General features: G+C 41.3%; 96 protein-coding genes, 6 pseudogenes and 1 riboswitch (2 of these 103 cut by a window edge). Of the genes and pseudogenes, 21 read left to right on the forward strand and 81 right to left on the reverse strand.

Features of this window, described 5'->3' with window-relative positions:
- On the forward strand, positions 1-648 hold the end of the coding sequence (locus BMW59_RS10425) for a gluconokinase (protein WP_245733059.1). 885 nt of this gene lie to the left of the window's left edge; 648 of the gene's 1533 nt are visible here — the last part of the coding sequence; its start codon lies beyond the left edge, outside the window; it ends in the stop codon at positions 646-648.
- A gap of 64 nt (positions 649-712) precedes the next feature.
- Here the strand turns inward: BMW59_RS10425 and BMW59_RS10430 are convergent, their stop codons facing one another.
- The 8 genes from BMW59_RS10430 to BMW59_RS10465 all read right to left on the reverse strand — a co-directional run bounded on the left by BMW59_RS10430 (position 713) and on the right by BMW59_RS10465 (position 8983).
- Positions 713-2221, reverse strand: a complete 1509-nt coding sequence (locus BMW59_RS10430) for a sugar-transfer associated ATP-grasp domain-containing protein (RefSeq protein ID WP_093051374.1) — start codon at positions 2219-2221, stop codon at positions 713-715.
- 186 nt (positions 2222-2407) lie between these two features.
- Entirely contained in the window at positions 2408-3253 is an 846-nt protein-coding gene (locus tag BMW59_RS10435; protein ID WP_093051377.1) for a Cof-type HAD-IIB family hydrolase, read from the reverse strand.
- A 5-nt stretch (positions 3254-3258) separates the two neighbouring features.
- Positions 3259-4203, reverse strand: coding sequence for a transketolase family protein (locus tag BMW59_RS10440; protein ID WP_093051380.1), 945 nt, complete (start codon positions 4201-4203; stop codon positions 3259-3261).
- Positions 4200-5033 carry a transketolase gene (locus tag BMW59_RS10445; protein ID WP_093051383.1) on the reverse strand — a complete coding sequence of 278 codons (834 nt, stop codon included), beginning with the start codon at positions 5031-5033 and terminating at the stop codon, positions 4200-4202. The genes BMW59_RS10440 and BMW59_RS10445 overlap by 4 nt, the downstream gene beginning before the upstream one ends.
- A 17-nt stretch (positions 5034-5050) precedes the next feature.
- Positions 5051-6316, reverse strand: a complete 1266-nt coding sequence (locus BMW59_RS10450; protein WP_093051386.1) for a PTS ascorbate transporter subunit IIC — start codon at positions 6314-6316, stop codon at positions 5051-5053.
- Between the two features lie 20 nt (positions 6317-6336).
- Positions 6337-6609 (reverse strand): PTS sugar transporter subunit IIB, encoded by a 273-nt coding sequence (locus BMW59_RS10455; RefSeq protein WP_093051389.1) that lies wholly within the window; start codon positions 6607-6609, stop codon positions 6337-6339.
- Positions 6610-6627: 18 nt separating this feature from the next.
- Positions 6628-7092 (reverse strand): PTS sugar transporter subunit IIA, encoded by a 465-nt coding sequence (locus BMW59_RS10460; protein ID WP_177174284.1) that lies wholly within the window; start codon positions 7090-7092, stop codon positions 6628-6630.
- 1 nt (position 7093) lies between these two features.
- Complete coding sequence (locus tag BMW59_RS10465) at positions 7094-8983, reverse strand: BglG family transcription antiterminator (protein WP_093051395.1); 1890 nt, start codon at positions 8981-8983, stop codon at positions 7094-7096.
- 431 nt (positions 8984-9414) lie between these two features.
- Between BMW59_RS10465 and BMW59_RS21680 the strand changes: the two genes are divergently transcribed.
- On the forward strand, positions 9415-9942 hold the full coding sequence (locus BMW59_RS21680; RefSeq protein WP_425441267.1) for a CueP family metal-binding protein: 528 nt from the start codon (positions 9415-9417) through the stop codon (positions 9940-9942).
- Positions 9943-10027: 85 nt separating this feature from the next.
- On the opposite strand, the gene BMW59_RS10480 is transcribed toward BMW59_RS21680, so the two are convergent.
- Positions 10028-10360: a hypothetical protein gene (locus tag BMW59_RS10480; protein WP_093051401.1), complete on the reverse strand. Its 333-nt coding sequence runs from the start codon at positions 10358-10360 to the stop codon at positions 10028-10030.
- Positions 10361-11106: 746 nt separating this feature from the next.
- On the opposite strand from BMW59_RS10480, the gene BMW59_RS21685 reads away from it, so the two are divergent.
- Positions 11107-11283 carry a hypothetical protein gene (locus BMW59_RS21685; protein ID WP_177174285.1) on the forward strand — a complete coding sequence of 59 codons (177 nt, stop codon included), beginning with the start codon at positions 11107-11109 and terminating at the stop codon, positions 11281-11283.
- An 80-nt stretch (positions 11284-11363) separates the two neighbouring features.
- Here the strand turns inward: BMW59_RS21685 and BMW59_RS10485 are convergent, their stop codons facing one another.
- Positions 11364-12590: a C45 family autoproteolytic acyltransferase/hydrolase gene (locus BMW59_RS10485; protein WP_177174286.1), complete on the reverse strand. Its 1227-nt coding sequence runs from the start codon at positions 12588-12590 to the stop codon at positions 11364-11366.
- 147 nt (positions 12591-12737) lie between these two features.
- On the opposite strand from BMW59_RS10485, the gene BMW59_RS21690 reads away from it, so the two are divergent.
- Positions 12738-12899 carry a hypothetical protein gene (locus BMW59_RS21690; RefSeq protein ID WP_177174287.1) on the forward strand — a complete coding sequence of 54 codons (162 nt, stop codon included), beginning with the start codon at positions 12738-12740 and terminating at the stop codon, positions 12897-12899.
- A gap of 372 nt (positions 12900-13271) precedes the next feature.
- On the forward strand, positions 13272-14660 hold the full coding sequence (locus BMW59_RS10490; protein WP_093051407.1) for a DUF4910 domain-containing protein: 1389 nt from the start codon (positions 13272-13274) through the stop codon (positions 14658-14660).
- A 47-nt stretch (positions 14661-14707) separates the two neighbouring features.
- On the opposite strand, the gene BMW59_RS21695 is transcribed toward BMW59_RS10490, so the two are convergent.
- Entirely contained in the window at positions 14708-14923 is a 216-nt protein-coding gene (locus BMW59_RS21695; RefSeq protein ID WP_093051410.1) for a hypothetical protein, read from the reverse strand.
- 181 nt (positions 14924-15104) lie between these two features.
- Complete coding sequence (locus tag BMW59_RS10500) at positions 15105-16148, reverse strand: M14 family zinc carboxypeptidase (RefSeq protein WP_093051413.1); 1044 nt, start codon at positions 16146-16148, stop codon at positions 15105-15107.
- An 880-nt stretch (positions 16149-17028) separates the two neighbouring features.
- Here BMW59_RS10500 and BMW59_RS10510 point away from each other — a divergent pair.
- Positions 17029-17262, forward strand: coding sequence for a hypothetical protein (locus tag BMW59_RS10510; protein WP_245733061.1), 234 nt, complete (start codon positions 17029-17031; stop codon positions 17260-17262).
- A gap of 194 nt (positions 17263-17456) precedes the next feature.
- Here BMW59_RS10510 and BMW59_RS10515 read toward each other — a convergent pair whose 3' ends face one another.
- Positions 17457-17687, reverse strand: a complete 231-nt coding sequence (locus tag BMW59_RS10515; protein WP_093051422.1) for a glutaredoxin family protein — start codon at positions 17685-17687, stop codon at positions 17457-17459.
- Between the two features lie 438 nt (positions 17688-18125).
- On the opposite strand from BMW59_RS10515, the gene BMW59_RS10520 reads away from it, so the two are divergent.
- Positions 18126-19610 (forward strand): multicopper oxidase family protein, encoded by a 1485-nt coding sequence (locus tag BMW59_RS10520; protein WP_093051425.1) that lies wholly within the window; start codon positions 18126-18128, stop codon positions 19608-19610.
- 114 nt (positions 19611-19724) lie between these two features.
- Here the strand turns inward: BMW59_RS10520 and BMW59_RS10525 are convergent, their stop codons facing one another.
- Positions 19725-20591 (reverse strand): carbohydrate kinase family protein, encoded by an 867-nt coding sequence (locus tag BMW59_RS10525; protein ID WP_093051427.1) that lies wholly within the window; start codon positions 20589-20591, stop codon positions 19725-19727.
- The gene (locus BMW59_RS10530) at positions 20588-21487 is read right to left on the reverse strand and encodes a pseudouridine-5'-phosphate glycosidase (RefSeq protein WP_093051429.1); all 900 of its coding nucleotides are present in this window, start codon (positions 21485-21487) and stop codon (positions 20588-20590) included. Before BMW59_RS10530 ends, BMW59_RS10525 begins: the two co-directional genes overlap by 4 nt.
- Positions 21488-22233: 746 nt before the next feature.
- Here BMW59_RS10530 and BMW59_RS10535 point away from each other — a divergent pair.
- The 3 genes from BMW59_RS10535 to BMW59_RS21700 all read left to right on the forward strand — a co-directional run bounded on the left by BMW59_RS10535 (position 22234) and on the right by BMW59_RS21700 (position 24335).
- Positions 22234-22800 carry a signal peptidase I gene (locus tag BMW59_RS10535; RefSeq protein WP_177174288.1) on the forward strand — a complete coding sequence of 189 codons (567 nt, stop codon included), beginning with the start codon at positions 22234-22236 and terminating at the stop codon, positions 22798-22800.
- A 26-nt stretch (positions 22801-22826) separates the two neighbouring features.
- Positions 22827-22909, forward strand: a riboswitch (cyclic di-GMP riboswitch).
- Between the two features lie 33 nt (positions 22910-22942).
- Positions 22943-23704, forward strand: coding sequence for a hypothetical protein (locus BMW59_RS10540; protein WP_093051435.1), 762 nt, complete (start codon positions 22943-22945; stop codon positions 23702-23704).
- Positions 23705-23762: 58 nt separating this feature from the next.
- The gene (locus tag BMW59_RS21700; RefSeq protein WP_093051437.1) at positions 23763-24335 is read left to right on the forward strand and encodes a hypothetical protein; all 573 of its coding nucleotides are present in this window, start codon (positions 23763-23765) and stop codon (positions 24333-24335) included.
- 388 nt (positions 24336-24723) lie between these two features.
- Here the strand turns inward: BMW59_RS21700 and BMW59_RS10555 are convergent, their stop codons facing one another.
- From BMW59_RS10555 to BMW59_RS10645, 18 genes are all read right to left on the reverse strand, one after another.
- Positions 24724-25746 carry an AbrB family transcriptional regulator gene (locus BMW59_RS10555; RefSeq protein WP_093051443.1) on the reverse strand — a complete coding sequence of 341 codons (1023 nt, stop codon included), beginning with the start codon at positions 25744-25746 and terminating at the stop codon, positions 24724-24726.
- A 61-nt stretch (positions 25747-25807) separates the two neighbouring features.
- Entirely contained in the window at positions 25808-27313 is a 1506-nt protein-coding gene (locus BMW59_RS10560; RefSeq protein ID WP_093051446.1) for a tripartite tricarboxylate transporter permease, read from the reverse strand.
- 18 nt (positions 27314-27331) lie between these two features.
- On the reverse strand, positions 27332-27925 hold the full coding sequence (locus tag BMW59_RS10565; RefSeq protein WP_093051449.1) for a tripartite tricarboxylate transporter TctB family protein: 594 nt from the start codon (positions 27923-27925) through the stop codon (positions 27332-27334).
- Between the two features lie 24 nt (positions 27926-27949).
- On the reverse strand, positions 27950-29065 hold the full coding sequence (locus tag BMW59_RS10570) for a Bug family tripartite tricarboxylate transporter substrate binding protein (RefSeq protein WP_093051452.1): 1116 nt from the start codon (positions 29063-29065) through the stop codon (positions 27950-27952).
- A 140-nt stretch (positions 29066-29205) separates the two neighbouring features.
- On the reverse strand, positions 29206-29934 hold the full coding sequence (locus BMW59_RS10575; protein ID WP_093051455.1) for a response regulator: 729 nt from the start codon (positions 29932-29934) through the stop codon (positions 29206-29208).
- Positions 29934-31547, reverse strand: coding sequence for an ATP-binding protein (locus BMW59_RS10580; RefSeq protein WP_093051458.1), 1614 nt, complete (start codon positions 31545-31547; stop codon positions 29934-29936). The genes BMW59_RS10575 and BMW59_RS10580 overlap by 1 nt, the downstream gene beginning before the upstream one ends.
- 709 nt (positions 31548-32256) lie before the next feature.
- Positions 32257-32538, reverse strand: coding sequence for a cupin domain-containing protein (locus BMW59_RS10590; protein ID WP_093051462.1), 282 nt, complete (start codon positions 32536-32538; stop codon positions 32257-32259).
- A gap of 22 nt (positions 32539-32560) precedes the next feature.
- Positions 32561-33826 (reverse strand): TRAP transporter large permease, encoded by a 1266-nt coding sequence (locus BMW59_RS10595; RefSeq protein ID WP_177174289.1) that lies wholly within the window; start codon positions 33824-33826, stop codon positions 32561-32563.
- A complete protein-coding gene (locus tag BMW59_RS10600; protein WP_093051465.1) occupies positions 33823-34308 on the reverse strand; it encodes a TRAP transporter small permease in 486 nt (161 codons plus the stop codon). Before BMW59_RS10600 ends, BMW59_RS10595 begins: the two co-directional genes overlap by 4 nt.
- Before the next feature lie 279 nt (positions 34309-34587).
- Complete coding sequence (locus BMW59_RS10605; protein WP_245733062.1) at positions 34588-35661, reverse strand: TRAP transporter substrate-binding protein; 1074 nt, start codon at positions 35659-35661, stop codon at positions 34588-34590.
- A gap of 25 nt (positions 35662-35686) precedes the next feature.
- Positions 35687-36328, reverse strand: coding sequence for a bifunctional 4-hydroxy-2-oxoglutarate aldolase/2-dehydro-3-deoxy-phosphogluconate aldolase (locus BMW59_RS10610; protein ID WP_093051468.1), 642 nt, complete (start codon positions 36326-36328; stop codon positions 35687-35689).
- 16 nt (positions 36329-36344) lie between these two features.
- Positions 36345-36902: a 6-phospho-3-hexuloisomerase gene (gene hxlB, locus BMW59_RS10615; protein ID WP_093051471.1), complete on the reverse strand. Its 558-nt coding sequence runs from the start codon at positions 36900-36902 to the stop codon at positions 36345-36347.
- Positions 36886-37521: a 3-hexulose-6-phosphate synthase gene (gene hxlA / locus BMW59_RS10620; protein WP_093051474.1), complete on the reverse strand. Its 636-nt coding sequence runs from the start codon at positions 37519-37521 to the stop codon at positions 36886-36888. The genes hxlB and hxlA overlap by 17 nt, the downstream gene beginning before the upstream one ends.
- A 9-nt stretch (positions 37522-37530) precedes the next feature.
- Positions 37531-38484 (reverse strand): sugar kinase, encoded by a 954-nt coding sequence (locus tag BMW59_RS10625; RefSeq protein WP_093051477.1) that lies wholly within the window; start codon positions 38482-38484, stop codon positions 37531-37533.
- 65 nt (positions 38485-38549) lie between these two features.
- Complete coding sequence (locus BMW59_RS10630; RefSeq protein WP_093051480.1) at positions 38550-39554, reverse strand: LacI family DNA-binding transcriptional regulator; 1005 nt, start codon at positions 39552-39554, stop codon at positions 38550-38552.
- A 220-nt stretch (positions 39555-39774) separates the two neighbouring features.
- On the reverse strand, positions 39775-39936 hold the full coding sequence (locus tag BMW59_RS10635; protein WP_245733064.1) for a hypothetical protein: 162 nt from the start codon (positions 39934-39936) through the stop codon (positions 39775-39777).
- A gap of 573 nt (positions 39937-40509) precedes the next feature.
- Complete coding sequence (locus tag BMW59_RS10640; protein ID WP_093051486.1) at positions 40510-40821, reverse strand: DUF3870 domain-containing protein; 312 nt, start codon at positions 40819-40821, stop codon at positions 40510-40512.
- 331 nt (positions 40822-41152) lie between these two features.
- Positions 41153-41815 carry a hypothetical protein gene (locus BMW59_RS10645; RefSeq protein WP_093051490.1) on the reverse strand — a complete coding sequence of 221 codons (663 nt, stop codon included), beginning with the start codon at positions 41813-41815 and terminating at the stop codon, positions 41153-41155.
- Positions 41816-42122: 307 nt separating this feature from the next.
- On the opposite strand from BMW59_RS10645, the gene BMW59_RS10650 reads away from it, so the two are divergent.
- The gene (locus BMW59_RS10650) at positions 42123-42362 is read left to right on the forward strand and encodes a hypothetical protein (RefSeq protein ID WP_177174290.1); all 240 of its coding nucleotides are present in this window, start codon (positions 42123-42125) and stop codon (positions 42360-42362) included.
- Between the two features lie 64 nt (positions 42363-42426).
- Here BMW59_RS10650 and BMW59_RS10655 read toward each other — a convergent pair whose 3' ends face one another.
- Together BMW59_RS10655 and BMW59_RS10660 are read right to left on the reverse strand one after the other, a co-directional pair.
- Positions 42427-43206 carry a hypothetical protein gene (locus BMW59_RS10655; protein WP_093051496.1) on the reverse strand — a complete coding sequence of 260 codons (780 nt, stop codon included), beginning with the start codon at positions 43204-43206 and terminating at the stop codon, positions 42427-42429.
- Between the two features lie 820 nt (positions 43207-44026).
- Positions 44027-45490 carry an alkaline phosphatase gene (locus BMW59_RS10660; RefSeq protein ID WP_093051499.1) on the reverse strand — a complete coding sequence of 488 codons (1464 nt, stop codon included), beginning with the start codon at positions 45488-45490 and terminating at the stop codon, positions 44027-44029.
- A gap of 992 nt (positions 45491-46482) precedes the next feature.
- Between BMW59_RS10660 and BMW59_RS22420 the strand changes: the two are divergent.
- The 3 genes and pseudogenes from BMW59_RS22420 to BMW59_RS10675 all read left to right on the forward strand — a co-directional run.
- A pseudogene (locus tag BMW59_RS22420) lies at positions 46483-46593 on the forward strand (KGG domain-containing protein); the annotation flags it as partial.
- Positions 46594-46878: 285 nt separating this feature from the next.
- A complete protein-coding gene (locus BMW59_RS10670) occupies positions 46879-47154 on the forward strand; it encodes a hypothetical protein (RefSeq protein ID WP_177174291.1) in 276 nt (91 codons plus the stop codon).
- Positions 47155-47203: 49 nt separating this feature from the next.
- Positions 47204-47386, forward strand: coding sequence for a hypothetical protein (locus BMW59_RS10675; RefSeq protein WP_093051508.1), 183 nt, complete (start codon positions 47204-47206; stop codon positions 47384-47386).
- 534 nt (positions 47387-47920) lie between these two features.
- On the opposite strand, the gene BMW59_RS10680 is transcribed toward BMW59_RS10675, so the two are convergent.
- Positions 47921-48439 (reverse strand): sigma-70 family RNA polymerase sigma factor, encoded by a 519-nt coding sequence (locus tag BMW59_RS10680; RefSeq protein WP_093051511.1) that lies wholly within the window; start codon positions 48437-48439, stop codon positions 47921-47923.
- A 258-nt stretch (positions 48440-48697) separates the two neighbouring features.
- Here BMW59_RS10680 and BMW59_RS10685 point away from each other — a divergent pair, with 258 nt between their 5' ends.
- The 4 genes and pseudogenes from BMW59_RS10685 to BMW59_RS22425 all read left to right on the forward strand — a co-directional run.
- A complete protein-coding gene (locus tag BMW59_RS10685) occupies positions 48698-49090 on the forward strand; it encodes a hypothetical protein (RefSeq protein ID WP_093051514.1) in 393 nt (130 codons plus the stop codon).
- A gap of 438 nt (positions 49091-49528) precedes the next feature.
- Entirely contained in the window at positions 49529-50008 is a 480-nt protein-coding gene (locus BMW59_RS10690; protein ID WP_177174292.1) for a competence protein ComK, read from the forward strand.
- Between the two features lie 227 nt (positions 50009-50235).
- The gene (locus BMW59_RS10695; protein ID WP_245733065.1) at positions 50236-50958 is read left to right on the forward strand and encodes a YecA family protein; all 723 of its coding nucleotides are present in this window, start codon (positions 50236-50238) and stop codon (positions 50956-50958) included.
- Positions 50959-51219: 261 nt separating this feature from the next.
- Positions 51220-51356, forward strand: a pseudogene (locus tag BMW59_RS22425) (L-lactate permease); the annotation flags it as partial.
- 136 nt (positions 51357-51492) lie between these two features.
- Here the strand turns inward: BMW59_RS22425 and BMW59_RS10700 are convergent.
- The 16 genes and pseudogenes from BMW59_RS10700 to BMW59_RS10775 form a co-directional block, all read right to left on the reverse strand.
- On the reverse strand, positions 51493-52347 hold the full coding sequence (locus BMW59_RS10700; protein ID WP_093051519.1) for a hypothetical protein: 855 nt from the start codon (positions 52345-52347) through the stop codon (positions 51493-51495).
- 73 nt (positions 52348-52420) lie between these two features.
- The gene (locus tag BMW59_RS10705) at positions 52421-53128 is read right to left on the reverse strand and encodes a hypothetical protein (protein ID WP_093051522.1); all 708 of its coding nucleotides are present in this window, start codon (positions 53126-53128) and stop codon (positions 52421-52423) included.
- A gap of 20 nt (positions 53129-53148) precedes the next feature.
- A complete protein-coding gene (locus BMW59_RS10710) occupies positions 53149-53670 on the reverse strand; it encodes a signal peptidase I (protein ID WP_093051525.1) in 522 nt (173 codons plus the stop codon).
- Between the two features lie 485 nt (positions 53671-54155).
- On the reverse strand, positions 54156-55301 hold the full coding sequence (locus BMW59_RS10715) for an HD-GYP domain-containing protein (RefSeq protein WP_093051528.1): 1146 nt from the start codon (positions 55299-55301) through the stop codon (positions 54156-54158).
- A 15-nt stretch (positions 55302-55316) separates the two neighbouring features.
- Entirely contained in the window at positions 55317-55952 is a 636-nt protein-coding gene (locus BMW59_RS10720; protein ID WP_093051531.1) for a response regulator, read from the reverse strand.
- Positions 55945-57504: a sensor histidine kinase gene (locus tag BMW59_RS10725; RefSeq protein WP_093051534.1), complete on the reverse strand. Its 1560-nt coding sequence runs from the start codon at positions 57502-57504 to the stop codon at positions 55945-55947. The genes BMW59_RS10720 and BMW59_RS10725 overlap by 8 nt, the downstream gene beginning before the upstream one ends.
- 568 nt (positions 57505-58072) lie before the next feature.
- Positions 58073-60316, reverse strand: a complete 2244-nt coding sequence (locus BMW59_RS10730; protein WP_093051537.1) for a glycoside hydrolase family 65 protein — start codon at positions 60314-60316, stop codon at positions 58073-58075.
- Positions 60317-60466: 150 nt separating this feature from the next.
- The gene (locus tag BMW59_RS10735) at positions 60467-62149 is read right to left on the reverse strand and encodes a glycoside hydrolase family 13 protein (RefSeq protein WP_093051540.1); all 1683 of its coding nucleotides are present in this window, start codon (positions 62147-62149) and stop codon (positions 60467-60469) included.
- A 32-nt stretch (positions 62150-62181) separates the two neighbouring features.
- Complete coding sequence (locus BMW59_RS10740) at positions 62182-63000, reverse strand: carbohydrate ABC transporter permease (RefSeq protein ID WP_093051543.1); 819 nt, start codon at positions 62998-63000, stop codon at positions 62182-62184.
- Entirely contained in the window at positions 63000-63863 is an 864-nt protein-coding gene (locus tag BMW59_RS10745) for a carbohydrate ABC transporter permease (protein ID WP_425441268.1), read from the reverse strand. Before BMW59_RS10745 ends, BMW59_RS10740 begins: the two co-directional genes overlap by 1 nt.
- Positions 63864-63916: 53 nt before the next feature.
- Entirely contained in the window at positions 63917-65149 is a 1233-nt protein-coding gene (locus tag BMW59_RS10750; protein ID WP_093051549.1) for an ABC transporter substrate-binding protein, read from the reverse strand.
- Between the two features lie 200 nt (positions 65150-65349).
- Positions 65350-66354, reverse strand: a complete 1005-nt coding sequence (locus tag BMW59_RS10755) for a LacI family DNA-binding transcriptional regulator (RefSeq protein ID WP_093051552.1) — start codon at positions 66352-66354, stop codon at positions 65350-65352.
- A 339-nt stretch (positions 66355-66693) separates the two neighbouring features.
- Entirely contained in the window at positions 66694-67542 is an 849-nt protein-coding gene (locus BMW59_RS10760) for an N-formylglutamate amidohydrolase (RefSeq protein WP_093051555.1), read from the reverse strand.
- A gap of 267 nt (positions 67543-67809) precedes the next feature.
- A complete protein-coding gene (locus tag BMW59_RS10765; RefSeq protein ID WP_093051558.1) occupies positions 67810-68379 on the reverse strand; it encodes a class D sortase in 570 nt (189 codons plus the stop codon).
- Positions 68380-68534: 155 nt separating this feature from the next.
- Entirely contained in the window at positions 68535-70694 is a 2160-nt protein-coding gene (locus BMW59_RS22430; RefSeq protein ID WP_425441269.1) for a Cna B-type domain-containing protein, read from the reverse strand.
- Between the two features lie 26 nt (positions 70695-70720).
- Positions 70721-76360, reverse strand: a pseudogene (locus BMW59_RS10775) (SpaA isopeptide-forming pilin-related protein); the annotation flags it as partial.
- Positions 76361-76680: 320 nt separating this feature from the next.
- On the opposite strand from BMW59_RS10775, the gene BMW59_RS10780 reads away from it, so the two are divergent.
- A complete protein-coding gene (locus BMW59_RS10780; protein ID WP_093051567.1) occupies positions 76681-79707 on the forward strand; it encodes an ATP-binding protein in 3027 nt (1008 codons plus the stop codon).
- A gap of 69 nt (positions 79708-79776) precedes the next feature.
- Here BMW59_RS10780 and BMW59_RS10785 read toward each other — a convergent pair whose 3' ends face one another.
- Positions 79777-80907: a response regulator gene (locus BMW59_RS10785; protein ID WP_177174294.1), complete on the reverse strand. Its 1131-nt coding sequence runs from the start codon at positions 80905-80907 to the stop codon at positions 79777-79779.
- A gap of 746 nt (positions 80908-81653) precedes the next feature.
- Complete coding sequence (locus BMW59_RS10790; RefSeq protein WP_093051572.1) at positions 81654-82487, reverse strand: metal-binding protein ZinT; 834 nt, start codon at positions 82485-82487, stop codon at positions 81654-81656.
- A 398-nt stretch (positions 82488-82885) separates the two neighbouring features.
- Here BMW59_RS10790 and BMW59_RS10795 point away from each other — a divergent pair, with 398 nt between their 5' ends.
- On the forward strand, positions 82886-83434 hold the full coding sequence (locus BMW59_RS10795) for a CDP-alcohol phosphatidyltransferase family protein (RefSeq protein WP_177174295.1): 549 nt from the start codon (positions 82886-82888) through the stop codon (positions 83432-83434).
- A gap of 264 nt (positions 83435-83698) precedes the next feature.
- Here BMW59_RS10795 and BMW59_RS10800 read toward each other — a convergent pair.
- The 7 genes and pseudogenes from BMW59_RS10800 to BMW59_RS10830 all read right to left on the reverse strand — a co-directional run.
- A pseudogene (locus BMW59_RS10800) lies at positions 83699-83932 on the reverse strand (type II toxin-antitoxin system RelE/ParE family toxin); the annotation flags it as partial.
- A 64-nt stretch (positions 83933-83996) separates the two neighbouring features.
- Positions 83997-84374, reverse strand: a complete 378-nt coding sequence (locus tag BMW59_RS10805; RefSeq protein WP_218141983.1) for an AbrB/MazE/SpoVT family DNA-binding domain-containing protein — start codon at positions 84372-84374, stop codon at positions 83997-83999.
- A 900-nt stretch (positions 84375-85274) separates the two neighbouring features.
- A complete protein-coding gene (locus BMW59_RS10810) occupies positions 85275-87902 on the reverse strand; it encodes a dynamin family protein (protein ID WP_177174296.1) in 2628 nt (875 codons plus the stop codon).
- Positions 87859-89604, reverse strand: coding sequence for a dynamin family protein (locus BMW59_RS10815; protein WP_093051581.1), 1746 nt, complete (start codon positions 89602-89604; stop codon positions 87859-87861). Before BMW59_RS10815 ends, BMW59_RS10810 begins: the two co-directional genes overlap by 44 nt.
- Positions 89591-91501, reverse strand: a complete 1911-nt coding sequence (locus BMW59_RS10820; protein WP_143051218.1) for a dynamin family protein — start codon at positions 91499-91501, stop codon at positions 89591-89593. Before BMW59_RS10820 ends, BMW59_RS10815 begins: the two co-directional genes overlap by 14 nt.
- Before the next feature lie 19 nt (positions 91502-91520).
- The gene (locus BMW59_RS10825; protein WP_093051587.1) at positions 91521-91952 is read right to left on the reverse strand and encodes an SMI1/KNR4 family protein; all 432 of its coding nucleotides are present in this window, start codon (positions 91950-91952) and stop codon (positions 91521-91523) included.
- Positions 91952-92533 (reverse strand): HNH endonuclease, encoded by a 582-nt coding sequence (locus BMW59_RS10830; protein WP_177174297.1) that lies wholly within the window; start codon positions 92531-92533, stop codon positions 91952-91954. Before BMW59_RS10830 ends, BMW59_RS10825 begins: the two co-directional genes overlap by 1 nt.
- A 616-nt stretch (positions 92534-93149) precedes the next feature.
- Between BMW59_RS10830 and BMW59_RS10835 the strand changes: the two genes are divergently transcribed.
- Positions 93150-93740, forward strand: a complete 591-nt coding sequence (locus tag BMW59_RS10835; RefSeq protein ID WP_093051593.1) for a hypothetical protein — start codon at positions 93150-93152, stop codon at positions 93738-93740.
- Positions 93741-94650: 910 nt separating this feature from the next.
- Here the strand turns inward: BMW59_RS10835 and BMW59_RS10840 are convergent.
- From BMW59_RS10840 to BMW59_RS10900, 20 genes and pseudogenes are all read right to left on the reverse strand, one after another.
- Positions 94651-95808, reverse strand: a complete 1158-nt coding sequence (locus BMW59_RS10840; RefSeq protein ID WP_093051596.1) for an HNH endonuclease — start codon at positions 95806-95808, stop codon at positions 94651-94653.
- A 353-nt stretch (positions 95809-96161) separates the two neighbouring features.
- A complete protein-coding gene (locus tag BMW59_RS10845; RefSeq protein ID WP_093051599.1) occupies positions 96162-96458 on the reverse strand; it encodes a helix-turn-helix domain-containing protein in 297 nt (98 codons plus the stop codon).
- 37 nt (positions 96459-96495) lie between these two features.
- On the reverse strand, positions 96496-96933 hold the full coding sequence (locus BMW59_RS10850) for a hypothetical protein (RefSeq protein ID WP_093051602.1): 438 nt from the start codon (positions 96931-96933) through the stop codon (positions 96496-96498).
- A gap of 275 nt (positions 96934-97208) precedes the next feature.
- Positions 97209-97591: pseudogene (locus tag BMW59_RS22045) on the reverse strand (hypothetical protein).
- A gap of 98 nt (positions 97592-97689) precedes the next feature.
- Positions 97690-98016 carry an AbaSI family restriction endonuclease gene (locus BMW59_RS10855; protein ID WP_342740051.1) on the reverse strand — a complete coding sequence of 109 codons (327 nt, stop codon included), beginning with the start codon at positions 98014-98016 and terminating at the stop codon, positions 97690-97692.
- Complete coding sequence (locus BMW59_RS22435; RefSeq protein WP_425441266.1) at positions 97967-98089, reverse strand: AbaSI family restriction endonuclease; 123 nt, start codon at positions 98087-98089, stop codon at positions 97967-97969. Before BMW59_RS22435 ends, BMW59_RS10855 begins: the two co-directional genes overlap by 50 nt.
- 353 nt (positions 98090-98442) lie before the next feature.
- Entirely contained in the window at positions 98443-98775 is a 333-nt protein-coding gene (locus BMW59_RS10860) for a hypothetical protein (RefSeq protein ID WP_093051608.1), read from the reverse strand.
- A gap of 275 nt (positions 98776-99050) precedes the next feature.
- Positions 99051-99755 carry a response regulator transcription factor gene (locus BMW59_RS10865; protein ID WP_093051611.1) on the reverse strand — a complete coding sequence of 235 codons (705 nt, stop codon included), beginning with the start codon at positions 99753-99755 and terminating at the stop codon, positions 99051-99053.
- A gap of 184 nt (positions 99756-99939) precedes the next feature.
- A complete protein-coding gene (locus tag BMW59_RS10870; protein ID WP_093051614.1) occupies positions 99940-101646 on the reverse strand; it encodes a poly(glycerol-phosphate) alpha-glucosyltransferase in 1707 nt (568 codons plus the stop codon).
- Positions 101647-101804: 158 nt separating this feature from the next.
- Positions 101805-101882, reverse strand: coding sequence for an LPXTG cell wall anchor domain-containing protein (locus tag BMW59_RS22440; protein WP_425441270.1), 78 nt, complete (start codon positions 101880-101882; stop codon positions 101805-101807).
- 5 nt (positions 101883-101887) lie between these two features.
- On the reverse strand, positions 101888-105793 hold the full coding sequence (locus tag BMW59_RS22260) for a hypothetical protein (RefSeq protein WP_218141984.1): 3906 nt from the start codon (positions 105791-105793) through the stop codon (positions 101888-101890).
- 70 nt (positions 105794-105863) lie between these two features.
- A pseudogene (locus tag BMW59_RS22445) lies at positions 105864-107207 on the reverse strand (fibrinogen-binding adhesin SdrG C-terminal domain-containing protein); the annotation flags it as partial.
- Positions 107208-108840: 1633 nt separating this feature from the next.
- Positions 108841-109062 carry a hypothetical protein gene (locus BMW59_RS10880; RefSeq protein ID WP_093051619.1) on the reverse strand — a complete coding sequence of 74 codons (222 nt, stop codon included), beginning with the start codon at positions 109060-109062 and terminating at the stop codon, positions 108841-108843.
- Positions 109059-109226 (reverse strand): hypothetical protein, encoded by a 168-nt coding sequence (locus BMW59_RS21725; RefSeq protein WP_177174299.1) that lies wholly within the window; start codon positions 109224-109226, stop codon positions 109059-109061. The genes BMW59_RS10880 and BMW59_RS21725 overlap by 4 nt, the downstream gene beginning before the upstream one ends.
- Before the next feature lie 38 nt (positions 109227-109264).
- Complete coding sequence (locus tag BMW59_RS10885) at positions 109265-109963, reverse strand: class A sortase (protein ID WP_093051622.1); 699 nt, start codon at positions 109961-109963, stop codon at positions 109265-109267.
- A gap of 255 nt (positions 109964-110218) precedes the next feature.
- Positions 110219-110410, reverse strand: coding sequence for a hypothetical protein (locus BMW59_RS10890; RefSeq protein ID WP_093051625.1), 192 nt, complete (start codon positions 110408-110410; stop codon positions 110219-110221).
- Positions 110411-110624: 214 nt separating this feature from the next.
- The gene (locus tag BMW59_RS21730) at positions 110625-110789 is read right to left on the reverse strand and encodes a hypothetical protein (RefSeq protein ID WP_177174300.1); all 165 of its coding nucleotides are present in this window, start codon (positions 110787-110789) and stop codon (positions 110625-110627) included.
- A 178-nt stretch (positions 110790-110967) separates the two neighbouring features.
- Positions 110968-111150: a hypothetical protein gene (locus tag BMW59_RS10895; RefSeq protein ID WP_093051628.1), complete on the reverse strand. Its 183-nt coding sequence runs from the start codon at positions 111148-111150 to the stop codon at positions 110968-110970.
- A 545-nt stretch (positions 111151-111695) separates the two neighbouring features.
- Positions 111696-111848 carry a response regulator gene (locus BMW59_RS21735; RefSeq protein ID WP_177174301.1) on the reverse strand — a complete coding sequence of 51 codons (153 nt, stop codon included), beginning with the start codon at positions 111846-111848 and terminating at the stop codon, positions 111696-111698.
- A gap of 183 nt (positions 111849-112031) precedes the next feature.
- Positions 112032-115343, reverse strand: partial view of a SpaA isopeptide-forming pilin-related protein gene (locus tag BMW59_RS10900; protein ID WP_177174302.1) — the 3' portion only. 1854 nt of this gene lie beyond the right edge of the window; the window shows 3312 of its 5166 coding nt (coding positions 1855-5166); its start codon lies off the right edge, out of view; the stop codon is at positions 112032-112034.

Genomic DNA, 115343 nt, shown 5'->3' on the forward strand with positions numbered 1-115343 from the left:
TTAGGAGGGCCGACTAACAATGGTGCTATTATCCTTCAATGGATGAAAGAAGTATTTGGAGACGAAGAATTGGCTAAGGCAGACGAAAAAAATGAAGATCCTTTTTCTTTGCTCTGTAAAAAAGCCGCCCAAAGCCCTCCAGGAGCAAAAGGATTGCTGTTTATGCCTTATTTAAACGGCGAAAGGGCCCCGTACTGGGACCCGAATGTACGCGGAAGCTACATTGGCCTGACCATGAAGCATAAAAAAGAAGATTTATTAAGAGCCGGAATGGAAGGGGTTATTTTCAACCTTTACACTATTTATAATGTAGTCGAGCAATTAGTAGGGAAAACAACGAATCTATATGCCAGCGGAGGATTTGCCCGTTCTCCTTTATGGGTTCAGATTCTGGCAGACATCTTTGAAAAAGAGGTGCACTTGCCTGTCTCACACCAAAGTTCTGCCTGGGGAGCTGCCTGGTTCAGCATGCTTGCCACGGGTGAAGTCAACGATCTGGAATCGATAAAAGAATTTGTGCCAATGCAGGAGATTGTTCGGCCAAATTCCTCAGTCACCTCCCGTTATCAGGAGCTGTACGCTGTCTATAGGAAGTTATACGGTCAGTTAAAACCAGTTTTTGATGATTTGAAGAAGTTGGAAGGATGAATTTCAATACGTGCCCCGTATCATTTTAGTGATACGGGGCCAGCGTGTTTATTTAGGGAGGATCCTACTTCTTAACCGACTTAAGAACAGACCGTAAAAGCTGAGTATAGCGCCAGCTTTTACTTTGGATGGTTCTTTTGTATTTGAGCTTTACAGAGTTGAGCTCAGCCTTTTTATCTCTTAGCGCGTTTTTTTTAGCTTTTAGTTCAGTCTTTTTATCTTTCAGCTCATTCTTTTTCGCTTTGAGTTCCTTTTCTTTCGCTTCGAATTCATCATTTCTCAATTTAAGAATGTCTTCTTTCGTTTTTAATGCCGACTTAATCTTTTTGTTTTCTTCTATTAAACTAGCATTTTGTTTTTGGGCTTGTGTTAATTCTACATTTAGCTGTTTCTCTCTATTGACCCTTTCCTCTTCCAACTTTCTCTCTGCCCTTCTTCGATCTTTCAACATCAAAACCGGCTCACTTTTTTCATGTTGAGCTCTTACATACTGAAGTACTTCATCTGTCAAATCTCCGAAAAACGGCTTTTGAGCGGCCAATTGATAAAAAGGAGCGGTTCCGGCAAAGTTGGGTTCTAAAAAGACAGGTTTCCCATCAGCCCCCATAGCAATATCCCATGAAATGATATTGTGAGGCAGAATATTTTTATGGCAGTCTTTAACAAACTGTTTATATTCATCAAAATTAGGAATAGGCTCAAGATCAGCGAAGCAAAAACCAGTAGTCGGATGATGAGTATACAGCTGGCCATGCTTACTTATGGCAGTTTTGAAGAACTTTCCTGAATCATCTATCCCTACCCGAATACCATCAGCACCCTCACTGGCTCCCGCGTTATCTCTGATATCGTTATCACTGCCAAACCGGGCAAAAGCCAATAAATACCTTATTTCATTTTTCCACCTGAATGTGACCATACGTAAAGTATTGACAGAAGCCGGGTGAGGGGCAGCCAGAATGGGATGCTGCTGTATAGCTTCCTGGATTAAAAAGTTTTCTATGTACAAATCTGCTAATTCGTTAAAAGTGACAACCTCTCCGTTGAGATAAATCGTCTTATCCTTTACGGTGAGTTTTGCGACCCCATTTCCATTGTTTGACCTGCTTGGTTTTATAATTAAATCCGTTTTACTGGTTACTATTTTTTTCCTGGCGGTCTCTATATCAATGCTGTTATGAACCGCATCAAAGTAATTCCCGTTTATATTTTTAACGAGAGTTTCAGGCGACCGCGGCGGATCAACAATAATATCGTAAAGGTTTTTGTCCTTATAAAAGACAGACATATCGTAATCATTAAATACGGGAAGGATTTCTGTCCTCATAACTTTTCCCGGTATTAACCTCTTGTCTTTTCTTCCAGTCAAATTCATAAAAGCTGTAGGTAAAGCAGGGTCAATCGTTTTACCATAATGACTTGTCCAATAGTCATCTACTTCCTGAATAAAAGCCTTGTCAATATGATCTAACAAACCGCCATCCAGCCACTGACAAAAATGGGTGGCAGCCGTTTTCATACCCAACTCTTTATATACAGTTAACTCTCTGAGTTTTGTTTCTGTACTCGGCAAGTCATTCCCTCCCAAAGCAATATCTCTGACTATTTTCAATGAAAATCTATCAAATTTCAAGAAAACCCGGGAATAAAATCAGAGAATTTCCCATTAAAAACCGCCCCTTTACTGATCTGCAGTAAAACCCATATCCCCTAAAAAATACCCGCGGTATGAGCAGATTCACACAGCGGGCAGGTGTTATTAATCCTGTTTATATTGAGTTAAAAAATGATAGAGGCCATTTTCTTCGTTTGTATAATCTGTTATATTATTAATCTCTTTTTTGACCTCATCACTGCCGTTTTTCATTACAGCGGGAATCCCGGCCAAACGCAGCAAAGGTAGATCATTATTGGCATCACCGACAGCAATAAGGTGCTCGCTGTCAACTCCATAATAATCAAGTAACTGCTGAACGCCGGTTCCTTTATTGACTCCCCCTGCCATCACTTCCACGTTATGCTGGGAGGATGATGAGGTGGAAAACTGGTAGTCTTGCTTTAATTCTTCCAGATGCTTTTTCCATTGTTTTATTTTATCCTGAGATTTGCTGAAAAAATAGATCTTCAGAATTTTCGCTTCCGGGTAAGTTTGTATCCAATGGATTTTAGACTTAACAGCTTCTTTTCTGGATTTAGCTTCATGTTCCTCAACGGTTGTGTCTTCCGGAAAATCCACTTCTTCCCTTAATATCTCTTTATCTTTTTCATAAGCAAATCTGGTTCCCTCACTGGGATGAATTTCGTAATAAAGGCCTAACTTTCTGCTATCGTCTGCTAACAAATTTACCAGGTCTGTCTCAACTTCATGCTCAGTGAGAAGCTGGTTGTTTGCTTCGATAACCATTCCATTTCCGCCCACAATACCATCCGGAGTAAGAGCCTCCGGCAGAACATCATTAACCTCTTTCAACGTTCTGCCGGTAGCAAGAAACAAACGGACACCATTCTCCCTGAATGAAGTCAGTAAGTGAATCAGCTCTTCACTGATGTCGTGGTGAGGATCCAGTAACGTTCCGTCCATATCTAACGCGATTGCCTTAATCATAACGATCACCTACCTTCAAACAATTCTGCTAGTTTCATTTTTAATTTACCAGTACTTAACCCGTGATAGTCTAACAGTTCGTCATTTTTTCCGCACTGGCTGTACTGATTTTGAATACCTATTCTGGTCGTTTGAACAGGACACGTGGCCGATGTCACTTCATTAACAAGACTGCCGAATCCGTTTCTGACAAAATGTTCTTCCACTGTCACGAGATGTTCGTGACTTTCCGCCAGTTTAATGACAGTCTCTCTATCCAACGGTTTAATAGTAGGGAAATGCACGTGAGTCAGAGACATGCCTTCTGCTTTTAATTCTATAATCGCTTTATACACCCTGGGGCTCATTGCCCCCGTGGATACACAGGCAATCTTCTTTCCACTGTTCAGCCACTTCGCCTTACCTATCTCAAACGGTTCTTCTGACCCCGGCAAAAATTCGAGGTTCTCGTCCCGTGATAACCTGATATATACCGGCCCCTCATATTTACCAGCTGCTTGCATCATCCTCACTGTTTCCTGTGCATCGCCAGGTGATAACACGACCATATTAGGCAGCGAGGCCATAAGCGTAATATCTTCAAAAGAATGATGGGTTTTACCGGTGTTGCTTGTTAGCAGGCCACTATAAGCTCCTACAAGTTTAACATTTAAATGAGGCTGGTCTACGCTGACAACCAATTGATCAAATGTCCGTCTTGTGATGAAAGCCGCAAAGCTGCAAACCCACGGTTTTATTCCGCAAGTAGCCAGTCCAGCTGCGACACCGACCATGTTCTGTTCGGCGATCCCCATTTGCAGAAAAGCGTCCTGATTCTCGTTTTCCACAAAAGCTAATCGGGTCGAATTTCCTAAGTCACCATCTAAAGCCACGATAGAGGGATCCTGGAGGGTCATCTCTGTCAACTGTTTTCCAAATGCATCACGCATGCTTTTAGTCGTAAGGCTCATGGCATGACCTCCCCGAGTTCCTTCATTGCTTTATTAAACTCTGATTCGGTTGGTACTTTGGAATGCCATTCATACTGCCCTTCCATAAAACTAATCCCCTTACCTTTAACCGTTTGAGCGATTATGGCAACAGGCTGCTTATTCTCTTTATCGTTTACAGCATCCAGCGCCTCGGCTATCTCATCTAACTGATGGCCGTCCACAGTAAGCACTTTCCAACCAAACGCCTTCCATTTTTCTTCAAAACGAACATCCGGCGTTTGTCTTTCAGACGAATCTGCTTCCTTCCAGCCATATTGCTGAAGACCATTGTTATCTACAATCACTGCCAAGTTAGATAAGTTATACCGGGCTGCCACAGCAGCCGCTTCCCACACTTGCCCCTCCTGGGATTCCCCGTCTCCTAACATGACATATGTTTTATAATCTTTCTTTTGCAATTTTGCGGCCAGAGCCATCCCAACACCGGCAGAAATACCCTGGCCCAGTGATCCGGTAGACATATCGATCCCTGGTAATTTCGTCATGTCCGGGTGAGCCTGCAATCTGGAATGCAAAGCGTCAAAGGTGTACAGTTCGTCGTACTCGAAATAACCTTTTAAAGCTAACGTCACATAAAGGGCAATGGCAGAGTGGCCTTTTGACAGCACAAACCGGTCCCTCTCTGTCCACTCCGGTTCCTCAGGTTTAACAGCCATTTTATCAAAATACAGAACGGCCAAAACATCGGCGGCCGATAACGGTCCGCCGATGTGTCCTTGTTTCTGAGTATAAACTGTCCGGAGTATGCCCTTCCTGATTTCTCTTGCTTTCTCATGCAAGTTTACCATCACGGGCCTCCTCACTATTAACTGAATAAATTAGCTAAGAATCCAATCAGAATACCTATGATTCCAAAGTCGGAATCTCCAAATGTGGTATTTTCAAACCCGAGTGTACCTAATACAGGAAGCAGCAATGCCGGGATGAAACTGATGAGAACACCGTTTGTGAAACCACCTGCTGCGGCTCCAATCTTACCACCTGTCGCATTTCCGAATACTCCTGCACCTGCACCTGTGAAAAAGTGAGGAACAAGGCCCGGAATAATAAGAGCTAAATTAAAGATACCAAGGAAGAACATGCTGATGACCCCGCCGATAAAACTGCTCAGGAATCCGATAATAACTGCCGTTGGGGCATAAGGGTAAATAATCGGAACGTCCAAAGCCGGTTTCGCGCCCGGTACAAGTTTCTCAGCAATCCCTTTAAACGCTGGTACAATCTCAGTGAGAATCATTCTAACCCCGGCCATAATGATACTGAAACCGGCTGCAAATGTAATCCCTTGCATAATACCGAACATGATATAGTTCTGGTCGCCGGCATAAACGCCTACCACTTCAGGCCCCGCCACTACAACAAGGATCAGGAACATGATAACCATGGTGAGCGCCGTAGCAATTAAGGAATCCCTTAAAAAGGACCATGAATCAGGAATTTTAATATCTTCTGAGGAGTCTTTCTCATTTCCTACCGCCTTACCGACAAGACCGGCAGAGACATACCCGAACGTGCCAAAGTGCCCCATCGCGATCTCATTGCCGCCAGTTACTTTTTTCATAAACGGCTGTGCCAGTGCAGGCATGATAACCATGACAGCACCCAGGATCACAGAACCTGTGACCACTAACGTAATGCCGCTCATACCTGATGTCCCTAATACGGCAGACAGCAGGGCAGCCATGAAGAAGGTATGATGACCCGTTAAGAAAATATATTTAAGCGGCGTAAACCTGGCAAATAAAATATTTGCTATAAAACCAAAGCCCATAATTAGAGCTGTTTCTGTACCAAGTGTTTGCTGCGCCAGTGCCACTATCGCTTCATTATTCGGGATGACCCCCTGGATGTTAAAAGCATCCTGAATGATTCCGCCAAGTGAATCGAGCGACCCTACGACAACGCCTGCCCCTGCGCCAAGAATAACGAAACCAATGATACTTTTAGACGTACCGGAAAAGATTTTTGCAAATTTTGCTCTTTGCAAAATTAACCCGATCATGACGATTAAACCGACGAGCACTTCCGGAAGACTGAGTATCTCATTCATCAAAAATTCGAAAAATCCCATTTATCTTCACTCCTGCCTAATTATTTGGAATCCAGATATTCATCGATCGCTTTTTCCACTTCATCCTCACTGGCCATATTCATTACCGCTTTTACTGGTACCGACCCGCCTTCAAGCTGTGAAGCAAACTCATTATTTGTTAAAATTAAGTCCGCTTGAGTACCTGAAGCGGTTCCAATATCGGTTGCTTCTGCTTCCGCATTCAGCCCTTTCTTCTGAATCACCTTTTCAACAGTCATCTTTAACATTAGACTTGAACCAAATCCCATTCCACATACACATAAAATTTTCATTTTGTTTCCTCCTCGTAATTAATTTTTTGTATAAAACTCATTAATAATATCTTCTGTTTCTTCCTGTGAATCTGTCTCTAACAACCGGTTAATAAACTCTTCGTCTTCTATCCAGCTGGATATACCTTTTAAAAAGTTAAGGTGGGTTTCTGAATCTGTCGCTGCCAGACAAATAAATAATCTCGCTGTGTCAGTTTTGTTATCTGTGCCTGGCGGAAATTCCACATCTTTTTTAAACACAGTTAAGGCAATCCCGCGTTCATTTACTCCCGCTTCAGGCCTGGCATGAGGCAGGGCCACATTAGGCGCGATCAGGATATAAGGTCCTAAATTATCAATATTATCTATCATGGCTTGAATATAGTTTTCCGTGATCTTGCCCTGCTGCAGTAATGGCTCGGCGCTCACCTTAATAGCCTCTCTCCAGTCAGTCACCTCCTGTTTCCATTGAATACTTGATTTGTCTAATTTAACGTCACTCACTCTAATCACCTCGTCCAATCAATTTCGACCAGTGTAAAATTTCATCTACCCTGTCTTTATTCATAAGAAGCTGATGCAAATACTGTAATTGGGGAATGTGAGCCTGTTTATCCGGCGTCGCCATAAACAACACAGCATAAGAATGCAGCTTGTCCCCTTTTACAAACGGTTTTTTCAATTGAACCAGGCTGAACCCTGGCTTCATCACATTGTTGGAATCTGTATGAATAAACAATAATCCCGGAATGAGTTCATACAAATATTCCTTCTCGAAAACTGTACGCTTAATATCATCTACGAAGTATGCGTTTACAAGATTAGCCTGCTCCAATAAGGAAACACCTACATCAAGAACAGGTTCTAAATTGTCTGTGGCCGTTTCTTCATATACTGCAATTCTTTCAGGAGGAATTAAAGCATGAATAGATTTATGACTTTCCTCTATCAGCTTGGCGCCATTTTTTCTGGCTGTATTTCCTATGAAATTCTCCAGTTTTTTTATGTCATCAGCCGTCATTATTGGTTTTACTGTGACATAAGGGTACGGAGTGTCATGCAGCGAGACTGAAGAGACTATAAAGTCAGGTTTTTCCCAATCTTTCACATGCTTCAGTTCCGATATAGCCATTGTTTTTTTGACCTCAATTTGAGGAAAGTGCTTCATGATTGTCACTGTTAATAACCGGCTTGCCGCAAGACCGCCCGGGCACACGACCCAAACTGGATACCGCTCATTTTCAAATGACGCTTTTTCGTAAATAAAAGCCAGGCAAATAGCCATAGGCGTCATACTGTCCATACGCAGTGTCTCTTCAGGCATGATCTCGTCTGATAAGACTTCCCACAGGTGAAAAATAATAAAAGGATATTGTTCTTCCACCTTTTTCTTTAACGGATGGATAAAAATGATCTCATGCTCTTTTGCAATTAAGAAAGATTCCCATTCCCTGTAAATTTCATCCAGCTGATCCCCACTAAATTCAGCCAGTCCCATCCGCGTACTCATTTTGTCCGCAAAAGTTAAAAACAATTCATTTTTTTGCCAAAGTATTTGGTCCGTGTCATAAATCCCTCCTGTCGCCCGCAAATATAAATAGGCAAATATCATCTCGTCTTCAAGAAAATGAATCTCGAATGCAGCACATAAATCTCTCCATAATTCTGAGAACCAGTTTTCAACGGTTACACCTTTTCTTTTCTCTTCTTTCAAAAAATGGCCTGACCGAACCCTTTGCAATTGCAGCGTCCAAACTCTGAAACAAGAGGAAAGATTACCTCTTCTATGCAGACTTTCTTCCAATACAGAAAAACTTTTATCAATATCATTTAATGAAAAATGTGACCAGTTTAAATTAGGAATTGGATTGACAGTGTCCCATGCTTCTTCAAGTTTTTCGATAACGCTAAGGAGAGCAAGACGCTTATGCCTTTCTTCACCTTTTAATCTGAAACCTTTGCTGCCTCTTTCTAATAAAAGATGAAACTGCCCAGCCCATTGTTCTACTTTTTCCATTTGCTGCAATATAGTTGCTTTACTGACGTCAAGTTCTTCTGCAATTTGCCTGAGACTTTGCCAGTCTTCCTGAATAATAAGTTCATGAATGATTAATAAAAATCGTTCTTCGACAGATATTGAACGGCCATAAAAGTTGAGTGCCTCATATATTTTTTTGAGTTGTGCATTATCAGGAGATGACTTCAGTTCCCATACACCGCGGCCTGAAACGTGATCCAGATCAACACTCTGTTCCTTTAACCAACCCGAAATAATCTCAAGATCGTATCTTAATGTCCTTTCACTGACTCCAAACATGTCTTCCACATCTTTGATTTTGAACTGAGTGTTTCCATTAAGAATCATCTGTACGAGCTGACGTCTTCGGGCGTTCATTATCTGCACCTCCTTCCTGAATTTAATTATATAAAGTTGCCCTGTATTTTTGAATACGCTTACATTATGGTTTTATTCAGAATTGTTTGAAACAAAATAAACGATGGGAAGTCCTCCTATTTTTCTAAAAATATGGGAGGGGTGCGGTTAGAGGTAAGTATTTGTCGAGTCAAAGATTGTTATTCACTACTAAGAAAAAGAAAAAGCAGCTAATAAATATAAGGTAAATTTGCATAATTTTAACATTGAAAGTCGCTAATGACTTTTTAAACGATCCACTCATCCGTCTCTCCTGACCGACAGAAAAAAATAATAAAAACTTCACAAAAACCTCAAATTTTTCATATATTGTCATCTTGGAAACGTTAATAACTGCGTTATAATGTTCTTATAAGAGTCAAGGTGGTGAAAAGCATATGAAGAACACGTTGATGCGGAGGGCAGGAGCAGCAGCCATGGGACTGGCAGCTCTCGTATTTCTCTCCGGATGCGGCGGGGATGCCGATACAGCAGTTGAAGGGGAAACAGAAGATATAAAGGAACTGGTACACGAGTACAGTTCAGGAAATATTCAGGGTGAGGTCGCCTCAATCACCTCCCATGAACTCATTGTGACAGACAGCGAGGATAATGAGTCGGTTTACGACTTGCCTGAAGAAGAGTTCTTTGTGTCAATTGCTCCGTACGTCAATGAAACTCATCCATGAAGCATCCATAACCTGACAGGTTGTCAGGGCGAGCTTGCAGAGGAAGAGTTTGAGGTCCTTATTGAGGATACAGAAGGAAACGTGGCGGTTGATGAGACGATTCAGTCTCCGCCGAACGGCTTTATTGATCTATGGCTGCCTAGGGACAAAACCTACCACGTGACAATAGAGCATGACGGCAAAACAGTTGAATCAGAGATTTCCACCTTTGAAGGAGACGATACATGCATCACAACGATGCAGCTGTCATAAACGAAAGCACCTGGAAGGGTGCTTTTTGTTTTGAAAACAAAAAAAGCCTGCTTCAGGTTAATTAAACCTGAGGCAGGCGGTGTCATTATTTTTCAATAACATCGACAGGTCCGTGGTCATCAATATGATCACCGTGGACGTGATGCAGCCTTCCGTTTACTAAATAATCATAATGGTCGCCGTGCGGAACGAGTTCATGCCCGCAATCTTCGTTGTGCTTGCAGTCGGACTCAACCGGCGCGCAGTTGTCAGGATTCTGGTCAGATACTTCAATTTTACACTCATCCCAGTGCTCCTCATGCTTATGATGAAGGTGTCCATCATGCACATAATCGACGTGGCCACCATGTTTAATTTTCGTGTGTCCGCAAGAAAGAGAATGTTCGTGAGTATGGTTTTTATGCGTGTGACAAGCCATGTTACAACCTCCTCAATTCATGATAGTTTAAGTATAACATGCCCTGAATTCTACTGCTTATTATCAAAAAAGTTACGATTTGGGAGTATGCAGATTAAATTAAACGAAATCTGGGACTTTGTTGGATTGAACCTTACATGAAGTAAAAATACGGCACAACACACGAGTAAAATATATCATGCCGATGAATGAAGACAAGCCCCTGGAGAAGCGTAGATCAGGTAATAAAGGTATATTAATAAACTAATTCGGTACTTATGTGAAGGGTTTTTATAAAAATGAGGGAATATGTCTTTGAAAGATTGTCAGATTATAATAATTCAAAGTTACTGATAGAAGGGTGGATTTCGCTGATTGATTCAGATTTTCGCCGATTGGCCCGCCATTTCAACGAGATAGAGACATTATTCCGCCGAATTTCACCTGATTGTTCAGCTCTCCGACTGAAATGACTACCTTTATTCGTTGTAAAGTTCATCTTCTATAAAATAAAAGCGAAGAACTGAAAAAATATCTTGTTTTTTAAAGTTCACACGAGCTCCTCTTCCTTTTTCTACCCTTTTTTCCGCCAAAACACTCCTTGGATGAAAACACTCAGTACGGTGTCATTATTTCTACTTTTATCCATAATATAAGGACCTTTACGCTATTGTGCAATAATCCATTAATCATTATGGTAATAATGAAAACAACAATCTTTTCTTAAAAACTTTGAGACGGGGACAAAAATAACTGGAGGGCTGCTTATGCTCAAGATAATCTTCCATGATGTGCTGGCTGATTACTACCTGTATCTCTATAACCGGACCGCTGAAAGAGACTATATTAAAAGAAGCCGTCTCATCAAGAAAGCGGCATACCATCAGGAAAGACTGTTGAAGCTGCAGCTTAAGAAACATATCTCAAAATCAAAGAAAAAATAGGCAGTTTTTCCGGGTGGAGACCGGATGCCTAAAAAAGCAACTCCACCTTCGTGGAATTGCTCTTCTAAACAGTGACCTGTTCAGTTTCGGTTACCGGCTGTTTCTTTAATTCTGTCGCTTTGTTTTCCTGAGTTAAAAGGCGCTGGAATATGCGGCTGATCCACTCTGAAAGGAATTGCCGGCGATACGCTTGGCTGCCCTAACTGGGACCACATACGCAGCTTGCTGCCATCGAAGGTGCCAGTGGACACCGACCCCATTTTTACCCCATTGATCTCAGCATCAGAATCGATCCAGTACGTACTATCATCATAGGCTGGATCCTGATCCTCAGATAAAACGACTAACCGCTGGCTGTTTATTTTCCCATAGTCTTCATCTAACAGATGCTGTGCACGATCCAATCGATGATGAGTGGACACGTACCAGCTCCATCTTTCGTTTGACTCATTTGTTTCAAGTGTGTCAAACTGCTCCATCCCCGGAAGAATATAGTGGTTCGTATGAGCCATCGCCTCGTCCACTACCCAGTGAACAGCTGAATGATTAGCGGTTGTTTCCACCCACGCCGCTTCATTCTTGTCGGCCACCCCGTAGACAGAACCGGAAGCCCGCTGAAGGTTTTCAATAAACGCCACACCATCCTGGGCATCAGAAGCCGCTTCTAAAGCCAGGCGGATAACCGTTAAGTTCCCGTAACCTCTGCCAGTATCCCAAGTTGATAACACATTGTTCCCTACAGAGACGCCGTTTTCATTTATACCCATGGCGATGCCTGTGGAACCTGCACTCGTAATGCCAATAAACATATACCCATCTTCAGGCTCAACCTGGACCACTACCTGACTGGATCCTCTGCTCGCATCCCGTGTTTTGTGATAATAAGCATTTCCGCTTTGTGTGGCGTCACCGGTTGCCAACACAGTTGTACAGCCATCCCCAATGACTTCTTCCTCTAATGCGTTAAAAGCAAGCAGTTGGTCATAACTTACATCTGCATGCTCAGCCATAGCCTTTAATTGCTCAATAAGTTCCGGATTTTCCACTGCTAAAAATTCTTCAAATTCGCTTGCAGCCTCAGCAAGGTCTGATGCCGTCAAACCGGCGAGAGGCGCCATTTGGTTAAAAAACTCAAGATTCTTTTTAATAGCCTCTTTCGACTGCTTTCCATATTGCTCACCGATTTGTGCCGGGCTGCCTTTTAATTTAATGGTGTCCTCCCCGCCTTCGGCTGCCGATCCAAACGGACTGAAGGACCCGAATAGTAAAATCCCGATAAGTAAAGTTAATAAAACTCTCACTTTCATTCCTCTCATCTCCTGTCATTTTTAATAGAGCAGCCCAAAAGCTGGCTCGTTGTTTAGCTGTAATATAATGTTAGCGGTATTGTCTGGCGAGATTAACCCTCTATGTAACTGATTTTTCTGAAAAATATTATAGGAGTTTATTAATAAATGATGTTAATTAAGCTGATTTTTGGTAGGGGTAAGGTCATGGTTAAAGGAAGATTATCTTTCAAAACAAACAGGTTCAATAGAACTATTTATAAAGTGACAGAAATAGGAATTAAAATAGGCCTCTCCTTTGGTTTTTCAGGTGTTTGGAGAACTGTTTAGTAACCCCTCCAAAGAATGAGATAGTCCTAAATATGCTCTTCACTCACTCTTTTTTTGAAAAAAATTTATTCTCGTTTCCCTTCCTGAGGGCCCTGAGCAAAAGTAATAAAACTAAAGTATGGTCTTTCCCTCAGCTTTCACTTTTAATGGCCGATTGCAGCTCATAGCACAAACTAGAAAGGTTACTAATCTTTAAGAATATGAACTTAGAAGCTTTTAGACCGGGTCCTTCAGTCTATTAACAACAAAATATTCACATATATAGAAAATTAAATATTAAACTACTATATTTTTACAGTAATATATTACCTTATCTGAATTTTTAGAAGATTATATGATTTAAGAGATTACATAATAATAGGGAGGGGTACGATGAAAAAGTTTGTTTTAGCATTAACTGCAGCATCGACTTTAGCGTTCGGAACTTTTGCAGGGCAAGGAGCCGCACAGCCGGCTGAACATTCACAAAATCCGGGGTTTCAGGCTGCATTCGACCAGCGAATCATTAACCAAATTGACGCAGAAAACATTTACGACACGATTGATTATTTACAGCAGACACCACGGGTAGCCGCATCTGAAGAAGAATACGCGGCGGTACAGTTTATTAAGGAGACTTTTGAAGAATTCGGCTATGAGGCTGAAGTTCAGCCATTTGAGTTTTTTGGATATACCAGTCCGCACACCGTTGAATTATTTGTAGGAGCCACCGATTTAGATCCTCGTCCATTCACTTATACACCTAGCGGTGAAGTAACAGCGCCACTAGTGAATGCCGGTTTAGGACTGCCAGCAGACTTTGATGGCCTGGACCTTTCAGGTAAAATTGCGCTGATCCAGCGAGGAGAAATCAGCTTCGGTGACAAAGTACTGAATGCAGCAGGCGCAGGGGCAGAGGGTGTGATTATCTACAATAATGGCGAAGGAGTGATCAACGGAACTCTCGGTGGAGCCAATGACAACTATGTACCGGCCGTGTCAATTACGAGAGCCCAAGGAGAAGAGCTTCTTGCACAAATGGATGGAAATGAGGATGTTACCGTTTCCCTTACAATTCTTGGTGCCGAATCCGGTTTACGTACGTCCCATAATGTGATTGCTTCTAAAGAGGCGACAAATAGAAATAAAGATACCGGAAAAGTCATTACGATTACTTCCCACCACGATTCAGTACCTGGCGCTCCAGGGGCGAATGATAATGCATCTGGTACAGCGATGGTTCTGGAGCTTGCCCGTGTGATGAAAAATGTACCGACAGATACAGAACTCCGTTTCATAACGTTTGGCGCTGAGGAACTTGGACTAATTGGGTCAAGATACTATGTTAACAACCTGCCGGAAGAAGAACTTGACCGTATTGCAGCGAACTTCAACCTCGACATGGTTGGGAGCCGTGATGCCGGTGACCTGGTCATGAGGACAGTTGACGGACAGTCTAATCTGGTAACCGAGTTGACCCAGGCTTCAAGCCTCCGTTTGAATGGCGAAGCAACCCCTTATGCCCGCGGCGGAAGCAGTGACCACGTGCCATTTGGAGAAGCAGGAATCCCTGCAGCCTTATTTATTCATTCTCCACTTGAACCATGGTACCATACACCGGAAGATACAATTGATAAAATCAGTATCGAAAAACTTCAGGATGTGGCGCAAATCGTAGGCACGGCCGTCTATAATTACGCCCGTTTTGACAGCCAGGGACCAAAAGAAAGAGAACAGAAGAAAGTAGCAGAGGAAATGTACTTTGAGCAAAATATTAAATAGGAAATAACTAACCCCTTCATGGTTCAGAAGCGAATCATGAAGGGGTTTTATAATGCGGTTACTGATGGAGCCCTATAAACTGCATCTAATAATGGTGGAAGAGCATCAAATAGTGGAGCGTGTGCATCAAAAATCTGCTGAACTGCATCAAATAGTCGATCAAGTGTCAAATATCCTCCGAACTGCATCAAAAAAGCTAATTTCATTTTTTCGGCGGTACCGCCCCGCTCCAGGTGAGTTGAAACAGCGTTGTTGGCGGCCAATCGCAACAATTAAGTAGCGATATGCAACAATCCACCTCAGAAGTGCGACAATCCCCAGGTAGCCTGTCACAATCCTCTGGCAAAGTGCAACAATCCTTAAATAAAGTGCTACAATCCCCGATCAATGTGCAACAATCACCAAATAGAGCGGCCTTCCTCCTGGAAGGCCGCTCCTTTTACCTTATTCTACTTCTGCTTCTTCTTGAGGTTTAAACCTCTGAACTTCAAGAGTATCCCAGAAACTAGTATCTGCTTCATTAATAGATCCGTCAGCAATGGCATCAATAGCAGCTTCCATAGAGATGACACCTTGTTGAATTAAATATCCGTTACTTTTTTGACCGAGAATAGTATTAGGGTTTGGATGATCTGACATTCCCCTCATTTCAAACAATAAAGTAGAAATATCATATTCATAGGCTAAACCGTTTCGTGCGATCGTATTAGCAGAACCGCCATTATACTTTCCTAGAAGGCCGAATCCACGGTCTTCAACGGCGTCGTACATGATTTTCCCTAATTGCTTGGACATTTCAACAACCTCAGGCTTCACTCCAGAGTTTGTAGGATACAAAATAGATCCTGATACTAATTGATCATTAATTGCTGAGCGGGCTCCCTGGTGATGGAAATCTACTAAGTAATCAATATCATAAGCTCTTAAAACATTGTGATGCAACGCGTAAGTTTCCGGCTGCGCCAGAGTGTTGTGATCCCTGTTTAAATCAAATCCAGCAGCATTGGCGCGAGTCGATTGACCTCCAGCTAAGTGATTAGAGATATCAAAGTCTACGTCTCCTACAGCACCGTCTGGATTTAAGCGAGGGACAAAAAAGACATTGACTTGATCGGCTAACTCCTGATTATGTTTGTTATTATTGGACAACCCTTTAATGACATGAAGGGCGGCCTCGGTAACTAATTGTTCATTTCCATGTTGCTGCGTCAGGAATAGGATCGTTGGATTGTCTGGATTATTCCCAAACTTAACAAGCGGCAGATCCCTCCCTTTGACTGATTGGCCAATGATTTCTAATTCAATAAACTCAGAACGATCCGCAGCCCGTTCTACCTGTTTCATTAAATCTTCATTGCTTGTCAATCTTTCATTCTTAATCGTTTCATTTCCATTGTAATTTGGCCCTTGTCCAACAGCCCCTACCGGCAAAACGAAAATCGAAAAAGTAAGAATAAAAATTAAAGTTGACAGAAATATTTTCTTCAAATGTCATCAATCCTCTCTCATTTTTTTGTTGAAACGACTAACAAAAAAATAACCCTCCTTTTACCCAAATTTTAAACAAACGTCATCTCACAAACTTGGTGTACCTTAATGGTAACCAGTAGATAGTTCGATAGAAATCCCCTTATTGTCTGATTTTTCGTAATATTAAGAATAGGTACTTGTTAGTAAATTATGTTTAAATTGTACTTTGCTGGAGGCTTAAAGCCATATAAATCACCATAATTAACCATACTAAATTACTGTTTATCCAAAACTTTTACTAGGTAATTGTTTATTAAAGCGCTGAATTCCCTTATTTAATAGTAAGAAGCTTTATTTTTTGACACACAGGAAGATAGTATTTTTTCCTTTCATTTATCGTAGGTATATTACATTGGATATAAATGTCTAATTTTGAATAAGTATGTAAGAGCTTTTATGGATAGGATGAGAATCAAAAAAGAGGGACGACCTTAAAGGGAAACACTACGATTAGGAGGGCGGGGTGCATTGATATTTGTGAAGTTTTTAGCAAAGTTGAGAGGTTGTACTCCCTTCGCGAGGGCAAGTATCACAGTAAGGGGTTGGGTTGAACCTGAATTGCAGCGGGATTTAAGGATTGGATCAAATATTGGCTGGAGTGCATCATATATTCTGCTAACTGCATCAAATATCCTCGTGAGCGCCTCATATATTCCAGTGGCAATCCACCAACACAAAGTCACTGCCTCTGCCACCAAAAATCCGAGTGCACCCTCCCCTCGCATACTCCGGCTCTTCCCCTCCTTTTTAAAACACATAACTTCTTCATATCATCTTCATGAGTTTATTATATTCTCGGAGTAAGCTGTAATTAGAAAAACAAAAGGAGATGAGCAAAATGAAAAAAGGAATTATTGGATTATTGTCTTTAGGACTTGTATTTGCAGCAGGCACACAGGTTTTGGCAACTTCGGACAATGGGTTTTCTAATTTCCACGACATGCTTCCATTTATGCAGGAAATGCATCCAGAATGGTCTGAGGAAGAGCTGGAAGAGATGTATAATGCGTGCCACGGAGAAAATGGCAGCCGGGGAGCTGGAATGATGCAAGGAAACACGATAGTTGATTAAGGAAAACTTACACACTTCCCTTCTAAATTAACTATTTTAAATACACTTCACAGAGTCGTGTATGCGGCTCTTTTCTTACAGCGATTAGTATATATTCCAATCTTTTGCTTGAAATTTATGTTTAACAACTCGCAGTTAAAAATATAAAGAGAGTACACGTTAAGCCCACAGTGTACTCTCTTTTACAGTGACGGTTATTTAACCAGCTCCTGGATACGCTCTTTATTTGCTTCAAACCCTATTAATATTTCAGGCTTTTTCAAAAATCCCACGAAGGATTTTTCTTTAAACAGTAAAGCAGGCACCATTTTTGAACCAGTCAGCTTAATAAGTCTTTGCTCTTTTTTTGGATTTTTACTCACGTCATGTTCTTCATAACTAACCTTGTTCTTGGAAAGAAACTCTTTCGCCATTTTGCAATCCATTCATCCTGGGCGTGTGAAAACTTCAACTTTAAACATAATTACCTCCAGTTAATTATTAATAAGGGTCTTTTAATTGCCAGTTTTAAATAGTGTTCCCTCATCTGACTCTTTGTTATAAACGGCCACTGCTGTTTAAAAAACTCATACCCTAAGCCCTGCATTTTAAAAACCTCAGGAAGAAATGAATCTGTAAAAAATACTTTTATATCTTAAAGTTATCCACCTCTGCTAATAAAGTAAAAAACACATTTAAAAGAGATTTATGACTACGTTAAACCCCTCTACTTTAATAGTTTGGAACTTTCTACTACAAGCGTAGAGGTTTAGGGAGGGGGGTATCAGGAAAAAGAAAAAGAGACGAGACGGGTAAAGCTGAAAAAAGGAACCCCTCCCCTGCTTACTTTAACTAATACATAGAAAAATTGGAGGTTGATATATATGAATAAAACAGGTGTCTTTATAGTAATGCTTCTCATAGTCATAGGAGGTGCAGGCTGGTTTTTCGCAGAAAATATGCCTCAAAGGGGAGCCCCAATGACTGGAGGCGGAATGAATCCTCCATCCGATAACACAAACACTCAATCTTCCAGTGCAGAGGAGAAAGCCTTGCCTATTCCTCCGCTTTTAGAAGACAAAAACCCCGAGCAGGGAAAAGCGGAGTTTGATCTGATTGCTCAGGAAGGGACAACGGAATTTTTTAACGGAAAAGAATCTGACACATACGGCTATAATGGCAACTATCTTGGACCGGTTATTCGTGTCAGAAACGGAGACGATGTGAAAGTGAATGTTAAAAATGAACTTAGTGATGCTACTACCGTCCACTGGCACGGTCTGGAGGTAGACGGAACTGAGGACGGGGGGCCACATTCGGGTATTGAGTCTGGTGAAACATGGGACCCTGAATTCCCAATTGAGCAGCCGGCGGCCACCTTATGGTACCATCCACACTTGCTTCATAAAACAGGTGAGCAAGTATACAAAGGTCTTGCCGGAATGTTTATCATTGAAGACGACATTTCGGACAGCCTGAATATCCCTAAGGAATACGGTGAAAATGATATTCCCTTAATCGTACAGGATAAACAGTTTTCTTCTGATGGAACGTTCGAATATAATCTGAACAGACATGATATTATGATGGGGCTTCAGGGGGACACTGTGCTTGTAAACGGGGCGGTAAATCCGTATCTTGAAGTTCCTCAAGGTAAAGTAAGGCTTCGGGTATTAAACGGCTCAAACGCTCGAACCTATAATTTCAAACTGAGCAATGACCAGAAATTTCATCAAATAGCCAGCGATGGAGGGTTCCTGGAACAGCCGGCAGAAATGACAAACGTTGTTTTAAGTTCTGCTGAAAGAGCGGAGATCATCGTTGATTTTTCTGAGTTTGAAGAAGGCGACACTCTGGAGCTTACTGATCAGGGCACCCCTTTTATGAGCTTTCGGGTCACCGGAGAAGAAGGTCACCAGGCAGACCTTCCCGGGCAGTTAACAACGATAGAAGAAATTAATCCATCCGAAGCGGTAAGAACAAGAGAATTTGTATTCCAGGGAATGGGCAGAAACGTTAATATTAATGGAAAGCAAATGGACATCAACCGGATTGACGAAGTGATCTCCTTAAATGAGACGGAAATTTGGGAAATCACCAATGAAGCAGGCGGAATGATGGGCGGAATGGGTGGAAATGGAGGAATGATCCATCCATTCCATGCGCACGGCGTTCAGTTCCAGGTTCTTGACCGTGATGGGAACCCGCCCCCGCCAAACGAAACAGGGTGGAAAGATACGATTCTCGTGTCTCCCGGCGAAAAAGTAAGAGTCATAGCCACCTTCGAACATCCCGGAGTGTTTATGTACCATTGCCACATTCTCGAACACGAAGATGCAGGGATGATGGGACAGTTTGAAGTTGAATAATTTTCATTCGGTAAACGGCTTGCATGTATGCAAGCCGTTTCTTGTTGGTGATTTGTTCCTTACCCGGATCCCAGCCATGCTAAAGCAATTTAATGCCTCCCTAAAATAGGTCACTTACCCAGGCAACGCCCCCACATACGTACACGTGTGAGAAGACACCTCTACTGCCCGTTCAGCTGACTGAAGGATATTATCCGTTTTCAAATAGTTAGCGAGAAAACTTCCCGCGAATGAATCCCCTGCAGCTGTTGTATCCACCACTTCTACTTCAGGCGGCGATAATTCGACAAAGTCACCGTCATAAAAAAATAAGCAGCCTTTTTCCCCAAGCTTTAAAATTGGAATAGCCACCAATTGCTTGAGCTTCAAAAGAATATTCCGCGGATTTTCTTCGCCCGTAAGAAGCACACCTTCCTCATAATTTGGAAAGAAAAACGTGACTCCTTCGAGAAATTTTAAAAGAGCATCCTTATGATCTTTTAGAAAATAGGTTGAGCTAGGATCCAAAGCTACGGGAATATCAGCTGCGAACGCCATTTCTTTGGCTTTTCTCACCGCCTTTTGAGTGGACTCCGAAAAGAAACTGTAGCCGGATAAGTAAATAAGCTCACTTGAATCCAGTCCTTGAATGTCTTTTTCCGACAAAAATAAGTTTGCTCCTCTGTCAGTAATCATTGACCTCTCGCCAGTGTCGTTATCAATCATCAGAACAATAGAACCTGTTTTATCTTTGTCTTCTTTTGTGACCACAGGGGTGACTCCCTGACGCTTGCTTTCTTCTATTAAATAATTTCCAAACAGATCATTGCCGACCTTTCCGATCAGCCGGCAGCTGACTCCTTCCCTGCTGATAAACGACGCGACATTATTGGCCTGCCCACCCGGACGGCAGTTGATTTTTCCGCCCGTGTCGGTGCCGATATTGGTCTCAGCTTTCTGAACTAAAATATCCACCGTTAAATCGCCGATCACCGTGATCATTGATAATACTCCTTTGCAAGTTGCGCGGCCGTCTTCGCATTATTGATCATCAACGAGAAATTTGCTTTCACACTGGATCCTTCTGTTATATCCTTAATTTTTGATAAAAGAAAAGGGGTCACTTCTTTCCCTGAGATGTGTTTATCTTTTGCTTCCTGGAGCGCTTCTTTAATGACTTTGTCGATTAATTCAGCATCCAGTTCGTCTTCTTCAGGGATAGGGACAACGACAGAAACGGCATGGTTCAAATTCAGCTTGTCCTGCACTTTCAAAAGCTCGGCTATGGAGTATTTATCCAGCTTCTCTATCGTTATGCCGGTATCACGTATGTAAAAACCAGGGTATCTATCAGTCTCGTAACCGTAAATCGGCACTCCTGCCGTCTCTAAATATTCGACAGTTTTAGGAATATCAAGAATCGATTTCACTCCGGCACTGACGATGCACACCTTCGTTTTGGCTAGCGCGAGCAGATCAGCGGAAATATCAAACGTCTCATCCACTCCGTAATGCACACCGCCCAGTCCGCCGGTGGCAAAAAACCGGATACCGGCCTGTTCAGCCGCAAACATCGTCGCCGCCACAGTCGTGGCGCCGTCTTTCCTGCCCGCCAATACTCTCGGGATATCGTGGATACTCGTTTTAAAGGCGTCTCGGGATTTCCCCAGGCGTTCAATTTCGTCCGTCGTCAGCCCAATTTTTATGTTCCCGTCCATGATCGCAATGGTCGCCGGCACCGCCCCCTGCTCTCTGATCGTTTCCTCCACCTTCACGGCCAGTTCAACATTTTGCGGATAAGGAAAGCCATGGGAAATAATCGTAGACTCCAGAGCGACCACCGGTTTCCCAGCGTTTAACGCCCTTTGAACTTCCTCTTTTATCTTCAAAAATTCCATTTACAGACCTCCATTCTTTTCTTTTTGAAAAAAATTGGCTTTGACCCTGTATGAGGGTGAGCACTCCTGTCCTTAATTTAACTTAGGAAGAAATTATTGTAAACCCTTACATCGTTGGTTTATCAGGGAGTTTTTAATATGGAGGGAGGCAGAGGATAAGAAGAAATTGGTGACTTTGAGTGGGTGTCTCAATCAGACGGCGGTTCCGCAGCAAGCTTGTAAAAACGGAGGGCATTTGGGGGTGAGTGCAACAATCATGGAGGGGTTCGCCACAATCCCTCCGAAATGTGCAACAATCCCGACAAAAACTGTCACAATCAATGGCCAATCCGCAACAATCACAACTCAAACTGCAACAATCGATTGTTGGGTTCTTAAGTGGAGGGGCCGGAATAGGAGAACTCCATCAAATAATGGTAGGAGCATCTCAAATATCTCGGGGAGTGCATCAAATTTCCCGTGCTCCCTAATGTCTTCTCCGCTCTTTCTTAGATTAAAGACTTCTTACATCTTGCTGCTAGATCCATACCTCTCACACCTGTTTCATCCCGCCCATATTCTATATAAAGAATTGAATTATTTTACAATTTTTAAGTAATATTTACCTTTTTGAAGATAAATAGAGATACAGTAACTTAAATTACTATATTGTTAAAATTTGACTGATTTACAGGTTTTACATATATATATTAGTGATATACTATTTAAATTGTTAGTTATAACGAACAAAAAGAGGAGGAGATTTGGTGAAAAAGACAGTTAATTCTTTATTAACTGCTGTGCTTTTAGTCATCTTTTTAGCGGCAGGATTTGTTATTTATCAGACAAACACGGCGTCTGATGAACCTCCTTCTATACTGGGATATAAGACCTTTATTGTACTAACTGGAAGTATGAGGCCGACTTTGGAACCTGGCGATTTAGTCATTTCCAAAACCCCTGACCAGGAAGAAAGCATTGGCCAGGGCGATGTTATTACATATAAAAACGATCAGGGAGTGGTTGCCACTCACCGTGTGATTGATGTCCTTACCCATGACGGCCAAACTGTTTTTCAGACTCAGGGAGATGCAAATAATTCACCAGATAATTATGTCATTACAATGGATCAGATTTACGGCTCGCAGATTACCCACATCCCTAAGTTTGGGTACGTGTTGAATTATGCTGGCTCAACTGCAGGGATTATCACTTTAATTGTGCTTCCATTAATCTACTTATTTTTTTCAGAAATAGTGACAAAGAACAGGAAAAAGAACAAAGCAGCTGGCAAAAGAGGAGAAGAACCTTCCCCTACAGATACCAGCCTTTAAAAAACAACTTAAGCAGTAACGAACAAGTTTGCGATAGGAGCTGAGAAGTACATTCTTTATCTGGGCACTTGGAATGTATGGAGCGAGTAGTGCAACCGACTTCCAATATACTAATCAAATTTAGAAAGTGGAGGAATGTGACATGAACAAAAGAAAAGTGATTTTAGGTACAGTAGTAGGGGGAGCTTTACTAGCAGCAGTGGGATTTGGCACCACGGCACAGTTCCAGGAAACATTCAGCAGTGACGGTCCAAATGAAATTAACGCCGCTGAATTCGTGGTAGTTGAAAACTGGGGCAGCTTATCAGAAACGGTTTCAATTGATAAGTTTGCTCCTGGACAAGCTGGTTTATATCAATTCGGTATTGATGCAAGAGGGGCGGAAGTACCTGTAGAGATCACTGTGGACGCCACCGTTTCAGGTGAATTAGCAGGTGAAGGCACACCGGTCACTTTTGAACTGGTTGAAACGACTGGTACTGGTTATGATTTGGTGGACGACGACTATTCTGACGGTTTATCCGCGAGTACTACTGACAAGGCCGTTACTTATGCTTTGGTGTGGGATTGGGAAGCTGGAAAAGAAGGTTATGACCATAATGCATTTGCAGGAAAATCCGCTGAATTTGAAATTGAAGTAGACGCTACCCAAATTGTTGAAAAAGAGCTTGTTACAAATGTTTATACAGGACAGGCAGGTTCATTTAACGGTGTTGAAATTAAGTTTGAAGGAAACACGATCAAGTTTGAAATTGATGGCAAAACATTTGAAGTGGGAGATAATGTGTACCAAGTGCGCAATAACGGAACTCAAATTCAAGTCCACGCTGCCCACAATAACGGCAACCAAGGCCTTGGAACTCTTGAAATCAACATTCCTCAAGGTTTCTTAGACAAAGAATAAATTTTTAGGGTAAGAGGGGATCCTCTTGCCCTTGCTTCAATATAAAGGGGCGATATAAATGAAACATCTTGCACTCTTCACTCTGACATTAGCCATCCTCATTGTTGCTGCTTCAAAATTTACCGAGGACAGTTACGCCTTATTCCACCATTCAGCGTCTACCAGCTTTGAGATTCAGGCAGATGATGAATTTGATACGGATAAGGATAAGGATAAGGATAAGGACAAAGATAAAGATAAAGATAAAGATAAAGATAATGATAAAGACAACGACAAAGGCAACAATAGAGACAATGAGAAAAACAACCGGGACAAGGATAATGGTAATGATAAGGACGATAAGGGAAACAACGAGAACAACAACCAGGACCAAAATGAGGGTAAAGCGAAAGATACTCAAAACAACAAAGGTAATGATAATAGAGAGAATGAGAACAAAAAGGATAAAGACACAGACAGCAACAATGAGGGAGATATAGCTGAAAGTGGAGAAAGCGGTAAAGATAAGAGCGAAGATATGACCCATGATCATAATGAAGATAACGAAGATAACGACTCTTCCCTTTCTGGCGACAATGAAACGACTGAAGATAGTAAGGACGAAGGAAATGGAGAATCTGCCGAAAAATAAAAAATGGTTTGACGAAAGAGAGGCATAATTAGAGTGCCTCTCTTTTTGTCATGTTGGGTTTCTTTAATTATGTTTTTCGATCACCACTTAGCTGATTGCTTCAATGAGGGAGCGTTTGATGAAATTTGGTAATTGGTGCAACAATTTTCCGGCTCTTTGCCACAATCCCTCCGAAATGTGCAACAATCCCGACAAAAACTGTTACAATCAATGGCCAATCCGCAACAATCCCCGCCCAAAGTGCCCCAATCGATTGTTGGGTACTTAAGTGGAGGGGCCGGCATCGGGGTAGTGCATTAAATATTCCACCGCCCTCCCCAAAATCTTCCCAATACCTCATCAAAAAACTAATTTCCTTCTTTTCATGGCGCCGACCCACCCTATACACCTACACCCTCCTAATCACCCACAGCAGTAAGGGCAATGTCGCAAAGATGCTGATGACCCGGATGATCTGGAGGCTTGCAACGAGGGTCGGCTCCTGGTTCAGTGCGAAGGCGGTGGCGGACATTTCCGCTGCTCCTGCCGGGACGACGCTTAATAAACTGACGATGTAAGACATGTCGCTTAATAACCAAAAGACATAGGCAGAAAGGAAACTGAATGCGACAAACAGGCCTAAGATACCTGCACTGACTTTTCCGATTTTTTTCAATCGTATAAGAGTCGTTCTGTCGAATCGGACGCCAACCATCACGCCGATCAATGCCTGCCCGATTCCGCCGATGTAGCTTGGAACGCCTTCAATCTGAAACACATACTCTCCAAACAAAAAACCTAAAACAATCGCATATAATAAAGCCCCCGCTGGCAGTTTAAAAAGTGAATTTAATAACGCAGCTAAAGTGATCACAAAGGTAAATGTCGCCACATGGTCAAACGTGAGTGCCACCGGATCGACTCCTGCCACCGCTTCGCCTCCCCTGTTATTCCAGACGCCTGCCAAAAACGGGATGTGCAGTACAAAAAGCGTAATACGGGCTGTATGGAAGGCGGCGACAATCCTTTCGTCCGCATCATACTCGCTGCTGACACTGATAATCTCTGACGCGCCGCCGGGAATACAGCAGAAAAAAGCGGTCCGTTTGTTCAAAATTCCGGACCACCTGTACAATAACCAGCCGAGCACGAATCCGGCAAGGAGCGTCAGGATCAAAGTGACAATGAGCGGGCCTAAATAAATGCCGATAATGGCAAAAAGATCAGTCGTCATAAGAAGGCCGATATTCGCCCCCACCAAAGAAAGCGCTAATTTAAACGGCCAGCCGTCATATGAAACGCCAGAACGGGCAAGCCCAAACAGCAGCCCTGTCAGCAACGCCCCGAGCAGCCACCCCGCCGGTACATTTATATAATTAAACAGCCATCCTGCGAATAAAGATAGGATAAGAATAGCGACCGCCCGCACCATACAATCGACTCCGTTTCAGCTTTCTGAGATTCTCTGCATATTATAAATTCACGTCAACCCATCACCGCCGCTTAAGCCCCCGCCTGCGTTTGATAAACTTTATAAACCTTATAGTCAGCGGAATGACAAGGGCCACCACTGCCAGAATTAACAGCGTTAATGAAATAGGTTTTGATAAAAAGATCGTCCAGTCTCCTGATGAAATCTGCAGGGCCCGGCGCATATTTTCTTCCATAATGGCGCCAAGAATCATGGCCAGAATAAGCGGCGCTGCAGGAAACTCATACATGCGCATTCCAAATCCGATTAAGCCGAAAATGAGAACTAACATCAGATCAAACGTGTTGAAGCTTAAGCCGTACACACCGATCATACAAAACACGATGATCAGGGAGAGGAGCATCGCTCTCGGCACGTTGAGTATTTTTGAAATAAGCGGGATTAACGGCAAATTTAAGATAAGCAAAAAGATGTTCCCGATATACATACTGGCAATGACTCCCCAGAACACATCCGGCCGGTCTTCAAGCATTAACGGCCCCGGCGTGATGCCCATGACGAGTAATGCCCCAAGTAAAACAGCGGTCGTCCCTGACCCCGGTACACCAAGGGTTAACAACGGTACGAATGACCCGCCGCTCGCTGCATTGTTAGCCGCTTCGGGAGCAGCTACCCCTTTGATGTTCCCTTTCCCGAAGGTGTCTCCGTCTTTCGCGATATTCTTTTCCATTGTGTAGCCAAGGAACGAGCCAATCGTGGCGCCGGCTCCAGGCAGAACGCCCGTAAAGAATCCGAGGACCGAGCTTCTTCCGACTGGCGGAGCAATTTCCTTGATCTCCTTTTTCGACAGCTTAAGAGAACCTAACGCGTTCTGCTTCAGTGATCCCGTCTTTTTTTTCAATAAAACAAAGACTTCCCCTAAAGCAAACACCCCTAACGCAACAATTAAAAAGTCGACCCCGTCAAGTAAATTAATAGTGCCGAAAGTGTATCTGGCCGTTCCCGTCTGAAGATCCATCCCTATAAGCGAAACCATCACGCCGAAAACTGCTGCAATCAGCCCTTTTATAAGAGACTTTTCTGACAAACTGACCACGGCAGTGAGACCGAATACCATTAAAGCGAAGTATTCCGCCGGCCCGAAACTGACAGCGACCCGCCCTAAAAGAGGCGCGATGAACATAAGACCAATGACACTGACCGTACCGCCGATAAATGAGGCGTATGCTGCGATGGCCAGCGCTTTCCCAGCCTTCCCTTGTTTTGATAGCGGATAACCATCGAATGAAGTGGCGACCGTTCCCGCAACCCCTGGCGCGTTTAACAAAATGGATGATGTCGAGCCGCCAAAAATCGCTCCGTAGTACACCCCTGCCATTAAAATTATGCCAATGGCAGGATCCATTCCATACGTGATCGGAATCATTAAGGCGAGAGCGCTTATTGGACCGAGCCCGGGAAGCATGCCGATGACGGTTCCAGCCACCACCCCGATTAACACGAACATTAACGCTTCCGGCTGAAGGGCTACTTCAAAGCCATATAATAAGTTTTCGAATGCATTCATGAGTGAGTCACCTCTTTCCTAGAACGGCAGCAGTCCGGGCGGTAAATAAACACCGAGCCCTCTTGTAAGCAAAAAATAAAATCCAAACGCGATGAAACCGGCAACAATAGCATTGACAACGTGCCGAGTAAAACCGTAAAACCATGTCATTCCAAATACAAAGAACAAAGTGGTCAGCGGAAATCCGGCCCGCTCCAGCAAAAAGATGTAAGCACCGACTGCTGCTACCGTAACCACGATTTGTGTTTCAGGCTTTTGCCAGACAGAGACATCCGCCTCCTTTTTCTGGCCCCCTCCTTCATCCGAAGGAGATGTGTCTGCAGGCGGATCTCCTGCGGCTTCTTTTTCATCCAGCTTATCTTTTTCAAAAAAGAGAGCAATTGAGAGCAGCCCCATCGTGATCCCAAGCACCTTTGGAAATAAATCGGAATCTACCGGCCGTGGCAGCGCATAATCAGGAATTTGAAAAGCAACATACAGATAAAAAATTGAAAACAAAAATAAAATAATAGCGATAATCTGATTGGCTCTAAGCTGTTTGATCACATTCATCGTGTCCGGCTCCTTTCCAGCTTCCTTAAAGAGATTATTAAGAGAATAAGGAGGGAGCATTAAGCCACCTCCTTATCACGGCCTTTATTCCACTAATCCAATCTCAGTCAGGACATCTTCAAACAAGTCAAACTGTTCGTCGAGGAAGTCGCCAAATTCTTCGCTGTCCTGATAGTTGTTAATCCAGCCGAGATTTTCCCGATGCTCGTCCCACGTGTCCGTTTCGAGCATCTCAGCATACATGTTTTCATAATAATCTACAGCTTCCTGCGGCATATCAGGCGGTCCCATAATCCCTCTCCAAATGTCGAATGTGTAATCAATCCCTTGTTCAATGAACGTTTCTCCTCCAGCTTCCTGAAGGGCTTCTACCGGTTCCTCAGAGGAATAGGCGATTGGACGAAGCTCTCCTGACTCTACCTGTCCTGTGGATTCCCCGACACCGGTAATCACGACATCCACGTGGCCGCCAAGCAGGTTGGTCATAGCTTCCCCGCCACCTGCGAACGGCACGTAGTTGACATCAGCTGCGTTAATTCCGAACTCGGCCGCGGCACCAGCAAAGGAAATGTGGTCCATACTTCCCGCAGCTGATCCCCCGCCGACAGAGACGGATTGCGGATCTTCTTCAATCGCTTCAAACACCTCCACGATTGATTCAAATTCAGAGTCCGGCTGAACCAGGACGATGGAGTAGTCCGTAATTAAGTTAGCAACCGGTGTAAAGTCGGTATGATCGTACTGCGATGTTTCCGTCAGTGGCACGAGAATAATTGGCGGGCTCGCTGCGAACAACGGCTGTGCTTCGCCTTCATGACCCGCTACTTCTGCCCAGCCGATGGCACCGCCGCTCCCAGGGATGTTCTGAGGTGCAAAATTGACAGGTGCCAAGTCTTCTTCCTGAATGACTTGAGCTGTTGTCCGGATAAGAGTATCCCATCCGCCGCCGGCATCAGCAGGCGCGATGTATTCCACATCATTTTCCGGCTCCCAGTCAGACGCTGTGTCATTTCCGCCATCGTTGCTGTCAGCGTTGTTATTTGCATTGTCAGTTTCATTACCATTGTTATCGCCGGCTTCTGCCTCATTGTTATTTTCTTCATCCGGGTGTTCAGGGGCATCACCGCAAGCAGCCAATAAAGCAACTGACATTCCCGTCACTCCTGCACCATAAATAAAGCGCTTACAAAACTGTCTCAATAAAAAAACCTCCTGTAGTAATCAGATAATTAAGAACTGAGTTCATATTATCTGAAAATACAGAAGAGAGTAAATATTCTGGTCATAAGTTGTATTTTGTTCATTTTGTTCACACAATGTTCACAAACTCACATCTCTTGTCACTGCTGCCCCTTAAAATATCTCCGCTCCGGTCTGCCCACATCTCCATAAATCATCTGGACACGAACGTCACCTGTCGAGATGAGATACTCTAAATACCGTCTGGCCGTCGACCGGCTCGCACCAATTGATTCTGCGGCGGTTGAAGCAGTCATCCCTTCGCCGCCCGATTTATGGAGCGCCTCGGTAATATTTTTTAACGTTAACGAATCAATCCCTTTCGGCAGCTCGTTCATGTCCTTTAAAGCCGCAGCTTGATGGTCTGCTCTCCCGAACCTGAGACTGTCAAGTTCGTCCTGTGAGAGTGCCTGCTGCTGTGCCAGCGATTCCTGCTCACTTTTTAACCGGCAAAACGTCTCGTGAACTCGCTCTTTCTGGACAGGCTTAATTATATAATCAAAGATACCTGCCTGGAGGGCTTCCTGGATCGTAGCTGTTTCATTGGCAGCCGTCACCATAATGACGTGGATTTCAGGATAGTGGTTACGGATATGCCACAGCAGTTCAAGGCCTGTCACATCAGGAATATAAATATCAAGTAAAATAATATCAGGCAGCGCTCCCGTTTTTTCAAGGAAAGAAATTGTCTCTTCTCCCGTTTTAACCACTTTTAACACGTTAAAATCCGGCATGACTTCAACAAATGCCTCGTTAATAGCCGCAACTCTGAAATCGTCTTCCACGATCAGCACTTGTAATGTTTTGTTTGAAAAAGTTGAAGAAACCATTATAACACCCCCCTGCTCATTTCAGTTTGACTCTTAGGCAGCGATATGACAAAGCATGTGCCTGACAAATCACTCTTTTCTATAAAAATGGTACCGTTCAGGTCTTCTACCGCGGCAGACACGAGTGCGAGTCCTACCCCGCGGTGTCTGGATGACTCTTTCGTAGAGAAACCTCTCTTAAAGATTTCCTCATATTTTTCTTCATCAATACCCGGCCCGTTATCTTCCACTTCAAAAATAAAATCATAACCGATATCCGTAAATGAAATATGAACATGCGGTTTCTCAACAGTGTTGGTGCTAGCGGCTTCGACGGCATTTTCAAGAATATTGCCCAGGATCGTCACGATGTTTTCCTGCTGTCTTTTGAGTAATGGCTCACGTAGCTGGCTGTTCTCATCAAACGTCATCTTCACTCCGATCTCCCTCGCCCGGTTCAATTTCCCGAGAAGGACACCGCTCACAATTTTATCAGAGACATTGTCGACAAGAAAGCGGATCCATTCCTGCTGGACCTTCGTTTCGTGGTCAATAAACTCAATGACTTCAGGGACACGGTTCAACTGTAAGAGCCCGGAAATCGTATACAGTTTATTAGAAAATTCATGTGTCTGTGCTCTTAGCCCTTCCGCATATTCCCTGACATGCGTCAGTTCTTTGGACAGTTCCCGAATTTCGGTACGGTTTCTGAAAGTGGCCACCGCTCCGCTGACACGCTCCCCGGTAAAAATCGGGACGCGATTGACTACATAGAGCTCATCCTCTATCCACAATTCTTTATTAAAGTCCGGATAGCCGGTTTCAACTACCTGGATCAGCCCTGTATTGGGCAAAAGGTCAACTAATGGCTCCCCGATCAGCTTTTTCACGGGGACGGCCTGGACATTTAAATACTCTTTAGCTTTCTGGTTAATCATCGTCACCCGGCCATCATTATCGATGGCGATCATGCCTTCATGAATGGACTGTAAAATAGCATCTTTTTCATGAAAGAGCCTTCCGATTTCCTCAGGCTCCAAACCGTGAATCGACCGCTTTACGTGATAAGAAATAAGAAATGAACCGATAAACCCGAATCCTAAAACCCCGGCGATAATCACCCATGTATCTGAAAGAAAATCCCTCGCCGTCAACTCCACATCTTCCTGCAAAAATCCGACCGACACAACGCCGATAATGTTGCCCTGGCTATCAAAGACCGGCGTCTTCCCGCGTATGGACGGGCCAAGCGAACCGACCGCTTTCGACACATATGATTCGCCGTGAATTAACGCCCGGTCATTGTCTTCACCTACCATCCTGTCTCCAATCCTGTCCGCCCTGGGGTGTGAATACCGAATCTCTTCCGTATTTCCCACCACCACAAACTCGGCCCCAATCTCCTCTCGGATATCTTCTGCAATTGGCTGGATCGTTGCTGACGGATCTTCATGAAAGAAAGCATCACGGACAGCGGGAATTGAAGCCACACTCAGAGCTACACTCAGCGCCTGCTGCCCCGTCTGATCCCATACCTGATCAGAATACTGCTGGTTGTAATAAAACCCCAACGCGAGAATCATGAGGGTGACCAGCAGCGACATCAACAGAACCATTTTCGATAGCAGATTCATCCGTAACCGCTCTTTTAAACTGCTGAACTTGCGAACAGGCCACACCTTCCTAAGAGTTTGCACTGGTACCACCCTTTTCGTCTCATCTTCTGTGTAACATTATGTCACAATATTCTGTTAATATGAAGGCGGAAACTTTAATGGAAAAAAGTGTCTGTGGTAGGCGTTGATGGGGGAGCGGATGGGCTATTCGTGATAGCGCAAAGTAGGGGCGGTTTGGACAAGAGGTTGAGTGAAGATGCAATAGGGGCTGTTTTTTGATGAGGAGGGGAGCTGCAATTCCGGGGCATAATATCGCAAACAGAGAATCCTGGGGTGGGTGCAAATTGGGAGACCTTGCTGAAAGAAAGCCGCCTGCAGAATTTGTCCTGATAAAAGGGAACTGCCACAATAAACCGGAGAAGTGCCACAATCCCCCGCTAATGTGCAACAATCCCGACAAAAAACTGTCACAATCGATTGCCAATCTGCAACAATCCCCGCCCAAAGTGCCCCAATGATTGTTGGTACTTAAGTGGAGGAGCCAGAATGCATCAAAAAAACCCGCAAATGCATTAAATTCCCCACTCACTGCACCAAATCCCCCACCAACTGCCTCCAATACCTAAGAAACTTCCACCACAAAAGATCTGCGATCCTCTAACCGCCCCAAGAGCCGAGCTCCCCGCCACTAACCGCTCCAATCTGTCCAAACCCATCCCGAAAATAGTTATGTGTCAAGAAGATCCTGGCGAACGGGGCTGAAGACATCGATGATGACACAGTCTTCAAGCACCTTAACCCTGTGTTTTTCATTGGAGGGAACGTACTGGGTGTCCCCTTCGTTTAGAATTTTTTTGTCGCCGGCTAAGTCAAACTCAAGCTTTCCTTTTTCCAAATAGCATGTCTGTTCTTCGGGGTGCTGGTCGGTGTCGCCTTCAAATCCAGCTTCTATTTCTACTTTTACGACCATGAGAGAGCCTTCAGCGCTTAATACGTTTCGTTTTACCATAGTACTACATCCTTTCGATTGATTATTCTGCAAACAGCATCGTTCCTGGGAATAAGACGATTAACGTAAGGACAAACAGGACAATGAGAATATACGGGATAACCGCCTTGAACGACCTTTCAATGGAGAGGTCCCCTATTTTTGCTGCCAATAACAAGCAAAGCCCGTATGGCGGTGTGACTAAGCCGATCGCAAGGGAAATGATTGTAATCATTCCTAATAGAATTGGATCGATACCAAATTCCAGTGCGATAGGCAGAACCACCGGAATAAACAGAATCATTGCAGGTATGGCATCCATAAATGTCCCTATAAACAAGAAGAAAAGGACAATGATTATGATAAAAATCCACTTGCTTGTAATATTATTTGTGAAAAACTCAGAAGCTAGCATGGATAACTGATAGTAACTCATGAGCTCTCCCAAAGCACTGGCTGCCGCTAACGCAAACAGTGAGAGCGAGCTTAGTGTTAACGTATCAACCATTACGCCGTACAAGTCTTTAATTTTCAATGTCCGATAGACAAACAAACAGATTAACAGTGTATAAATTGAGGCGAACGCTGCTGCTTCTGTTGCTGTAAATATTCCTGTAATAATCCCCCCGATTAAAATGACCGGGGTAAGAAGAGCTGGAAAAGATTCCAGAAATAATTTAAAAAACTTTTTGAGAGAGGCGCGCTGGTTTTTCGGATAGCCTCTTCTAATTGACAGAATAAGCACAAACGCCATCATACCTACACCAATTAATACTCCCGGAATGATCCCTGCCAAAAATAATGCGCCAACTGAGACATTTGTAAGGCCCGCAAAAATAATCATCGGAATACTTGGAGGAATAATGACCCCCACGGTTGAAGAAGCTGCCGTAATTCCTACAGATGTTTCAGCATCATAGCCTTGTTTTTTCATATTCGGTATGAGAACTTTTCCGACACCGGCCGTGTCTGCCTGTGAGGCGCCTGATACGCCTGCAAACATCATAGAAACGAGAATATTGGCATGGGCAAGTCCGCCCCTAATGTGCCCTACAATTGATAAAGCAAAATCAATGAGTTTTTGCGAGATTTTACCCGAGTTCATTAAATTTGCAGTCAGGATAAACAATGGGACAGCTAGAAGCACAAAGGAATCGAGCCCATTAAGCATACTGACCGGAACCCGCACTTCAGGTATATACTCGATATTTAAAATTCCAATGAAAGACACGATACCAATAACAAAAGCAATCGGAACACCTATAAACATTAAAATGACAAATGACGCAATTAATAACCAGCCGATCATCCGTTTGCCTCCTCTCTTTTAAAGCTTTTTAAATCTTCAAAGATATGCCAGGCTAAATAAATCATCATTGTAAATCCAGCAACAGGGATAGAAATCCACACATATCCCATCTTCATAAATGTTAAAGAAGCCCAGTTATAGTTCCAGAAATTAGTGACTGCGTCTATTCCAAAGTAAAATAGGGCAAAGCTGAATAGAAATAACACCGTATCATTAAAAAGACTGAGCGAAGATCTCAATTTGCCTGTAAATTTGTTATACAGGAAGTCGAACTTAAAGTGCTCTTTCCGGTAAATCATAACTGCTGCCCCCATGAAAATAGCCCATATAAAAGAATATCTTGCTACGTCCCCTGTCCAAATCACTGAGATACCCAGCAGCCGGGTAGCAACTTGAATAATTACTGCCAGAAAAAAGATACAGAGCATAGTTACCCCGACAGCAAGCTGAATCTTTTCAAGCAAGTTAATAACTTTTTTCATCTTAACCCCTCGTTTCTTTCTAAATTAGACTTCAGGTAGTGTGAAAGGATAAATAAGCCTGGGCAGCCTGGCCTGCACACCAGCCGGACCATCCCGTACTTACTGGCTATCTCATCCAGCGCCTGAGAATATGTTTTTAGCTCAGAACAGCTTACGGGAAAATATTCTGACCTAAAAAAATAATCTGGGCGACTGATCAAGCCTAATTCTAATTAGAGGTAAAGGAGGGGGAAGAGCAGACAAGCTGCTCTTGCTCCTGCCTCTCACCTTATGAGTTAACTACCGCATGTCTCTGATTTGTTCTAAAAGATGTGTGACACCGATTTCTTCGGCTACTTCATCCTGCAACGGTTCAGCAATCTCAATGAATGGCGCCTTATCAATTTCGTTGATTTCACCGCCGTCCTCAAGCAGCTGCTGTCTATATTCTTCTTCTTGTTCGTATAAAGCCTGGCGCTCTGCTTCCACAGAAGCAGCTGCAGCTTCCAGAATGATGTCCTGATGCTCTTCAGAATAAGACTCAAACTCTTCATTATTAATCAGTAGAAAGCGGGTGGTATAGTCGTGCCCGGTTTCCGTTGTATAACGGCCGTTATCTGTTTCATGATGGTTTTGCTGCACAAAGTAAGGATAAGCATTCTCAGCACTGTCTACGACATTTTGCTGAAGGGCCTGGTACAATTCTCCCCAGTCCACATCTGTCGGTACGGCTCCGGTCTGGTTCCAGAAATCCGCGACAACACCGGACGTCTGAGTACGAATCGTCATCCCTTGCAGATCGTCGATCGACTGAAGCGGCTGTTTACCGTAATAGTGGCGAACACCGGCGCTCCAGTAACCAACCAGCTTAAATTTGTTATCTGACTCTTCTAAAATAATATCCGCAATTTCATCGCCCACTTCACCATCTACTGTCTGTTCCCAGTGGTCATAGCTGTCGAACAAATACGGAAGCGCAAATAAATCAATTTCCCTGATGCCTGTATTACTCATAAACCCTGGTGAAACTAATACCACATCCGCTCCGCCTACCTGTAGACTTTCAACTAATTCAGATTCACTCGTTCCAAGTGTGCCGGCGTGTACTTCCACCTCGATGGAACCGCCTGATTCACTTTCAGCCACTTCTTTAAATTCCAGCAAGCCATCCTGATACGGGTTTTCCGGATCCGTCTGGTTATGGGCGGCTACTATTTTAATAGAATCTTCCCCTTCGCCTGCTGCTGCGTTTACGTCGTCCTGATTCTGGTTGTTTCCTTCAGCGTCTGTGTTACCGTTGTTGTTGTTCCCACAGGCAACCGCCACGAGCATGGCTGCCATAAGCATTAATACAACTAATGATTTCTTCAACATAATTTACGCACCCCTTTGTTATTACTTAGAGTTTTTGAATCCCTTTAACCTTTTGGACATAACGAGCTGCTTCCTTCGTCAACGCTTCATAATCCTCTTTCTCAACAAGCTTCTTCGGGTTGACCAAATTACTGCCTATCCCTAAGAGTGCACCCCCTTTAGCGGAGTAATCTGCAATATTTTCCAAATTAATTCCTCCTGTGACCATCAATGGAATGTGTGGAAAAGGCCCCTTCAAACTCTTCAAATAGTCCGGTCCAAACGTGTTGGCGGGAAAAATCTTGACCATATCCGCACCGTTTTCATAAGCTGTCAAAATTTCAGTCGGTGTCAAGGCGCCTGGGACACTTACCACCCCGTAACGTTTTGTCATGCGAATGGTCTCTACATTCACTGTTGGAGAGACAATGAACTGAGCGCCTGCCATAATGGTTGCCCTTGCCGTTTCCTGATCCAGGACAGTACCTGCTCCAACAATCACCTCATCTCCAAGCTCATCTGTCACTTTCTCAATAAGAGCAGTTACTTTTGGTGTTTCGGCGGTAATTTCTAAATTGCGAATCCCTCCTTTAGATAAAGCGCTTCCAATTTGTACTATATTCTCAATGCTTGTTTCACGAATAACAGCAACCAATGGCGTCTCTTTTAATTGCTCCAGAACTTGCAAAGCTTCCACCTCCCTTTTATTCTAAATTGGCATGTCTTCCGGCCATTTTTTTATTCGCTTCTTCCTTATCCTCAGTTTGTGTCAGCCAGATAATCACGGAATCCAGTAAGAGATGAACACACTGGTCAAACTGATTCCCAAGCGGTTGGATCGTCTTAGGCTCTTCAGGCCTCCTATGTTTAGTGGCTGCCGGGATAACCAGTGTCCCATCGCTAATCTCTCCTATTTTTGACTGTTTGTTGGTTGTCACAAGAAAAATATGAGCCCCGTTTTGTTTTGCCGTACTGGCCAGCTGGTAACTCGTGCTTGTAGAACCTGAACCGGAAATAGTGATGAGCAAGTCGTCTTTTTCAATACTCGGCGTAATCGTTTCCCCTGTCACATAAACGTGGAAGTCTGCGTGCATAAGGCGCATGGCAATGGCTTTCCCCATTAGTCCTGACCGCCCTTCCCCGCTAATAAAGATCCGTTTAGCCCGGCGAATTGCTTCACCTAACGCCACGGCTTCTTCTTCCTTCACGCTCTCTAAAACTGTTGAGATTTCTTCTGATACCGTTTTAATGATCCTCTTCATCGGGTGTCAACATCCCTTTCAGCTTGAAACTGGCATTCGCAGGGTCTTCCGCACTCGTGATCGCGCTTCCTACAATGACAATATCAGGTTTGTTTGCAACGATTTCCGGGAGCGTAGACTCTTTAATCCCTCCTGCTACTGAGACGGTGAAACCGCCGCCTTTTACTAGATCAAATAAATCTGCAGACATGTCTTTTTCCTTTTGCATGTCTTTCCCATAATGAAGGCTGACGAGAGTCACCCCTGCCTCCTTCAGTTCATCGAGTCTTCTTTTTTCAGAGACATTCAGAAGATCGGCCATTACTTGCTTCCCGTAGCTGTCCGCTTCAAAGAGCATATCCTTAATCGTCTCGTCAGCCGCGAAAGCCATGACCGTCACCACATCTGCTCCGGCCTCGAAAGCCTGTCTCGCCTCATGCTTTCCCGCATCGCAAGTTTTCATATCCGCTACAAGCGTGTGGTTGGGGTACCTCTGCTTAATCTCACGGACAATGCTCATCCCGTATTCTTTAATGACGCCTGTCCCAACTTCGATCCAGTCGATATGATCTTTTGTCTCTTCAAGGAGCCGGAAGCATTGCTGCCTTTCCAGTCTGTCCAGTGCTAATTGAAGCTTCATTTGGCCACCTTACCTTTCAATAAATTGTTTTTCACCTGTTTCTACCAGGACATCTTCCAAGTACGGCAGTCCCTCGTTATCTCCTGACACGCTAACAACCATTGAGCCAATTGTATTAGCAAAGGTTAAACTTTTTTCAAGCGTCCAGTTATGCAAGATCCCGTAGATAAACCCCGCATTAAAGCCATCGCCTGCCCCAACCGTATCAACGACTTTTTTCGGTTTGACAGGAGGCATATTAAGGGTTTGTCCATCGTGGTAGCCGACTGCCCCATCGCTTCCCCGTTTTACCGCGACGTATTTAATGTGCAGCTCCTTACACTTTGCAATAATTTCATCCACCTCCGCCGTTCCCAGCAGGATCTCCGCTTCGTCGACTCCAGTCAGCAGAATATCCACATCAGGCAACAGTTCCGCCAGTGCTTTTCCCGCTTCTTCCTTCGTCCATAATTTCAACCGAATATTTGGATCCATGGAGATTAATAGATTATGTTTTTTCGCAAGAGAGATGGCCTTTTTAATCACACCGATATTTTTAGCCGGATCTATCGCAGTAAACACTCCGGTAATATGAAGAAGCTTGGAGTTCTTAAAGTAGTCTTCAGTGAGCGACTCTTCCGTCAGCACCTTCGTCGGCGTATTGTCTCTATAATAGAAAGTTCGTCCGCTGCCATCTTCCATAATCTCCTTAAAATTCAAAGACGTAGGGTAATTGTCTTCCAGCCTTACTTCTGATACATCCACGCCTTCTCCCCGGACAAAATTATAAATATATTTACCGAACTCATCATTTCCCAATCGGCTGATCCATCCCATATTTAAGCCGAGCCTGGCACAGCCAATAGCAAAGTTTAATTCTGCTCCCCCTACTTTTCTTTCAAATGTACTCACATATTTCATTGGTCCTTTAATTGTTGGATTGAATGTGATCATCGCATCCCCAATTGTTATCACATCTCTCACGCGTATCGCCCTCCGTTTTTCTCCAAAAAGTTATAGTAAAAGTAATTACTGTTAAGAGCCGGCTGTCAGCAGGACTCCCGTTCGATCAGTTTCGGCTGAAACTCATAGATTTTCCCAGGCTCGTCTTTGTCTTTTTTCTGTATTTTATTAAGCAGCAGTTCCGCGGCTTTTTTTCCCATCTTAAATGCCGGCTGTGCCACAGTAGTCAGTGACGGGTTATAGAAACTGGCAAATGAGACTTCATCAATACCGATCAGAGCCACGTCTTCCGGAATTCGCAGCTTTTTCTTTTTAATAAATGTGAGCATTTCCATGAGTGCCAGGTCATTACCGGCCAAAATGGCTTCAGGCGGTTCTTCAAGTGACAGCATGTCCTCAAGCGCTTGTTCAAAATGTTTAAGATCCAAGCTTTTAATATAGTTATCATTCACAGGGAGGTTCAGCTGTTTGAGCGTTTTTTTAAACCCTTCCACACGCTTAATCCTCGGTGTGACATTTGGAATGATTGATGTTGTCATAATCCCTAAACGGCTGTATCCCTTCTCGACAAAGTGCTCAACCGCAAGAGAAGACGCTTTCTCGTTATCCAGCAAGACTGAAGGCAGTTCCACGTTATCGATGAGGCGGTCCATCAGCACTAACGGAAAGTGATTATCTTTCATCGTTCGTAAAAGTTCAATATTACCGCCTGTAGGGAAAAGAATAATCCCGTCAACTTGCTTAGCATGAAGCATCTCGATATACTTCTTCTCTTTTTCAGGATCATCATCCGCATTACAGACAATCGTGTGGAAATCATAATCGTGGCACACATCCTCAATCGCCCTGATCACTTGTGTGGAAAAAGCATGAAGGATATTCGCGACGATCACTCCAATTGTGGTTGTGGATTTCTGCTTCAAGCTCCGCGCCACAATATTCGGACGGTACCCCAACTGTTTAATAGCGTCTTGTATACGCGCTTTCGTTTCCTCACCCATATATTCATATCTTTGATTCAAATACTGGGACACCGTACTCTTCGACACCTTCGAATGTTTAGCTACATCAGCAATCGTTACAGACTTCATAGTCATCTACTCCATATTTTTAAATTTACTTATTAGTGGAAAATGAGTATTCAGGATTACCAAACCGATTTAGTAAATCGATTTAGTAAGAGTGTAATATAAATGAAAGCGTTTTACAACCCCTGTGTTAAAAAAATTCAGATTATTTGTTTGTTTTGGGACCGGATAGAAAAGAGGGAGACTTTAAATTAATTAAAAAAAAAGAGCAACTTTGACTCAGCTACTCTTTCCTTTGCTTTTCGTTCTTATATTCCATCATGTCTTTGTAAAGAAGGCGTTTCATATACGTTGAAAAGTATTTATATTGTTTAGCATATTCGTACATATCTGCCTCTGTAGGGTCTTCTGTATTGAAAGAAACAGACTTTACTTTTTTTCCCATAACATCCCCACCTCCCAGCATTAAGCCTTAGTTAAGTTCTCCCATGTTAACATATTTTTAGAAGGCTTTATAGGGGAAAAGGAGGAGGAGGCCGTTTACTATTATTAGATCTGTCGAGTGACGTAACCACCAGAAAGGGCGGCCTTGCTCGAAGAAGGCCGCCTAGTAGAATTTCGCCTGATAAAAGGGAAATGTCACAATAAGTCGGTGGAGTGCCACAATCCCTCCGAAATGTGCAACAATCCCGACAAAAACTGTCACAATCAATGGCCAATCCGCAACAATCCCCGAGAAAAGTGCCACAATCGATTGTTGGGTTCTTAAGTGGAGGGCACGGAATCGGGGAAGTGCGTCAAATATTTTGCGGAGTGCATCAAATTTCCCCGCAACTGCATCAAATAATTCACCGAGTGCATTAAATACCCGACGCCCCCCTCAAATATCTCCAATAACAAAGGCATTCAGGCCACCAGCCTGAATGCCTTTACACACTTTCATTTTCAGTTCTTCCGCCATATCTAAATGTCGCCTCTTACTTCAGACAGCTAGCAACTCAATTGCCCCCTCCAGATTCTAAATCCCCTTATACTGGACCTCTAAATCTTTAATAGCCGCCGTGAGGGCGTTTGTGGCTTTTCCGCGATAATGTTCCTGAATCACCTGTGTCATTTTTTCTACATCATCTTTCACACTGAACCCTTTTAGTAAGTGGCCGATAAATTCACGGCCATGTTCAGTGGCCAGTGTACATGACGCGTCAATTATTACTCCGTATTTGCGATCCACTTCTGCTGTCACTGTCAGCGTTTCGAACATGCTTTTAGCGGCCATCCCCTGCGGCAGCCTTGCATGACCGGCAATAAAAATCGTATTTATCCCTTCCACGTTCGCCACTCTCCTCTATTTCCTCTCCCTTATTTTTCAACCAATCGTTCACCCTTAACTACTTCATCATTTAATTAAAATATCCTCTTTTTAGTTAAGTAATGAAAGCAACCTTAAATGGAAGAATATAACACAGAAGTTTTTGAAAAGTTCGCCTGCGGCCAAAACCTGTCTTAAGCCTAATGGCACAACATTATTTAGATAAATCTGATTTGGCAGGTATGGCATAACCAAGAAAGAGTTTGTTTTCCGGTTGATTGAAATCGATGCCTGCCCTCGCTTCTAGGGATACTTTATAAAAAAGGCTGATCAAGGTCCAGCCTTTTAAATATTACAAGGAAATCTCAAATAGGATATCCTCGCTTATCTTATCCTCTTCTGAAAGTGCCTCCATATCCTCTACATTTATGCTTCCAGAGTCTTCCTCAAGTGGAAACAGGTAAGGGCCACTGATGACCAGAGTCAGTGTGTCTGGATTAGTTTCATTTAAAGGAAACCACAGAAGTGCAGACTGATCTTCATTTTTCGTTAAATGCGGACTGATGGCGTGTGTCTTGTATTCCTGTGCAATATCCTGATCGTTAAAAAGGAGGCGACTCTCTGTGTCTGGTACAAACCCTGCAGAGAAGTCCAGGATAACTGATTCCTCTCCGGTATTTTTCACATAAACATAGGCCAGTCCGTAATGGTCACCTTGAGTCTTAGTGCTTTTTACTATGTAAAAATCATGTAATGTCACATCCACAGAACCAGATGTCTGCACTTCGTTGAGGTTTGCTCCCTGAAGTACCGTGTACTCCTGTAGAAGAATATCCCCTTTACTTTTGTTCGTAAGTGCTTCGTGACTCCCACCCTGTTCCTGTTCATTGTCGCCGGTCTCAACCTGTTCCACAGGTTCGCTGCCACTTGATTCGTTTTGTTCTGCTGTCTGTGTGCAGGCAGCGGTAATTAAAGTAAATACTCCCACAGCAGCTATTATGGAAAATCGTTTCATCCTGCTTTTGCTCCTTTATGTGTCATTATCGTAATGCGTATTAATAAAAAACTAGTACCCGAAAAATAAAAGTTTACCATCCTTGTGGACTTTGCAAAAAGCAAATTCACCCCTTTGCAAACATCCATTAATTTCTGGAAAAATCATACCATAAATTAACGGCTCCATATGGAGTATGTATCAATAGATATATCAAAAAGGCTTCATATATTGGATTCCTTTTTCCTTTTGAAAAGCTTGTTATGTTTTTCTTAAACACCTCCTTTATTAAGGATGATACGATGAATTTATTAATACAAAAATGCAGATGGCAACTGGGAACTTGAATTTTAATATTAACAACTATGGCATTCATTCTACGGCACGGGTATCCTTACAAAAGTTTGATGCAAGCAAGGAAATTGAAATTGGAGGTATTTCGTTTACTGGTGGTGGTGAATTGGCCCTTGGATCTCTAGGTTGGGATCTGCGTATTCGAAAAGGAGCAAGAGGTTTCTTAGGCTTCGGTCCAGTGGGCGTTGGTTTTTACTTTGAAATAAATGATTAATTAAAAGAAGTAACGTACAAAAAGGGCAGGAAGGATTCTGCCCTTTTTGTACTGCCTATTGTTTTTAATATTGTAGGGTAGATGCCATGTGGAATAACGTTTCTACTTTTTCATCATCTGCTTTATCTTTTGGGTACTCAATTCGAACAGAATACTGAATATGATCCTCGACTTTCACTAAACGATGAAGAACATATTCACGTCCTGTAAGCCAATCATTTTGGGGTCCTTCTTCACCATAAGTTCCTTCTACTGTAAAGTAATAATCAAAAACTTCATCTAACCTAGGGTGATTTTCCAGATCAACTTCTGTAACTGTAAATGGCTCTCCTTCAGCGGTGTTGGAACTTTCGGCAATAACAAGATTCGTCTCCTTCACCTCTTCTATATCTTTTGGTGTCTCATCCCGTCCAATATATTTAAAGATATCAAATTCAAATTCTCCGTACTCATGGGCAACGATATCTTGATAACAGTCTTCAGGTATAACCCATTCCTCACGCTCTCCCCCAACTCGTTTTAAAGGAAGCTGAAGTCGGGTGTTATGCTGATCTTCACACCCTTTAAATGAGGTATCGGATATCAGCCTCGCCCCTGCAGATTCAGAAGTCGGATCTTGTCCATGAAATTCCTCCATACTAACATTTTCTCCATCGATAACATCAATAGCCATTCCTGAGGAAAATTCATATGTAGTAAACGTGTTTTCAACTTCTACTATACCTTCTTCTTGAACTTCTTCATTTTCGATTGATTCCTCTGCGTTTGATTGTTCTTCACTCGTTTGGCAACCGGCCATCACCCCTGCTGCCGCGACAATACTCAATAACCACATACATTTCATAATCAATACTCCTTTTCTAGATGACCAAATATAGGCGCTCACAGCGCTAGTTTTTATTAATAGTTTTACCTTTAAGTAATAAACAACATCTATAGATGAGAATCAATTTGAATTGATAACTTTGCAAAAAAGCCCTTTTAACAAACAGGATTTAGTCCCTCCTATTCACATTGGAGCTAAAAAACCATTATCCAACAAATTAGAAATTACTTTCTTTATTGCTTTTGCCAAAAATAAATTTGAAACCCTTTGCAAAAATTCCTTACTTAATTTCCGGTAAAAATTATACCATAAAAATAACGGCTCCATAATTTATAATACAAAAAATTGATATTGATCCTAATTTAACCATTATCACGGAAAGTTAAATGAAAGACTAAATACCATCTCAACTTTTCGTAAGGCTTTAAAAGATGCAGTTAACGTAGAATTCCAAAATCGTATAAGAGATGGTTTAAAGGTAAGCCTAGGGTATATGAGAAAATAATGGGATAAATACGATAAAGATTTATAGGCGATAGATCGGGAAGTTTTCCACTTAAATTGGTGAGGTTGAGGGAGATAATCCTCCCCGTGAAACAATTGAACAATATGTAAAAGAGAATCTAAATTCTTATATTGAATAATTTAATTCTTGAACAATCTCATTCAGCATTTAAATTGAAAACAATACGCTCTTGCTACATATCCTCTTTTTTCTGTAATTGAAGGTTTAAACATTACTGCTTTTCAAGAATACGAAATAAAAACAAAATTGAAACAAACGCAAAGATATAAAAAGAGCATCCTGCTTCAACTGCCAGGATGCTCTTTTCTTTAGTTAGGCTTCATATAATCTTCTTGTTTTACGTAAGTAAATTAATATTCCGCCTGACATAAAGGCTACTAACAAACCGGCAAGTGCAAATGCAGGATTAGAGGTCGCTGTATCCGGCAATGCACCGCCTTCAGCCTCTTCCTGAGAACTTACTGATGCATCATATGGATCAAAATCAATACCCATCGCTTCAGCCATTAAGAATGGAACTTCTGTGTTATCCAGGAAACCATTGAATTTTTCTGAGTGAGGGCCATAGGCATACAACGGGACGTCTACTCCCGTATGGGCATCGCTTGAATAACCTATATAAGCACGCTCACTGATCACCTGGTTTATTGCTATGTGTGCTTCTTCAGATTCCTGAATTAGTGTTATTTCTTCGTCAGTAAGATCAATGCCAGCATAATTTTGAACCACTTTTGCTACGTTATCTCTGTTCTCATTTAACTGGTCTGCCATATAAGATCCAGTAGCTGTCACATCATGTAAAATGTCTATATTTAGATTATACTCATCATACCCGCCTACCGACATTCCGCCTGTATCGTGGTCACCAGCGATAACGACAAGTGTATTTCCATCCTCTTTTGCAAAATCAACAGCAGTTTCGACAGCTTTTTCAAAAGCTTCCGTATCTGTCATTGCCCAGGCAGAATCATGTTCATGGCCTGCCCAGTCAATCTGGCTTCCTTCCACCATTAAAAAGAATCCGTCCTCATTCAAACTTAACGATTGAATGGCCGCGTCAGTCATCTCTGCAAGACTTGGTTCGTCTGTTTCTCCTCTGTCAAGCTCGGGAGCCATCGCATCATCCGCAAACAAACCAAGAAGTTTATCATTATTTTCACTATTTAATAACTCATCGCGGTTTTCTATAAATTCATACCCCAATTCAATTGCTTCATTAAGTAAATGGGAATTGGCTTCGCCGCCCTCCTCTTCAGGCAGAAAATAATCTTTACCTCCTCCAAGGAGAACGTCTACTTCCCCGATAAACTGAGCCGCAATGTCGGCTTGATTAGCCCGAGTGGGCACACTGGCTGCAAACGCTCCTGGAGTCGCATGGCTGATCGTAGAAGTAGCGACTAAACCAGATGACTTTCCATGCTGAGTGGAAGCTTTTAAAATAGATTGAAGTTCATTTCCATCAGGATCAATACCCATCATATCATTATTAGTTTTTACCCCAGTAGCCATAGCTGTACCTGCAGCTGCAGAATCTGTTACTTCATTGTCAGCCGAAGTAGTCTGCATTAAACCTACTAACAATTCATCAAAAATTGTCTCTTCTCCTTTATAATGCCGGTAATTTGTCGCATAAGACGCTGAAAAGCCATCTGGTATCAGGAAAATAACATTTTCAACGTCTTCAGAATGGGCCCCCGCCTCTGCGGAAGAGACATTCATTCCTGTCATTGATACTAATAAGGATACGCTTAAAAGAGATGATAAAACTTTTTTCATTTCTTATTCCTCCTCGTATAATGGATTAGAACTTAAATAGGTTTTCCTCCTTCAGATAAAATTAGCTCTTTAGAAGAACCACTTAAACTCTTCTTTTTTTACATAAATTTACCTTTCTGTTTATATAAAACCAATCTTCTGCACTAATGGTCATCAAAAGGCGTCGAAAAAATATAAAGTAAATATAATATGATGGGTAAATTTGTCACCCTAACCAACGTTTATTAATACAAACTCCACTCAATTAGAAAATTAAGAGAAACTAATTACCTAATCACCTGTAATTGTATGTCTTCTAAAACTCTGAAAACTTATTTAAATTCCTTTTATTTATTGAAATTAATTTTATGATCATCTGTTTATCCGGGACTATTAAATAGAATAAATCTATGTTTTTTGTAGAGAAAAAAAATAAGTATGTATTATATATTGATGTAACAATTACTAATAAAAATAAAATCACAACCATTTTACATTGGAAGAAGCACCTGAATAATCAGGTGCTCAGATTGACGAGGAACCCTTTATAAAAAATGAGGGATTCTTTTTTACTTAACCACGAGTGGCAGCGTGTTTTCATATAAAAATATTATATTTGGACCTACTAAAAACGTAGTAGACAGCAATTCCTAAAATAAATTATTTGTGTAAAAAAGGTTTGGTAAGGAGGGCAAGTTGGCAAAGGAAATTACCATAAGCTTTAAAATGCTTTAATAACTTTAAGGAGGAGATTTCAGATGGCACATAACCAATCCAGTCAAAATAACTCAAATGAAAAAATGAGTCGTGAAGAAGCTGCAAAAAAAGGTGGAGAAGAAAACGCCAGACAGCATGATAGTGAGCACTTTGCAGAGATTGGTGAAAAGGGCGGCAGAAACTCTTCTGGAAACCAATATACGGCCAGCAGCAGTACTAGTTCAAACAGCAGTAATTCTAATAACTCCAATAGCAGTAACAGCACAAGCAACCAAAACAACAGCTCAGATGGAACAATGAGTCGTGAAGAAGCTGGAAGAATAGGCGGCGAACAAACGAGCAAAAATAAAGATAAAGAGTTTTACCAGGAAATCGGGCAAAAAGGCGGTAAAAACTCTTCAGGCAACCAGTATACAAATGACAGCAATTAATATTCCTCGTTCTCAGAAAGAGGTGGAAGGCTAAACACACTAAAGAAGCAGAAAAACCGCCCGAATAAAGAAAAAAAAAGAAGAAGATATGGATGTCGAACCCCAGCGTGAGACAGCGCAGAACAAAAGAGGAAAAGAAGAAGATCCAGACGATAACGAATAGCGTTTGAAACCCGGCCAAAGCGGCCGGTTTTTTTCTGGATAAACCTCGTTTTATAATATTGATATAAATGTGCAGGCGGATGCCCATTTCCCTAGGTGGTGAAAATCGACTATGGCTTGGCAAAGGATTTTTTAAGAGGGCACCCCTCAAAGAAAGTTCCCACCGTTCCAGAAATTCCTGAAGCATTCCAAAGGAGTAAAGAAGTAGAACCTCCAGGGCTCAGAATTAAGAAATTTACTTTTCACCATACGTTAAAGACACCACACATAATCCTTGAAAATGTTGTTCTTGTAAGGAAACGGGAATTTAAGGAAATGAGGCTTTTTATCCTGTACAGCTCTGTGATTAAGAGAGCAGGCATTTTGATTATTTAACACTTTGGTTTATCGGACAGTGTCAGTTTTGATAAGGAGGTTGTGTATCATGAGCTATACGCATGAGGAGCTCACAAAAAGATTAGAAGAAAGAATAACCCATTCAAAAAAAGGGAGATTAAACATCATTAATAAGGAAATTCCTTTTCAGGAAGGCCGCGCCGGTTTAGATCCGAGAGTGAAAAGATTTCTTACAAACGAGGCCGATCCGAATATAAGACGTCCGATCTAAATCGATGACCTTGAGTTTATTAAGGCTGTTTCCATATATAAAAGTCTTAAAATTAATCCCACTAAAATAATAAGACACACCTCCTGACGAACTGACTCCACAATTTGTCCATACCTATAAGAATCATTTTGTTCGCAGGTTATGTAACTATTTCGGGAACGATAATTCATCTCCAGGTCCCCTGTTTTTCATATAATAAGTTTAATGGTGTAAATATTTCTGGGGGGAGGGGATTCAGCTATGCCATATTATAATCTCAAACGCATATGGACGCCTTTGGAGTTTGTCGGGGTGAAGATTTACAAAGATCAAGAAAGCAATAAATATTTCAGAAAGAATCGTACAGGTCAGTATAAAAGTGTAGGAAGTCCTCCTCGTAGAAATGATAGTTAAGAAAAGAATTAAGAGGCATTCCGCTTATCGAATGCCTTTTTTATTATTACGTTTCTATTTAGCCCCTTCGCCGAAACAACTAAATTTCAAAGCTTACCTGCCAAAAAATTTATTTATCAGTTTCTATGGTTAAAACCCTCATTAAAACAACTCCTCCCTCTTTTCCCTCAATTTCTTAAGAGCGGTTTTCCGCCATGTTTTGACGGTGGTGACGGAGACGCCGAATTTATCGGCGATTTCCTGTGGTTTATGACCGTGAAAGAGTGCTTCTCGCACCCAGTCTTTTTCCCTTGTCGTTAGACTAGTCCGTTCGAGCCAGTCATAGAGAATCACCCGCTCCTCCTCATTGAACACGATGCCGGGGCAAGTCTCTCCCATCTGCATCGGTTCCACAGGCACGTTGTTCGTCTGCCAGCGTTCTTTTTTCTCAAGCGACTGCTGGATGCGGCCGTATACATAGCTTTTAGCGTAAGCCGGAAATGCGCCGAGCTCACCATCATGACGCATCCATGCTTCATATAACGCAATCCTAGCTGTCTGAATATAATCCTCTTTATCACTGCCCAGATTCCACCTGCGGATCAGGCCGTAAATCATAGGCTCAAACTGTTTACAAATCTCCTCAAATTCCACATCTTTCTGATACTCGATTTTCTCCAAGGGATGTCTCCTGCTTGGAAGCGCGCTTCCGCTTATTCCGCGGTAAGTTCAGTTTAAAAGCTGCATTACAATCGAGCGAATCACCGTTCTTCGCGTTTCCCTCAGTGAAATGTCACGTACCAGCAGGGGAAATATGGATTTTGTTCTAAGGATATAAGATAAAAGGTGGGAATTTTTATGTACAGCCTCTCCTCCTTTTTTGATTTACTATTGTACTTATTTAGTGAATTAATAAATTGAAAACTGCGAGGGATAAAAATGAATAAATTTAAACGAGTTTACATTAAAGAAGAGCTAGTGGCACTGACTGGAGATCACAGGTCGGCTATTATTCTGAACCAGTTGATCTACTGGTCCGAGCGTGTAAGGGATATTGAAGAGTTTATCGAGGAGGAAAAGCACCGGGACGGTTGTAGCCGGGAACTGACAAAAGGCTGGTTTGCCAAAACTTCGGAGGAGCTTGCGAAAGAAACATTAACACATATGGCCCCGGCCACAATGCGCCGCTATTTAAAAAAATTAGTTATAGGCGGGTGGCTGAATGAACGCCCCAATCCTATTGACAAACGGGACCACACGAAGCAGTACAGAGTGAGCATTGCCAACATCCAAAAGGATCTGCAAAAATTAGGTTACACTTTACAAGACTAACAAGGCGGCTGTTACACCCCTTTAGTGAACACAAAACGCCGCTCCAATCGGTACAAAAGTCACGAATTGTCAAGATTACTTTCCTATATTTTTAGCAAAATACGAACAGAATATGACAATTTAACCATATTTTCTAAATTAAGAGTGTATCATTTATACTTTTGTTATATAATTTTTTTGATTAATAGTCGCATGGAAATGTGGGAAGTGTGATGTCCGGCACAGGCGTGAGTCAGTAGCTTCCGCACTACGATTCTCCTGCCCAGGAATGTGGGTTGGACATTGTCTGCTTCTCTCACAAAGATCAAAGTTTCCTATAACTTCAATCTTCCAGTAATATGACAAAAAAGGTCGTGGTCGTCAATCAATGTTTTCGAATTAGTTGTGAATTTGCTATTTTGTAAGCGGTATATAATTTAAATTGAGAGGAAATAGATGATGAAAGAGAAATTATACAAAAATTATTTAATACATTCAAAGACGCTTGCTATTTTACCTTCAAAACAACTAGGTTTCGACTCCATTGTACTAGAAGCAGACAGGGAAATCCCTGTAAGGCGGACGGCAATCCAAATTATCGACGATACGTGTATCGACGGCTTGTCAACTTACCAGGGAAGACGGAGAGCTGTAGCAAAAATTTTAAAAGCTTTTCAGAAACTCCCAATTATTTTAAACGAAAAGGAGAGAATTATAACCTTCCCCACAGTCTCTCCTGAGAACATGGAGTGCGTCTGGATCTGTTTTAATAATGTATCCAGCTACACTCCTTCACCCAGCGATGAGGACACTACTTCAATAACCTTTTATAATGGTAAGCTCTTGAATGTTCCTGTAAAATACCACGTCATTCACCGGCAGATGGGCCGGGGGGCAAAACTGTATTACTACTGCTTCCGCCCGCCCTTTGGAGCCTGAAAAACAGTATTTTTAAAACCTGTTAAACCACTTGCCATTGAAGGTGAGTGGTTATTTTAGATGGAGATGCTATGAGCTAAAATTACTGCTAAACAACTCATTTTCATCGAAAAGACCAGCGTGTGCACTGCCCACATTCACTCAAAATCCCCATTTTTGCTGGTACCATACCGTCCTGCCTCTGTTACAATAGACACAAGTAAAGTTTAAAAGAAAAGAGGGATATGATGGCTCGGTTAACTGAGTATGTGATTGCCTTAACCCATCTCTACGGACTCGTTCATAAACACAAGGTCGTGGAGATTTATAATAAACACCATGAAAGTGAGGCGGCTGCAGAAGATATTGAGAAACTGTATGACACGCCTCCTGACGAACTGACTCCGCAATTTGTCCATACCTATAAAAACCATTTTGTTCATGAAGCGATTATGGAGTTCGGTGAATTTGAAGATCATCTTGCTCAGCGGAAGGGCAAGCCGTATTACATCCCAAATCGGACAGAATTGCTGAAATATACTGATGATATGTACCTTGAAAGAACTGCGCCATTCTACAAACTGCTGACGTATTTAACATCCCGTTACTTTAAGAAAGATAAAGAAAAAGCTTATGAATTAGCCGATGAGATTCAGGCCATCTGTCACGCGGGTTTCAGCACGAACACGATCTTCGATACCATTGCAATCTATGGAGTTGAATTCAAAGATGAGAAAGAGGTAAACAAACTGGTTCCCCTCATTTTAGATCTGGCTAACCACACACGGTTATGGGAAAACAACGGATTTACCCCGCATGAACTATCCGAGTCTTCCGAGAAACCAAACTTAATGCCGCTTCCGTTGATGAAAGACAGCGTCTCTACGGCTGGTCCTAGTGAAAAAGCCGGCCGGAATGATCCTTGTCCATGCGGCAGCGGCAAAAAATATAAAAAATGCTGTCTGAATTAATATCGCCCGCTGATTTAGAAAGCATGTAGAAAATGTATGATGATTGAAGTTATCCTCAAAGGTACGCAAAATATATTTGCCTACCTTTGAGGATTTTTTCTGTTTTAAAAAAGGGGTGGAAATGAGTGGTCCAGAAGAAAACGGTTTATGTTTGTCCAGAAAATGAACTTTTCCTTAAAATGCTCACTAACTGAGCAAAACAAATTTGTTTCAGAGTTCTGCATTCCAATTGCGATGATCTGCGCCATTATTGGCATTGTTGTATCACCTCAATCCATTGCTATTGCCACCGTCAGTTAGGCAGAGAATCCGAATTAACCAAAATGACACTGAAGTATAGCTTTGTCCTCGTACTGTTTGTATGTATATGGACTTTTATCTTGTCGTTGTTTATCTAACTTAGCAGATTTTCATCTTAGATTGATAAATTAGCAGGCTGGGTAGCTTACTGATTTAGTTATCAGCAGGCTACCCGCCCCCTTAACTCAAGACAAGAGACATCCCCGGGTCAATCATTTTAAAAATCACTGGCTATCACTCAGCTGCAGCCTCTATAATGTCCTCATCCTTTTTCTCTTTCTTCCCCTCTTTCTTTTTCTCTTTATTCTCTTCTTTATTTAACTTCTTTTCATCCTTAGTATCCTCATTCTCTTCCCCACCTTTTTTATCCTCATCATTTCCTTTATCGGTTTCATTATCAGTCTCCTTATCGTTCACTGACTCTGAGTCTTTACTTTTTTCATCAGGCATATTTTTATCTTTCTTGTCGTTCTTATCTTTAGGGTTCTTCTTCTCTTGCGGTTTATTTTCCATGTTCTTTTCAATATCTGTGTCATCTGTGAGTGACTCTTCTTCAGGTTCGTTATGGTTTTCAACTTGATCATTACTCTCATGATCTTCCTCATCGGATTTCACGTCCGAACTGGTTGATTCCTCTGTTTCTGTACCTGTTTCTTTTTCAGCAGACGATCCGTTTATTAGCTCAGGATCAAACTTCAATTCGTATGTTTCATGAATATATTTCTGAAATCCTACTAACTCCAAAATTTCCGCCTCACTGTAGGAAGCGTTAAATGCAAACTCTACATTCCGCACTTCACCAGGACCAAGATCAAAAGTCTTTAAGTTTTCACCCGTGAGAGATAAAGAGACAGGTACAACGGTTACTGACCGGTTTTCTATAATAACTTGAAAATGGACTTCTCCATTTCCTGTGTAATCAGGTTCTCCGACGTAAACTTCCAATATCTCAGATGTAACCGGAGTCGTAATTGTATTTGACCGAAAGGAGGCTTCTCCTGTAAATCCTGATGCTGCGGCGTTTCCAGACGTCAAAATAACCCCGCAAGCAATCACTAAAACGGCTGACATTTTACTTAATAAAAGCATCCTTGTTTCCTCCTTTAAAAAAAGAACCAGAGATCTCTCCCCAGTTCTCTTTCCACTTATCTATACTGTTTACTTACTCCTGCTCAGCTAACTCTCTTTCAATTTCATTGTTTTGCTCTACCTTAACTCTGAATTCAGATGTCATTGTAGCAGCTTGATACTCATTTCCTGCACTCTCATCAAGTCCTAAAGAGACTTCAATTTTAACTTTTTCGTCAGGTAAGAAGGTGCGGTGTTTATCTAACGGGTTTCTATTGCCTCTTTGGCCTTTACCCAACAGCTGACGAAGGTCATTACTCGCTAAGTTATCAGAAACTGACTCTTCAGCAGTCACATTTCCTTCACTATCATAAAAAGTATAATCTACTGTTACCGCAAAAGGTTCAAGTATTTCTGTTGCACTGTCTCCAGAATATCCCCAGCCTTTATTAGCTCTGTCATAAAGGTTGGAGTCGAAGTCAAATTCAGAATTCATCCAGCCAATATCGAAAGCGCGCGTCCCGTCATTTTTAATAAAAAACGGTTCTGCGACCCATGTTTCCCCAGGTAAGAGATCAAGCCCATGCTCATCTTTAAACAATTGGAAGGTGTTATCGCTCCCAACTGGATTATCCGCTGCGTCATAAAGCCCTACGTCAATTGTTGCTGTCTCCAGTGCATCAGCATTGACTGAGCCTGTAGTTTCACTGTCATTAAAACTTGAGTAAGTACCAAATCCGACTGTTGCGACCAAAGTTGCTGATAAGGCTGTTCCGATTAAACCCTTTTGAATTTTGTTCATAATAAATTCCTCCTGTTTTGTTATGTTTTTTGAATGACTTCTTTTGAGCCGGCTGAATTATCGTTTCTGAAAATCCATTTAAAGATTTCTAATATAACTGCAATAAGAATCGGCGCTGCTATTAAAGTTATAAAACCCGTTAAGGAAGTAAGATAAGAAATAACATAGCCGAACTTTGGAATCGTCATCTGGTGAACGCCCTGAACTTCAGACGGATCGACTAATGAACTGTCGGCAAGGTCATTATTATCACCTTTAGTTTTGAACTGGCCATCTTTTATACCTATAAGTCTGTGTGTGACTAAGGTTTCACCTTGCTTAAAGGTAATGACATCTCCTACTGCAGGATTTTTTGTCTGATTAATTATCAGCAAATCCTGTGTCTCAAATTCCGGTACCATACTGTCAGAAAGTACAATTAATGCTTCGTAGCCAAACAATGATAGGTTGGATCTGTCTTCATCAAGTATGAATAAAGGCCATACAAGGAATATTGCACCTATAATTATGACCGTTACCAGCCAGCTGCTTATTTTTTTCATGCTTACCCTCCTTTAAGATGGGCTGGTTAACTTGTTAACTACATCATAAAACGATTTCAGGAAGTCAGGTATCCTGCACCAGATTGAATTACATTGCTTCCAGGATGATTCCTTTTCTCATACTCAAGGAGGAGGCAAGTCCAACTTTCCATTTCCACTTCCAATTAACACTGCCCACAAAAAAAGAAGGACCTGAATGTCCTCTTCGACACTCACATCCTTCTTTCATTTATTCACGTTCCGAGGAAGCTTAATTAACCTAAGGTGGTACTTTCCAGAAGTCACGGGCAGCTGTTTGAGATCCCTGCCGCAGCCAGGGCATGCCCACAGCCCGTGACCCGAACTGCTGTAGGATGTCCTTTTGCATTTCTTGCAGTGCTTTTCATACATGTGTCATCCTCCAAGAAGTTTTTTAATCAGCTTATCAAAGGAGCGGGCACTGGGGCATTCTCCTTCAGGATTAAATGTATCCTTCTTTAGAATGATTAACTTGCTTTTACATCTGTTTGGCTGCTTTTACCACTCATCACTTTCAAAAACGCATTAACCACGTTTGAATCAAACGTTCCCCCTTTTTCGTTTCTAATCTGACCGAGGGCTTCTTCACAGGACAATGCCTCCCTGTAGGCACGTGAAGTGGTCATGGCAAGGTACGCTTCAGTAATTCCAAGTATTTGAGATAGCACAGCTATCTCCTCTCCGCCGAGTCCATAGGGATAGCCTTTCCCATCTATCCTTTCATGATGTTGTTCAGCTGCTGTACGGATCCTTGAAAACGTCGCGTCTTCCCCTATAATATCTCTTCCCATGACACAATGTTGTTTAACGACTTCGAATTCGATATCTGTCAATCTCTCTTCTTTTTCAAATAAATAATCCGGCCATTGAACACGGCTTACAAAATGGATAACAGCTAACAGCTCTACTTCCCACCTTTGAATACGCTCCTCAGGAAAATAATGACTCATTTTAAGCATCAAATCACTGGATTTCGCTATTTCTTCCCGGGTAATTTGTGTTTTAGTTTCTACAACTGGAACCAGGGCGTGCAAGAGCGACATAAGGTGCACCCGTTTCTGCCTTTCATTCTCTTCAAGTGCCTCTAATCGTTTCTTTTCAGTGCCCTGTATAATGAAAAAACCAATGAAAAGCACGGCTATGCCATAAACCAGCCTGTCAAGATTGGCTGCTGTGAACTCCGCTGCTGATGAAATGCCGTTAAATTCTGTGTCATATAATAAAAACAGCTTATAAAAAATAATAAAGAGGGCTCCCCATATATAATAAATTTTTACGTTATAATGAAGGGCCAGCAGGAGAGGAAATAACAGCAGGCTAATCCACATCTCACTATAGTGAAAAGGATTATTAAAAACAGTCAAGAGGAAAAGAGCCAGCATGATGAAGCTATGTCCGTGCGCTTCACTCTCTCTTCCTTTTATATAAAACGTATATAACAAATACCCGCCCCAATAAAACAACATACATTGCAGATAAGCGATCATTGTGACTAAAGTGAGGCTGTGCCCTGCCATAAGCTGCACACTGACTGTTATAACAGAAATAAGCGTGAAGAAGAGTGCCAGGCTGATTAATATCTTTTCCCCTGTATTCTCTTTCTTAAAGATCACTTTTTCCGCCTCCTTTTATACCGGTATGTCAATCAGCCGATTTTTCAAAGCATATACGACAGCCTGAGATCTGTTTGGCTGGCCGGTTTTGCGGAGAATACTGCTCACATGGGTTTTCACCGTGGTTTCGGAAATAAAGAGTTCCTGCGATATTTCATGGTTGCTTAAGTTATTGACGATGCACCGGAAGACTTCCTCTTCCCGTGGCGTCAGTTGAAGCTTGTCCTTTTCACTTTCTTTTGCAGTCCCTGGATGCTGCCTCGATACTTTCGGCTGAAAACATGAAAAGCCTTCGATCACCATCTGAATGGTGGCCATAATTTTATCGGGAGGCGTATCTTTCATAATATAACCATCCACCCCTGCATCCATGGCATTATAAATGTCTTCACTGTTATCATAAGCTGTCAGCACTATGATTTTAGTATGCGGTGAAGCCGTAATAATGCGCGGGCTGCTTTCTATAATGGATTGTCCTGGCATTTTTAAATCAGATAGAATAAGATCGGGCTTTAATTCAATAGCTTTATCCAATAACTCATCGCCATCAGATGCTTCCTCGACTACCGTTAAATCCTGTGCTGCTTCGACGATCATTTTCAGGCCGTCTCTGACAATCTGATGATCATCAGCCAGTATGATATTATGCATAATGAGTTAACCCCCCTCTTGGAATTATAACAACAGCTTCTGTACCTGAGCGATTTAAATCCCGTATGGAAAATGTTCCGCCTAACTTCTCTGCTCGTTCACGGATGCCTTCCAGTCCGGTCCCTCCCGCGTAATCTTTCCGCTGCTTATTTACCTTTTGAGATTTTCTAAAGCCCACCCCATTATCCGTTACTTTGATGACCCATTGTATAGCATTTACTTTAACTTGAAGAGTCATAGTGGTAGCTTTCGAATGCTTTATACAGTTGGAGACCATTTCCTCCGTCACTCTGTAGACAGCTTCTTCTGCTTCAAGGGATTCATTCAGCACCTTTCCTTGCGCTGTATAAGAGTACGCCATATCTGACTGCTGCATGAGTCTGTTCAATAGACTCTCCAATGCGTCCAGGACATTTTCCCTTTTATGTTCCTCACGTAAATAAGCAATATACTCTCTAACTTCTAAGTGACACTGCTGAATACTTTCTTCCACTTTATCTATGTTTTCTTCAATTGTATGGGGGGCCTCGGAATTTCTCACAAGAAGACGCGTTTTAAAAGTCTGAGCGGATAAGAAGAATAATTTCTGCGCAAGCCCGTCGTGCATGTCACTGGCTAATTTATCAGACAGATCCTTTTTCATAGCTTCCTGAATCCGTGCCATTTCTTCAGACATACATTGTTTATTAATGAGTACGGCACTTATCATATGTAGGTAAAGGTCACTAAAAGCATTTTTTACAGGACGCCGGCTTACCGGGAGAAGAATGACGAACCTGTTACTTTCTTCCCCCTTGCTCCTCACAGGAAAAAAATAAAATGTTCTGTCATTACCTGCGTGATCAGGCAGCTTAATAAACGTTTTAGCATGACTGTTGAAAAAGCCTTTATCAAACAGTCTTCGTTTAAAATAGTGCCGATGCCAGTCGGTCATATCACTGCTTTTGTCATTGCGGCATATGTAAACCTTTCCGGTAGCGAAAATCTGTTCCACTAAATTCTCAGCTATCTCCTGACATTGAGAGAGATCCTTATGCTTATGAGAATTCAATATAAAGAACGATATAGCCCGCCAGTGTTTATATACTTTGAAAGCCTTGCGGGAAATTATATGTAACAAAATGTATAACACAACAGGAACAAGTAAAGCTGCAAATAACGCCGGCGATACCTCTTCATTAAAACCTGTAACACGCCCCGTTATGAAGATAGCTGATGTAAAGAAAATAAAACTCCATATATATGTATACTTATTACTGCTTAAAGAAGATAAAGCGATATACAACGTGCTCGATAAATATAGAACTTTATAAGGTTCTAAAGCCCCTGTTAAAAATGTCATTGAGGCTAACAGCCCTGCCTCAAATAGGACAAGCATAACCCAAAACCTGTTCTCAATTCTTTTATACAACAGAAGCAGCATCGCTAAATTTATAATAAGAAGAAGCAGCGTACTCCATGGAGTCAGAATATCAAATGTAATAAGGATTAACAGAAATACCCAACGTGCCACTAAAACAATATGTCTAAGAACGTTATTAAAAAAGAACAAACGCTCATCCCCTACTTAAGTATTAGTCCCTCCACAGATAAGTATAGGTTATTTACCATTTTAAAACAATTATCAGTTTTGTCGTTTTTGCACTATTGCAGTCGAAACCACACATGGGCTTCATTCATTTATGTAATAAGCCATACGGAACGGTCCGTATGGCTCTAGTCTGTTACTTTAGAAGTTGATACTTGCTTGCGAGAGGGATTGTGGCGCTTTTGGGCGGGATTGTTGCACTTTTGGCCAGGATTGTGGTGCTCCGGACAAGGTTTGTTGTACTTCCGACCGAGTTTGTGGCACTTATGGCCGGGATTGGCACTCTCGGTCGGGATTGTGGCACTTTGGAGAAGGTTTGTCGCACTTCCGTTCAGGATTGTTGCACTTTAATACACGATTGTGGCACTTCTGACCGAAATTGAGGCACTCCCCCACCATAATTGTGGCACTCGGCCCCACAACCCCAACCAGAACCGCCGCAGAGTTTATCGAAAACGCCGTATCGCGCTCCCCCAACTAGGCTACCCTTCAATCCGCATTCGTCACAAGAAATGCCAGCCTCCTCATCACGTTATAACTCAAACCTCAGTTTCGATTCCAGTTTAACCGATTCATTAAAATGATGAATGGTTAACGGTTCACCTTCCAGCAGACGGTACTCCACCTGTTCAGGTTGGAGGATAACTTTAATAAGCCGGTCCTGATAAGTCATATTAAAGTTAATTCCATTGAGTTGGCTTGGTAAGGACGGGGAGAAAAATAAACCGTCTTCTTTAATACGCACGCCTCCAAAGCCGAATACGATGGATAGCCATGTTCCTCCCATATTCGCCATATGAAGGCCATCTTTGGTATTCCCATGTGTGTTGTCCAAATCAAGTCTCGCCGTTTCCATAAAGTAATTATAGGCTTTATCATCGTAACCCAGTTTTGCGGCCATAATGCTGTATACACAGTAAGACAATGATGAATCGTGTGTGGTTACTTTTTCATAATAATCATAAGACCGCCTGATTGTATCTATATCCTGTTCATCCTCAAGCAGGAAGTGTGAAAGGACAGTATCTGCCTGCTTACATACTTGATAACGATAGAGGGTTAATGGATGATAGTTTAATAATAGGGGATATTTATCAGCTGGTGTATTCTTCAGGTCCCACACCTTTTTCTGTAAAAAAGTATCATCCTGAGCGTTGATGCCTAACTCCTCATCATAAGGGAGGTACATCATTTCTGCTGCTTCCTCCCATTCCTTAACCTCATTTTCAGTGACGTTCAATTCCCTCATTTTATCAGTGTTCTGATTGATTACTTTAGCAGCCCATTTTAAATTATGTTTTGCCATCGCATTTGTAAAATAATTATTATTCACAATACACGTATACTCATCCGGTCCGGTGACATCATCGATACGGAATTGATCTTTATGAAAATGCCCAGTATCCAACCATAGACGCGCTGTTTCCGCAAGCACCTCCGCTCCATACTCTTTCATAAAGGAGTTATCGCCTGTCACCAGATAATATTGAATATAACTATAAGCAATATCTGCACTTATATGGTATTGCGCAGTGCCTGCCGGGAAAAAGGCTGAACATTCGCTACCTGTGATGGTTCTCCACGAAAATAACGCTCCTTTAGCATGCCCTACTTCTTTTGCTCTCTCTTTAGCAGCTTCCAATACAGAATAACGATGGAGCAGAAGCTTTTTCGCTAACTCTGGATTTGTCATTAGGAACACTGGAAACATATAAATTTCTGTATCCCAGAAATAATGACCCTCATACCCTTCTCCAGATAACCCTTTTGCTGCAATATTACTGACTGAGTCTTTACCGACCGACTGCAGAAGGTGGAACAGATTAAAGCGGATCCCTTCCTGAAGCTTGTCATCCCCTTCTACTTGCACATCTGCATGATTCCAAAAATTATTTAAGTAGTCCTCTTGCTCTTGAAGGAGCGTTTCAAATAGTTTATCCCCAATCTCATTCTGAACCTTAAAAGCTTGCTGTTTCAGATCCTCTCCGTGCCTTAACGTATCCGTAAATACATTCTTTTTAGTAAATTCAACGGCTTCATTTGTTTCCCAAGTATAGTGATCCTGAACACGTCCGCTGGTTATCTCACACTTATACTCGTAACCAGGGGTACACGTGGATTCCGACACACAGGCTGCTGATAAATTTGAGGCTAATGTTTTGTTGACGATGACTGCTTGCTGATGGGACCCGTCCACTTCTTCCACGGTTAACCTTTTAGCATGTCCGGAGGCCACTCGAGGATCATTTGGATCGGTAAAATTCGAGACATCTCCGTTTAATTCCGACCAAACTTTTATGGTATTTACCTTTGAAAGAGGCTCGATTTTCACATTAATAGCAAACAGTTCTCTCGTTACGAATGAAACAACTCTTCTAAAGTGCAGTTTCACTTTCGCGCCTTGTGGAGATTCCCATTCTATAATGCGTTCAGAGTAGCCTTTATCAAAATACAGATTCTGTTCATAGTTTAATACTGTTCCGTCAAAAACTGAGAAACGTTCCCCGTTAATGTAAATCTCGACAGTCTGCGCATCTATGACGTTAAGCAATTTCTGCTGCGTTTCCGGAAAAGCATGAAGTTTTTCACCGTACTCAATTCCGGTTACATCATGAAACGCATTTATGTACGTACCGCGGACAGAAGTCATCCCCTGTTTATAGCCCTCTTCAAAGTTACCCCTGACACCGATATAGCCATTCCCTAATGCATATAGACTCTCATTTTCCAGCAAACTATCTTTGTTTACTCCCGTCTGGGTTAGGTGCCACACCATTTATACCACTCACTTTCTGGCTTAGTCATTTTCAAAACTCTTTCACTTTGTTATTTCTGTTGAGTTGGTTTAAAAAAAGTATAAATGGCTCCCTATAGTCTTTTTCTATAGGTGAGCCATATTCATTTCACATATCCGGTGATAGCCTGTCTATATACACTTTCCTTTATAAACTCTTGCTTCATAAGGCTGGATGGTTAATTGAGATTGGAAATCTTCTTGATCCTCATAGTTGCCAATTAACACTTCCGAATTCGTCATTTTTATATCAGGCACGTTAATTTTAACTGTGTCATCACTGAAATTTGTGAGTACTAATAACATTTCATCATTTAAACTCCTGGTATAAGCAAACACCTTCTCGTGCTCAGGTAAAATTAACTCATAATCTCCGTAGACTATAACAGAATGTTCTTTTCTTAACCGGATGAGCTGTCTGTAATAATGGAAGATAGACTGGTCTTCCCGAAGTGCCTTTTCAGCATTTATTTTCTTATAGTTTTCGTTTACTTTTATCCATGGCTCTCCTGTTGTAAAGCCTGCGTTAGGCGAATCATCCCATTGAACAGGTGTTCTCGCATTATCACGGCCTTTAGTGTAAATTGATTTCATTACTTCATTCTTATCTCTGCCCTTTTCATGAACCTGCTCATTATAAAAATTAATCGTTTCAATGTCCCGATAATCTTCAATGGAATCAAATTCAATATTTGTCATACCAAGTTCTTCACCCTGATATATAAAAGGTGTCCCCTGAAGCATATGAAGAAAAGTACCTAGCATTTTGGCAGATTTATCGTGGTAATTGTCATGATCTCCAAACCGTGAAACTACCCTCGGCTGATCGTGGTTATTTAAATACAGGCTGTTCCATCCGATCTCATGCAGTCCAGTTTGCCAACGGCTTATACTTTCCTTAAGATCCTTTAAATCCAAGGTTTTTAAATCCCATTTACCTCCTGAACCGGAATCCAAGTCCATATGTTCGAACTGGAAAACCATTTGTAATTCATTTCTGCTGAGGTCAGTATATTTCTTAGCTTCCTCAACACCGACGCCCGGCATTTCACCAACGGTCATGACATCATAATCCTTCAGTACCTTTTGATTCATTTCCTGAAGAAACTCATGAATGCGGGGCCCGTTCATGAAGAACTGTCCACCAGACCCATACACTTCATTTTCTTTTTTAGGCGCGTCAGGAAGTCCCGGAGTTTTAGAGATAAAATTAATAACATCCATTCGAAACCCGTCTATCCCCCGATCCAGCCACTTTCGCATCATTGCGTATATGTCTTCTCTCAGTTCCTCATTCTCCCAATTCAGGTCTGGCTGTTTTGGGCTGAATAAATGCAGGTAGTAATCGTCAGTCTCTTCATTGTATTTCCACGCTGAACCCCCAAAGGTGGCTCCCCAATTGTTAGGTTCTTTCCCGTTTTTACCTGAACGCCAAATATAATACTCTCTGTATTTACTATCTTTAGATTTCTTAGCATCCTGAAACCATTCATGTTCGTCAGAGGTATGATTAACAACTAAATCCATAATTAATTTCATGTCCCGCTTATGCACTTCTTCCAAAAGATTTTGCCAATCTTCCATTGTGCCGAAATCTTCCATAATTTGGTCATAATGGGATATATCGTAGCCATTATCATCATTAGGTGACTGATAAACAGGCGAGAGCCAGATGACATCAACACCTAAATAGTTTAAATAATCGAGTTTCTGAATGATCCCTGGGATATCCCCAATTCCGTCTCCATTGCTATCATTAAAGCTTCGCGGGTAAATTTGATAAACAACACTTTCTTTCCACCAATTATGTTCCATGTTAAAACCTCCATGTAATTATGAGACTAACTTTATTTTAGGGAGCCTCTCATGACGCCGCCTATAATCCATTTTTGAACGAAAATATATAATACAATCATAGGAAGCATGGCCATTAAATAAGAAGCGAATGCCAAATTGTAGTCAGTACTGAATTGTCCTTGGAATGCATATTGAACTAACGGCAATGTATACATACTGGAATCACTTAAGATAACAAGCGGCAGCATAAAATCATTCCAGGCTGCCAGTGCCGTTAAGATTGCCACAGTCGCATGCATAGGCATCATCATAGGAAAAATAATTTTCCAGAAGACCTTCCACGTTCCTGCGCCATCAATGTGTGCTGCTTCCTCCAGTTCCACCGGAAGCGTTTTAACGTAGCCCACATATATAAACACATTAAATGCCAAATGCATCACACCATTTAAGAAGCCAAGCCCTACCAGGTTGTCCATCCCCCATGCACTTGTCTGTAGGACAAGAGGCAGCATAATAATAGGAAATGGAATAAACATGGCACTAATGAAGTAGAAGTATAGAAACTTATAAAACTTCTTGTGCATATTACGAGCAATAGCATAAGCAACCATAGAGTGAGTCAACACAACAATTGCTACTGTAAACACGGTGACAAATACACTGTTACCCAGGGCATTAAAGAAATTCGTCACCTCTATCGCACGGAAGAAGTTGTCAAACGTCCAGGTCTCAGGCAAGGCTAATAAATTCCCCGTCATCTCCTGAGGTGTTTTAAATGCAATTGTAATAGTTAAATACAAAGGGAAAAGAATAAATACAGTTCCCAAAATCAGCAAGATGGTGGCTTTCCAGTTAACTTTACTGCTCATTAGCCCTTCACCTCTTTTCGTTCAAGAATACGGAGCTGAATAACCGATATAGCCACAATGACTATGAAATAAATAACCGCATTGGCAGATTGATAGGCAAATTGTCCACCTTCAAAACCGCCACGATAGATCAATAGGGCAATTGATTCTGTTGCGCGTCCTGGTCCACCGCCGGTCAAGCCAATAATCTGGTCAAATGCCATTAGAAAGTTTTTCATCGCAACAACCATATTGATAGTGAAAAATGGTGCAATAAGGGGGAAGGTAAGCCTCCAAAACTTAGCCCATGAGCCTGCCCCGTCAATATCCGCTGCTTCATAAACTTGGTCATCAACAGTCGAAAGTCCAGCGAGGTAAAGCAGTGTATTAAATGCTGTGGATTGCCAAACAGCAACAATGACTACCCCAATCCAGGCGAGGTTCTGATTACCTAATATGTTTCGAGAAAGAAAATCTATATCTAATGCCTGGCCTAATTGCGGAAGCATATGAGTAAACATAAATTGAAAGATAAAACTTACAATCAACACACTCAATATAAATGGCAAAAAGTACATGGCTCTTAGTGTTTTTCTAAACTTAATCTTTGCGTTAAGCCCTATAGCGATAAATAAACTCAGCATGTTCACAAGAAGAGTCGCCACTATAGCAAATTGAAAGGTGAAGCCGTATGCGCTGAGTGCTCTTCCATCTTGAAACACATTGAAATAGTTAATAAATCCGACAAAATCCCAATCTCCATAACCTCTGAAATTAGTGAAACTGTAAAAAATCCCTTGTAAGGCTGGATATGTATGAAATATAAAAAAGAGGATGAATGCCGGCAGTACCATCATGAGAAACACATGATCTTTTTTCACGATTATGACCTCCTATAAGGGATAGGGGGTACCTGTTTCGTGATACCCCCGGGCACTTACCTATTTTGATTTGCATCCCATTCATTATCGATCTCTTCCAGTGACTGTTCTTTATTTTGGTTAATCAGGAAATCCTGAACTAAGTTTTCTACTCCCATACCAGCTGGGTAATAGTGGTCAGGGAAACTAGTTAGTCTGTCATTTTCAAAATACTCGCGGATTCCGTCAAATACTTCGTCTTCCTGAAATACACCTTCTACTGCTGAAAAGGCACTTTGCTCGTCAATATACTGTTCAGCAACGTCCTGACTAACCATAAACTCAAGGAACTTTTCTGCTTCTTCCGGATGATCTGTCTCTTCACTGACTGTTAATACAACATCCACCCCGGAAACTAACTCATTTTCTTCAGCATCTTCGTTCGATGGCAATGCAAACGTCCCAAGTTCAATATCCGGGTTAGACTCTAAAATCTCAGGAATCGCCCAGTTCCCTTGGATATAAAAGACACTCCCGCCAGTCGCAAAAGCTCTGTTCCCGTCATTGTAACCGACACCAAAATTATCTGAATGACCATAGTCAAGTAATTGAACCATCTTATCTGCTACTTCATCGTACTCGTCAACAAATGTTGCTTCTCCTTCATTTTTACGCTCAGCAAAATCATCTTCCACCAGGTTCCCTGCTACAGCGTTCCAAACTGCCATACCTGTCCATGCTTCCTGAAGAGTAAAGAAAATTGGTGTTTCACCTGCATCTTGTGCTGTCTCAAGAACATCAATGAATTCGTTCCAGTCCTGAGGGATGTCGATTCCTAACTCATCGACTTTTTCTTGGTTGTAAATTACGTGGTTTGCGTTTGTAGCATACGGCACACCATAATTACCTTCAGACTCAGGGCCCACTAACGCATTTAACATGTCAACATAGGATGACTGTACCTCATCAAGTACCGCAGATTCAGTAAAATCTTTAAAAACCCCTTCTCTTGCCAGTTCACCATAAGTAGCATTACCGCCTATAGACATGAGGTCAGGCATATCCCCTCTTGTTAACCTTGTTCTCAATACAGTCTCTGCTTCCGGAGGGGCCTCTAAATTAATGGATATGTCAGGGTTTTCACTTTCAAAATCCTCAATAAGTCGCTCGTAAGTCCCTATACTTTCTGATTTGTTTGAGAAAAGCTCCAAAGTGACTTGGCCATCTCCACCGTCTGTCCCGCCACATCCTGCTGCAAAAGCTGTTAAACCAAAAGCCGCCGGTAATAAAAATACTTTTTTTATAGACATAAAATAATTCCTCCTTAGAAAATATACGACTCTACGTAAACGTTTACTGAAAGGGTAAAAAATAATAAACGGATCGCTTTCTAAATTTCTCTTCAAAACTCTTTCAATAAAGGGTTTTATCGGCATCATCAGACAGCTAACTATAAATATTAATTAACCTTTACGAAAACGTTTAACCTTAAGTTAAAAAAAACAAAAAACTAATTTATTTTTTTTACACTTTCTCTTTCAACAATCTTATGAGAAACAATACAATTTTCAGGAACCGTGCCTGTGTTAATCATGTTCATTATCATTTCCCCTGCACTTTCACCCATCTTTAACATAGGCTGCGCCACTGTGGTTAATGGAGGGATACTCATTTCTGAAATAGCCAGATTGTCATAGCCAATTACTGATAATCTGCCAGGAATATCTATGTTCATTTTGTGAGCTTTTGAAATGATTCCTAGCGCCATTTCATCACTGGCAGCAAAAACAGCTGTTAATTCTGGATGAGCAGAAATAAGTTTTTCAAAGGCTTCTGATCCATCTTTAAAGCTGAAGCCACGCCCAGAAACGATAAGACTTTCAGAGAGAGGAACCTGATTCATTTCCATTGCCATCTTAAATCCTTCAATACGCGGTAGACCAGCAATCATATCTTGTCTATTCCCGCTTACCATCCCTATCTTAGAATGCCCCTGTTTAATTAAGTATTCCGTAGCATGATAGGCTGCCAGCCGGTCGTCCACCTTAACGTGCGGAACAGGTAAATTAATAGATTCGGACGATAACAGAACGACAGGTATGTTGAATTTATTTAGAAACTCATAATATTCATTTTTTAAAATTTCACTTGTAAAAATAATACCATCTACTTGTTTTTCTTTAAGAAGATGCAGATATTGCATGGTTTTTTTTCCATTAGATTCAGTGTGGCACACAATCACACTTGTCCCAGTTTGATGAGCGACATTCTCTATCCCGCTAACCATTTCAGAGACAATCATACTTGATATACTGGGCACTAAAACCCCAATTGTATTTGTCCGCTTACTTATCAAGCCCCTGGCTACGCCATTAGGATGATAGCCTAGTTCTTCAATAGTCTGAAGGACTTTCTTACGCGTTTCTTCTGTGTACCCCTCCTTATGGTTTAAAATTCTGGAAACCGTAGCAATGGATACATTAGCTTTTTTTGCGACATCTTTAATAGTTGCCAATGTCTTACCACCTTCATGTAGTCAGTCTATTATTGCAATTAACGTAAACGTTTACACGAAGAATCATACCATATCTGTTAATTAGTTATCAAGAGAGTTTTTTAATTTTTTATACATCATTTGGGGGATTGTGTCAGATTTCGTTGGTATTGTGACATTCTTAGCTTGGATTGTGGTGCTTTTTGGCCATGATTGTTGCACTTTTGGCCGGGATTGTGCCAATTTTGACCATAATTACTGCACTTCCGGCCAGAATTGTGACACTCGGCCCCCACACACAACCCAAGCAAGGGCCGCCGCACAGTTTACCGACAACGCCGCGCCCCCCAACTACTTTCCCTACTCCACATTCTCCACAAAAACGACCAGACTCCTGAGCATGTTATAAAAAGGCTTGAGGTCATTTCTCGGGTTCCTGAAGTCATAGTTAATTTCCAGCTGCATGGCTTCGGTGCCGTATTCGTTCCAGGTGTGGTGAGTGACTGTTCCCGGATGGTTTGCTGAAAAGGTGTGGTTCTCATAGACACGTTCAATCCCATGATGGTTAAGGATGGTGTACAACTGCTGCATCCACTCCTCCTTCACAGTGTCTCCGCCGCCGGTGCCAATATCCACATCGAACGGTCTGTCCTGACTTGAGCCATGCAAATCAATGACTAAATCGATCTCGTGCTCCTCAATGATCTCACCGATCTTCTCTTTATACTCTCCGTCAAGGATATAGTTCGCATCTTCACCTTTGTGAGTATTAAATATTATATGGGCCCCTGTGTAATCCTGAATTAAATGCGTCAAAGCACCCGTATAGATTTCTGCCGGCTTGACTTCGCTTTCACGGACGTGGCGGGTCGTGTGGGGTGCTGAAATCAGCACGTTTACCTCTCCGCTTCCTTCAATAAAAGCTACATGCTTATCAGCCCCCATGGCACCTTTATAATCGTTTTGGGAGAATGACTTTTCATATGAAAAAATTTCACTTTCAAGCTCTTTCGTTTTATAGGTGTCTTTCAACGTTTTCGCTCCCATTTCACTAAAATTATAATCAACTAATTCCAGTGCTCTTATTTCTTCCGGCTCTTCTTCGCCGGCTTTATTCTCTGCTCTCTGAAGGGTTGATTCCTGCTCGCCTCCCCAACAGCCTGTCACAAATACTAATATAATTAAGACGATAACATACCTGATTTCCATCCGCTCCCTTGAAACTATAAATCAATCTGTAAAACTTTTTGTTGGGTGTCCTCCTAGAATACTTTCACATGAACCCGCGCAACGAGTAATCATCTCACCTAATATGAATATATGAACTTATTAGAGAAATAAGTCGACGGTTAAGATACTTTATTATAAAGAAGAGACACCGATATGGCGCCTCTTCCTACTTATAGTTTTACTTTTAATCTGAGGAAATTATAAAACAGACGAGTTTTTCGGTCTAAGGTCTAAAAATTGACCAGTCTAACCTTTGCCTATCTCTTTTGTATGAGTCAATTCAGCCTCAATAATATACCTGTCGGGAGCCGCTCCTAAAAGGTAAAACGGATAACACGTGGAGAGTGTCAGTGTTGCCTGGTCTTTATCCACCACAACCGAGGTGTCCTCTGCAGAGGTAATCCATATATCACTAATCATGTAAGTATATGAAATACCGTTATAGTCAACGATCATCTTATCCCCTTCCTGCAGATCCCCAAGTTCACGAAATACCGTATCCCGGTGGCCGCTTAACAATGTATGGCGTTCCTCATCCGGGGGCCCGGTCCATTCACTTTCGTGCATGCCTACCCCTTGATCCAGCGCATCATTCTCTGTCCCCCAATATGTTAAATACTGTTTGTCTAAAACAGGAATTTTTAATACCGCAATTTCCTCACCTGGTTCAAGGTGGTTTCTGTCCAATTCCTGGCTGGGTGTTTCCCGCTCATCATTAATTTTCATAACCCCCGAGGTCGCTGACTGGTATTCATAAAAAAAATTACCGATAAAAACTGCTCCGAGTATTAGAAAAAACAGCCCAAGTTTTTTCATAGATCCAGTAACTCCTTTACCAGAGTGTTCATTTATCTTATCTACCTTTCGGCTTCCAGTTAGAAAACAAGCAGTTCACTTAGACATGTTATTTGTAAGTGAGAGCTGCTTTCTAACAAGCTACCTCGTAAAAACTTTTATAAACAACTATCCCATTATGCTTTTCTTTGTCTTACGCTACTGACTATAAGCAGTGCGAAACCTAAGAGAATAAATATACTTCCGAACACGATCAGATTGAACATATTAGTTGCAGTTTCAGGCAATGTTCCACCGTCATCTTTAGTTTCTCTCTTTTTTGCTTCGGTACCAGCCGTTTCGTCTGAACTATCACCATAATCATCTTTTTCAGACTCAGCGGCAGGTTCTTCTATATCCTCTGGTGCAGATGGTTTTTTCGGTTCATACGTATTAGTCAAATCAAAACCAACCACTTGAACCGTGTAACCAGAAACCTCATTCTCACCAACAGTGTAAACATACCTGCTCCCCGCCTCATCAAATTCAGGCAGATCTATGAATGCATATGTCCAATCGTCATCGTCAGTTACCTCTGTCGTATCTAAAGCTTCGCCGTTCTGATACAGCACTACCATGATAGACTCAGGACGATCTTGGTCAGTGTCGTTTTTCCAAGTCTTACTCCCCTCTACTGAAGTGCTGCCTGTTCGCAGATTCGTAATGTTATAGCCATTCACAGACGAAGCATAACCTTTGACCTCATGCTCCTCCACTGTATACGTAATCGATTGGCCATCTTTATCATAAGCCTGGAGATTCTCAAACGTATGCTCCCAGCCACTCTTTGCTGTCACGTCAACCGTGTCATATACAACGCCGTTCCGAAGCAAGTCGACCGTGATCACTGCTGGACGGTCCTCTGAGTCATCATCCAACCAGGCTTTCGTAACAGTTACTGAGGTTTTGTCCGTTCGTGTATTGACCAGCTCATAATCATTAATTTCTGATTCATAGCCTGGCACCCCGTGTTCAGCCACCGTGTATTCATAAGGCTCGCCTTGATGATTAAATTTATCAAGACCTTTAAAGGTATAGGCCCAATCCATTTCAGCATCTATTTCCTCTGTCTCAATGACCACGCCGTCTTGCAGTAAGTTCACCATAATTTCTTCCGGACGGTCTTCCGGGTCGTCATCCCGCCAGGTCTTTGTCACATCCACATCAACCGTTCCCGATCGCACGTTAGTAATATCAAAACCATCTATTGAGGTCTCATAGCCGCTCACCGGTTCTTCTTCAATTGTGTAATTATACGCAACACCCTGTTCATCATATTCCGGCAGCTCTTCGAAAGTATAAACCCAGCCATCGTCAGCTGTAACTTTCGCTTCTTTTAATACTTCATCGTTTTGCAGAAGAGCCACATTGATAAAATCAGGACGGTCTTCCGACTCACCATCCAGCCACGCCTTTGTCACCTCTATCGATGTTTTACCGGACCGGACGTTTGTCATCTTGAATCCGTCATTTGTGGTCTCGATCGATTGCTGTTCGTAACCTTCCACAAGTGCTTCTTCTACCGTGTATTTGTAAGCTTTTCCTTCTCCATCAAAAGCAGGCAGATTTTCGAATACATAAGCCCAATTACCGTCATGCCCCGGATTAGCAACCGTTACTGTTTCCTCTTCAACCTGCTCATTATTTCGGAAAAGTTTTAATATGAGTTCATCAGGACGGTCAGATGCATTCTCATCGATCCATACTTTCTCCACTGCAATATCTGTTACTCCAATTCGGGTGTTGATAATGTCATAGCCGTTTACAGCTGCCTCATAACCAGCCGGTACTGACGCTTCTTTTACCGAATAAGAGTAAGGCACACCGTCAGAATCAAATTCATCCAGCCCTGTGAAAGTGTAGATCCATTTTCCATCTGCAGCTGCAGTCTCTTCTTTAAGAAAATTATCGTCCCCTTTACGGGTCAAATGTATCGTTATCTCTTCCGGGCGCTCATCCGAATTGTCGTCAAACCAGATCTTTTGACCTTCTATATCTGTTATACCTGAGCGTACGTTAGTGATATTAAAAGTATTATTTTCTTCAGAGATGAACGTCTCATAACCCGCCACAGGCACCTCTTCAATTTTATAGTCATATTCTTTCCCTTGATCATTAAATGCCTTAAGCCCTTCAAACACATAAGTCCAGTTTCCTTTACTATCCGGACGGATTTCCTGTCGGATTATGGCGTCTTCCGGGTATTCTTCTTCATCATATGGTTTTTGGAATAGTTCAATTGATATAGCGTCTGGACGCACTGATGTTTCTTGTTCATCTTTCCATTCTTTAGTCACAACAATATCTTTCTCTCCGGTACTTACATTAATAATTTCAAAACCGTTCTCCATATCACCCATAATACCTTTTAAAGTGTAACTATCATCCTGGTCTTTCTCTTCAACTGTGTAATCATACAACTCACCATCTGTATTATAGACCGGTAAATTATTAAAAGTGTAGGTCCACGGATCACTAATAGCAACCGAACCACCTAAAGGATTTCCGTCTTGATGAAGCTGGACCTTTACTTTTTCCGGACGGTCACCAAAACGGTCATTATCGTCTTTCCAGGTTTTTTTAATTTTAATATCCCGCGTTAAAACGTTTGTCAGCTCAAAGCCCTCTTCAACATTGCCTGTAATACTTCCTTCAAGCTGATAGTCGGCTGTATCTTGTTCTTCGATCATATAGTCAAATTTCTCTCCATTTGAATCAACGGCATCTAGTTCTTCAAATGTATAGACCCAGTCATCCTCGCTTGTGAGGTTAGCTTCGTCAACCTTTTCGCCGTTTCGCAACAGGCTGACGGCGATGGTTTCAGGTCTCAGCCCTCCCTCATTATCTTTGTCATTCCATCGCTTCTTAATATGGAGGTCGACTAATTCATAATTTAATACTTCCAAGTCAACTGTTTCATCTAATGCAAATTCAATCTCAAATTCGATGTCAGCCCAATGCTCTTGATACCCATCTAGCTGCTCTATTTCTTCAAAGACATACTGACCCGGTCGCAGATCTTCAACCAGGATTTGACCATTTTCATCAGTTGCATGAGTTGTTTTATCATACGTGCCACCATTGACTAATGAAATAGCTCTCAATGAAAACTGCACACCTTCCAATGGTTCTTCAGAATCACCGTCTATTTTCTTAAGCGCCGCTGAACCAGTGATAATGTTATTCTTAATCGTTGAGATCGTAATCGTTTCAGTGTCTGTTCCTGTTTGTACTTTAAACGATTCGGTTAAACCGTCACCTTTAATCGTGTACCCATTTGGAGCAGCTGTTTCTTTTAAGATATATTCACCTTCCGGCAACCCTGTAATACTTAGCTCACCGTTAGAATCTGTTACTAAGCCTGTAAAACCGTCAATTGTTTCATCGGTATTGCCGGCAGACACCACATCAAATACTGCTCCTGTTAGGTTATATCCGCTTTCTGCATCTTCTTTCTTCAACTGTATATCAGCATATGGACTGTTTTCAAATTCAGCGCTTACCGTCCGGCTGTTATGAACATCAGAAAGTGTCACCTCTACTTCAATAGGCTTATCACTCAAATAATATCCTTCTGGTGGAAATGCTTCTTCTATTTGATATGTTCCTGGTTTTAAGCCATCAAAATTAACGATGCCCTTTTCATTAGTTGTGGCTGTCTGCTTCTGAGCATTATATTCTCCTTCTTTATAGGTGAGAATAAATTCAGCACCAGAAAGAGGTTGTCCGTTCACACCATCTACTTTTGTTAATTCGATTGAAGCAGAACGTACGTCGTTACCAAGTGTACCTCCCCCAATTTCCATCGGTCTATGCTGGCTTCGTTTAATTTCAAATGCGATTGCTTCACCCTCTGCCATTTCAAACCCGAATGGCGCCCGCGTTTCAACAAGTTGATATTTTCCAGGACGTAAGTCGCCAGTGTCAACTAACCCTTCTGCGTCAGAGACCACCGTCCGAACCACCTCGCCAGATTCTGTCTGAACCTCGAAGTGTGCCCCTTGAAGTCCTGTTGCGGGATTCTCAGCATCCACTTTTGTAAGAAACGCGCTGCCAGGAATAAGTTCATTTTCTACTGTGATTTCTTCAATCTCCGTTTGTTTTTCTTCAATGGTAAATCGATGTTCTTTATTGTTTTCCTGGTAATCGTCTGCTGCTTGCGTTTCTTTAAAGTAATAGTCCCCGGTTCTAAATCTTCTATATAAATAACGCCCTTCTCATCAGTGTAGTAAGGACCGTTAACAGCTTTTCCTGCTGCATTTTTTAATTCAAAGGTCACACCTTCGAGAGGTTCTCCGTCTGTCCCATCAATTTTTGTCAATTGAACGTGCCGCCTAATTTCTTTATTCGTAACCTCAACTTCTGTCTTGTTTTGATTAACCGTCACAGTTTCGGGCTCGTCTATACCTGCCACATATCCTTCAGGAGCTTCTGATTCTATTAATAGATAGTCACCATATAACAAATTGTTAAAAACAACTATACCGTTCTCATTTGATACACCAGTACCGAGTAACACCTCTCCAGTATGGTCGTAAAGGTCAAACGATGCCCCTTCCAAAGTTTCATTAGTCTTGTCAAAGTCTACCTTTGTAACTTGCAGGGAACCGACCTCACCAGAAATTGAACCACTTATATTATCAAATCTGATAGCATTTGAAGTATCACTGCTGTCACTGATGGCTTCTTCACCTTCACCTTCAAATGTTACTGTGTTGGCAATTGTTCCATCTTCTTCGAACAGAATATACGTTTTATATTCTAAGATGTAGGCTCTGTCGAGCGTATTCTCAAATTTCACAGTAAATGACTCTTGTCCACTTTCGTCTTCCTTAAAATCCAATGAGTAATCTTCATCTTCTTCTAGAATCGCATTCGGATCTTTTTTAATATTTTTCCCGTCAATTACGGTTCCATAAATAACTACTGTATCTCTTAAAATTGTCTGATTAATACTTGGTGTATCTGCAATCTCAAGGTCTGATACCGTCGATTGGCTGAAGTTAATATTAATGCCCCAATTGACTATACGGCCATTTGTCTCATCCTGTTTTCCAGATTTACTTAAAAATTCCCCGCCATAGTCTGGAGTAACCTTGGCATAAAGCTCAATGTCACCCTTGCTGCTGGAGACAGTTGCTTTATTAGTATATTCACCTTTTAACGTGCGACCGTTAAGATCTGTCTTATACTTAACAACGTAAGAGGCAGTAATATCATCAAGCCTGACGGTAAAGCCAGGTTCCCCGTCAGGACCTTCAGCCGTTTCGATTACAGCATCGGTAACCTCATCCCCTATATCATAATCATTGTCACTCCCGGTTAGCTTCATCTCATAAACTTTAACACTGCCAATCTCAAAATTCTGATTGCCTAAAATATAATCTTCTACGAGCACATCATTAAGTGTTTCATTATTATAGTTTACTCCAATAGTCCACGTGATTTCTTTATCCTCAATGTTATAACTGCCATGCTTAAACCCGTTGTTTTTCGTATAATCATCCGGGTCAAATACGGCCTCATCTTCACGTGTCACCGTATCTGATTCACCTTCAGGGAGCCATTCAAGCGAAGCATTGTTTGTGTAACCGTCACTTCCTCTGCCCGCTTCGTCAAAATTAATAGATGTAATATACCTAAGGTCGACGCGTTTCTCTAAGTCCTGATGAAACTCTATTTTAATTTCTCTTATTGATTCATCGTAGCTATAGGTATACTGATCCCCTTCTGTCCATCGAGTACCATCATACAGTACCTTTAAATCTTCCGGTGAAAATCCTTCAGGCAATCTATCTGTAAAGACAACATTCCCCATCACTTGTTCATCACGATTTATTAATACCGACCAGTTCGTTTCTTTCGCTTGGTAGTCAGTTGAACCATGTGATTTGATGAAAATGCCTTGGCTAATCGGCCGACTGCCTTTTGATATGTTATTAAACTCGTCTGAGATGATATTATCTACGTTAATATCAGCATCCACACGGTCTACTGCTGTTGTCTGATACACTATTTTATAAGCGTCATCAATCTGATCTGCAAATTGAAATTCAAAACCATTATCTGTGACTATTAACGTATAAGCGTCAGGGCTGAGATTTGTCGCCCCCGCTTCCTCTCCCGTGTTCTGATCAATTTCCACAGTCATCACCTCAAAGCTGCTGTCCACTAATGTCTGGTTGAAGCCAAATATGTCAGCAAGCTTAGCGTCTTCCTGCAGAATATCTTTCTCATCATAGTTATATCTTACTTCCCAAGTGATTGTCTGGGAAACATCATCGTAATGTGCGGCCTCTTTCTCGAGAGGCTTGCCGCGGATGACAGAAACACTTGCTTCTGTACTGATTGGTTCATACTCTTCTCCAGATAATGTCACGTCGTTTTTATATGTCTCTCCGGCCATATCGTTAACTTCTGTCTCATAAATCACCCTATAGGCTGAATCAACCGTTCCAAGCGCAAGCGGAAACGCAGAGCCAAATGTATGTTCCGTTAACTCAACAGTGCCATCTATTGTACCGTTGGCATTCATATCCAGGCGATAAACTTTTAAAGACCCCTCTATAAATGAATGGTCCCCTTCTGTTAATAGATCTTCTAATACAGCATTATCAATCGTCTGCAAATTTTTATTAAAGTCTACTGTCCACTCTATCGTTTCGGTATTGTAGCCGCGATTCCCGATTCCTTGCTTTTCAATGGCAGGTGCGTCAGGAATGAATTTTATTGGAAACTCCAGACTTTCTTCCCCGGCAATAGGAAATGTAATGGTGTCACCGGTGGCTGGGCCATCATATTCATCATGGATATTGGATTCCAGAGTTATTTTCCCGGATATATTAGATTCCATCTCAATATTTTCATTGAATGTAATAATAATGTCATTGCCATCTGTATAGAAAGTCCCAAAAACAGTTCCATCTTCACGAACTAGATCCTGTCGATTGGCTTCTGAAACCCGGGGGATGTTGAACATTGACGGAACCTCAATTGTGAAGGTTGATCCTCCGCCATACGTGTGGGTATCAGGTAAAGCAAAGTCGTAATCCAGTACGAACTTTGATTGATTATAAGGACTCTCTATAACGATTTCTTCTCCGCCTCTGAGCTCGTCACCATCCTGTGTCAACGTGACACCAATAATAATATTTTCTTTAATCTCAGTACTCACAGCAGAGAAATCACGTGTTGTTTCCAGTAAATCATCTTCACTGGATGCCTTTTCCTCTTCAAACTGGGAATTTTTACTTTCCTCAGCTTTGTCTTTTAATTCATTTTCTGTATCAGCTTCCTTATTTCCTGTGCCGGCTTCTTTGGCTTCTTCCGACTCTTCTTCATTTCCTGCGCCAGCTTCTTCGGTCCCTTTGGCCTCTTCCTCATTTTCTATACCTGCTTCTTCATTCTCATCTGATTCTTCTTCCTTTTTCTTATCCGTCAAATTTACATTATCTGCTCGTTCTTCAGAGTTATTGTCAGATTGCTCATCAGTGGCAGCCCCATTTACCTCTTTTTCACTGGTTACAGCGTGGATCGAGATAGTGCCTTCCACATCTTCATACTCTTCTATAAGCTCATTAAATGTCACAGTTAATGGTTGATCAGGTAAGATGACATAATTTCCAACTTCCACACTGTCTTTCTCTTCATCCTTCTTAATGATTAAATCACCCGCTATTTCCTGTTTTATATGTAATTCATCGGGTAAATGCAGGACTTCTGAGTAGTCTCCTGTTATTTCGAATTTTTCATCAGACCACGTAACTGTTACGTTTATATTTTCGGATTTCCCCGCGTCTTCCAAGTCTACTAGCTGACCTTCATTATCAGTGAACGTCATGTCTTTAAAAACACTTGTTTCATTGTCACTTGCTGAAGCTGTCAACGGGACCAATACACTGCTTGATACCGTTTGAAAAACCAGCGCCAAAATCAGCAACATGTTTAACGTCTTTTTAGCCATTTTTAACCAACTCTTTCTATATTAATTATGAAAAAAACTCATTATAAAGCCATTTGTTGTACACACCGAAAAACAACTGATACATTTAAGCGTGAATCAGTTTAAGCGTGTTAATAATTATTGAACTTTCTTGTTTCATGCACATTATTAATTGATAACTATGATACAGTAAAAACGAGTTATAGAGTCTACCTAGACTCGGATGAACCTGCTAGCTACCTGTGGCACTCCCCCTAATAAAAGACACTTATTATCCAAATTCAATTTACTAAACTAAACTTTACAAAATCTATACAACACAACCAAGGCAGGAGCATGATATGAAAAACAAATCTACTAAAGTCACCATCATACTTTTCACCTCGTTAATCGTTATTATTATTCTTAGTTTGAGAGTGAGCTGGCTGAATTACTTTCAAGTGGAAACGTTAGATCCAGCAGAGAGTGGGTTTATTGACCTTACAGACGCAGTTCTTTCTGAGGGTAATTTTTATTCACTTGAGGGTGAATGGCATTTTCACCCTGAAAAATGGGTAGACCCTGGGAATATTACTGAAACCAGCACTACAGCCGATGTCCCATCTAACTGGCCCGATGAGCTTCTCAATTATGACCATAGTATGATAGGCAAAGGATCCTACCAGCTACAGGTTGATTTGCCTGAGGATTTCACTGATGAAGCAGGCATCCGATTTTACGAAATCATTGCGGCTGCTGAAGTATATGTAAATGGGCAACTTGTGTATAAGCGTAATGACCTGAATCACTCTTGGGAAGACAGAGGACTGAAGCGGGGACCGATCGATATTTATTTTAAGCCGCCCGAAAACGAAATTTTAAATATCGTCATACATGTATCCAATTTTAATCAGACGGCTCAGGGCGGCATTCATCGGGATATATTTATTAGTTCTGCCGAACAAATACGTTCTCTTTCATTTCTGTCAAAAGCTCTTCAGCTTTCTGTAGGGATCATTTTCATTCTTCATGCCCTTTATGCTTTTACACTCTATTTCCTGCAAAAAAAATACGCCCAAACGTTTTTAGTGACGTTCGGTTTTATGCTGCTTCTCTTCGCATCGGGCGTCTTTATGGATGATGAAACGCTTTACATGCCGCCATTAACCATGTCAGAACATTACCGTCTGCTTTTAATGATATTTCTCACTACGCTGTTCGTTATGTTTAAAATTATATCTAATATATTTAACGTATCGAAATGGAATAACAGGGTCATTTTGATTCTTTTTATCTCTTTGTTAGGTATCGCCTTGCTTTTTCCTTATGAAAATCTAAAGGTTCTCGTCCGGTTGATTATAGTTCTTTATCCCATTATCATCGGTTTAATGCTCTATGTCACTGTTAGTTCAATTGTGAAAGGGAATAAATATGGGTATTTTATCCTTGCATTCCTGCTTGCCTACTCTTCTAATATATTTTGGGGAGCTCTCATAAAAACAAATGTTATACAAATTCCTTTTTATCCGTTCGATTTTATTTTTTCTATGGTAGCATTAATTGGACTTGTATTGAAACGTCACTCTGACGTGACGGGGGAGAACGAAAAACAGGCGGACATTATTATCCAAAATGAGAAGAGTAAAGATTCATTTCTGGCAAATACAGCTCATGAACTCAGAAATCCGCTTCACGGGATAATGGTAATTAACGAAACACTATTAAATCACCTTCATACAAAACCTAAAGAAGCTATTGAAAAAGATCTGATTCTAAGCCATAAAATTGCTCTCCAGATGAAATATATTCTTAATGATCTTCAGGATTATACCCTGTTAAAAGAACAACGCCTCAGAATTGACCGGCAACCTGTCAATATACAGGCTGTGATTACAACAATTACTGATATTCTCATGTACCAGAGAAATAGAAATTCAGTTCAGTTTAGGATTAATCTCCCCAGTGATCTTCCTGCTGCTCACGGGGACGAACAACGCCTTTTTCAAATTTTCTATAACGTGTTGCACAATGCGGTGAAATTTACAGAGGAAGGAGAAATCGTTATTACTGCCTCTTCCAGTGAAAACGTTTTGCACATAACAATAGCTGATTCCGGAGGTGGCATCGATAAAAAAGATTTGGAAAGAGTTCTTAATCCTTACGAGCAAGGAGCTGGCTCCTCACAAGGCGGAATAGGTCTCGGATTAAACATCAGCCGTGAGCTGACGCTGTTGCATGATGGTGAATTTTCAATTAATTCTTTAGAGAGGGAGGGTGTAACTGTACATATCAAATTGCCTGCTGCTGACGGAAAAACTATCAGTAATGAGATTATTTCTTCAGGAAATCCAAATAAAATGGACTTGGCTTCAACTTATGATGAGAAAGTTTCTGACCTGCCTAAAGTCTTAGTAGTAGATGACAATCCATTGAACCTGGATATACTTGAAAAAGCACTTTACCCCGAATTCAATGTAGTTAAAGCATCTTCTGGGGAAGAGGGATTAGTCAAGCTTTCCCGAGAAACCTTTTATCTTGTCATCAGCGATGTAATGATGGCTGAAATGTCAGGCTATGAATTCACAAGAAACGTTCGGAAACATTATGATTTGGCAGAGTTGCCAATTTTACATTTAACCGCACGACAGCATACAGATGATCTCGTTGCAGGGTTAAATTCCGGCGCAAATGATTATGTGAGCAAACCTATTGAGCGAGATGAACTACTTGCCAGGGTCCGTACTCTCATCAACATGAAACGTGCTGCCTACGAAAAAGTTGAAACAGAGGCTGCCTGGCTTCAAGCTCAAATTAAACCTCACTTTCTGTACAATACAATGAACGCTATTGCGTCACTTAGTCAAACAGACCCTGATAGAATGATAGATTTGCTGTATGAGTTTGGTTCCTATTTAAAAAATAGTTTCCAGCTCCCGCCAGAAAATGGTTTAATTTCTTTAAATGAAGAACTTAAAATTATTAAACCTTATCTTTACATTGAACAAAGCCGTTTTCCTGAAAAGCTCGAAGTCATCTATGACATACAGAATGCCGACACCATTTTCATTCCGAGACTGGCAATCCAGACACTCGTTGAGAACGCGGTTAATCACGGCGCTCTTAAAAACAAAGGAGAAGGTATTGTGCGTGTGACATCCCGTTATAACGGCCAAAAAGCAACGATTGTTATCTCAGATAACGGCTATGGAAATGCACAGAAATTAACGGAATTGCTTGAGAACCAGCAGACTACCGGGGTAGGTCTCGTTAATGCACATACTAGAATCAAATTCATAAATGGTAAAGGGCTGACCATCGAAAAGAACAGCTATGGCGGGATCAGTATCATTATCTCTCTCCCGGGAGGGGACCATTTCGATAATAATTAAATTTAGATGCCACCCTCTCTTAAATATAATGATAAAAGGAGCAAAAAAAGTAGCTATCCTAACCGATAGCTACTTTTTACTCATACCGGACCACTCTCTGTACCATTTTTCGATAGATGGTCCAGGTCTCACCTCTAGTTCTCTTTGCAAAATTTGAACCAAATTCTCATAATGCTGTGTAACCAGATCAGCTCTGTTCTGTCGGTCATATATTTTCAAAATACAAAAATGTACCTCTTCATCAATTTCATCTTTCTGTAAGATTTTCTGGTACCAATACAATGCTTTAGTATATTTCTTGAGGTGTTTAAAATGTCCGGCAAGGTCCATTGCTTTTTCTCGCCATAGCAGCTTCTGGTTCCACCGCTCTTCTTCGGCCCATAGCAAATCGCTGTGCAGAAGGTAATCACCTGCATAGTCTTCTAGAAGTCTCTCGACTGTTTTCCTGTTTTCAGAGTGAGATAAGTCCTCTATAGCGTATAATGCTTTTTTCCATATAAACACATCAACTTGTACATCCTTCATTTCCAGACAATAGCCATCCTCTTTATTCTTCAGCCGAATGTACTGTGCATAAGATTTAAGTTCTCTTCTTATATGGTAAACAGTAGTATACAATTGTGGAAACGATTTCTGACTATCCCTGTCATTCCAGATTACCTCAACAATTTCTGATTTGGGTACAATTTTATTGTGATGATGCAATAAGTAAAGAAACAACTCACGTGCTTTAGCTGTTCTCCATGTCAATTCCTTTTCATCATTTCGACTTTCTCCTAAAGTGATACCGCTTTTAATATTGATGTGCAGTCCACTATTGTCAGCAGGGGCCTGAACACTTTTTTTCCGTTTATTCAGGCGTTCAATTGTATGACAAAGACGTTCATAGCGAATGGGTTTAACCAGATAATCCACAGCATCCAGGTCAAAGGCTTCAATAGCGAATTCACGATGGGCTGTTACAAAAACGATGTCAATAGTTTCATTCGTACTTAGAAAATATTCAGCTAATTCGAACCCGCTCATTCCTGGCATTTCGATGTCTAAAAACAGAACATCCAAAGGCTGTGATTCAACGATGCTCTTTGCTTGTTCAGCGTCTGAAAACCTGTAAATGTTAGTCATTTTCCCGTTTCTAACAAGTAAATTTTCCAGGTAATTCAGCGCCAGTTCTTCATCGTCTACCAAAAGCACATTCATAGTCAATCCCCCCATCTTAACCAAAAAAACTACTGCGGAAATTAATTCACATTAAATTAGCAAAGTCCTATCATGCTGGTATATCTATGTATTCACTATTCTCAAATATAACATTCTCACTAGGAAATAATAATATTTCCAGAGGTTGTATGGCAAAAACTGCAATTATAAAAGTTAAAGCAACTAAAGCACCTTAGCGAAAGGCGCCTTCCTTTAGCAAAGGGGCTTATGTACTAGTTTAACATATACAATGATTTCCTTGAAATGAACGATATATAAAAAAACCCGCATTCTTTAACTTTGTGTTAGCAATAGAGGATTCAAAGGAAGTTTGTCACTGGGAAGGAATATAAACGGCTTCCATAAACAAGCGAAGCCCCCTGCTGCAAGGAACTCCGCTTCTACTAAAGCCTTTCCAGGCCGTGACAACCTCTTATCAAAGGGGCATTTTTCCAACCATTCCAGTCTTCATTTTGAGCTCTGCGGACGCGTATCGTCTCAAAAATTTTACGCATTTTATAAAACTCTACCTTTCCTATACCTTAAATTGAGAGGTTGTAATCATCTTTTTTAAAATCGCATAAAGTTTCCATTGGAACAAAAAATGTTTTAAAAACCCAGTTAAACATGGACGATTATTTATAAAGTAATGGTAATTCCACTATCCATGTAATCTCACAGCAAAAAACCAGCACTTCCGTTGAAGGCTGGTTCATGTAGTAAAGTATTTCAGGCTGCAGGCAAGCCTAGTGTGCAATCATTTCGTGTTTAATCTCTTCCCCGTCCATATGGGCAGGGTAATAAGTCGGCCAGTTGGTTACTTCATCAAGCAGCTCTTCACGGTCATCGCCCCAATAGAGGTGGAAATGGTCCGCTTCTGTTGGGTAGATATTGTGGTCGCTGAACTGAATGTAGGCCGGCATTTCGTCATCGCCCTCTTCCTGTTCGAAAATGAAGCGCACTCCGCGGTTGCCGGCTTCGTATGTAAGAATTTCATAGCCATCGTATGCGTAATCACCGGACCATTCGCCCTCATCGCTCTTGAATGTAAACGTATTATCTTCGATGGTGATATAATCTACGTCCGTTTCATAGCCGGTTTCATAATACTCGGTATACTCCTCTGCAGTCATCGAGTCGCTCTCCGCAGCTTTATGCTCCATGACCTCATCCAGCTCACCGCTCATTAAATACAGATACACTGACTGCCATTCCCCTTCCCAGTCAGATAGCTCCCTGTCTTCAATTTGATCGTCTTCAAAGTAGCCGTCGTAAATCGCCTGCGATTCATCGTCATGGCTGTGATTGTGGTCATGATCATTGTCATGGTTATGATCATTATTTCCATGGTCATTTTCATGGTCATGATCATGCTCATTATTATTGTGATTGTCGTTAGCTTCTTCCTGGTGATCTTCGTTGTTCTCCAGATTATCTTCATCTGCAGACTCATTTTCCGTATTTTCTGGCGCTCCATTCTCCTGCGTGGCATCTGATTTTTCAGCACTGTTGTCAGCCTGACAGCCCGCCAGCAATAAAGCAGCCGCAAAAGATGTGAGATATAGCTGTGATCGTTTCATAAAAACACTCCCCTTTTTAATTATAAATCGTAATGATTACTATTTGAGAGTATACGCTTATGACCACAGCAGGTCAAGTGCCTATATGATTCTTGTGATAATATTTCAACCTATACAAAATAAACGCTCACTCCCTGAAAGGAAATGAGCGTTTATCTTTTTTTTAAAAAATAATACAGGTTTATACACTTACAGAAGCTGTTGTATAAGGGGAAATAATGCTTCTAAAATAACTAAAAAAACATCTATGTAATTAGTTAGGATATATACTGTAGGTAATGCTAAGAGTTAAATAAGAAACAGGTCTGTTTATAATGCCTCTCTACATAAGAAGAAAATGTCTATCATTAGTAAAATGGGATGCTGTGGTGAAAGGAATTGATGGGGTGGGAAGGTATATGGCAAATACGTTGACAGGTAGCAGGTTAGTCCTCGCGTTAGTATTGTTTTTTACTGAACCGCTCTCCTTTGGGTTTTATGCGATTTATACACTCTGCGTAGCTACAGATATGCTAGACGGTCCAGTTGCACGCAAAACTCATACCGCCAGCAAAAAAGGAGCCCAGCTTGACAGTATAGCTGATTTGATATTTGTAACGATCGTAGTGATCATCTTTCTTCCTATGGTTGGTACTCTGTTTCCAGCCTGGTTGGTATGGCCAATCATCGGAATAGCTTTAGTAAGAATCGCTGTATATGTGATTGGATTTATAAAATTTCATCAGTTTTTATCCCTGCATACGTTTGGCAATAAGGCCACAGGTGTCATTTTATTTTCCGTTCCATATATGATGTTATTAATGGATATAAATTTGCTAAGTATAATAGCCTTGTCGATTGCATTAGTATCAGCATTGGAAGAGTTGTTAATTATGATTAAACTAACGACAGTCAATCCAGATATCAAAAGTATATGTGACTTATATCGAAGGAATATAGAAACATAGAAATAAAGCATAACTCAATATGTGTTGCACCTCCCAGTTACGTTTAGACCCTTCATTCCCGTTACGATTTACTATAGACCTCTTGTAAAGGAGCTCTTTCCGATAGACTGGTCAGTTGATAGGTACTGGTCACTTCAAGTTAGTTTTTATTTATGAGTAAAGGAAAATTAAGGGGAATGTTTTTGAATGTTTTCGATTCCAGCTCTTACTGCTTCCAGACGGGCTGGACATAGAGGTATCCTACAAACGGCACAAGAGAAGGGGTTAATTCCAGTATCGTTTTAACTGCTCATAAAAGTTTTCCCTGCTCCCTGCCAGTATAAGCAAAACTATTTTGCCAGCTTCATCTTTTTCAATAATATAGGCCAGTTCATAATTTGTACCTGAGTGGTATATATCATAACCATAAACACCTGCAAGATCCCCTCTTTTAGGTACTCCCGCTTCATAAGGATCTCGCAGAATATCTTTAACTGCATTTTCAAATTTAAGTTTTAAAGGCTTTTGCTTATTGAGCTTTTAAAAAAAATTCTTAGCTTGGGGAGAAACTTTTAATGAGTATTCAGACATCATCTTCCTCATTTGAAAACAATTTATCCGCTGTGGTAAAGTCTTGATCTTTAGCTTCTTGGGCTAATTCCTCAATTGATGGTTGAATCATTGCCTTACGCTGCTTAAATTTTGTAATTAGTTCTTCTCCCTCATAGCCCTCACTAACTAGATCCTTTAAAATATCCTCTGAGAAATCTTCAAATTCCTCCCTTACCGGTTTAATAACTAGTCTGTTGTTAACAACTTCCATAAGTATTTCTTTTCCAATACCTATTTCATTATAGAAGTCCTTTGGGATACAAACTTGTCTTTTTGAGGACACAGAAACACGCTTAACTTTTCTTGACATTGATTTTCCCCTCCTTAATTGGGGTATGTTTACAGCCATAGTATTCCCTCCTGTATTATTTGATACGCGCTTTTACAATTTTACATTCTTACTTTCTTACTCTATTTTATCATTTCTTTAACAAAAAACAATAATTAACGCAAACCCGAATATGGTCTTTCACTTAATAATACCGTATACTTCCAGGGTCATTAGGAGCTAAACCTGCACACTTTAGCATAAACAATACCATTTTATCGTCCTTCTCTTCATTGCTTTATAGGCTTAAACACTGTTTTACAATTTAATAGCCTATACATCTAAATGAGCAGGTTATCTGTTACTCTTACCTCTCTTTTCTGAAGATATAAAGATAATTACCTCCTCGCCGAAAATAGTTAAAAATTTTCCAGTTGCAGCGTCGGTCTCTTTTCAAAAAAGCGGGAGGTTGAATAAACAGGACGTTTATTAGAAGGTGTTGGAAGTTGCTGATTGGTTTGTTTGGTGTGTTGGTGATGGGGAATTTTAGCATTATGTACATGGTTGAAGATGCCAATCGGCTGTACGTGACCGGATGATGAGCCTATCAGAGTTGATTGAGGTGATTGAATTACTCACAGGCATCAGGGATGCGGCTGCGCAGAGATCGAATCGTTTTAAGAAAACAAAGAGTTACTCAATGCTGAATTGGAGGCTTTACAGAAGAGGAGGTATAAGAAGAAATTGAAGCACTGGAATTATCCCAGAATGCTGGCTTACTTGAAGTATTCTTGTTTGTTAGGAACATGACCACTTTAGACTACACCCTACTCTAATACAAGGGACTGCACTTCTACTGAATATTCGTACAGCATGCACCTTGGCTAACACCATTCATTTAAGGGGAGATAGAGAGTGTATCCTGCCCCTAAATGATTAGCATACTACAGTAAAATACCAAGACTCTTAAGTGGTACCATTCTAAAGGTAATCTTCCCAAAATTTTAGTGTTGAGGAGATGGTCGGGTGAACTTCTTCTTCGATAGTGGTGCGATCCTGATGAGCATAATCAGTCATTTTTTTCAGATGTTCTATTTTTTTCTCCGCCTCTGATATCAATTCCGTATTGTGATTCTTCAGAGTGGTGAAGAGATCTCCATAAATTAACTCAAACATCTCTTCGGGCCCTTTCTCTTGTTGAAAAGATTGCAGCACTCGATTAAACAGAGATGAGACACCAGTATAGCGAAGCTCGGCAACATATTCTTCGACTTGGCGCCTATTAGCTGCTTCTTTGTCTTGGAAAAAGCCTTTAATATTCTCAATTACCCCTCCATACTGAATTGACAGTTCGGCATCATAATTTTTTTGGTTCAATGTCAATGCAATATCGTTAATGACTGACTGGGCTTTTGCTTCAGCTTCTTGTCTCTTTTTTTCATGATCCATGTTTCTCCATAGCTCAGTTCGTGCAAATAAACTTTGTGTGACTTGAGCCGCAGTATTCATACATAATTTGATATAGTCGGTTAAGATCTCTTTTCGGATCAACGCTGGGAATTTTTCCATAATTTCGATTTGGACGTGCACCGCTACTTTGTCCATTTTTTGCGAATCGTTGATTTGTGACACCGTTTTTTCAATAAGGTTACTGATACTGGCAAATGTGGATTGGTTCCACTCACCCATTCGTTTTTTAACATTAACCATGTAATCATCCGCTACCTGACTATAGACTGTAACAATGGCTTCTGACTGGCTTTCGAGAAAGGTAAGCTGCAATTCTGATTCCTCCAGTTGCTGTTTCAGAAACAGATCAACCTGCTGCTGCTTTTTATTCAACTGATTCAAATACTCTGGTATAGAATTAAGCCAGTTCCTAACCCTTTGGGTGTATTGGATCTCAATATCCTCAGAATCCAGCCAAGTGATAATCTCTCTCTGGAAAAACTCCTCTTCACAGGAGTATGGAAATACTTTAATATCACGAGAAATATACTTCATTGCATTGTGTTGAACATTCTCCATCACCTCAGTAACCTCATCATCGTAAACGTAATCCATTTTATTAACAACAATATGGATGGGTAAGCCTGGCGCCGTTTCTCTAATCCGGTCAATTGTCTCCTTCTCTATCCGCGTAAACGGATGCTCCGCACTCATTATATAGAGGAGTGCATCAGCATAATGAAGATTTTCAAATGTCGCATTCTGATCTGTCGAGCGGTCATTAAACCCAGGTGTATCAATAAAACGAACTTGATCAAATCGTTTAAATGGTGTCTTCACGAGGTAGCGTTTCTGATTATGCCGGCCCTCATCATTGTCATGGTCAATGGTCGTGTTGATCAGAAAATCCTCCTGATTAATTTCTTTCAGCTCAGTCTTCCCTGTAATTTCATAACGCAATGTACGGTCAGCCGCTTCAATGAAAGAAACCGTTGATGTTGTCGGAATTAAATCGGTTTTAGCAATCTCCTGGTTAAGAATTGAATGAATAAAGCTTGTTTTTCCGTTATTGAATGTTCCGCATAACATAAGAGAACGTCTTGATTCATCCAGTGCAGATTCATGCCAATAGAAGTGAACAGGATCAAGCCTAACAACTCGAAGCGATCGGACATAATCGTTTATTACTTCCTGAAAGCGACTCAGAAGTCTTAAAATCGAAGAGGCCGCCAGACTCTCATATTCACTCTCCATTTTCCCTTTCAATAGTCCCGCCACATAGAAGCCGACGCCCGTTTGCTCAGTTACTTCGTATAATGCTTCTAAGCTTTCTTTCGTGTCACCTCCCACCAGAAATCCTCGCTGAATACAGACAGCGAGGAAAGCTTCATAACGCTGCTGGTGTCTTCGCCGCCTTTCTTCGGATATGTGGTCATACACGAAATAAAGAAATGTATGAATCAGCTCTTGATCCACCGAGTCCTCGCAAAAGTAGAAAAAGTCATTCTCGAGGAACTCGTCATCGTTAAAGCGGATTAAACCCTCGGCAAGCTGAAACGGCAATAACTTGCCGCATTCGCTAACATGCGACCGATTTTCCCTATACCGGCTGAACCATTTGAGGGAAGGAGAGTTCTTTAGAGCAATTCCAACAACTTTAAGAGCCGTTTCGTGCAGCTCATGTGAAATAAAAAGATGATAGGACCTCTCCATTACATCACTATACAGAGGGTTTACAGCAAGTAGTTTCAAATGATAATAAAAAGAACGATAATCACCAATGGTTTCCGTTAGCTCCGCCAGTTCATAGAGAACCGTTTCGTATAAATCCGTATCAAGAGGTTGAATCCGCTCATAACAAGCTATCGCTTTTTTCAAATTCCCCTTTTTCCTCATGGCATCAGCAATATTCTTTTCTGCCCATACAGACAGGGTATAGTCCATCACCCCTACCTGGTTCCAGTGACTTATTGCAGCATCAATGTCTCCAAGAAAAAAATAGATTTCACCCAAGTAATAGTGTCCCCTCGTTCCACTCTCTGATCGATCTGCTTCCTGGATAAAACAGCTTAAGTCTGAAAGTGTTTCAAGAGAACGCTGATCCGTATACAAAGTTTTAGACCGCAGCTTTTCCAGCGGATAAGTTTTCAATTTGTGCAATGCATGCATCCCAATCACCTTCATTAATCTGATAGCCTTCTTCTAGCTTGTCTGTTCTTACATTAATTTCATGACGAATGTCTGCTTCGGTTTCCTCTACTTGCATGCGATAGTTTTCAATAATTTCATCTCTGGTTTCATCTACCGTTTCATAAATATACTCATCGAAGTTCTCCGACAGTAATTTCCTGAGCTCATCGAACCGTTCTTTAATGAGGGGGCGAATCTGCTCACGCACACGCTCAAGCTTCTTGTCTTTCAAATAATCATTTAAAAAAGGGGCCCCAACAAGCATGATCGGTAACAATAATAGACTTCCCGCTGTCAACGCAGCTAACCCCCCTGCTGCACTGACCGCCACCCCTGACTCAATTCTTGCATCAGCCTTCTTTTTAGAAGGTGACACGCTGAACGAAACAAGGTCTCGGGACACTTTATTCCCCGTCAAAAGCTCATTACCACTGCTCAGTGTATCCTCAATTTCCAGTTTCATGAACTCAGTCATTTGTTCCTCTATTTTTACAACATTCTGTCTCAACTCAGTTTCCGATTGTTTAATCCATTTTACTATACGCTTTTCTATTTTTTTCGGAAGCATCTTTTCGAAATAGTTTTTTAGATCACCAGGTAAATTCATAATAATTTCGTTATCTATGTCTTCCTCAAGATCATCAACGTATTCATGAATTTTATTTTGATAGATCGATTGCAAGTTCTGTTTTAGCTTTTCGGCTTTGTGGCTAAACTGTTTAACGGTTTCATTCAGATGATTTTTCAATGTAAGCAGATTTGAAAGTACCTGTTCCAGATGCTCCTCATCCATTTTTTTCATAGAGAGTACCCTTTTTATTTCATCTTCCAGAGCGCTTTTAATCAGCTCCACCCGCTGTTCGATTACCTGTTGTTTCTTCACAATTTGGGCCCCGCTTTTAATCTTAGCGATCAGATCTTCCTCAAAGGCACGCCACTCCTCATCGTCATGGCCTTTAAGGGCGATGGATGAAGAAACAGGCCAGAGGGCAATATTCATTTCCAGTTCTTTTTTCAATTTCGTTTCCATGTAATTGACAACTTCATCGAGCTCATCATCATCCAGCCGGTCGGAGAAATTCCCGACGAAGATGATATCTCCTGTGAGCATCGGAAGAATACTATCTTTTAAATATTCCAACTCTGTTTTACGGATGGGAGTGGTTAGATCAAGTGTAAAAATTACTACGTTAGATCTTGGGATGGAGTCGTAGGTAACTTCGAATTTATGGTCTTGCAGATCGCCTACACCGGGTGTATCAATCAGCGTCAGCTTTTTATCGAGATGGGACAGGTCCATTTCAAACGACAGATACTTTAAGGACTGTGCCTCATTTTCATTATATGTAAACGACTTTAAAGCACTGGAATGTAACTGGTACTCATCACTGCCAACGTCACTCACTGCTTTCAGAGCCCTTGATGCTCCGTGGCTGATTTTGTGGATAAACGCTGTGGCCGGAAGAACATCTGTTGGGAGAATATCCTGTCGAAGCAGAGCATTTATAAGCGTCGATTTCCCTTTCTTGAATTCACCAAGCACTGTAACTACGAAATTGTCTTCCTCTATATCGTTGACAAGCTGATCAATTTGTTCAGCCACCCGGTCTCCTGTTGTTTTTTCATTGGCAAATTCCTTAAGAATATCAAGTTGCTCTTTATAATGATCCATATTCCTCTTCCTCCTCACAGTAAGTCTTCAGTATATCCTTTAATGTCTGATTGGTTTCCGTTAAATTGGCTTCATCACTCTCATATTCAAACATTTTTTGGATATTTTTTTCATGCGACAGTTCCATGTCACGCTTCATTGCCACTATATTTTCCTTGTACTTCTTATGTGATGAACGGATATATGCTTGCATTTGTTTCTCCAGATGTTTTGTTTCATCTTCAAGCATTTTCATTAGCTGCTTCCGTTGCCTGGTACCATAATCCGTTAAAAAGTTTTCCATCTGAGCATTGTATTTTTTCAGTCCGCGTTTTTGAAGGATATATTTCCCAAAGATTGTTATTGCTGTAAACCACCCCATAGGAAGAGCTTTCTGCACGTATCTGCTCGCAGCACCTAAAAAACCCTTTAGGCTGTTTAAGCCCCCGTCGGTGAAATCCTCTTCGACTATATCCCCTGAAAAAGCCAGCACTCCTGCGAGATCTTCGGGTTGCTCATGGTTGAACGCGTTTGATAATTTTTGCAGTGCTTTATTAATTTCCTGAATCGTTGCCTCCACTCTCTCTTCTATATATTTGTTATAGTACGTACTTACTCTTCTATATTCTTCACGAGTCTCTTCCAGCACGATTTCAGCGTATTCTTCTACGGACATCCTGTGCAAATAAGATCTGGCACTGGATTCCGTAAAACAATCTTTTTTTTCCCTGTTTATCACCTTCTGTTCTTTCTCAATTCGTTTCCTCAGTTCATTTTTATCCTGCTGTAATTTCGTAATAATCTGTTTAACCTTTGATTCCATCTCTTTTTTCAATTGATCTACTTTTTTATTAAGAATGGCCATTTCTTTTTTCAGCTTGGCCTTGTTCTGTTCCAGCGCTTTTTTTCTTACGCTAATTTCATGTTTTATAACTGATTCATTGAGAGCAAGCAGGCGGCGAATCTGTTTAGCCGCTTTCACTTTCCCTTGATCATATTGAAGAAACCGGTCCAGTTCTTCTTCGAATCTATTAAATCCCGTCTCTTCAAGTGAAGTGTATTTCCTCCGTCTCACCCGGAAACTCTCTCCGCTTTCAATCCGCTTGATCTGAAGCGCCTCAAGGCTGGATACCAGGAAGACCTTCGCCTCGTTAAGTCCCTTAATCTTATCCAGATGGTCCTTGATGTACCGCAATACCCGCTCTTCTTCATCTTCGGTTTTCAGACGATCCTTGAAGTTTAAGATAAAAAAAACATTGCGAATCTGCTTCGAGAGAATTTCCTGTTCGAGAAACTTTTTCTCTGACTCACTAATCGGGCTGGTTGCCGATAGCAGAAACAGAATAGCATCAGATTTTGGCAAATACGCCCTGGTGATGGCTTCCCGCTGGTCAAAAATATCGTTCATTCCCGGTGTATCGATAATTTCATAATGATGGGACGCGGTGTACGGCAGAGGGTAAGCGACATGAGCACCGCTAATCGATTGAAGCATTTGGAGCCGCTCCTCATATTCCTCAACCGCTTTTTCCTCATAATCAAGCGGCTGCCGAGGGGCAATAAGTTTTTTAAAGTCCGTAAGGTCCTTGGTTTCCATTAAGCCACCTACGTAGGAAAGGGTGATCTTTTCCTTTTCGCTGTGTCGGATATGCGTGATAAATGTCGTAGATGGGACCGTTTTGGAGGGCAGTATATCTCGTCCGAGAATGGCATTAATAAACGTTGATTTTCCGCGGCTAAAATCACCCACTACCGTCAGCTGAAATGGAACTTCGTTCAGGTGCATCCTAATTTCGTCAAGTGTCTGTGTCCGCTCATCCAACTCTAGCCGGTAAAAGGTCTGGCGTATTCGATGGAGATTCTGGTTAATCATAAACTTGACCGTATCAAATGGCGTTTCCTGTATAATCTCTTTCATCGTTTCTGTCACAACCTTTTCAGTTCTGTACAATTTGTTTTAGCCGCTTGGTGTAGGTTATTTTAACCATGTCTAGCTCCTTACTTTCATGATCCCAAAAGAACAGCCGAAATGAGCCAGACATCTTAAGGTCCATGCAGAAATAGTTGCCAAAATCATCATTAGCTACTGCCAGATAGTTGTCGGGAAGAAGTTTTTTCATTTTCTTATTCACTTCAACAAGATTATCCTTATACGTCTCACCAATTGGCAAAAAATAGCGAAGGCGCACTTCCCGCCCAAATAATGTTTCCATATGATTCGGACGCGGCCCTCCCCCATTTCTCGTCTGATACAGCCTTTTTAATTGGTCTGGAAAAATGACATTCAGTTTCTTTTCTGCCTCTTCAATCTCCTTGATCGATACTGAGCCCTTGGCGAATTTCCAAACGACTTCCTCAATCGATTCCATTATGAATAACCTCCTCCCCAGATACTCATGCCGCCTGTGTGTCCTGACGGATCATGCATGTTACTCTCAACCAGCTGCATGCGGCCCATCTCTTCATGATGATGCCAAACATAGCCTTCAGGTGTTTCGCCATCAATTATTTGTTCAATCTGGTCTTCTCCGAAATGGCTAAATCGGCTAGCATCGGTTTCATAGGCAAATTGCAACTGTTCATTGGCAATCTGCTGATGATAGTAAGGACTCGCCTGATACTGGTCAATTGGCAGATGCGCGTCAAATTCCGCGTCAAACACGGGAAAGACACCCTTTTTCCATAACCCTTCATCTGTCAAAACCTTATTAACTTCATATGAAACTCCCGTCTCAGGGTGCACTTCCCCTTCCAGTTCAGCATTAAAAGTACTCAGCAACCCCTCAGCTTCCACATCTATAGATTCAAAAAAATCCGGCGGTAAATATGTATCTTCATATTGAGCAAATGTGTCCGCTGTCAAATCCAAGGCTGTTATATCCGTATCGATGAACGTATACCCTTGTTCATCAAAATCAAGATACTCAATTCCGGTCAAAAGTTCTTCCATCGAAAATACCTCCAATAAATTAGGACATAATAGAACCATTAAAACAAAACTATTAAACTAAACAAAAAGAACCACAGTGGTTTTTCTGTTGCTCATCACTTAAGTATTTGACATTTACTATATCCCCTTTAAACTTGAACTCTTTGCTATCAAACACCACACCCTTATAAGACTTATATAATAGTTAAATTATACCATGTTAGGCAACATGTTTCGTAAAAAAATAATTTAAAGTAAAATATTCCTATTTTTATAAGTGCGCCCCCAGTAATGTTGGGTGTGTTTAGCAGGGTAGATCTATATCTCTATTTATTTCATGCCAAGTGTGCAGAGGAACTGGTAGTCTATGTATTACAGAAACTGAAGAGAAGATTTTTATAATTTTCTCACTGGGCACCATTACTGAAACGATAAAGCCTCAAATTAAAGAGCCTGATGAACCGACTCACCCTATAAATCCATAAACCATCGTGATTTAATAGCCTTCTTCGCCCCTTAAAACCCTCAATAACCGTAATTATAAATTAAGGTTAATTAGGGTTGACGTAATTATTTAATTATTATATATTATTGTTATCAACCCTAATTTGAACTTAGGGATCCGGAGGGATTTACAATGAAATTATTTCAAATGAAAAGTAAGCCTCATGGGAAAGAAAGGTTGGAAGAGTTTTTAGAAAAGGGATATGTCGCTATTGGATGGCCAGGAATAGGAGACTTAAGTGGTGTAAGTAAGCAGGAGCTCAAGGAACGTTTGGAAAAAAAGTATGGTTATCAAGGGCAGCAGTTAGGCACATATTTAGGGGCTGTTAATGCATTTGTGAATACAATGGATAAAAATGATTTAGTCCTTATATCCGATGGTGAATATGCACACCTAGGAATCGTAGGATCTTACGAATATGAAAAAGACTACGATAATGACGAATATGGTATCTGTCATCAGCGGGAAGTAAAATGGACAGCTACTATTAATAAAGATGAATTACCCGAAAATGTCACAGAACTGTTGAGAAACAGGGGGACTATCACTCAGTTTAAGCACCCAGTTGAAAGTGCCGGCTTGGATAGGTATCTTACTTCTAAAGAAACCTTGTCTGTAGAAACCCTTGAAAAAGCTCTATCTATAGTAGAAAAAGAACTAAATTCTAAAGATTTGGACCGTCGGTTTAATGCTGCAGTAGAATTATTACGATTTGTAAAGTAGATTTAAATAATATCGTATTCAACTCAAATAGAAATAAATAGAGGGGCAATTCTTGCCTCTCTATTTCTCAGATACAACCACTCTCCGCCCTACTGATTAATTACTACTCTCTCTTCTTCTTAGTAAAAATAAAAATCATGTATGGGATGCTAGGTTAGAAAAGGAAAAGATGATCACTACGATCGTTACAATTATCAATTCAGTTTAATTAGAACTGAGCCCTTCAGGTCTTTTATAACGCTCTTCGTTTCAACCTGATAACCATGTCAAAAGAAAAAGTACATTAACTAAAGTATAATGAAATCCCCACCTAATTAATAGCTGGGGATTATTTGACGCTTACTTTGCAATTTCCCAGAACTAAACCAAGTTCTTCTCTCAAATCACATTCAGCTCATAAACCTTGCACGGGTCTATGCCAGTCCCACCACAACTGTAACACTCTTTATTCAAATTATTCCCCTATTATGGAAAAAAAATCTAATTTATCAGTTAATATCATAAATTCGAACCTTTAAGGGCCTTCCGGTTCACCACTAATATACTAATAAAGCAGGCGTTTCCATCGATAAAAAAGGGTGGAGCAGGCCGACATTCAACAGACCGGTAACAAACAAAGTACCCATCGCCGCCCCACCGGCCCAAGACCTCTTCGTAATACTAAAGATCTTTTGTAAAACCTTCTGCGAAACTAGTTTTACTGGAGGCGGCAATGTGACCACCCTGTGGAGCCGTTGATTTCTGTTATAATAATGAAAAAGAATTCCAAGAGGTGAAGGAAAATCCAAAGGTTTTATTTATACTTATTTATGCTTTATAGCTTATCAAAAATTAATTAAAGACTTAATGCAGGTATAGATACCAAGGCATAGGTCACCAATCCCTTTGGATGGGACTTTTTTATAATAGCTCATCCCACTAAAATTAAGAGACACTTTTTTTTATGCTTAATCCAAAATTCATACTGCTCTCTCTTATTGTTTTTACTTCCGTTTGCACTATGAAAATCAATGTGACAAGATTTGCACAGGGTAACTCCATTTTCTGGATCTGTTCTTTTTTCATCACACCAATGATAGCCATCTAGGTGGTGGACAACAAGTTCTCCACCTCGTTGACAGCAGCAAAGACATGTAAAATCATCGCGAAAAAATACATCCTCTCTAAATTTCGTGTACTCATTATATTGTCTTCTTTTAACCCTATCAGCCATTTCCCGTTTTGGGTTCCATCTTGGACTTTTTTCCCCTGTTCTGTTAATCACTCCACAATCAAAGCAACCATGTCCACTTTTAAAATGACAGTACTTTATTGTTCCAACGTGGCCTTCAGGGCATAAATAAACAAGTTTTTGACTTGAATTAAGATAATTCGGTGATAAGATAAAATACCCTCGATCTTTAAATTTTTCCTGTATATATTCATAAGAGTGGCGATCTCGATTACCTGTTTTCATCCCTCTACACTTACCACAATCACTTAAGTTATAATAAAAAGAACTAAAAGTAATGAAATGTTTATGATTATTTGGACATATGAACTCTAACTTTTGTTCAACATTTCTATAGGATTCAGTTAAAAGTTGGTAGCCTCTGGAGTCAAATATTTCTTTTACAAATTGATAATTGAAACGAGTTAAACTACAACGGTTTTCAATTCTACATTTTTTACATCTGGTTCCATTTTTAAACTTATTCCAGTTAGTTTTTCCATCGTGCCCTTTATTACAAATAAATTTTAATTCAGCTTTAGCATTTCTTACCTCACTAAGAAGTTGATAACCTTCTTTATCGAAACAATTCTCATAATAACTCTGCAGATGTTGTTTACAATTATTAAAACCTAACTTTTCAAATTGTCTATAATAACTGCAAAAAGACATTTTTTTACCTCTCCCACAAGTGTCACACCTCACATCCACTTTCATTTTGGAATAAATAGGAAGATCTTGAGCATTAACCTTAATTTCATCATATAGTTTGGTAAACTTATAACCCTTATTCATGTAATATTTTTTATGCTTGCTATTCCAATTCACCAATACCTCTTGATTTTTAACCAAAGTCATATACTCAACCCCATTTCCCAAAGTTAAAACAATTGTTTCCATTCCTAAAAAATATATACAAAATAATTAAATATGTAGATTTCGATAATAGATAATTTTTTCAAGAAGGGGACTAGGCACCAGCATTTACTATGGATAGCTATTCTAATATATACCGGTGGAGTAGCAGCTTTCTTAATTCTTGGCAGCTTTTTAAACTTACTTAAATAAATGTGAGTTGACGCGCTCCTCTAAGGCTATTTTCCCTTTCCATACTAAAGCGGAGTCCCCTTTCAAAAGGAACTCCGCTTTTTTTATTTTTCCGTCCTATATCTATCAGCCAGGCCTGATAAACCCTTTTCCTCCTGAACGTTTCACGTTTTTAAAGTCATGTTTTTATCTTCATTACCTGGTGTTCCATCAATAATAAAGGGAGTTCCTAAAGCTTTGGATATTTTTAATAAAGTCTCTACTTTAGGACTGGTTAACCCCGCTTCTATTCTGCCAATTGTTGATTTAGGAATATTAGCCAGATCCGCAAGTTCCTGCTGCGATATCTTTAATTTCTGTCGTTTTGATTTTATTTGTGCTGCTATTTGACCTTCTAACTGAAGACTTTCTACATGGTCATTACCCCTAATAGCTGAGTATTTTTTTAAAAAGTCGCTCATACCTTTTCCCCCTTTCACCCTAGTAAAGGTTCTGATCCTAAATACAGTAATATTCATAATTCAACTCGGCTGGCTGTAAATCATGACGCTTAATCGCGCCATTGTATTGTTTATCAAAATAATAAAGCAAAATGACTTTATGGAAATTATGAATAGCATAAATGATACGGTGGTCTCCCGTGCGCCTGCCTGGTACCCCCCACCTATAGAAGTTAGGATACCGTGTATACACATCAAGATGCTTTAGCGATGGAGGTGTTTCATCTTCATCTTCAACTTCAACCGTTCCATTAGTCTCTTCCGGATAAGGATTAAGACTAATTATAGTAAGTTGTCTTGCATAATTATCCGCCAGCTCACACCATAATCCCGGTTTACCTTTTCTGACTTCTTGTTCAGCCCAGTATAAAATTTCCTCTTCGAAGTCTGCGACATGTCCTGTATAAACGATTTTAAAGCGTTTATACTCCTGCATATGATTTACCCTTCTTTATATTATTACCTTTATGATAGCATCTATGCTATTAAGTTTCAATTAATTATTTATTGATGCAAACGATACGTTTAAACGTATACCGGTTGAATTGCTACTATCTTAAGTCTTGGCAGCTTTTAAACTTACTTAGAGAAATGTGAGTTGACGCGCTCCTCTAGGCTATATTCCCTTCCCTTACTAAAGCGGAGTCCCCCCTCTAAGGAACTCCGCTTTTACTTAACATTTCCTGCCTGTTGCTTGCGCAGATACCCATATTAACGTACGATCCGAATATGGTCTTCCACTTGATGATACCGTATACTCGTATGGTCATTAGGATCTAAACCTGCACACTTGAATAGCCCGATGAAACGGTAACGGTTCATGCCAAGGTTGTCTTTATATTTTGCAAATACTGCTCGTTGCTGATCCTGATCGACCTCTTTTTGAAACAGTGTTTTCCGGTTTTCAACAATTTCAGCCGATTCGTGGGATTCGTCTATATAGGCCAGTCTGATGCCAACGTATTAATCCACCCTTTGGCCATGGATTTTTTAACCCCGTCAACCTCAACAGACAACTTCGGACACCACAGCCACGTATTCTCATACACTCTGAAATAACTTTTCTGATAACGTTTCGCCTGTTTCCCAAACACGGTGTTGGCAATATCTTTAATGTCTTTAAATGAAACAGTGTATATATACTCAACACATCTATTTCTTTTAATTGAGCCAACTCTAGTTCATACGTTATTCAGCTTAACTCTTTGTTTGCAGCACGCTCCTGAATAACCGCCACAACTTCCGTAATCTGTTGTTCAATCGCTTCAATTGATTGCGTGGCATCCACTCTTAAACAGAGAAAATCATCCATCGCCTCTTCGTTAACGGAAGCAATAATGTCATCCATCCTGAGTTCATCCGCTGCTACCTGCTGTTTATCATGGGCTTCATCAACTTCCACTCCAATATGAAGCTGGGGGAAGTACAAATCAATTAAGGCATAGGAGCCATTTGCCCGTTTTATATTGCTAGCTGACTGGAAGAATGTCCAGGTTATTAAGCTTATGCCAGATGGCAGTTAGAATATTGTTCTCACAATCTTTCCGTTTTGTTCGGGAAAAAGTTCTTACTAAATAGTCCCGTTTATTCATGCGCTACACCTTTTTTCTTTTTTAAGATAAATTAATCGTTTATACATTTTTCAGTATAAATAACAGATACTGGGAATGTGTTCTCTTTGAACTACTTCTACCGTGCAATTCTTTTAAATCGAATCGTCACTATTTTCAGTATTAACTAATGACACCGATTAAATCCTAAGGAAAGTAATAATGATTCAGTCGCTATATGTTCAACTTTTTTCTAAATATACAAAAGCTCCCGCTCTAAAAGAGGGGAGCATTATTTTCACATACGTATGCTTGTCATATGTGCCATATTTTTGAAAAATCATAATTTATATGTTTATTTTATAAGTGATAAGGTGATCAGTCACAGGCACTTATTAAGCACCTACAGAAGCTGCTGTGTCAGAGGAAATTATTCCTCTTGATTGCAGCTCAGCTTTCGCTTCATCACTTGCTGGATGGTAGCCTTTTTCTAACAGGTCTTTAATATAAAGTTTATTATAAACAAATGAGAAAATGATTCCTGGGATCCAAGCACCAAAACCTAATGTAAAGAATGCCGCTACTGCTGCAGTAATAAACATAATTGCTGCCCACTTCAAATCTCCTCTAAACAAAGCCGGAAAAAAACCGAAGAAAAACGTCGTCCAGCTAAAACCAAGCTTTACCTCCTTCGTTACTCCAGCTTCGTTTCTTAATTTTACCATCATGATGTAACCCTCCTTAAGTATTATGTATAAACACCTACCAAGTATATCATTAATTTCATAATGTGGTAATATTTATCTATTATTTAAGTCTCGCATATTAATTTCCGATATTGTGCGGGTAACAAAAATAACAAAGCACCGGCTAATGCCGATGCCCAGTAGAGTTCAGTTATCCAGAATTATAACTTATCAATTCAAGATGACGTGAGATATGCTTTAATCCGGCATTCATTAATGAAAAGATGAAGACCCACACATAATTGTGTTTAATTTTATTATCTGCAAGTGTATATCCATCCATTACGGATAACTTCTACAGCAGCAGCCGTTCGGCTAGACGCTTTCATCTTTTTCAACAAGTCACCTAAGTTTTGAGATATAGTGGATTGAGAGAAACTCATTTTGTTAGCAATTTCTGAAACGTTATACCCATCTAATAAAAATTGAAGCAATTGATATTCTCTCTCAGATAGATTTATTGTTATTTTATTTTTATTTAATATGAACTTTTTAACCGGTATAGAGGATGGAGTATTAATATTAATGACTGATATTAATTCTTTTTGTAAATCATGGTCTAAAAACATTTCATATTTTTCTAAAGAACTAAGAACAGTTTTATATTCATTGGTTAAGTACGTTAATGATACGATACCCTTTATAGGCAGGTATAAATATTTTATGATATTTTTATCCAGAGATCCGCTTATTACAAGTACCGTTCTAGTATGACATAGGTTGTTTTGTATAATAGTTTTTAATTGCTGTATGATATCTTCTCTATATCTATCAACAACATAAAAATTCCAGTATTTTTTGTCATTTTTTATATCTGGACTTTTCATTTCAATATAGTTTCTAATATTTCCAACTAAATTTGCAGGTAACATGTTTTTCGAATCATAAAATATGATATTTTCGTGTGTCAGTTTTTGGTTAATAGAAATACACTTATTTTTTCCCTGATTCTCTATTATCATTTAATGTACTCTCCTTTCATCCATCACTCGCTCTTTTAAACCTTTAAGTTACATGTATTTAGTTTAAACTCTGAATATATACAAAACATATACATACTTATTTTGAGTTATATTAAAAAGCAGTCAGCTCAGCTTCCGCCTATGCTAACCGTCACATCTTACATCATGTTTCCTACGATATAATTCAAGGCTTATACTCTATAATCCGACCACTTAAATGATGATGATTTAACTTCCGTTCATCTCTATTTAAAGAAAAAGCACTTTGATATTGAACATAACCAGAGATATAATGCTCAATATCATCAATTCTCACTCTGTACCCATGATGTTTAATAAAAAATGATCCAAGTATTCTCTGAGGATTTTTAAAATACATCGCAACTTCAGGGTAGAAATATCCCAGTCTCTGATAATCTGCACGATTATGAATAACGTTAAGAAACTCATCTTCGTTCATATGTTCCTCTATTAAATCTTCATAACCATATTGTTTTGCCTTCTGAAGTAAGTGGTAAGTCGCCATCAGCATTTCTAAAAATGTCGGAAATGTCGTTTCCCTGTTCTTAATGTAATCTAAGTATCCCGCAACATTTTTAATTCCAAATTCAAAGTATCTCTTGTCATTCTCAATTTGAACCAATTCATTGGTACAATATCCGAGCCAATGATCGTGGTATTTCCAATATTTCTCTTCAATAAATTTCTCAAAAAGTAATTTAACTGTATCCAACCAAATAGGATTTTTGTCGATTTGATATAGCCTAAGCAGTGCAAGTGCGGCTTCACCATCATAGTAAACCACCCGAAATTTATCTTTTACTGTCAATGAAGGGTAGTTTAAAACATGAGTAGTTGAGGCATTCTCTGAATCTACCATATGCAGGATACCTTTTGCTGCAGCTTGTCCTGCTTTAAGCAGGTCCAATTCATCCGGGTAGTATTTCAGATATTCACATATTGCAAAAACAAATGCTGCGTTCTGGCCTAATTTAATCTCTTTGATATTATTTGAATCATCGTATACAAATGCCGCACCTTCATATTCATATAAATAATGGTCTATGATGTAGTCAAGCGGTGGTTTCGCTACACTTACATCCTGTTTCAAATATGCCAGGCCTTCAATTAAAGCATATGTCGAAGATGAATGCCTTAAATTATTATAAAAATTAATTTTTTTATCAAAATGCGGGAAGTAACCATACACATATTGACCACCTTCTTTGATTTGCTCTTTTAAATAGGAAACGCTTGTATGAATCAGTCGATCAATCTCCTCATGATGATTTTCGATTCTGCGTAACCCTTTATTGTAGCCACGATCATGAAGCTCTATTATTTCATCCTCTTCAATAAAGTAACTTTTCGTATAGAATTTAATCACTTGCTTTGTTTTATACGTTTGGTTTCGGTATGGTTTATATTTAGATTTTAATTTCGCTTTTTTTGGATATTTATACTTATCTAAATAGTTATTTACATTCGTTTCTGAAAAAAATAACCCTGTTTTATCTTTACTTGGTTTTAAAAAAGCGTTCGCATTTATTTCTTCAGGTAAAAATGATAAAATATAATCTTTATCATAACTTACACCATAATCGATATAGTTTCTCCTAGTCATTTCCATTTCTTTTTTCAAACTTTCAAATTCAACCTGTTTTGTATCTGTGATAATATCAATTTTTATCCATTCAGGAAAATTCCCAGTTTTATCTTTAAAACCTAAACAAAGGTCAAAAATTTTATCATTTAAATATCGTGATACTTTTAACCTTTTTACTTTTGCTTTCACTGTTGGACTAGCTAAGCTAACAAAAATATAATTGCCTAATTTTTCGTTCTTCTCTATTTTTTTCACTAGTGAACTGATTCGATCTAACATTTCCATAACACAAAATCCCCCTTTTTGGCTATTCATATAGGTTAAAATCATACAACTATTAAATCATCACTCACCTGTCTAAACTCACTTCGTTTACCCTTACCAATATGTAAAATTCCCCCCCCATCCTAAAAGGTGAGGGGGAGTTTATCCGTTAATTCTAATTAAACTGTTTCTTTTTTATTTCTGCGTTTTTTAAAAAGTATAATTGAACCGAGTCCAGCCATTAATGCACCCACCATTGAAATCAGGCCTGAAGATTCAGCTCCGGTTTGTGGTAGTTCATCGTCTTCTGGGTCCTCTGGATCTTCTGGATCTTCTGGATCTTCGGCGTCCGCATCTGAGTCTGCATCCGCGTCAGCATCCGCATCTGCGTCGGCATCGGCATCTGCATCCGCATCTGAGTCTGCATCCGCATCTGCGTCAGCGTCTGCATCTGAATCTGCATCCGCGTCAGCGTCCGCATCCGCATCTGAGTCTGCATCAGCGTCTGCGTCCGCGTCCGCATCTGCGTCAGCGTCGGCATCTGAATCTGCATCCGCGTCAGCGTCCGCATCTGAGTCTGCATCCGCATCAGCATCAGAGTCTGCATCAGCATCTGCGTCAGCGTCCGCATCTGAATCTGCGTCAGCGTCAGCGTCCGCATCTGAGTCTGCATCCGCGTCAGCGTCCGCGTCCGCATCTGAGTCTGCATCCGCGTCAGCGTCCGCATCTGAGTCTGCATCCGCGTCCGCATCCGCATCTGAATCTGAATCTGAATCTGAATCTGCATCAGCGTCTGCGTCCGCATCCGCATCTGCGTCTGCATCCGCATCTGCATCCGCATCTGAATCTGAGTCTGCATCCGCATCTGAGTCTGCGTCCGCATCCGCGTCTGCGTCGGCATCGGCATCTGAATCTGCGTCAGCGTCCGCATCCGCATCTGCATCCGCATCCGCATCTGCATCCGCATCCGCATCCGCATCTGAATCTGAATCTGCATCAGCGTCCGCATCCGCGTCAGCGTCCGCATCTGAATCTGCGTCAGCGTCCGCGTCCGCATCCGCATCTGAATCTGCATCCGCATCTGCGTCAGCGTCCGCATCGGCATCTGAGTCTGCATCCGCATCTGCGTCGGCATCGGCATCCGCATCTGCGTCAGCGTCCGCATCGGCATCTGAGTCTGCATCCGCATCTGCGTCGGCATCGGCATCCGCATCTGCGTCGGCATCCGCATCTGAATCTGAATCTGCATCAGCGTCCGCATCCGCGTCAGCGTCGGCATCGGCATCTGAGTCTGCATCCGCATCTGAGTCTGCATCAGCGTCTGCGTCCGCGTCCGCATCAGCATCCGCATCTGCGTCGGCATCCGCATCTGAGTCTGCATCAGCGTCCGCGTCCGCATCCGCATCAGCATCTGAGTCTGCATCCGCATCTGCGTCGGCATCCGCATCTGCGTCGGCATCCGCATCGGCATCAGAGTCTGCATCCGCGTCCGCATCCGCATCTGAGTCTGCATCCGCGTCTGCGTCAGCGTCAGCATCTGCATCCGCATCTGAGTCTGCATCCGCATCTGAGTCTGCATCAGCGTCTGCGTCGGCATCGGCATCTGCATCCGCATCCGCATCCGCATCTGAATCTGAATCTGCATCAGCGTCCGCATCCGCGTCAGCGTCCGCATCTGAATCTGCGTCAGCGTCCGCGTCCGCATCCGCATCTGAATCTGCATCCGCATCTGCGTCAGCGTCCGCATCGGCATCTGAGTCTGCATCCGCATCTGCGTCGGCATCGGCATCCGCATCCGCATCCGCATCTGAATCTGCATCAGCGTCCGCATCCGCGTCCGCATCCGCATCTGAGTCTGCATCCGCATCTGAGTCTGCATCAGCGTCTGCGTCCGCGTCCGCATCAGCATCAGCATCTGAGTCTGCATCCGCATCTGCGTCGGCATCGGCATCCGCATCTGCGTCGGCATCAGAGTCTGCATCCGCGTCCGCATCCGCATCTGAGTCTGCATCAGCGTCTGCGTCAGCGTCTGCATCTGCATCCGCATCTGAGTCTGCATCAGCGTCTGCGTCCGCATCCGCATCTGAGTCTGCATCCGCATCTGAGTCTGCATCCGCGTCCGCATCCGCGTCAGCGTCCGCGTCGGCATCTGCGTCAGCGTCTGCATCTGAATCTGCGTCTGCGTCCGCATCTGAGTCTGCATCAGCGTCTGCGTCAGCGTCCGCATCTGCATCCGCATCCGCGTCTGCGTCCGCATCTGAATCTGCGTCAGCGTCTGCGTCCGCATCCGCATCTGCGTCGGCATCGGCATCCGCATCCGCATCCGCATCTGCGTCGGCATCGGCATCTGCATCCGCATCTGCGTCGGCATCGGCATCTGCATCCGCATCTGAGTCTGCATCCGCATCTGAGTCTGCATCCGCGTCTGCGTCCGCATCCGCATCTGAATCTGCGTCAGCGTCCGCATCCGCATCTGCGTCGGCATCCGCATCCGCATCCGCATCTGAATCTGCATCAGCGTCCGCATCCGCGTCAGCGTCGGCATCGGCATCTGAGTCTGCATCCGCATCTGAGTCTGCATCAGCGTCTGCGTCAGCGTCCGCATCTGCATCCGCATCTGAGTCTGCATCCGCATCTGAGTCTGCATCAGCGTCTGCGTCAGCGTCCGCATCTGCATCCGCATCTGAGTCTGCATCAGCATCAGCATCTGAGTCTGCATCCGCATCTGCGTCAGCGTCCGCATCTGAATCTGCGTCAGCGTCAGCGTCAGCATCAGCATCTGAGTCTGCATCCGCGTCAGCGTCCGCATCCGCATCTGCGTCGGCATCGGCATCTGCATCCGCATCTGCGTCGGCATCCGCGTCTGCGTCAGCGTCCGCATCCGCATCTGAGTCTGCATCAGCGTCCGCATCCGCATCTGCGTCAGCGTCGGCATCGGCATCGGCATCTGCATCTGCATCCGCGTCAGCATCTGAGTCTGCATCCGCATCTGCGTCGGCATCGGCATCCGCATCCGCATCCGCATCTGAATCTGAATCTGCATCAGCGTCCGCATCCGCGTCAGCGTCGGCATCGGCATCTGAGTCTGCATCCGCATCTGAGTCTGCATCAGCGTCTGCGTCAGCGTCCGCATCCGCATCTGCGTCGGCATCGGCATCTGCATCCGCATCCGCATCTGAATCTGAATCTGCATCAGCGTCCGCATCCGCATCTGAATCTGAATCTGCATCAGCGTCCGCATCTGAATCTGCGTCAGCGTCTGAATCTGCGTCGGCATCGGCATCCGCATCTGAGTCTGCATCCGCATCTGAGTCTGCATCCGCGTCAGCATCTGAGTCTGCATCCGCGTCAGCGTCCGCATCCGCATCTGAATCTGAATCTGAATCTGCATCCGCGTCAGCGTCCGCGTCTGAATCTGCGTCAGCGTCCGCGTCCGCATCCGCATCTGAATCTGCATCTGAATCTGCATCCGCATCTGCGTCAGCGTCGGCATCGGCATCTGAGTCTGCGTCAGCGTCCGCGTCCGCGTCAGCATCCGCATCTGAATCTGCGTCAGCGTCCGCATCTGAATCTGCGTCAGCGTCCGCGTCCGCATCTGAGTCTGCATCCGCATCTGAGTCTGCATCCGCATCTGAGTCTGCATCAGCGTCTGCGTCAGCGTCCGCATCTGCATCCGCATCCGCATCCGCATCCGCATCTGAGTCTGCATCCGCGTCAGCGTCCGCATCTGAATCTGAATCTGAATCTGCATCCGCGTCCGCATCCGCATCTGCGTCGGCATCGGCATCTGCATCCGCATCTGAGTCTGCATCCGCATCTGAGTCTGCATCAGCGTCTGCGTCCGCATCTGCGTCAGCGTCAGCGTCAGCGTCCGCATCTGAATCTGCGTCAGCGTCAGCGTCCGCGTCCGCATCGGCATCTGAATCTGCGTCCGCATCTGAATCTGCATCCGCATCTGAGTCTGCATCGGCATCTGAGTCTGCATCCGCATCTGAGTCTGCATCAGCATCAGCATCAGAGTCTGCATCAGCATCAGCATCAGAGTCTGCATCAGCGTCCGCATCCGCGTCAGCGTCCGCATCAGCATCTGAGTCTGCATCCGCATCCGCATCTGCGTCGGCGTCAGCATCTGCATCAGTATCATCATCTGGTGGAGGCAACTGTCCATCACCGCCACCTGTTGAACCTTCTAGGAAGTAACCAGCTGGCTCCCATCCTGTGAAGTTATCCCAATTCCCTTCCATTAGTGTAGCTTCAGCAGTATAATAATCATAAGGCTCATCTGTCACATTATTATCCACTACTTCTATATAGTATTGATCAGATATATCCCCAAGATGAATATTTATATATCCACCCTCTTCAAAAAAGATCCTATCAGAATATTCGTCTGTGACATCTATTAAACTAGAGGGATCCGTATAACCCGAATCTGTAAAAGCCTCACCATCTGTTTTTCTATAAATTTTAATGTCTAAATCTTCTTTCACTTCGAAACCATTATTTTCTCTATCATCTAGATGGTCCCAATTCTGCGGTCCAATCTGTACCCAGGCATCATTGTAAGGAATACTATTGTCATTAACCTGCCACCCTAAGGTCCATTTTTCGATATAACCATCTGAATCCCGCTCAGTGTTTTGGAACCCGTTGATGTCCAGTCTTCCGTCATAAGATGTTGATCTTTCTCCCCAGTCAACGGTGTACTCATGTTCGAGAATAGTCCCACCAAAATTAATCTCACCTGAATAAGGACCGTTATATGGAGTTCCGACATTGTCTGCAAAAATCTTTATTTCGGTCTCTAGTTGAAAATCGCTTCTTCCTTCAACCCAATCGGTAAATGTATATGTTAATTGAGGAGTACCTTTTCCACTTACGTGGGCTATCACAGAGCCATCTGAAGCTAAAATGTCCCCTCCCTGGCCTGACGTCAAAGAATAGTCCGGTAAATCAACAGTGATCGTCTCACCCGGATTCAACGTTTCAGCAGTGAAGCTTACTACCATAGTAGTAGGGTCTGCACTCAGGTCTGGTGAATCAATCACTTCAGCTTCTACATTTGAAATTTGTGCTTCATTAGTAGCTGAGAATACAGAGAATTCTTCTTCTTCTTCCTCAGAAGGTTCGTCTTCTTCTTCCTCAGAAGATTCGTCTTCTTCCTCTTCCTCAGAAGATTCGTCTTCTTCCTCTTCCTCAGAAGGGTCTTCTTCTTCCTCTTCCTCAGAAGGGTCTTCTTCTTCCTCTTCCTCAGAAGGGTCTTCTTCTTCCTCTTCCTCAGAAGGGTCTTCTTCTTCCTCTTCCTCAGAAGGGTCTTCTTCTTCTTCCTCAGAAGGGTCTTCTTCTCCCTCTTCTTCAGAAGGATCTACTTCTTCCTCTTTCTCAGAGGATTCTTCTTGTTCATTTACGTCTTCTTCCTCACTTAATTCTTCAATTACAGACGCTTGTTCCTCACTATTCATTTCTTGTTCGTCTGCGGCAGCCGAAGCTGTTCCAGACATAAACAAAGCGGCACCAATAATTACTGACCCGACTCCAGTAGACAGCTTGCGTATGGCATACTTGTAATTTTTCTCAAACATTGCGTAATTTCATCTCCAATCTTAAACATTTTCTAACTTTGATCACATTAAACACTCGTAATCATACGCATCCCCCCCAAAAAGAAATCAGAATTCTAAAAAAATCTACCAATCTAAAGATTATGCAATATAACCAATTGTTTTATAAATTATGGCAAACAAATATATACAAATTCTTTACATTTCTAATAGTTTAAAATATCTATTTTAGTCGAACTTTGCCAGCACTATTGGACTCATTAGAACAACCGTAGTTTCTCTTGGGTCTTTTACTACGGTAATTTCACATAAAAATACATATTCTTCTAATTTTCAAAGTAGATACTTATAAACAACTATGATGTATTGTTACTCAAGCTTTGCACTATTGAATTACTTTTGAGGTGATCGAACATGCGAAGGATATATATGGAATATTTGGAGCTCGTACCAAAGATTGGGGTTACCAAGGAAATAATGATAATTATACAGGGGGAAAATTAATAGAGTCATGAAGCAGGCACAGCAGGATTAATTCTGAGGGTTTCTGGCATGTAAGAAAAATTCGAATATCTTTCATCATTTTTTTCAGGATTTAACAGTACTTTTTCAAAACATTAAGTAAAGTTCTGAAGTCATCGAACCTCCATTTACTTTTTGTTTTATAGAAGTGAAAAAATTAAGGTTTTTTCACATGAAAACTGCTAAAATTTGACCTGGATGAAATATTCGACCTTCTCACAGGCCATTTCCAGGAGAACCATATCATTGATTCTGATGGTCTATCAGGACCTGATACTTATTCAACATTGATTGATGTGCCGATTCGCTATAACCAGGGAACCGAAGTGTCAACTCCTACTACTTCCAAATCCAGTGAAACTGGCCAAATCCAACAGCCAGTAAAGAGATAGTGCAGAGGCTCCCGAAGAATTTTCAAGCATTCAAACAATTCTACTGCTGAAGGGGAAGGTTCGCGGTGCAGTCGCAGGTGACATTGGAGGAGCAGTTCAAAGTAACAGTATCAATCCTCACATGGCAACCAAAGAAGAAGCATTCGCATTCGTGTTCGGATGTCAGGATGTTAAAGTTACAATTACTGAAACACCGTAAATCCTTTACTAAAATCCCTGTTTATAGAAAACTAAACATATAAGTTATAGCAGTCCTTTTATACAACCCCAGGACCTGCATAAATTATCCACTTGTTAAGTAAGCGTCAAACAATCCCCATCTATTTAATAGGTGGGGATTGTTTGACGCTTACTTGAAGGTGACTAGCTTTATAAGTCGATTGATCGGTTGGATAGAAAATATGATGACATCCTTAAGGAGTGGCAGACCATAACGAAAGAGACAGGAGCTGATAGACTCGACAGCATAAATGTTCTTTTTCAGGTGCAGCACTCAATTTGTATAAACTTAATATCTGCAAAATTAATAAAAAGCATATAGATGTGCAAGAATATACTTTCTCATGTTATCTTGTCCTTCGTTTGCACTTTGAAGTCCACCTACACTTTCAGCTCCAAAAAATTTAGGTTGGTGGTGTCTCCATGGTCAATCCCACAAGCTGATAACGCTCCAATCACACCTGTTTGCAATACACCTGTTTTCAGTTTATTCATTTTTTCGCTTCCTCCCCTATTCAATTTCACTTATATGTTTCTATTTTTTTAGCCAGTTTGATAACTAGGTTTACCTGTTCATCATATATTTTTACTAGATCAATAGATTTTTGGACTTGTTCTAAAATCCACGGCATATCACTGTGAATTAGTTCAGTAGATAAGTATAATTGTTCAAATACATCTTCTGTTTCTTTATAACTGTTTACAATTTGTATAACCTTATCCAATCGTTCCTTATCCGTCATGATTTCACCTGATTAACTTCTTTTAATTCTGGCAATCGCACGTAAGCCCTATCCAAATCTTTTCTACTCAATTTTTCTAGTGGTTTACCCTCAAAAGTGTAAAAATTCTGAGATTGCAATTCTCTAATTATTTGTTCTCGTTCGGCAAGCATTTGTAAATACATGTGTTCTCCGCCCCTTTTTTTACATCAATCCAGTAATTTCATTTTTCTAAAAATTCCGCAACATTTTCATAGTCCAACACATCGACTAATTCACCTGTAATTATAATACGGTCTGAACCGTCATCACTATAACAGCTAACGAGTGTCACTAATTCTTCACCTTCTACATCATTTATGACATCTGTACGGTCAGGCATAACCACTTCACTTGATACCTTTTCATAGATATAAACGTTATTCTTATCTGTCACAATGATCTCTTCGCCTTCTTCAATATTGCGAATTGGTGCGAATAACTGGCTAGGGTTACGTGAGTTATGTCCTGCTAAGGCGTAATTCCCTTTTCCCATTTCCTGATCTGCTTTCATTGTTCCAATTCCTGCTTTTAATGTTTCATCATTCGTCCCCATTAAGATAGGTAAATGCACATCCACAGAAGGAATTAAGATGTTACCAATAGCAAATTCATGATCAATGTCAATTCTGACGGAAAGAGAATCTAAACTCTCAACACTCCCATAATCAAATAATTCTTCTTCTGATTCTGTTTCAATTCTTCGTTCCAATGTTTCACGATTGCGTTCGTAGTCCTCATATGAAAGTGACAGTACTTCTTCTTGTGCCTGTCCGATTATATAAGGTGAAATAACATGATTATTAAGTGGTTGCCACAAGACTAATATTAGCCCTGTCAGAACGATCAGAATACCTGTTATTTTAATAATTCCATCCTTCATGACTACCCCCCCTTTGGTTGAAGAGGGAGATATTCCCCTCTCCTAGTTATCTAAAAAATCAATTACTATATAATACTAATACAAATTAATTAACTATCTAAATTTAATCGGCAGTGATATACTTACTGCCATGATACCCGAAACTAATTTATATATAAGGCCATTATTTTGTACAGATCCAGATGAATAATGTTCACCTTGCTTTTCCCATAAAGATGAGCATCTACAAGTCGTAATGATGTCTTAATCTATTTTTCATTTACTAATTTTTTCTTTTTCGAACTTCTCTAAAAAACTTGCTACAAGTAAAAGTATTTTATAATTTTGATCATCATCAAGGTAATTATTTTCTTCAAAGTCAATGTTTGTAACGTTGTTTCTCTCTGCAAACGCAGTTAGAATTTTTTTAATACGAGAATACTGATAAATACAATCTCCTTGTTCCATAATGTCCTCCAATAGTTTTATATTGTTGACGTTCCTATTATATGAACGAACCAGCCATGCCTAAATTTTTTAATAGTTACTTAGTCATTTGATAAAAGATAGTTTGAGTTCTAAATAAAAAAACTGTCTTTGAAAGGATTACATGCATTCCTTTAACAATCTGGGTTTCCAGTATATTATTATGTGAAAATATTTGAGACCTCTAAATTTAAACTTATAACTTTAGTCTAATCATAATAATCCTGGTATTTGAGCTTTCACCTTCATTATTAATCTTGTATTTGTTTTTTACATTCTTAAAGGCTGCAGAAGCGGACTTCGATTGAATAATACCCGTACTCAAATCTTCCATATTTCCTACATAGTACTTAAACCACATACTTTTCCCTCCTTTACATAAAAATCATCTAAAGCACATCGAAATATTTGATGAATAGACATAATAGACTGAAAGTGAAATGAGTAGAGTAATGTTCAGAATAGTTATTTTAACCTTTTTATAGTTCGATACTATTTGCACCATTATCTGAACCTATTTTGTATGCCATAATTCAATACTAGCTTTTAATTAATTTTACAGATAAATTTTTATATCTGTTTTTATAAACATGATAATATTCTATTGCTTTCGCCTTATCATTCACCGTGAGTATATCTACTTTTTTATTAGTTTCTTCAAACTCAATTTCTTTAATTTCTCCTAGATTGTTAATCAAAATTATAGAATATTTATCTTCCATAAAATTACATCCTTTTTTATTAAATTTTCACTTTTAATTATTTACAAAATAAATGCAACGTGCGGCTGATTTTTTCATATAATCATAGCAGCATTGGTAACAACACAGGTTCTGATTGGAATTTTCCATAATAAAATCGTGATATTCCCCGAACATAACCCAAGATGTCACAGCTGCAATTTAATCTAAGCTTCCTCCCCCTCCTCCTAGTTCTTTAGTAGCGTTGTATAGTTATTCCTAAAATGATGTGATTAATTTTACCCTTTTCATCTGTACAAAAACTTTACATCTTCTTAACTAATGTAAGCAAAGAACAATCCCCACCTAAAACATAGATGGGGACTTCTTTATACTAATATGATATGAGATACATCAAGGTGTCTGGAAAATCAAAGAGTAATGGTAAAATCTGGTCATTTAAGAAACCTTCATAATTGGCTGAGTTTTTAGACAGTTATGTCAAGTAATGGAAAAGACTGATTTCACTGGTCTTTAACGGTTTCAATAACACTGCAGATCACCGATCCGTTTTTCAAATTAATACGTCATCCATTTTTGATTGAAGGGACTTCAGAACGTTTTTTCAGGCGTTCAATTGTGTTATATAGACGTTCATATCCTTTCCGTTTAACCAGGTAATCTGCAGTAAGAAGTTCAAAGGCTTCTATGGCGAAATCCCTGTGTGCTATTAAAAACAATTATTACTCTCGCCTATAGGGTAATTCTGCCGACCAAGGTAAAGCCCGTTCGATATAGGAGGTTTTCATATTTAAAGAGTGACATGCTCGGATTATCTCCGAAAATGTCACTCAAAGATATACTAGCTGCGAACTATTTTGTAAACACCCCTTCTGAAATCTTCCACTTTCTAAAAGTTAGACTTATTTTGTTTTCTTTTTTCTAAACATCATAAACGCAGCCACTCCCATTAACAAGCCCCCAAATAACGTAAACAACCAAGTCCCTAAGCCGCCTGTCTCTGGTATTGCCCAGCCTGATCTAGAGTTTTCTACCTGTACTTCATAATCCTCAGCTGACGCATCCGTAATTTCAATATCAATCGGGCTTGTAAGCAAACGGTAGGATTGTTGTTCCCCGTTGTCATCTGGGTATGTTGGTGCCTGGGTTTCCACGAGCTGATACTCCCCTGGGTTCAGTCCCGTAATGACAAGCTCACCGTCTTCATTCGTCACAAGATCCTGTAATGATGTCACTGTTTCACCGTTAACACGGATCACCGAATCCTCCGGAACGTCTATCGGGTTTCCTTCTCCATCTAACAGATCAAACACAGCACCTTCCAATACGATGTCATTATCGGCTGCATCAACTTTTATCACCGTTAAGCCGCCATCTACCGGCTCTACCATAACTGGTGGTGGTGTGATGAAACCCTCTTCACCTGAGTCATTGTCAAAATCAAGCGTTACGTCGTTCGGAATCCCTGTTTCGCCAGGCTCAAGCTCCGCATCCGGGCTGATCATCGCAGTAAATGTTAGTGTGAGTGTCTGGGCACCTTCTAACGCTGCAAAGTCCGTCACGTCCACGATGATGTCCTGACCATTAACTGTAAGGTCAACACCTGTGAAAGCTTCGCCATCTACCGTCACTTCCAGAGAATCTTCAACGAGCAATAAACGGCCGTCTAACGTATCCGTTAACGTGTACGTCTCATAATTCTGAATATCACCTGGCAGGTGACTGTCTATTTGATAGTCATACTCCTGAGAACGCACGATTTCCAGGAAATCAATCAGGTCACCTGTTTCAGGGTCCACAATATTCTTTTCTACATCCGGGTCTTCAAAGTTGACTTTGTCAACGTTTATGACTTCGCCGGATGTACTTCCATCTTCATTTATGACGCCCGGCTCTGTGATAGAGAACGTCACCGGCTCATTGTTTAACGTGTAGCCATCCGGAGAGGCTGTCTCTAGAAAATAGTAATCACCAAATGCTAGTCCGTTGAACTGAATAAGACCTTTTGCATCTGTTGCTAACCCTTCCGCTATCAGCTCATCTTCTCCCTCTTCTGCAACTTGATAAAGAGCGAATTCTGCACCAGATAACGGGTTTCTATCTTCGTCTTCTTTTATCAGTTCTACTGCTCCTCCACAAGAGTCCATCGCCACCCCAACTCGCAATGGTTCAACAGGTTTTAATCCATTAGCTGTTACCGCAAATGAGTTCCAGGCTGCCCTTTCTCGGTGCGGGATTTCAGTATCCAGGTTTTGATCACCTTCAGTCAATTCCTCTGGTTGAGCTTTCACTGTAAAAGATATATCTTGACCCTCAATCCATTCTGCACCGTTGTTTAATTCAATCTTAAAACTATGGATGGATCTCCAATCTGTGACTGCTGATTCTGTGATCCAGTCAGGATCTTCTGCCCCTGGTGGATCCGGGTGAGGAGATTCATCATCTTCATAGTCAACTTTTTCATGCATTTCTTCCCTGGAAGGGATTTTGGATTCACTATAAAAGACAGTTACCCGACCTTCCCAAGGTGTTTCTTCAAACGAAATTGCCTCTGTCAATGTTACTTCAAAGTTACTCCCCCGGTCCACATTATCTGTAATACCAGAGTCCCCTTCAGATGGCAGGACGTCAAGGAAATAGAAATTCCGAATGACCTCACCGGTCGTGTTGGTAATCGTAAACTGATATTCGATTTCACGTTCACAATTTGTTGTTACGGCAAAATCGCTAAAATCATCTTCCGAGCCGCTTACCCGAACCCCTTTTTCAATCTGAAGATTATTTGGACGAGCAATATTGTATACATTTCCAGACTCTGCATGAATTTCTGTGGAGTTTTCATTCTGATTGACATCATTTTGGTCCTCTGTAATGATAGTATCTGTCAGATTCCCTGAAGAATCTGGTGCTGTAAATTCCTCCGAACCTGAGAAACCATAAACATTCATTATCATCTCCGATGGAGCTTCTTCTGTCACGACTACATCAAAATAAGCGGATAAAGATTCCCCAGGTAATAGACGACGGTTATCGTAATTAAACTTAATTACTTGACGATCATTGATTTCGTCCAGTATTTCATAATCTGGTTCTTCTGAATTGTCACTGTATGTTGCCTTCATATTGCTTGCAAGTTCAACCCCAGGTGGTAGCATGGCAACAATCTCCAGTGGGGTCCTTAAGTTCGATTCAGACACCGATAAATTCTTAAATTCAACTCTTATTCGGTTTGTTCCTTCTTCAACAAATCGGTCACCAGGAATAAAACTATCATTATCATCGAGAAACCCAATTGATGTTTCTACGATCGGAGGTTCTGGCTCAGGGGTTTGGGTAATAATCACAGAACGTGGACCAACTCGGTCGCTTTCTTCATCTGAGCTAATCGAAAAAGCATCGCCATTATTTAACACCCAAGCATTGGTTAAAGTATTTGTTGCTCTGCCTTCCGCACCTTCATATACATTAAATCCAAGAATATTTCTGACGTGTACGCCTCCAGGGGCATCATTATAAACAAAGCGAACTCGCTCTGCATGAGCTCCTTCAGGTAATCCATAATCATTTGGATCAATTATTTCCCTATGATATCGAGTCCCTTCAGGTGCTGTCGGATCAAAGCTGTGAGTCACAGGATCTGTCCACTCACCGTTCACCATAAAACTAATTTGAGGATGTAATACTTCAGGGGTAGGTTCCGGATTTAATGTGTTTTTATACCAGGTTACTGGCATATGCAAATTAATTTCAGTTATAGAAAGTTTGTCATCTATTTCATACTCCTGAGTAAAAGATTGTAAATCAAATGCTAGCATCCCATCCTCAATGTAATTATTATATCCGCCCCATTGGTTACCGGTTCCTCTATTATCAGGAGACCAAATTCCACCGGTTACTCCATTATTAGTATATGACACAGTATGATTTAGCATAAAATTAAGAAATGCATCGTCCCCAACTGTGATTACTTCACCTCTATTGGAAGCACCCTGGATTGATCCAGTCCCATCAATCGGACCAAAGTGATTAGGAGTATAATAGGTTCCTTCTATAGGAGGAGTTTTATTTGTACTTTCTCCAACAGTGATGCTGCTTGAATTTGTCGAAGTTTTAATTACCCCGTTATTAAAAGAAGTTTCCACATCCGCCGTATTTTCGATACGGACCAGTTCTGAATCAGGTAACTGCCCTATTTCTACAATAATTGATTCTTG

Origin of the sequence: Salipaludibacillus aurantiacus, from assembly GCF_900111295.1 — a bacterium.
Lineage (GTDB): Bacteria > Bacillota > Bacilli > Bacillales > Salisediminibacteriaceae > Salipaludibacillus > Salipaludibacillus aurantiacus.

What these genes read in the sequence shown, in the direction of transcription:
- BMW59_RS10450 (WP_093051386.1), bottom strand. Translation starts at nt 6,316, where the DNA reads ATGGGATTTTTCGAATTTTTGATGAATGAGATACTCAGTCTTCCGGAA.
- BMW59_RS10590 (WP_093051462.1), bottom strand. Translation starts at nt 32,538, where the DNA reads ATGGTAAAACGAAACGTATTAAGCGCTGAAGGCTCTCTCATGGTCGTA.
- BMW59_RS10730 (WP_093051537.1), bottom strand. Translation starts at nt 60,316, where the DNA reads ATGGTGTGGCACCTAACCCAGACGGGAGTAAACAAAGATAGTTTGCTG.
- BMW59_RS10555 (WP_093051443.1), bottom strand. Translation starts at nt 25,746, where the DNA reads ATGGTGCGGGCGGTCGCTATTCTTATCCTATCTTTATTCGCAGGATGG.
- BMW59_RS10650 (WP_177174290.1), top strand. Translation starts at nt 42,123, where the DNA reads ATGGCAACTGGGAACTTGAATTTTAATATTAACAACTATGGCATTCAT.
- BMW59_RS10485 (WP_177174286.1), bottom strand. Translation starts at nt 12,590, where the DNA reads ATGAAAGTGAGAGTTTTATTAACTTTACTTATCGGGATTTTACTATTC.
- BMW59_RS10710 (WP_093051525.1), bottom strand. Translation starts at nt 53,670, where the DNA reads ATGAAAAAAATAAGCAGCTGGCTGGTAACGGTCATAATTATAGGTGCA.
- hxlB (WP_093051471.1), bottom strand. Translation starts at nt 36,902, where the DNA reads ATGAAGAGGATCATTAAAACGGTATCAGAAGAAATCTCAACAGTTTTA.
- BMW59_RS10805 (WP_218141983.1), bottom strand. Translation starts at nt 84,374, where the DNA reads ATGGCTGTAAACATACCCCAATTAAGGAGGGGAAAATCAATGTCAAGA.
- BMW59_RS10880 (WP_093051619.1), bottom strand. Translation starts at nt 109,062, where the DNA reads ATGACGGATAAGGAACGATTGGATAAGGTTATACAAATTGTAAACAGT.
- BMW59_RS10455 (WP_093051389.1), bottom strand. Translation starts at nt 6,609, where the DNA reads ATGAAAATTTTATGTGTATGTGGAATGGGATTTGGTTCAAGTCTAATG.
- BMW59_RS10575 (WP_093051455.1), bottom strand. Translation starts at nt 29,934, where the DNA reads ATGGTTTCTTCAACTTTTTCAAACAAAACATTACAAGTGCTGATCGTG.
- BMW59_RS10510 (WP_245733061.1), top strand. Translation starts at nt 17,029, where the DNA reads ATGAAAAAAGGAATTATTGGATTATTGTCTTTAGGACTTGTATTTGCA.
- BMW59_RS10720 (WP_093051531.1), bottom strand. Translation starts at nt 55,952, where the DNA reads ATGCATAATATCATACTGGCTGATGATCATCAGATTGTCAGAGACGGC.
- BMW59_RS10635 (WP_245733064.1), bottom strand. Translation starts at nt 39,936, where the DNA reads ATGGGAAAAAAAGTAAAGTCTGTTTCTTTCAATACAGAAGACCCTACA.
- BMW59_RS10850 (WP_093051602.1), bottom strand. Translation starts at nt 96,933, where the DNA reads ATGCAGGAGTATAAACGCTTTAAAATCGTTTATACAGGACATGTCGCA.
- BMW59_RS10870 (WP_093051614.1), bottom strand. Translation starts at nt 101,646, where the DNA reads ATGGAAATGTTAGATCGAATCAGTTCACTAGTGAAAAAAATAGAGAAG.
- BMW59_RS10795 (WP_177174295.1), top strand. Translation starts at nt 82,886, where the DNA reads ATGGCAAATACGTTGACAGGTAGCAGGTTAGTCCTCGCGTTAGTATTG.
- BMW59_RS10600 (WP_093051465.1), bottom strand. Translation starts at nt 34,308, where the DNA reads ATGAAAAAAGTTATTAACTTGCTTGAAAAGATTCAGCTTGCTGTCGGG.
- BMW59_RS10560 (WP_093051446.1), bottom strand. Translation starts at nt 27,313, where the DNA reads ATGAATGCATTCGAAAACTTATTATATGGCTTTGAAGTAGCCCTTCAG.
- BMW59_RS10630 (WP_093051480.1), bottom strand. Translation starts at nt 39,554, where the DNA reads ATGAAGTCTGTAACGATTGCTGATGTAGCTAAACATTCGAAGGTGTCG.
- BMW59_RS10820 (WP_143051218.1), bottom strand. Translation starts at nt 91,501, where the DNA reads ATGAAAGAGATTATACAGGAAACGCCATTTGATACGGTCAAGTTTATG.
- BMW59_RS10605 (WP_245733062.1), bottom strand. Translation starts at nt 35,661, where the DNA reads ATGTTGAAGAAATCATTAGTTGTATTAATGCTTATGGCAGCCATGCTC.
- BMW59_RS10700 (WP_093051519.1), bottom strand. Translation starts at nt 52,347, where the DNA reads ATGCTTTTATTAAGTAAAATGTCAGCCGTTTTAGTGATTGCTTGCGGG.
- BMW59_RS21685 (WP_177174285.1), top strand. Translation starts at nt 11,107, where the DNA reads ATGCTCAAGATAATCTTCCATGATGTGCTGGCTGATTACTACCTGTAT.
- BMW59_RS10695 (WP_245733065.1), top strand. Translation starts at nt 50,236, where the DNA reads ATGGCTCGGTTAACTGAGTATGTGATTGCCTTAACCCATCTCTACGGA.
- BMW59_RS10565 (WP_093051449.1), bottom strand. Translation starts at nt 27,925, where the DNA reads ATGCTCCCTCCTTATTCTCTTAATAATCTCTTTAAGGAAGCTGGAAAG.
- BMW59_RS10525 (WP_093051427.1), bottom strand. Translation starts at nt 20,591, where the DNA reads ATGATCACGGTGATCGGCGATTTAACGGTGGATATTTTAGTTCAGAAA.
- BMW59_RS10785 (WP_177174294.1), bottom strand. Translation starts at nt 80,907, where the DNA reads ATGAATGTGCTTTTGGTAGACGATGAAGAACTGGCGCTGAATTACCTG.
- BMW59_RS10740 (WP_093051543.1), bottom strand. Translation starts at nt 63,000, where the DNA reads ATGAGCAGTAAAGTTAACTGGAAAGCCACCATCTTGCTGATTTTGGGA.
- BMW59_RS10825 (WP_093051587.1), bottom strand. Translation starts at nt 91,952, where the DNA reads ATGGAATCGATTGAGGAAGTCGTTTGGAAATTCGCCAAGGGCTCAGTA.
- BMW59_RS22440 (WP_425441270.1), bottom strand. Translation starts at nt 101,882, where the DNA reads ATGGTGGGTGCATTAATGGCTGGACTCGGTTCAATTATACTTTTTAAA.
- BMW59_RS10750 (WP_093051549.1), bottom strand. Translation starts at nt 65,149, where the DNA reads ATGTCTATAAAAAAAGTATTTTTATTACCGGCGGCTTTTGGTTTAACA.
- BMW59_RS10765 (WP_093051558.1), bottom strand. Translation starts at nt 68,379, where the DNA reads ATGAAAAAACTTGGGCTGTTTTTTCTAATACTCGGAGCAGTTTTTATC.
- BMW59_RS10830 (WP_177174297.1), bottom strand. Translation starts at nt 92,533, where the DNA reads ATGGAAGAACTTTTGACCGGAATTGAGTATCTTGATTTTGATGAACAA.
- BMW59_RS10465 (WP_093051395.1), bottom strand. Translation starts at nt 8,983, where the DNA reads ATGAACGCCCGAAGACGTCAGCTCGTACAGATGATTCTTAATGGAAAC.
- BMW59_RS10790 (WP_093051572.1), bottom strand. Translation starts at nt 82,487, where the DNA reads ATGAAACGATCACAGCTATATCTCACATCTTTTGCGGCTGCTTTATTG.
- BMW59_RS10865 (WP_093051611.1), bottom strand. Translation starts at nt 99,755, where the DNA reads ATGATAATAGAGAATCAGGGAAAAAATAAGTGTATTTCTATTAACCAA.
- BMW59_RS10885 (WP_093051622.1), bottom strand. Translation starts at nt 109,963, where the DNA reads ATGAAGGATGGAATTATTAAAATAACAGGTATTCTGATCGTTCTGACA.
- BMW59_RS10655 (WP_093051496.1), bottom strand. Translation starts at nt 43,206, where the DNA reads ATGAAATGTATGTGGTTATTGAGTATTGTCGCGGCAGCAGGGGTGATG.
- BMW59_RS22260 (WP_218141984.1), bottom strand. Translation starts at nt 105,793, where the DNA reads ATGGACAGTTGCCTCCACCAGATGATGATACTGATGCAGATGCTGACG.
- BMW59_RS10480 (WP_093051401.1), bottom strand. Translation starts at nt 10,360, where the DNA reads ATGGCTTGTCACACGCATAAAAACCATACTCACGAACATTCTCTTTCT.
- BMW59_RS21725 (WP_177174299.1), bottom strand. Translation starts at nt 109,226, where the DNA reads ATGTATTTACAAATGCTTGCCGAACGAGAACAAATAATTAGAGAATTG.
- BMW59_RS10595 (WP_177174289.1), bottom strand. Translation starts at nt 33,826, where the DNA reads ATGATCGGCTGGTTATTAATTGCGTCATTTGTCATTTTAATGTTTATA.
- BMW59_RS10675 (WP_093051508.1), top strand. Translation starts at nt 47,204, where the DNA reads ATGAGCTATACGCATGAGGAGCTCACAAAAAGATTAGAAGAAAGAATA.
- BMW59_RS10735 (WP_093051540.1), bottom strand. Translation starts at nt 62,149, where the DNA reads ATGGAACATAATTGGTGGAAAGAAAGTGTTGTTTATCAAATTTACCCG.
- BMW59_RS21690 (WP_177174287.1), top strand. Translation starts at nt 12,738, where the DNA reads ATGATGTTAATTAAGCTGATTTTTGGTAGGGGTAAGGTCATGGTTAAA.
- BMW59_RS10645 (WP_093051490.1), bottom strand. Translation starts at nt 41,815, where the DNA reads ATGAAACGATTTTCCATAATAGCTGCTGTGGGAGTATTTACTTTAATT.
- BMW59_RS10705 (WP_093051522.1), bottom strand. Translation starts at nt 53,128, where the DNA reads ATGAACAAAATTCAAAAGGGTTTAATCGGAACAGCCTTATCAGCAACT.
- BMW59_RS10445 (WP_093051383.1), bottom strand. Translation starts at nt 5,033, where the DNA reads ATGGTAAACTTGCATGAGAAAGCAAGAGAAATCAGGAAGGGCATACTC.
- BMW59_RS10815 (WP_093051581.1), bottom strand. Translation starts at nt 89,604, where the DNA reads ATGGATCATTATAAAGAGCAACTTGATATTCTTAAGGAATTTGCCAAT.
- BMW59_RS21730 (WP_177174300.1), bottom strand. Translation starts at nt 110,789, where the DNA reads ATGTGGTTTAAGTACTATGTAGGAAATATGGAAGATTTGAGTACGGGT.
- BMW59_RS10660 (WP_093051499.1), bottom strand. Translation starts at nt 45,490, where the DNA reads ATGAAAAAAGTTTTATCATCTCTTTTAAGCGTATCCTTATTAGTATCA.
- BMW59_RS10760 (WP_093051555.1), bottom strand. Translation starts at nt 67,542, where the DNA reads ATGGAAATCAGGTATGTTATCGTCTTAATTATATTAGTATTTGTGACA.
- BMW59_RS10515 (WP_093051422.1), bottom strand. Translation starts at nt 17,687, where the DNA reads ATGGATTGCAAAATGGCGAAAGAGTTTCTTTCCAAGAACAAGGTTAGT.
- BMW59_RS10520 (WP_093051425.1), top strand. Translation starts at nt 18,126, where the DNA reads ATGAATAAAACAGGTGTCTTTATAGTAATGCTTCTCATAGTCATAGGA.
- BMW59_RS21700 (WP_093051437.1), top strand. Translation starts at nt 23,763, where the DNA reads ATGAAACATCTTGCACTCTTCACTCTGACATTAGCCATCCTCATTGTT.
- BMW59_RS10530 (WP_093051429.1), bottom strand. Translation starts at nt 21,487, where the DNA reads ATGGAATTTTTGAAGATAAAAGAGGAAGTTCAAAGGGCGTTAAACGCT.
- BMW59_RS10490 (WP_093051407.1), top strand. Translation starts at nt 13,272, where the DNA reads ATGAAAAAGTTTGTTTTAGCATTAACTGCAGCATCGACTTTAGCGTTC.
- BMW59_RS10860 (WP_093051608.1), bottom strand. Translation starts at nt 98,775, where the DNA reads ATGATGGTAAAATTAAGAAACGAAGCTGGAGTAACGAAGGAGGTAAAG.
- BMW59_RS10840 (WP_093051596.1), bottom strand. Translation starts at nt 95,808, where the DNA reads ATGACTTTGGTTAAAAATCAAGAGGTATTGGTGAATTGGAATAGCAAG.
- BMW59_RS22435 (WP_425441266.1), bottom strand. Translation starts at nt 98,089, where the DNA reads ATGAATAAACGGGACTATTTAGTAAGAACTTTTTCCCGAACAAAACGG.
- BMW59_RS10685 (WP_093051514.1), top strand. Translation starts at nt 48,698, where the DNA reads ATGAATAAATTTAAACGAGTTTACATTAAAGAAGAGCTAGTGGCACTG.
- BMW59_RS10890 (WP_093051625.1), bottom strand. Translation starts at nt 110,410, where the DNA reads ATGGAACAAGGAGATTGTATTTATCAGTATTCTCGTATTAAAAAAATT.
- BMW59_RS10845 (WP_093051599.1), bottom strand. Translation starts at nt 96,458, where the DNA reads ATGAGCGACTTTTTAAAAAAATACTCAGCTATTAGGGGTAATGACCAT.
- BMW59_RS10895 (WP_093051628.1), bottom strand. Translation starts at nt 111,150, where the DNA reads ATGGAAGATAAATATTCTATAATTTTGATTAACAATCTAGGAGAAATT.
- BMW59_RS10435 (WP_093051377.1), bottom strand. Translation starts at nt 3,253, where the DNA reads ATGATTAAGGCAATCGCGTTAGATATGGACGGAACGTTACTGGATCCT.
- BMW59_RS10580 (WP_093051458.1), bottom strand. Translation starts at nt 31,547, where the DNA reads ATGAATCTGCTATCGAAAATGGTTCTGTTGATGTCGCTGCTGGTCACC.
- hxlA (WP_093051474.1), bottom strand. Translation starts at nt 37,521, where the DNA reads ATGAAGCTTCAATTAGCACTGGACAGACTGGAAAGGCAGCAATGCTTC.
- BMW59_RS10540 (WP_093051435.1), top strand. Translation starts at nt 22,943, where the DNA reads ATGAACAAAAGAAAAGTGATTTTAGGTACAGTAGTAGGGGGAGCTTTA.
- BMW59_RS10690 (WP_177174292.1), top strand. Translation starts at nt 49,529, where the DNA reads ATGAAAGAGAAATTATACAAAAATTATTTAATACATTCAAAGACGCTT.
- BMW59_RS10440 (WP_093051380.1), bottom strand. Translation starts at nt 4,203, where the DNA reads ATGAGCCTTACGACTAAAAGCATGCGTGATGCATTTGGAAAACAGTTG.
- BMW59_RS10780 (WP_093051567.1), top strand. Translation starts at nt 76,681, where the DNA reads ATGAAAAACAAATCTACTAAAGTCACCATCATACTTTTCACCTCGTTA.
- BMW59_RS10835 (WP_093051593.1), top strand. Translation starts at nt 93,150, where the DNA reads ATGAAATTATTTCAAATGAAAAGTAAGCCTCATGGGAAAGAAAGGTTG.